Source organism: Paenibacillus nuruki, from assembly GCF_001721045.1.
Taxonomy (GTDB): Bacteria; Bacillota; Bacilli; order Paenibacillales; family Paenibacillaceae; genus Saccharibacillus; species Saccharibacillus nuruki.
Genome location: NZ_MDER01000031.1, coordinates 115,343 through 230,685, shown reverse-complemented (window position 1 = coordinate 230,685; position 115,343 = coordinate 115,343). Strand labels below are relative to the sequence as shown.

The window sequence follows — 115,343 nt, the reverse complement described above, 5'->3', positions numbered from 1 at the left end:
GGATCGCTGATGTATCTGTCAAATATAATGTACAAGCAGTGAAAATGACGGGTGGACAACGGATCGACTTGATCGGTGTAGTGAAAGAAGATTTGCCAAAAGTCTGGGAAGAATTAGATATGCCTTCCGGTTATGCGTATGCCAAATCGTTACGAACAGTTAAAACATGTGTAGGTGCTCAATATTGCCGTTTTGGAACACAGGATTCGATGGGTATGGGTGCTGATCTGGAACGTCGCTTTGAACGCTTAGATTTCCCTGCCAAATTCAAAATGGCAGTCAACGGTTGTCCTCGTAACTGTGCAGAATCGTGTACTAAAGATATCGGAATCGTTGGTAACGATGGCGGCTGGGAAATCTTTATCGGAGGCAACGGAGGGATCAAAGCCCGTCTAGCCGATTCATTCTGCAAAGTGAAAACCGATCAAGAACTGATTGATCTTTGTGGAGCGATTATTCAATACTACCGCGAAACAGGTAAATACTTGGAAAGAACATCGGAATGGGTAGAACGTATCGGGCTACCAACTATTTATGAAGCTGTTGTGACCAATGTAGAAAATCGTCAACAATTGATTGAACGGGTCGATCTTGCACTGGCACAAGTCGAAGATCCTTGGCAAAAAGTGATTAACGATACACCAACTCGTGAAGCTCTTTTTCATAAAATGGAAGTCTAAAGGAGAAGAAGCATAATGAATGATACTCAAACATTTTATCCGATCGGATCCATCGATCAATTTTTGCCACAGATTGGACGTGTGGTGCAATTGAAAGAGATAGAATTGGCTATTTTCCGTACTTCCAATGAAGAAGTCTTTGCATTAGAAAATAAAAGCCCTCATCCTAAAGGTGGCCCTATTGCAGAAGGGATTGTATCCGGGCATATCTTATATGATCCGCTGTATGATTGGCAGATTGATTTGCGAACAGGTCTTGTGCAAGCACCGGATGAAGGACAGGTGACTGTGTTTCCAACCAAACTAGAAGCAGACGTAATATGGGTACAACTCTAATCTGATTTTCAACAAAATAATCCAACAAAAAGTGGTCTCTATCTATTAGAAGACCACTTTTTTTGTGTTGATTATACTTACGAAACTAAAGATCAGTTAAAGAAAATATCAAAAAATGGCAATAATTCTTCTGAAATAGGGTAATGTCTTTAAAGCAAGACAGGGACTATGGCAAGAATACAACGATAACAAAGCTTAACCATTAGCAATACACAGGAGGAAAAAATAATGTCTGTAACAAATATTACGTTAGGTCAATATCTACTCGATTGTCTCAAGCGTGAAGGACTGACTGAAGTTTTTGGGATACCTGGTGATTATAATTTCACTTTATTAGATACGTTAGAAGAATACGAAGGTATTGAATTTATAACCGGACGCAATGAGCTGAATGCTGGATATGCGGCAGATAGTTATGCCCGAATCAAAGGGCTATCTGCTTTAATCACGACATTTGGTGTTGGAGAAATGAGCGCATGTAATGCGATTGCAGGCGCTTATAGTGAAAGTGTACCGATTATTCATATTGTAGGTGCTCCCAAGTCTCAAGCACAGCAAGATCATCAGTTGATGCATCATAGCTTACTCGATGGAAATTATGATGTGTTCCGTCAAGCGTATGAGCCTATTACAGCTTATAGTGCAGTCGTAACGCCAGAAAATGCAATGATAGAGATTCCACAGGCGATTCATATTGCCAAGACAACTAAAAAGCCTGTTTATCTAGTGCTTGCTCTGGATCAGGTATTAGAATCGATTACGACTCATATTGAACCGTCGTTACAAGTATCTACTCATTCCAATTCGTTGCAAGCGGCAGTGAAGCATGCGGATCAGTTAATTCAATCCTCGAATAACGGGGCTCTTTTATCAGATAATCCTGTTCTTCGTTACGATCTACAAATGCCTGTTCAACAAGTGGCTGAGAATCTGAATATTCCAGCGGCTTCGATGATGATGGGTAAAAGTGGATTTGATGAACGTCATCCGCATTATATCGGAATGTACGGAGGGACTTTTGGTAGTGAGGAAGTACGTCATACAGTCGAAAATGCAGACTTTGTGATTGCGGCAGGCTTGATCTGGTCTGACCTGAATACAGCCAATTTTACAGCTGAATTAGATTTTCAAAAAGTGATTAATATCCAACCGGATCATGTCAAAATTGGTGAATCTGTTTATCCTAATATTCTTGCCAAAGACATGTTAGAAGCGCTAGCTCAATTGGATTGGAGAAGTCAGGCAGAGATTGTAGTGACTGAATTCCCATATGATACGGAGAAGCTATTATCTGCTGAAAAAGACCAACCTTTACACGCAGGCAATTACTATCCACGTTTTCAACAATTATTAGCAGCAAATGATATTGTGATTGCAGAGACGGGTACATTCACATATGGTATTTCTCAGCTTCAATTGCCTGAAGGTGCAACATATATCGGGCAAGCGGGCTGGCAAAGTATCGGATATGCCACACCGGCTGCTTTTGGTGCATGTATAGCGGCTCCTGATCGTCGTGTGCTGTTATTTACAGGAGATGGATCTTTACAATTAACTGTGCAAGAGATCAGCTCCATGTTAGAACAAGGATGCAAACCGATTATTTTCGTTCTCAATAATAAAGGCTATACGATTGAAAAGTATCTAAATGTAAAAGTGGATATTGATAAGCAAGTGTATAACGATATTCCGAGATGGCAGTATACCAAATTAATCGAAGCCTTCGGTGGAGATGCGTATACAATGCAAGTGCATACTAATCAAGAATTAGATCAAGCGATTCAAGAAGCTGAACAACAGCAAAATCAAAAACTATGCTTGATCGAAATGATGATTGATGATCCGATGGATGCACCGAAGTATCTACGCAAAACACGTGAGTTTTTGCAAAAACAAGAACAGCAACAATAACATCCAAACTCATAAAAGATGGTTTAAGTGATACAATCAGATGAATCGATATATGAACATCTTCTCTGCGTATAGAGAAGATGTTTTTTTGTCTAAATAAAGCAGAACAGCATAACAAATGAATATTTAGTGATGATATAAATAAAAGTAGTGACACAGCATACAACATTCCTTATAATATAGCAGAAGTATAGAGTATAACAGCTTCACTAGATTTGTATTACACATTGAATAAAAAGTTTCTCATCAGACCGGCTATGAGATGAGGAGGGAACTGGAATGATTTCGCTGGAAAGCGTGAGCAAATATTTTGGCAAGATAGGGAATACGAATGCAGCTGTGCAAGATGTCAGTCTGCATATTGAGCGGGGTATGATTCATGGCATTATTGGCAGTAGTGGAGCAGGTAAATCTACATTACTACGGATGATGAATATTCTAGAACGTCCCGATCAAGGTGTAGTCATTGTAAATGGTAAGCGTTTAACCGGATTATCAGATCATCAACTTCGCTTAGCCAGACAACAGATTGGAATGGTGTTTCAGCAATTCAATCTGGTTCATAATCGCACAGTTCGCAAAAATATTGAAATCCCGCTTGAATTGGCTGGAGTACCCAAGTCTGAGCGGCAACAACGAGTGCTAGAATGTCTTGAACTTGTAGGCTTATTGGATAAAGGCAATGCTTATCCAGCACAGCTCAGCGGTGGACAGAAACAGCGTGTCGGTATTGCTAGAGCAATCGCTAACCATCCTCAAGTGTTATTATGTGATGAACCTACCTCTGCGCTTGATCCTAAGACCACTGCCGGTATTCTAGATGTATTGCGTCAGATTAATCAACAATTAGGAGTTACCATTGTGATTGTCACGCATGAGATGGACGTGGTGCGTAGTCTATGCGATACCGTATCTGTGATGGAACAAGGAAAGATCACCGAAAGCTTTTCACGAGCGCAAGATGGATTTACAGCATCGCCTGCATATACCTTATCTTATCGCGAGCAATTGCTTGGCTATAAGGAGGGTGAATAATGGATCAAGATCGTACGTTTAGCGAAATGCTTGATCTGTATCAGTCGCAGATTTGGTCAGCCATAGGTGAAACGTTCTCAATGGTCGGTATTTCACTATTAGCAGCTATTATAGTGGGATTACCTCTTGGAACCATGCTTTATTTATGCAAAAAAGGTCAATTATACGAAAATACGTATGTGGCAGCTGTGCTTAATACACTGGTTAATGTGATTCGCTCTTTTCCATTTTTGTTACTGGTTGTATTTCTGATTCCATTTACACGTCTGGTGGTAGGCACAGCGATAGGAACCGAAGCGGCTTCGGTACCGTTATCGATTATCGCAATTGCTTATTATTCACGGCTAGTCGAACAATCATTATTGGATGTGCCCCGGGGTGTGGTTGAATCTGCGCAAGCGATGGGAGCATCCAAATGGCAGATTATTTTCAAATTTTTATATGTCGAAGCTCGATCTGGATTGGTACTTGGATTAACCACATCAACGATTAGCTTTATTTCGTATTCAACCGTTGTTGGCATCGTAGGTGGTGGTGGAATTGGTGATTTTGCGATTCGATACGGTTATCAGCGATTTGAGACCGATGTGATGGTGTATATGATCATTTTGATGATTATTTTGGTACAAGCGGTACAATTGATCGGTAGTACGGTCGCTAGAGTACTTGATAAACGCTAGGTAATGGTTTGAAATATTATATTTTAATGGAGGCTAACTTTAACAATGAACAATATTTTAACAACTCGCAAATCTATTATGATCTTGATGTTCGCTATGATGCTTTTATTAGTAGCATGTGGTCAGAAGCAAGATACAACAACAACAACATCTAATGATCCAGCTATAGCAACAGAAGGTGCATCTACAGAAACTACACTCAAAATTGCTACATTGATTCCACCAATGACTGAAATTTTGGATGTGGTTAAACCTTTACTCAAAGAAGATGGTATTAATCTAGATGTGATCGTGTTGTCTGATAATATTCAGCCCAATGATGCATTAGCAAATAAAGAAGTAGACGCGAACTTTTTCCAACATGCCCCTTATATGAAGCAATACAATGAAAGTAAAGGTGCAAATCTAGTTGCTATTCAACCGATCTACAATGCTATCTATGGTGCTTACTCTAAAAAGTATAAAGATATCAATGCTTTACCTGAAGGAGCAACGATTGCAATTGCAAATGATCCTTCCAATATCGGTCGTTCCTTACAAATGTTTGCACAAGAAGGAATGATTACACTGAAAGACGGTGTAGGTATGAATGCGATTCAAGCCGATATTACATCCAATCCCAAAAACTTTGAATTTAAAGAAGTTGATCTATTGATGTTAGCCCGTATGTATGATGAAGCTGATCTTGTCGCAATGACGCCTGCGTATGCGAAGCCATTGAATCTGACACCTGTCAAAGATGCACTGGTTACAGAAAAAGAAGATTCTACATTTGCGATTAATCTAGTCGCTCGTGAAGATAACAAAGATTCAGAAGCGATCCAGAAGTTAAAAGCACGGATGGCAGGCCCTGAAGTGAAGCAATTTTTACAAGATAAATATGCAGATATCGCTGTACCTGCTTTTTAAATGAAATAAAATAGCATAAAAAAAGAACCTGATACAACCCTTTATGGGAGGTGTGCAGGTTCTTTTTGTTGGATATCTAGAGGTTGAACTTTTTGATGTTGCTGATTGCGAGTCCAGCGCGGTTTCCATTTCCATTCAGATACGACAACACCCAGCAGAACAATCCCTGCACCGATATAACCTTGAAGCGATAGAACTTCATGTTCAAATAGAAATGCGAACAAAGCGGCGAATACAGGCTCCATACAGAAGATCAATCCTGTACGTGTTGGTGTAGTATACTTTTGCGCAACAGGCTGAATAATAAATCCAAAAGCACTACATACCACACTCAAAGCCAACACAGCAATCCAACCATTAAGGGTATACGGAAGATGTGGCGACTCGAATATAAAGGAGAAGATCAATCCATACAATCCAGCAAATCCAAGCTGACATATTCCTAGATTCAGTGTACTACGAACGATTTTGGCTGCCGCACTGGTAAGTAAAATATACACGGCATAACAGATTGATGCCAAAATGCACAACAGATCACCAGAGTGAATACCCAGCGGGCCACTTAATGTCAGAAGCCCGATACCTACGATAGCTAACAATACTCCTAGTGTTTGAGTCATACGCAGTTTCTTTTTAAATACGACAAAATGAATAAGCGGTACAAAAATAACGGTTAGGCTGACAAGAAATCCAGCATTTGAAGTGGTGGTTGTTTTGAGTCCGAACATAATAAACACAAACACAGCGAATAACGCAAGTCCGATCAGTGCACTATAACCAAGTGTTATCCAATCGATCCGGCGTAAATGATTAAAAAATAAAATACCTGTTAATATAAATGCCAACCCGAAGCGAAGCGCAATCAGATTATATTCAGATAGCGATCCTAGCCCCATTTTCATAAATAAATACGAGGATCCCCAGCATAACGTCACCAGTAAAATTAACAAGTCTGCTCTAGACTGCTTCACGATGTCCCACCTTCAAAATAACGTATTAACAAAATGTTCCAAATTCAGTATAGTAATATTATATTCTCAAGTACACTGAATGTTTGTCATGTATCACATGAGTAAAACTAATGGCTATTTGAGATCATCGAGAGAGCGGATCATAAGGGAAGAAGGCGCACGCATGAGTATTCACAAATTCGAAGTGCTGTTAAAAGTCGTGGAGCTAGGCAGTCTAACCAAAGCGGCTGAAGCACTGGGATTTACTCAATCAGGAGTAAGCCATATTATACATAGTTTGGAGACTGAATTTGGCTTTCCTTTATTATTACGAGATCGTTCAGGTGTACGATTAACGGTAAATGGAGAACAGGTAGTTCAGCCCATCACAGAGATTATGAACTGGAACGAACAGTTGAAGCAGACGATAACATCGATTCATGGATTAGAATCAGGAACAATTAGAATCGGTACATTTACAAGTGTATCGGTACACTGGCTACCTGGAATGATTAAGTATTTTCAGCAAGAATACCCGAATATCCATTTCAAATTAGTCGAAGGCGATTATCAGGAGATTGAAGATTGGATCTCAAATGGACAGATCGATTGTGGATTTATTACGATTCCTAGCCAAGCTTCATTCGAAGTCATTCCTTTGAAAAAAGATCGGATGTTAGCGATAGTGCCGCTGGATCATCCGCTCAGTCATCTGGATCGCTTTCCGTTAGAACGTATTGCCACTGAATCATTTATTATGCCACGTGAAGGATCAGATTATGATGTGAGACGATTGTTGTCACGATTTGCGATTATACCAGATATCAAATTTTCAGTCGGAGATGATTATGCGATTATCGCGATGGTCGAAAATAGTCTGGGGATCAGCATTTTACCAGAGCTTGTATTGCAAGGCAGAGATCATAACGTCAAAATGCTCGAACTGGAATATCCAAGCTATCGTTCATTAGGATTAGCTGTGCATTCACTGAAAAAAGCATCACCGGCAACCAAACGATTTTTGGAGTATATACGCACTTCTCATAGCTGAATAAGGGGCTATAGAAACTGGAAGTTTTTTACCTGTAAACTATGCTATAATAAGTCCGAACTTTATAATGTAAGCGTTATCTAAAAAAGAATGAATAGTGCAAAATCATCTTACCCACATTATTAGGAGGTATCCTTATGGCGCTCGGAACAAGTATGATCATTCGTCTGGAAATGGATAAAAAACAAGTTACATTTGGTGAAGTGGCTGCTGCGATTAGTGATGCCGGTGGAGACGTTGTTGCGATTGACGTTATTCATGCTAGCCCTGAAAGTACAACTCGAGATTTAACAGTGAATCTACCCGAGACAGTAAGAGAAAGTATTCTCAAATCGGTCGGAGAACTGAGCGGGGTCAAAGTAGTTAACGTCTCTGACCGTACATTCCTTGCCCATCTAGGCGGTAAGATAGAAGTACAACCGAAATTCCCTGTTAAAAACCGTGAAGATTTATCCCATGTCTATACACCGGGTGTTGCTAAAGTATGTATGGCAATCCATGAAGATAAGCAAAAAGCATTCTCACTAACGATCAAACGAAATATGATTGCAGTAGTATCTGATGGTACAGCTGTATTGGGTCTTGGCGATATTGGGCCAGAAGCGGCAATGCCTGTGATGGAAGGTAAAGCGATGTTGTTCAAACAGTTAGGCGGAGTCGATGCTTTTCCGATCTGCTTGGATACCAAAGATACTGAAGAAATTATTAATGCGATTAAATGGATGGCTCCTTCATTTGGAGGAATCAACTTGGAAGATATTGCTTCACCTCGTTGTTTTGAAATCGAACGCCGTTTAACAGAAGAACTGGATATTCCTGTTTTCCATGATGATCAACATGGTACAGCTGTGGTGGTGCTTGCAGGGCTATTAAATGCTCTACGGATCGTCGGCAAACCGCTTGAAAGTGCCAAAATCGTACTACTAGGTGTAGGCGCAGCAGGATCAGCTTGTATCAAAATGCTACTATCAGCAGGAGCACATAATGTGATTGCAGTCGATCAATGTGGTGCTTTGGTCAAAGGCGAAGAATATCCGCATGATATGTGGAACTGGATCGCAGAACATACGAATCCTCATCAAGAACGTGGAGGACTGACTGAAGTTATTCAAGGAGCAGATGTATTTATCGGTGTATCTCGCCCGGGTCTACTAACAGTTGAACATATTAAAACGATGGCAGAAGATCGGATTGTGTTTGCGATGGCGAATCCGAATCCTGAGATTGAACCTGAACTGGCTGAACCTCATGTTCGTGTGCTAGCGACAGGACGAAGCGATTATCCGAACCAGATCAATAATGTATTATGTTTCCCGGGTATTTTCCGTGGTGCACTTGATTGTCGTGCACGAGTCATTAATGAAGAAATGAAAGTAGCGGCGGCTAAAGCTATCGCTTCAGTAGTTAAAGAAGATGAGCTGAATGAACTCTACATTATTCCGGGTGTATTTAATGAAAAAGTAGTCGAGTATGTTCGTCGAGGTGTTGTAGAAGCGGCTATACGTACCGGTGTAGCACGTCGTACACCACCAGAATTCCGTTAAGATATCTCTGCTTAGGGTAGGAGGGAAGAAAATGATGCAACCGATGGAGCACAAGTCAGAACGAGCTTTTGCAAGTGCTGTAGTTCAGCCGATTCAATCTTATCGTGATGCAGGCTCTTCTGCACAAGGAACAGGAAGTTTGTTCGGTCAACAGTTGATGGCAGAGCAGTATCGTCCTGAATTTTATGCCTATTATTATAAGCAATGGCAGGATTATAGTATGGCTTACCACCAACATCCATCGACTGAGATTATGTATATGATCTCTGGACATTGTCTGATCGAACTACAGATTCAGCAAGATGCTCAAGCATCTAATGGGTCTGCTCCTGTTCAAGTGCAGTTGAAAAAAGGTCAGTTTATTATGATCGATGCGAATGTCCCTCATCGCTTGATTGTTGAAGGATCATCGCCTTGCCGTATGCTGAATGTTGAATTTGGCTTTGCTCCATCGTCGTTGCAACTTCCTTCATTATTTCAAATGGCAGGCGAAGAAGAAGCATTAGCTGAACTGTTATCTCAACCGCAGCATTATTTTGTGCTTTCTGATCCTGAAGAAGTCTACTATGTATTGAAATCGTTGGTGTTAGAGCTGGATCAACAGCACCGCACAGGTACGATGGCTGATTTGCTATTTATTCAGTTACTGGTGCGGATCGCAAGACTCTGGCAAGATACCCAGATTCATAGTACTTCTCAGACGGAATGGTATGTGAAGCGTAGTATTCAGTATATTCATCAGAATTATGATCGTCCGATTCGGGTGGAACATATCGCATCAGCCGTCAATGTACATCCCGGCTATCTCCATCGGATTTTCAAAAAACATATGAACACCACACCGACCGATTATTTAACCCGTTTACGCATGGAAAAGGCAGCAATGCTTCTAGGGCAGACGGATATTCCGATTCAAGAGATTGCTGATTATATCGGTGTGAGTAGTCGGCAATACTTCCATTTGTTATTTAAAAAGCATACTGGACAGACCCCTGCGGAATACCGTGGAAATGTGGTTCGTTATGATCGGCAGTATGTAGAAGAGTAAGATCGCGCTTTAACTGCCAAGCGCTTAGGTTAGGATATTAGACAACTAATCATCAAAGTAGTCATGATCTTGGTAACGCTTCCTTGTCTAACCACGCTACAATAAAAGCATATAAAACCTTTTGATCACCAGACGCGAATAGAGCGTATTTTAGAATGGAGGATATGATATGTCTTTTAAAGTAGCTTTTGTTGGAGCAGGAAGTATAGGATTTACCCGCGGATTGTTGCGTGATCTGCTCACAGTGCCAGAGTTCCGTCATATAGAGATTGCGTTTACCGATATCAGTCAACATAATCTCGATATGGTGACTCAGTTATGTCAGCGGGATATTACAGAAAATGGACTGTCGATTCAGATTCAAGCCACAACCGATCGTCGTGCTGCCTTGCAAGATGCCAAGTATGTATTGTGTACGATTCGTGTAGGTGGACTCGAAGCTTTTGCAACCGATGTCGATATTCCTTTGAAATACGGAGTCGATCAATGTGTAGGCGACACGTTATGTGCAGGTGGCATTATGTATGGACAACGTGGAATTGCTGAAATGTTAAACATTTGCAAAGATATTCGTGAAGTATCTTCTCCAGATGTATTATTGCTCAATTACTCGAATCCAATGGCGATGATGACATGGGCTTGCAATGTCTACGGTGGCGTGAATACGATCGGTCTATGTCATGGTGTACAGCATGGACATCACCAGATTGCAGAAGTCTATGGTCTGGAAAAGAAAGATGTCGATATCGTGTGCGCAGGTATCAATCATCAGACATGGTATATCCAAGCATCTCATGAAGGCAAAGACTTAACAGCAGGTTTATTAGACGCTTTTGAAAATCACGAAGAATACAGTCGTACTGAAAAAGTACGGATCGATATGATGCGCCGCTTCGGTTATTACAGTACAGAATCGAATGGTCATCTAAGTGAATATGTGCCGTGGTATCGCAAACGTCCACAAGAAATCGGCGAATGGATCGATCTTAACAACTGGATCAATGGTGAGACCGGTGGATATCTACGGGTATGTACAGAAGGACGCAATTGGTTTGAAACAGATTTTCCGAATTGGATGAAAGACGAGCCTATGCGATTTGTACCTGAAAAGCGTGGAGAAGAGCACGGTTCCTACATTATCGAAGGGTTGGAGACTGGACGTGTCTATCGGGGGCATTTTAATGTGGTCAACAACGGGGTAATCTCTAATCTACCGAATGATGCCATCATTGAAGCACCGGGTTATGTCGACCGTAACGGGATCTCAATGCCACATGTAGGTGATCTACCGCTCGGTCCTGCTGCTGTATGTAATGTGAGTATTTCGGTGCAACGTTTAGCTGTAGAAGCGGCGATCACAGGCGATGATTTTCTTCTTCGCCAAGCCTTTATGATGGACCCGTTGGTCGGGGCTGTCTGTAATCCCAAAGAAATCTGGCAAATGGTCGATGAAATGCTAGTTGCTGGCGAAGAATGGTTACCTCAATATACAGATGCGATTGTCGCTGCCAAAGAACGCCTTGCTTCGGGCAACCTTATTCCGACTCAGGAGTATGCAGGAGCTGCCCGTCTAAAAGTGAAAAGTGTAGCTGAAATGCAAGAAGATCGGGATGCGGCTAACAAAAATGCAGGCGAGTCTGATAAAGGTAAAGATCGAGAAAAGGTTCAGCAAGAATAGCTAATCAAACAGCAACATTGACTATCTATATAAGAATAAATCTCATCTTTATTCTATTGCGGAAATAGATCATATACCCTTCACAGGTGAAAAAGCAGGCTGTTGCTGTCTTTTCACCTTTTCTTTTATCCGTGCTATGGGTATGTACTTTCTAAGTTTTGATAGGTGAATGATCTATGTGACAACAAATATCTGTTATAAAAGATCAGAATACTGCTATACTTCGCAAATATGAACTTGTACGCTTAATCTAACCCATTATTGGGGAAGTATTAGAATAACGAAATACTGCACTATGCAACATCAACTGATAGGAGGAATTAACGCATGTCTATATCGAACGAAGGTAAGTTGAAGTGGGGAATTATTGGTACAGGAATGATTTCTAACAAATTTGTCGCTGATCTGGGACACACATCTAATGGTATCGCTTATGCTGTGGGTTCACGTAATCAAGAAAGCGCTGACGAATTTGCAGGTAAATATAATATTCCCAAAGCGTATGATAGTTATGACAAATTATTGCAAGATCCTGACGTAGATGTGATCTATGTAGGGACTCCGCATCCTTTACATAAGATTAATGTTATTGATGCTTTGAATGCAGGGAAACATGTATTATGCGAAAAACCATTTACCATGAATGCGGCTGAACTGGAAGCGATGATCGCTGTCGCTCGTGAGAAAAAATTATTCTTGATGGAAGCCATGTGGACACGCTTTTTACCACCGATTCGTCGTGTGCGTGAATGGATTCGCGATGGCAAGATCGGTGAAGTTCGCTTGGTCAAAGCTGAATTTGGTTTCCGTATGGGTTGGGACCCTGAACACCGTCTGTTAAATCCAGAATTAGGTGGAGGCGCATTGCTAGACGCAGGGATCTATCCGGTATCTTTCGCTTCGATGATCTTTGGTGCGAAGCCTGAGAAGGTGTACAGTACAGCAAGTATCGGTGAGACAGGAGTCGATGAGCAATTCTCGATCTTGCTTGCTTATGAAGGCGGACGCTCAGCAACACTGAATGGTGCGATTCGTGTAGATTTACCGAATGAAGCCTATATCCATGGAACTGAAGGTTATATTCATATTCCACAATTCTTATTCAGCCGCGAAGCTTCTCTACATGTGAGCGATCAAGAAGTCGAGAAATTCGAAGATGATCGTCCAAGTGAAGGATATGCGTTTGAAGCCGAAGAAGTCGGTCGCCTGATTCAAGCAGGAGAACTGGAAAGTGAAGTCATTTCACTGGAAGAATCATTAGACATTATGCGTCTACTGGATCAAGTCCGTGGACAATGGGGATTAAAGTATTCTTTCGAAGATTAATAACGTATTGAATATCCACACGAGTACTTTTTGAATGAAATGATCTAATATAGTAATTAAATAGCTAGACAAAAAACTCACCATTGCGATCATAGCAATCTGGTGAGTTTTTTTAGTATATAAAGTATTTATTGGTTCTTTATCTCAATACATAATTCATAAAATTTTGATAAGCAAATCCGTGTACTTGTTCTTCGCTATAATGCTTCAACAGCTCGTTAATTAGATTCTGGCTTTGCCCGGCATGCTCTAATCCTTGAATATGATACATAATCCCATCAAAGTCCGAACCCAGTCCAATTAACTTTTCTCCGCCTAATGAGCAGAAGTGGTCGATATGCTTGATCAGTTCAGGGATCGTTACGATTTCATGATCGCTGACAAAGTAAGGACAATACACCACATGAACCATTGCATTTTTAGCAAATAAAGCTTGAGCTTGATCGTTTTTAAGATTACGTGGATTTTGGAAAATCTGACTGGCATTCGAGTGACTAGCGATTGGGTAATCGGCAATCTCGATCACATCCCAGAAAGCACGTTCACAGAGATGACTGACATCGGAGAGAATCTTATATTTATTATTAAAATAGATTAGCTCTCTTCCGAAAGCAGTTAATCCCGCTCCTCGTTCTTCTAAAGCACCGTCCGCCGCTAGATTTGCGTAATTCCATGTTAACCCTACCGATAGAATACCCAGTCGATACAAAATATTCATTTTGTGCAGATCATTGCCGATAGGATCGACACCTTCCAATGTAAGAAAAGCACCGATCTGATGTGCTTGCAACTGCTCAATCTGTGACCACTTCGTAATATGTACCATCTGTGAATTTTTTTCCAATACTTCGGTATAGAAATAATGAATCTGGTCGAGGCAGGATTGGAATTTCTCAGGGTCTTTCAGATCAGGTTCTACAAATACAGCGAATCCCTGTACTTTCACTTTACCTGTTAGAAGGCGTTCTAGATTGGTATCCAGCTCAGGCGAATCGGCAAAATTCAATTTCCCTTTAGCTTCTCCAAATTTATATAACACATCACAATGTAAATCAATAATATTCATTATTAACATCCTTTGGTGGTCAAATTTTACTTTCATCGTCTTTCAAGCATATAGTAGATTGAAGAATTTGCAAAATAGATTCATGTGATACCAAATGCCAAATCATACGTATATACAATAGATAGTGATGACTGCAACTTTGAGATAAAGGTGGGAATCTTTTGATTAATTTACATGCTAAATTACAGCTTAACAAAATAAATACAGCTTCCAAATCGTGGTTTCAAAAAATCCAGTGGGCACAAGTATATCTGGCGGTTGTAGGAGCGATCCATCGTGTGATCGTAGAACAACCGCGCAAATGGACAGCTACCCGTCAACAACAAGCAGATATACCTGTTTCCCAAATTAAACAATTGCCACTACAAGCAGGCGATATTTTGTATACACCGAGTTCTGAATCGACTTACTATGCCGGGCATATGGGCATACTGGGCGAAGACGGTAAAGTGTATCATGTGCATCCGTATGGACCGGTATTTTCAGATTCAGTCGAATGGTATGTAAAGCGATTTTATGATCAAGATCGATTTATTGTGTTTCGTCCTCAATCAGCAGAAGCAGGACAAGCAGCCGCATTATGGGCGCAAGAGCATTATCAGCAAGTGCAAGCTTATCGCCTGAATACGAATCTCGATCAGATCGAACGGAGCTACTGTTCCAAATTTATTTATCAAGCGTATCTGTTTACATCCGGTATCAATGTCTGGCCACGTCCATTAAAGTTAGGTAATCACGGTTATATTTATCCTTTTCGCATTATGCGCTCGAAGCACTTGAAGATTGTAGGCAGTTTCTATAGAGGATAAATCTTCAGCCACTTTCTGTACAGCAGTAATCTACACGATAATTGTTACATTCAAATCATACCTAAAAGGCTTCCTTGTATCATCATATAACTGATGAGCAGGAAGCCTTTATGTGCAGATTCATAAGAAATGAGTTCATTATAAAACGTGCAAATGGTTCTGATATAAAGTAAAGTATGCTATTCCTAGCATAAAGCTAATGGTCGACAACCATAGGATAGCAATGATAAAGATGGGTTAAGAACTTTGTTCAGTCGCAGGGATGAGAGGTTTCTGCTGAGTGACAGCTTTGGCGCCATTTCCAATCCAACATTGTACAATGACCATTAGCACGATCATAACACCCAGTCCCCATTGCGCAGTGACAAAGTTTCCAGAATAATCGAATAATAAACCAACAATCAATGGACCAATCGCTCCTAATGTATAACCGCCACTTTGTGTCATCGCTGACCATGCGTTGGCTTCACCTGCATTGTTCGCTTCTTGAATCGGTAGCATTAGAGCTAATGGGAATAATCCACCTGCACCTATACCTAGAATCGCAATCGCTAACCATGGAGATACAGGTAAATGCAACGTCAGTAGCCCGATCATTTCCATAACACTACATCCAACAAGCCACCATGCCCGTTTGCCGAACTTGCTCACCCCAATCGGAATTAAGAAACTTATCGGAATCTGGATCAGTGTAAATAAAGTCATCATATAACCGGCTTCGATTTTACTGTATCCTGCATGTGCCATCATAGGCGATAACCATGTGGTTAACGAATAGAAGATCGCCGCCATTAATCCGAAAAAGACGGTTAATAGCCATGCTTTTTTCTGACGTAAAGGTAAAGAGACCGCAGTTGTCGTAGTTACAGTCTGAGGAGATCGAGCTAATCGTAACCAGCTAAATCCGGCAACGAGTGCCAATAACGCCCAGAACGCTAACGAATACTGCCATGATCCTAAACCTTGTTGCAAAGGCACAGCTAGACCGGCTGCTAATGCCGCTCCGATCACGAGAGCAACGGAATACACACTGACCATCGCCGCTGGCTTGGGAAAATACTGCTTGATGAATCCAGATAACAACGGGCCAATTAATCCAATTCCTATGCCTGCAAGTAAAGCACTGCTCATTAAGATGAGTGTCGAATCAGCGAATACACGTAGTAAAGTTGCACCACCGATTAATAGAAGAGAGAATGTAATTACTTTTTCTAATCCCCAACGTTGACTCCATGATAACGCCAGTGGAGCAAACAGTCCCATACATAATACAGGCAGTGTTACCAATAGACTAGCAGTCACACCTTGAATATGAAGGTCAGCCCGTATATTTTCCAATACAGGAGAAATCGACGTAATAGCAGGACGTAAGTTCAGTGCCGCTAATAGTAAAAGCATCGTTAAATATCGTATACGCATATTAAGGCTCCTTTTCTATAGATCATTTGATGAATTATGTATAGTATAAGAAAAGAATAACAATTGTACCATACTATTGTTTCTATTATTATGATAGTACAAGACTATGATTAGCAAAGAGTAGGATAAGAGGAGGACGAAGATGGAATTACGTCAATTGCAGTATTTTATAACGGTATGCGAAGAGTTACATTTTACCAAAGCAGCAGACCGATTAGGGATTTCTCAACCCACACTTAGTCAGCAGATTAAAGTGTTAGAAGATGAACTGAGTACGCCTTTATTTGATCGTATCGGTAAAAAAATAAGAATTACTGAAGCGGGCAAATTACTTCAACAATACAGCACACAAATGTTACGTGATCTACAAAATGCCAAAATGTCGATTGCTGAGTTACAGGTTAATCAACGAGGAACACTACGAATCGCTGTTTTGCCTTCGGATCTAGATTATCGGATGGGAGCGATCTGGATTGCTTTTCATCAGTTATTTCCTAATGTACGCTTAGAAATTGTTCCTACGATTGAAATTCATGACATGGTTATTGAAGATAAAGTGGATATTGGAATAGGATTGTCTGGTGTACTGGATCGACGGATGGTGCAGGTTCCGTTGAGTACCGAAACATATAGTTTATTTGTTCCTTCAGGTCATGGATTAACTCAACGTGTGGAGATTGAATTAGAAGAATTGTTACAGTTACCATTAATCTTGTATCCTGTTGGTTTTGTCGGACGTAAATTAATAGATGATTGTTTTCAATCGAAAGGTTGGAAAGTACAGACATTGATGGACAACGGATCAGCCGCTTCACAGTTACAACTGGTCAAAGCAGGTATCGGGTTCAGTATTCATCCTCATGTGTTGCTCGAAGATCTACCTGACGATCAATTAATAGCGATCCCGATTGTGAATGATGCTCCTGTACGCAGTATCGAATTATTGTATCGCACCGATCGTTATATGAGTGCTGCTGCTCAGATGTTTATAGAGTTAATCCAAAAGCATTTCGCTCACAATACAAAAACCTCTAGTTCACTGTAAGATAACCAGTGGACTAGAGGCTCGATAGAACATGGATTATTTCAAAAAATCTGCTTGTTTTTTATCCCAACTATGAATACCATCGTCTTCGATAATCGAAATCGAAGCGTCGGCAATATCAGGGTTGGTCATCAAGTTCTGCTGAATACGGAACTTGATATCATCTGCATCAGCCAGAGTTAATCCTTTGTGTAGTTCAATCAGACCTTCTACATGATAGTAGCGTCCTTCTTGAATAATACGCATCATTTGAATATCAGCAACTTGTTCATCAGCAAGAATCGTTTGTGATACTTTGTCTTCGATATCTTGCGGAGCAGCAACACCGATCAGTCCGATCATATTGTCATAACCGACACGGAAAGCGACAGCGATCATCAGTAGCCCGATTAATGTAGTGACGATACCATCGAGAAGTGCAAAGTTAGTCAAAGCAATCACAACGACAGAAATCAAAGCAAACAGAGCACCAAGTACAGCTACAATATCTTCATAAAATACAAGGCGTGTAGGTGGAGCCGCACGTCCCACATTTTTGAAAGCCGCAGGCATTAGTGCAAAGCCTTTGGCTTCAGGAGCGCGTGCTTCTTTCAAAATCTCTTTCATCGCTTTGATTAGAATGGCTCCGTCGATCAAAATATTAAGCACAAGCACTGCAATATTTATCCATACCCCACCAGAATGAGCGACTGGATGTTGCAACAAGTGAATACCTTCATGAATCGTCTCATATGCCATAATCGTAACGACAATAACAGCAATCATACAGAAAATATTAATCACTCGCCCGAACCCTGTAGGGAAACGAGGGGTTGGCTTTTTCTCAGATAATACACTGCCGACAAAAACAAATCCTTGATTGACTGCATCTGCTAGTGAATGCATCGCAGAAGCGAACATGGCTCCACTACCACTGACCAGAAAGGCTCCGCCTTTACAAATTGCCAGTACCGCATTACCTGTCATCGCTACAGCCGAAGATTTGTTTCCTTTTTTGACTAAAGACATGAAACTTTCTTTTTTTGGTTGTTCAGCCACTTCGATATAGCCCCCTAATCTGTTCTATGTATATTGTTTGGACAAGCCTTTCAACCTGTATTAATACACGTTTTAGCAAAAGTCGAAACGCTTTTCTTTTTGTAATATAACGTCTGCAAACATAGGATACAAGAAATTTTATAATCAATATGATACTGTAAACATAATCAATAAGTAGGTAATAACATATAGAGTGGAGATGGCAAATGTAGCAATGCTACAATAGATAGGAGTAGATGTAAAAGATAGCAGAACAGAGTGAGCAGACGAAAGGAGTATACATATGAACCGGGAACGAGCGGTACAACTTATAGGAACGATAGTCACAAGTCTGGTATTATTGTTGATTCCACTCATCACTAAGATTGATTATCCGATCTGGTACTATATCGGATTGGTGATCCTTATCGGTATCGCAATATACAGAGAAGTGACATACAAACGGTATGAGAAGAAGTTTTATCAGAAATGGCATGAAGCAAGAAAACGAGGCTTTGCTTTTAATATGATCTGGCAAAGTATACGCACAGCATTGGTATTATTGGCGATTATTGCAATCTTTCGATTATTTAGTTATGGATCGACATGGAGTGAATGGCTCACTTTATTTACGCCAACAACGTTGATCGCAATCGTTATTATTATAGTCACCGTGGGAATCATCGCAGGCATCTATTCATGGACTGAAAATGAGAAAAGATACAATGATATGAAGCAAGACTAAAAACCCCTTTATCTACAATCCTATAAATAAGGAAAGAGATAAAGGGGTTGGTCTATACATAATAATTAATATTGAGCTTCACAGCAGAAAATCTTATTTTTACCTTTGTTTTTGGCTCTCATTAACGATCTTTCGACTTGATCAATCAAGTCTGTAGGTTGTAGGGAAGCGTTCGGGATCATAGATACTCCACCAATCGTTACGGTCATAAATTCACCTGAATTGGATGAGTCACGTGGAATCTGTAGAGCAAGCACACTTTGACTGATTTCTTCAGCTAGACTTCCTGCCTGTTCTTGATCTGCTCCAACTAACATTACTGTAAATGCACCACCGCTAAATCGAGCAATCGTCGCTTCATGGATACTTCCAATCATCGTGAGTACATCAGCTACCCATTGTAAGCATAGATCGCCACCATTGAGTCCATGTACCGCATTGTAAGCACGTAGACCGTCCAGATCTACCAATAGTAAAGCAAGAGGTTTTTGCTCGGTTATTGCATTTGCCCAGTTTAATTCTAAGGCTTTTTCAAAAGCAGGTCGATTAGGGATATCCGTTAATGGATCGGTTGCGAGATAGCTATGCAGTTGATCAGATAGTGTAGTATAGGCTTCTGTCTGCTCAACATTGGAAGCCATCAACCGTGCAATCATCATGACGGAAGGTTGACCACCATACGTGATCGAAGTTAATGTTACTTCCAGTTGCATTACATTCTGATCGACATCGGTAAAGAATCCATTGGTTGAGATAAGCTGTACTACATTTTCCTGCAATTCTTCCAAACTTTTTTGCATATCTGTTTGAGATGATTTACTGATATATTGAGCGAAATCTTTGCCAATCAGACCTTGTGTACTTTTAGCTCCGAATAACTCGACAGCTTCACTGTTCGAATAGATAATTTGCCCATTGGTAATCGTCAGAAAAGCAACAGGAGACAGCTCCATTAATTGCAAATAGCGTTGCTCATTTTGACGTAAAATACGTGCATTTTGCAGTGCTAATTCTTCTACTTGTTGCAATTGATTCTCTGTTTGCCGATGAACAATCGTTTTGAGTTCAGGCAAGATGTTGATTTCTTTTGTTTTCCACGGGAATGAAGTCGACTGAACCACTTGTCTCCATTTCTCAAAAGATTTACGTGGAGAAAGGCGCATACCATCATTATCTTGAATCACAGCTTTGACTGGATCTCCTGCCCATTCTACAATTTGAAGCACTTCAGGGCGGAACCAGATAATATAATTTTGTTGCCCTGGAGAAAGAGCAAGATAGAGCGCTCCAGATGCTTTTTCTTTATAGGCTTTGGCAGGTTCATAATCTAGACTAAGACGCGAATTAGCATAGACGTAATTTTTGGCTTTGCCACCTAACCAACCGGCAAGTTCGCGGACTTGTCCAGCAGTAGGGGTCTGTCCATATAACAATAATTTATCCTGATAGCTAATGGCTGCGCCAGAAGCACTCATCAGATCAAGCAATGTTTTTTCCTCTTCTTGTAATTGCTCAATCACACGTACAAAGCTGGTATTACGTATAAATACATCTGCAATTCGAGCAGCCTGACGGCGCATTGCTATTTCAGATTCATAATCATCAATCTGTTGTCGTTGATACAATTCGCTAGAGAAGAACGAACCTAGAAAATTACACAGGTTACGAACACGGTGAGGAATATATTTAGGTGAATAATGGTGACAGGTAATTAATCCCCATAGCTGATTATCATGAATAAGCGAGATCGTTACCGTTGCGCCAACGCCCATATTATGCAGATATTCAATATGCAAAGGAGAGACACTACGCAAAATAGACAGACTTAAGTTGAGCGGCTTACCCGTTATCGGTTGCACTGTAGGGATAATCTCTACTGGCGTATAATGGACATCTACAATGGTACGTAACCAATTGCGTAGATATAACTGACGAGCTTGTTTGGGAATATCAGAAGCCGGATAGTTGTGTCCTAGAAAAGGTTCTAACTCCGCTTCTTTTGCTTCAGCAATGACTTTACCATTCCAGTTCTCATCGAATTCATAGATCATCACACGGTCATATCCAAGCATTTGTTTAATTTGCTCTGCGGCAACCTGACTGGCTTCATTACGACTCTTAGTCTGCTTGACCCGTCCAAAAAAGGTACGAATCCATTCAAAATCATTCGCTACCGTATGTTCGTCAATCGTATCTAATTCGAACTCTAAAATAAGCAGCCCTTCACTTTCATGCAAAATCACAAAAAATTCAGTAATTGTATCCTGAACATTAATATTCAAACGTGTATATTGTAGATCAGAAGTAGATTGTGTACTGAGATCATATTGGAGTAGAGCGATAAGTTGTTCTTCACCGATCAGTGTAGCGAGAGGTTGACCTAATAACTCTTCTGCTTCTACACCGAATAAAGTCATCGTATTGCGACTAGCTTGTACAATGGTATGCTCATCATCTTTGGTGATGGCTAGTAAGACACCATGAGGTTGAATTTGCCCGGGAATATGAATCGGTTCTTTATCACAATTGGTCAGATCGATCGGTTCCTGAGTTGTAAATTTACCTTCGGTAAGAAGTGTACGATTTAATAAATCATATTCATTATTATTTGTACCAGCCATGGATTGGTTAGCCTCCTGTAGATCATGATGTTGTTCTTTTGCTAGTTAGGATGGGTACTTAACCATAGATCAAGTAATCGGAAAGTTTCTTTAGCGGTAGATATAATGTTTTCTTTATCTTCTTCGGTGACGCCTGTCTGCAATAATAGATCACGAAAAGCCGACCATTGGGCACGAGTCTCTGCACCATACGCATTAAAGTAATGCAGACCACCTTCAGGATCAACAGGCAAGAACTTCATTAACTGCTTCGTAATAATCTGTCCACCCAGTGTAGACCCTTCGATCACATAAAAAGCTCCATACATTCGTGCAGGCGTTGAAATATCCGGTAAGTCTGTGCACAAAGGCAATTGGTGTATCTCTTCTACAGTCATACCTAAGTGAATCAAATCTTGTTCCAACAAAGGAGATTTGGCACGTACGTTCATATTAAAACCAGCATTAGACCCAAGCTTACCCATATGTTGGACAGCTTGTTGTTCTAAAGGTTTTAAAAAGCCATAGAACTTCGCAAGATAAGTGCGATATTCATCCAAAGTGAGTGATTTCGCCATAATACCTTTGGCATAGAAATTACCTTCTATCTGTTCATGATATACAGCCGTATCTTTGCGTAAGCGATCAAGTAATTCAATTGTCATTTATCATCTCACCTTAATATTGATTAATAAGTTACTTAATAATAAGTTATAGAATTATAAGGTATGTCTATATTTACGATTAGCATTATCTAGAAAATACGGACTATCGTACATCGATCGAATAGAAAAAATTGGATCGCTGGGGAGTTAAAGTATAGTACAAGCATGTGATGAATACAACAAAATGAGGATAACGAAATTAGGTTTCTTCTATAGAAGCAACACATTTGCGTACTCATTTTCATTCTATCTATTTTATCATGTGTATCGTACTGGATGAAAGTGCTGTTTAAGTGAAATTAGCCCAATCTATTCATTCAAAAGTGTCTAAAATTTGAAATACAAGTAGACTGATCTAAAAACAAAGAATATTACTCAAACATCTCTTTCGGTCTTTGAGAGCATATGTCCAAATATACTAAGTCAGAAGAACCTTTTATGGAATGAAATTGGAAAAAATAATCACAATATAGTAGGGTATCAGTATATTATCTATAAGTATCTAATCTGTAGAACTGAAAAAATACCGTAAGTAAGGATGTGAAATGTATTGCTATGGACATATTAATCTATAGTTTTGCTATTTTTATTGTCGGTGTGATTGTCCTCGCTTTTTATACAACAGTGCAAAGTTTTAAAATGAAAAAGAAAGAATTGGAGCTTCGTGAATTAGAGTTGAGCCTGCAAGTAAATATACAATCTACTCGTCATAAGTGAACCACATCTAGCTAGATTATCATTAACATGGTAAAAGATCATTCAAAAAGCCTACTTCGATTGTCTGGTCAAGGAGACAAGGAGCAGGCTTTTGAAGTTGCTATTATGTTGTGCTAAAAGAATAAGTACATGCATATCATTGTGTATGAATTTACTGTTTCCGTTTCAAATAAGAAATAAACACGTATAAGAACAGTCCAAATAATGCAAGCATGACTATCCATAACACAAACGGCAAAATCGCTCCCCAAGCCATAAATACCCTCCTCTATAGATCATCCATTTATCTTTTATTCCATTTTATAGTAAAATAAGTAAAAGAAACAATCAAAAGAGCAATAGAAATAGCAATAGGAGGTGATGTAATGTCAGATCTATACGGTTTGGTTCTGGTTATACTTGTTAATGTCATCATTTATGGATTGGTAATCTGGGGCATTGTACATATGATTTATAAACGTTCCAAACATCCTGCGCATACAATTGTATTTCTTGCGATGATAGTTTGTTTTGTTATTTTTACAGCCAGTGTCGTACAGCAAATTATGTATCGCGATTGGACAATCAACGTAGCTACTTTGGCGCCATTGACATGTCTATTTTCAATTTATGTTTTGAGTCGTAGGGAGATGCGTTTGCAAGCTTAGTCATAATATTATTTTTTTTAAAAAATCTATTTAAAATAAAAAGGAGTCTCTATTTCAAATAGAGGCTCCTTTTTGTTATCATATTTATTCATCATAGTATTGTTTTATCAAATCCTGATCATACAGATCCATAAACATTGTTACAAAGGAACTCCCATTAATAAAATCTACTTCGAATAAACTTTCAAATTTAAAATGATCTCGATACCATGTCCATTTTTCTTTTAGGGCATCTAAAACAATATATCGTTCATTTAACTGTATTGCCATATGTAAAATATGATTAACTATTTTTATACCGATTCCTTTATTTTGAAAATTCTTGTGTACAGCTAATCTAGCAATATCAAGTACAAGTTGTTCTTTTGAAATATCAGGGTCATTAATCAAAGAGGATAGAGGAGTATGTTGAAGGGTGTAGTAACCAATAATTTGATTTTGATAGAAAACTAAAGTCGTGCTAGAATCTCGAACAATATGAGAGGGATAAGCTTCTGCTTGTAGAAAAAAATCCATAGAATGATTACCGCAAGAAAAATTTCTTAAATGAGGTAAATCCTCTATGGATATGATTCTATGTTCTAATGGTCTATTATTAGGAATTAGATAATCGTTCATTGTACTCCTTAATTTTTTTTTCGGCATATTTTTTCATCAGTTCTTCATTTTTTTTGTTTTTTTCTAAAAAACGTTTGGCTTCTTTTCCTGTAAGTACAGGTCTTTCTCTCAATCTAACAGCCATATAAAATGCTCCTTCCTAAAGGTATTTATACTATTATTTTATCATGTAATAACCTTCAATGATAGATTATACATACTATATGATGAATACTTTATAAAAAATTATGTGTTTGATATTAGAAAAAAAGTGATCTCCATTAGTTGGTAGATCACTTTTTTTTTCGTTCTATCCAGTTTTAGTTTAATATATTAAGAAAGAACTTATTTTTCTAATCCGTTTACAGGAGAGCACCCATGACATTGCCTTTAGAATTACAATCCATTTATAATCACAAACAAAAATCATATAAAATGATACTCATGTTATCTTTACTAGACGAAATGAAAGAATCTAATCTTCATGAAGTATCCATGCTTAAAGTACGAGAACGCTTCTTATCCTATTTACAACAACGAGAAGCACAGAGTCTGCGTGTCGATGAACCACCTTCTCAAGTGAAAGCGACACGATGGGCAGATGTGCAATTAAGTCGGATTCAGTATGTCATGAATACACCAATCAAAGCATTATCTTCAATATTACATGTACCCAGTGAGCAGTATACGATTGGTTTCAAAAAAGATCTGTACGATCAATGGGATCAGTCTATTTTGGATGAATTATACCAATTTACATTAGACGAACTGGAATTATACTATGCTCAACCGCCTTCCGATTTCTCGATTCGAGATGATCTGATGCGGATTATGATGGAATATCCAGAAGCACGTCGAGAACCGTTTAAGCGCAATCCTTTAGCTCAATATATGCGAAATGTAATCCCTGAACATATTCGTTCGTTGCAGTTTATTCATAGCTATCTTCGCATAAGAGGATCTGTGGGCCAGGGTGGATGGGCTAATATTCCATGGGTTGCGATTATGCATCGACAAATAACAGATAGCACACAAAGAGGTTTATATTTAGCTTATTTATTTGCAGAAGATATGCAGTCCGTTTACCTTGTATTGCAATACGGTGTAACCGATATGAAAAATCGTTTAGGTACTAAGAAAGCTTATGAACAATTTGAACAAAAAGCACAAGAAATCAGAGCCATGTTACCGCCAACACGATTGAACTTAGAAGGAACAATTGATTTGGGCGAAAGTACGTATGCTAAAGACTATCAGGCATCTACGATTGCGTATACTCGTTATGATTTAAATGATATGCCTAATAATGAGCAATTGGTAGACGATCTATGGGATGCGGTAGAGACTTATCTTTCTTATGTGCAAAGTATAGATGCCACACCGAATACAGAATGGGCAAGTCAGTTGAATGATGAAGAAGAGGAAGAAGTCGATGAAGTAGAAGAGGAATCGGTTGTACTTATCCATGATGCTGAGATCAAAGAAGTATTGGATCAGGTACGCGACTACATCACTCAACGTGGATTCTACTTCCCTTCTCACCTGATCGACAACTTCTACCTGTCTCTCAAAACACGCCCGTTCGTTATTCTCGCAGGCATTTCCGGCACAGGGAAAACACGACTTATTCGTCTGTTCGCTGAAGCAGTCGGCGCTACAGCGCTCAATGGACAATTTCGCTTAATTCCTGTACGTCCAGATTGGAGCGATCCTACCGATCTGATCGGGTACAAAGATCTATCTGGCACATTTAAGCCAGGGCCACTTACATTAGTAATTGCAGAAGCATCTCAACCGGAGAATCGCCATAAGCCTTATTTTATCTGTCTGGATGAGATGAATTTGGCGCGAGTGGAGCATTATTTCAGTGATATTTTGAGTCTGTTGGAGACTCAATCATGGCAGGGTAGACATATTGTTACTGATCCGGTGATTCCAGCAGCTACTTTAGAATTGGAAAGCGATTTAGAACGATATGGAAATCTGGGAATACCGGAAAATGTCTACCTGATCGGAACCGTAAATATGGATGAGACAACGTATCCATTTAGCAAAAAAGTACTGGATCGGGCGAATACGCTTGAATTTAATACTATTGATCTGATGCAGTTGCCCAAGTTACGTGAAGAAAGTCAGCAGATCGTAGAAGCAGTACCGGTAGAACAATCTTTTTTACGGGCAGACTATTTGCAGTTGATTGACGCTTATGACCATTATGCAGAGCTGATTACGCGTACTACAGAGCGACTGGTTACGGTTAATGAAATACTGGAAGATATTCATGCGCATGTGGGTTTTCGGATAAGGGATGCGGTGTGCTTTTATGTGATCTATAATGAACGTTTTGGATTGATGCGTGAAGAAGAAGCGTTTGATCTACAGGTGATGCAGAAGATTTTGCCACGTATTCAAGGAAGCCAGTCTGGTGTACGACGTGTACTGGTGAAATTATTGAGCTTTTGCTTACAAGACAGTGTCCGTATTCCTTCACCGATGGAAGATGATGATGCGTTCTGGCGGCAATGGGATCGCGGGAATACGCCACCACAAGCAAACTATCCACAGACAGCACATAAGCTGGTAGATATGATTGTGAGGTTAGATGAAGATGGATTCACATCCTACTGGATTTCTTAATCATAGTACTGATCTATTAGAAGTGACATGTAATATTGGTACGATTTATATCAAAGGCAAGCCGTATCATCCGGTGGTCGAAACGTTACAATTGCACCGCCAAGAAGGAGAATGGGTCGATGCGCATCTGATCTGTCGTTCTCTTTCACCTGATGTGGTTATTGAAAAGATCTCTGTGTTCTCACCAACTGAAAATAAACTGATACTATGGGACGGGACAACACCGTCTTTTCCTTGTTTTTATGAGCAACAGAACTATGAATTTTTGTTGATTAAGTCAGATGATGATATGCAATTACCTCTAACCTTTCACCATGATAGCTTAGCTCTTCGTGAAGCTGTCACGTCTAAAGGGGAGCAGGTATTGTCGGGTCTGTTGAATTTTAAAAATGAAGTCGGTTTTACTGAATTGGAATTACGCAGTAGAGGACAGCGATTGTTGTTGATCGAACTGGAAATTTTCCCTTCGAAGCTGGATTATAAGCAAGATTATATCCAGTTACTTCGTGAAGTGAATGAGCAAGTCTATAATCTGTCGTTCGACTTTCTCAAACGAACATACCAATCTGTGCGTATTCGAGAGACCGAGCACCAGAGTTTGAGTGAGTTTTTTGCATTGATTACTCATCTCTTTCACCAGATGGAGACGGCTATGGAGCGAATCAATCGACAACCTCATCATAAGCTGGATCAATCGCTAGAACGTAGACCAGCAGCAAGGGTCAAGCGGGGCAGTAATCGCAACAATGCTTATTTAGCCAGACATCCGCAGTATGTGGAGCAAGATGCTGTACATGGATGGTTACCGATTGGGGCCGAGCGTTACCAGCCGACTCATTTACTGGATACGGTCAAGCACATCTCTTATGATACCGCAGAAAATCGGTTTTTGCGTTGGATGTTAGAGCGCATTTTAAGCAAGTTACAACAGTTACGAGATCAGTATAACCAGTTAACAAAACCACAGAATTTCCGTAGTCGAGCGTATGATCCGGTGTTCGTACAGCGTGTAGACCAGATGATCTCCCGATTAGAACAGTTGTTATCTCTAGAATGGTTACAAGCGATCTCACCCATGCGACAAATGAGTAGCAGTCTGGTTCTCCAGATGGCACCGGGGTATCGGGAAATGTATCGGTATTACCTTTTGCTACTAAAAGGTTTGTCGATCCAAAGCGATCTATTGCGTCTATCCATGAAAGATATTGCAGAAATCTATGAATACTGGTGCTTTTTGAAGTTAAATGAATTGCTTAGCCGTAAATATCCATTGATTAAGCAAAATCTGATAAGGCTCAACCATAGCGGATTATTTGTGACGTTAGGCAGAGGACAGCAATCTCGTATGGAATATCTGAATCCACGTAATAATGAAACGTTTGTGCTCTATTACAACAGTCTACCGAGCAAAGAGGTCACCCCTACATTGCCACAGCGACCGGATAATGTGCTGTCTTTAATGAAGGTAGATGCAGGGCAGAAGAAAGAATACAGTTTTATTTTTGATGCCAAATACAAGTTAAATGCCGCGGTAGAAGGGTCGCCGTATGCTTCTGCTTATCTCAAGCCGGGACCGCAAGAAGAAGATATTAATACAATGCACCGTTACCGTGATGCGATTGTCCATGCGTCTACAGCAGAGAAGTACGAGCGTAGTATGTTTGGAGCCTATGTATTATTTCCCTATGGTGATGAAGAGCAATTCCGTGAACATCACTTTTACCGCAGTATACGTAAGCTGAATGTAGGAGCTTTTCCTTTTTTGCCTAATGCAACAAGTCTGGTCGAGCAATTTTTGGATGAGCTAATTCAAGATAGCCCTGAAAAAGCGTATGAACGTTCTCCTTCACCACGGGGAACTCAAGCCTATTACCAAAACAAATTAGTCGACAAAAATATGCTGATTGGATCGGTGCGAGGACCGGAGCAGATACAGGTGGCTCTTGCCTATCGCTTTTATCATGTTCCGTTAGCTAACTTTGTAGATACACAGGTTATTACACAGATTGAGTATGTAGCGATGTGTGAATCCAGACGAAAGTTTGAAGCCTTAGGTAGAACGGGTATAAGCTATTATGGCAAAGTAGACAGATGGGATATCGTCAAGCGATCCAATATTACCGAAATTCCTGCCGAACCGCAGAAAGCTCATTTATTATATGTAAAATTTACAGTTACCGAGTGGCAAGAACGAACAGAACCTATTGCATTGGCAGGGCAAGGTATTTATACATTGCTGTACACCAGTAAATACATGTTTGATCGTGCCGAAGAATTAGCTGAATTGCGATTAGACTCTGAAGCTGATCTAGCCAAGTGGCGTGAAAAGCGCAGATTAGGCAAAGTGAAAGTGAAGCTAGACAACACGTATGTGGATCTAGCGAAGCATGTGTTAGATGTGAGCGTAGAAGAAGAGTGAACCGTTTTTCAACTTGGAAAATAGATCAAAGTCATTTGCATACTCTCCAAATGAGAGTATGCAGGTGACTTTTGTATTGTCTATATATGTAAGCAGAATAGCGCATAACAACATTTTTCATGAAAATTTAAGAAATGATGAAAATTGAATGCATCTGCACTATAGAAGAAGTATAATTCTTGCAGTTAGCAGTGCGCTTGATAGAGTAGGAGCAGACTGATGAAGGAGGGAAGGCAGTTTTGAAACGTTTGATTTGGATGGGAAGTTTATTTTATTTATTAATGGGTGCCATTAAAGTCACCGTGGCAGCGATTGTCACCGTATTATTGCCGCTCTATGATCGGGATTATACCGATGCAGGGGCACTGATATTTATTGAATTTGGAGCATCGATTATTGGGATGTTAATTCAGCCATGGTTAGCCAATCGGATATCGAAAAAAACGATGTTACATATAGGCGCAATCGGTGTAGCAGCTTGTTATATTTTGATTGCTTTCTTACCTCCATGGTCGATCTTAATTGTAGGTATTGCGATAGCAGGATTCCTTGGAGGCATTATTGAGTCCGTGATTGCCGCAGTTATTTTGGAAGGGTTACAATCTAATGCGGCGATTGCCATGAGTCGTTTGGAAATTGCTTTTGGGGTAGGTTCATTATTATTCCCATTAGCGATCGGAATGTTAGTTCGTTCTGGGTTATGGAATTATGCGCTATTAGGAATAGCAGTGTATTGTATCTTTTTATCTTTGTTTGTGCGATTCAGTCGTTTTGAAGGGGTGGAATCGTTATTTTTACCACGTCATCTGACGGATCTTCCTCATGTGGTTCCAGCAACAGCCGCTTCTTCAGGGCCTGTTGGTGCTGTAGTTGCAGCAGCGGCAACAAATCATCCTTCTGCTCGACTTAAACGATTGTGGGTAGGTGGAAGTCTGTTATTACCATCGTTTGTATTTCTCTTTTTCTTATATGGAGCGACTGATATTGGGCTGGTCAATTATTTGCCATCTTTGATGTTAGAAACAGGTATGGCAGATGCAGGAACAGCACCGATCAGTGTCACAGTGTTCTGGGCGGCGATGATTGTAGGACGGATGTTTGCCGGTTATGAAGCAGAACGGATCGGCTATCGTCGTTACCTATTTATTCATTGGAGCAGTATGATCGTGTTACTGTCTTTATTTGCTCTTAATCGCAATCCTGTACTGAGCTATACATTGATCGTATTGTTAGGGTTAATGTTATCCGGTCTTTATGTGGTTACACTGGTCTATATGAAAAAGTTAATGCCCAAAAATATAGCCCGCAATACCAGTATCGTCATGGCAGGTTGTGCGATTGGCGGAGGATTGTTCTCTGTTGTGGCAGGGCGTATGCTGGATACAGTCTCTCCTTCGTATGTGCAATGGATGATGGCAATTGTCGCATTATTGAGTCTGATCACTTATGTACTATATGCCAAAGAATCCAATATGCAGGTCGAACAGAACGAATTTGCACATGCAGAAGGATCTATCAAATAACAAATCATTCTTTAACAGCTTTTAGCCAACTTATGTTCAGAGCATTTTTCTGAAGTGAGTTGGCTTTTTGTATTGCTTTTATATATTCAAAAAGTAACAGTATAACAATAAGGAAAATGGCGTTAAAACAGATTCAGATCATCTGCATAAGGTAATACATACTATCACCTATATTATGGTATTAATTAGTCTCTTTTACACAAAAAACTATATTTATGACTAAAGTTACTCTATAATAGGTGAATATCTAAAAATAACATAATTTTACATTAATTAAGAAGGTGAGCTGATAATTAATGAAAAAGACGATGTTTAAGAAGTGGAGCGCTTCGGTATTAACTGCTGTATTGACGTTATCGCTAACCACTTCCGTCTGGGTACCACAAGCAAGTGCAGCGACAACGCCAGTGCAGAAGTATGGTCAATTATCAATTGCTAACGGACAATTGGTCGATAAAAATGGCGTGCCTGTACAATTAAAAGGAATGAGTTCTCACGGTATTCAATGGTTCGGCAACTATGTGAATAAAGATACGATGAAATGGTTACGAGATGACTGGGGAATTACAGTATTTCGTGTAGCGATGTATACCGCAGAAAATGGATACATTTCAAATCCATCACTTAAAAATAAAGTGAAAGAAGCGGTTGCAGCAGCACAGGATCTTGGCGTCTATGTGATTATCGATTGGCATATTCTTTCAGATAATGATCCGAATATTTACAAAACGCAATCCAAAGCCTTTTTCAGTGAAATGGCAGGTCTATACAAAGATTCACCGAACGTGATCTATGAGTTAGCTAATGAACCGAACGGTGGAGTGACATGGAATGGGCAGATTCGTCCATATGCGCAAGAAGTCACGCAGGTCATTCGTGCCAAAGATCCAGATAATATTATTATTGTAGGTACAGGTACGTGGAGTCAGGATGTGCACGATGCGGCAGACAACCAGTTACCTGATAAAAATACGATGTATGCAGTCCATTTTTATGCAGGGACCCACGGACAATTTTTACGAGATCGGATCGATTATGCACTTAGCAAAAAAGCCCCTGTGTTTATCACCGAGTGGGGAACTAGCGACGCTTCAGGGAATGGCGGACCTTTCTTAAGCGAATCGAAAGTATGGACTAATTTCTTAGCCAATCGTAAGATTAGTTGGGCAAACTGGTCACTTGCAGATAAAAATGAAGCTTCAGCAGCACTTGTAGCCGGAGCCAATTCTAGCGGTGGATGGACAGCGAATAATCTGACGACTTCAGGCAAATTTGTACGTGATGAGATTCGTCTAGGAGCAACCACAACTACGAGTACAACAGAACCAAATACAGATACTCCAACGCCTCCGACTACAGGCAGTGGAGATACAGGTACAACGACACCAACAGATACTAAAAGCAAACTGGTATTGCAATATCGTAATGGTGATAGTAATCCGACCGATAATGCCATTCGACCTATTTTCAATATTAAAAACAATGGCAGTACAGCTGTAGATCTAAGTGATCTCAAAATTCGTTACTATTACAGTGACGAAAGTCAGCAAAAGCAACAATTTTTTATCGACTGGGCGAGTGTAGGCGGAACTCATATTAGTGGTGCGTTTGGTACACCGACAGCATCCAAAACGACAGCTAATCGCTATGTCGAGTTCAGTTTTGGGAGTGGAGCGGGTTCTATTCCAGCTGGAGGACAAAGCGGAGATATCCAAGCTCGTATTCATCCAGCCGATTGGAGTAATTATAATGAAGCTAACGATTACTCTTATGGAGCTAATCAGACTACGCTAACCGATTGGAACAAAGCAAGTATTTACAATAAAGGTACTTTAGTATGGGGCACAACTCCATAATGAAGAATTCATTATTATTATACTGAGATTAAAAAAGGAGGGCTATCCTATAGATAGCTCTCCTTTTTGTTGTATGTACATACTTCGATAGAATTACAATGTTTCTTTACTCATCATATGAATAAAAATAAGTTCGAGAATAGCAGGAAGTTCTTGATGATAAAAGTTAGAATAACGTGTTAGATTATGCAATTTTGCTTCATCAGGTGGATGAATATGATGGGGCTCAGTCAACGTCTGATATTTGGGGTCATCAGGATGCGGTTCAGAATGAAATTTAATAATTCTACCTTCTGATTGTTCCCAATCATAATAGGAATAGTCAATAATACCTTTACTGATTCGTTCTGTTATTCTAAGCTTACCACCATCTACAAAAACAATAGTATATCGTTGAAAAGACAAGCTACTCATAAGCCCCGAACCGTCTCCATCACGCAGATCTGTAATGATGTGACGAAATTCTTTTTCTATAAGTGTAATATTAGAAGGATAACGTACAGTCATCGTTTAAAATCCTGTAATGTTCGCAACAATTGTTGCCATTCTGTAAAATCGCGTTGTTGTTGTGATGTCATTATAGTAGATGTAACTGTCACTTCTTCATAAGTACCCTTGTACTTTTGTTCATAATGATAAATCGCATCAATCAGTTCTTTCATTTCTTCAATAGCTGTTGTAGGACGAAGAGATGTTCGTTCTACTTCAGTTTGGTATAACTCAGAAGCTTCTTTAATCGTGATATTTTCTCCAGTAGTGGACAGATAAATAGCATCTTCTGGAATACGTGCTTGTTTGAAACGTTCCCCTTTTTCTACACCTACAATTCGACCTTTATGGATCCAATTATTGATTGTAGCTACACTGACTCCAAAAAAGCGTGCAATATCTCCAGTAGTATATTTTTTGTTCGAAATCGTAGGGTCAGTCGCTATATTGATTTGATGAACAAGAATTAATTGAAAATATTGTTGTAATTGTTGCACAGTTAAATCATCTTCTAAATGAATTTGTTGCACAAGGTGTTCAGCAGATATAGGAGACGTCTTTTCGATATATTTAAGTAATACTTTGAGAAAAGTAGATAATTGAACCTGATCTTGTTGATCCAATTGTTGGGCAATTAAAGATGGAATTATAATGGCTTCTGCCAAAGCAATTTCTCGTTCTGTTAATGTACTCATAATTTTCACCTCTATCTTTATCATACAATGTCCATTCTTAAACTTCAACTAAACTTAAAATAAACATCAATAAAAGTGCTTATTTCATTCAAACAAAAAACCAGCTCATTCTTGTGGAAGAAGTAGCTGGTTTCATATATTTTGACTTAACGACTTTGTGCTGAACTGAGGCGACCGTTCCAGAAATACAGATAGGCTCCAGAATAGATCCATTGCTCATACGTTAAAGAAGATGATTGATACGTATTTTTATCAGAAGGTTCGCCCCAAGATAATGTAACCTGTTCGCGGGTCATATTGCTTAATAATTTATTTTTACTAATAGCTGTCCAGACACTATTGCTCCAATTGTACACAGTGCGTGGATTTTTGGCCCATAAGATATCACTTAGCATCATACCTGTATCATATTGCCGATTGAGTTTGATCTGGACTTGCTTACCATTGGATTTTTGCAACGTAACAAAAGCATCATTTTGATCATTTACTCGCACAGCGATAAATGTTAACTTCTCCAAATGGTTAAGACCGCTTCCATTATATGCACGATTGTCGAACCAGACAAATTTGCCGTGCCAGTTCTGGTTAAATGATGTCAGTTCGCTATCTAACAGAAAGTCCAAATCAGATACTGGACTATTGAACTCATACGTATCGCCTGATTTATTTTGAATCGTTAGATACAAGCTGGAAGAAGCATAGCGTATATTGGTGATCCAGTAGGCTCCCGGATAATAAAACGGATATATTTTTTGACCGATAAAATAACCGTACTTCGCAGGAAGCTGACTAATGTTAGTCAAAATCTCACTGGATGCACGCTTGCCTTCATCATCACTCCAAATAAATAAGGATTGAGCACTAGACGCATATTTTCCATCCAAATCGGTAATCGCTAACAACGATTTGTACATCACATAAGTTACACCTGCATAAGCAAATGAATTGGATTCATTGACCGTAATACTACCTTTATTACCAGTAATCGTAAGCGGACTCCCATATTGAATCGTAATGCCTGGAATCCGATCCATGATCTTAATCGGAATATACAGTTTGTTGTTGTTCACGAACTGGGTGTATTGCTGGGTGATCTGAAATGTACCATTTACAAATAAAAATATGCTTTGATATGTACTTCCTTTTACATTGACAGCATGAGTGGTATGGCTAGGCATAATGACAACAAATACCATAATCCAGCTCAACAGACATAACAATCCTTTTTTCATTGTGAAAAATCCCCTTTTTCTCTATAGATCTGATAAAGATGTAAAATTACATCCTTTTCAAATATCGGAGAAAAAGGGGAATAAATGAAGATAGTTGCTATAAAAGTTAAATGATTAGTCTAACAACCCGACCATTTGCAGTCCATGTAAAATTCCATTTTCGTCTACAGATTTGGTAATATGGCGAGCAACCGCTTTGGCTTCAGGTTCAGCATTGCCCATCGCTACACTGTTATAGATTTGTTTGAGCATTTCCACATCGTTAAGTCCATCACCGAACGCATATTGTCTTTCTTCAGGGAAGCCTAACTTTTCGGTGATTTTGGCGATGCCATGTGCTTTGGAACCACCTTTGGGTAGAACATCGACAGACATCGGATGCCAGCGGATAAAATCAAATGATTTGAATTCTTGCTCATATTTTTTCTCAGCATCGCCAATACAGAACAGCAGACATTGATACATTTCTCTACCTTGATGATATAAAGGATCATATGTTGGGAACTTATTGACTTTGAGCGTATGAATACTGGTTGTGATCATTTCATCTTCTTCCGGTACACTTGCTCTCATATCATCAGCATCCATGTAGACGAGTGGATTATTCTGTTCTAATGCCGTCTGCGTCAATTGAAGTAAAGCGTCTTTGTCCAGCGGATTGGTATAGATTACTTCTCCACGTAACACTACATATTGACCGTTATAACTGACATACGTATCAATCTCAAGTTCCTCACGAATATCGTCAAACATAAAAGGCGCACGACCTGTAGCAATCGCAACTTCGTGACCCCGTGCTTTGAGATCGAATATCGCTTTTTTAGTGCTTTCGGGTAACTTTTTATCAAAATCTAATAATGTTCCATCAATATCGAAAAAGATAATACTTTGATTAGACATGAGCAGCTCCTATCGTGTTTATCTATTTTTGGTATATACAGTATGACTCTATTATAACCGTGAAACTAGATCTATGTCTTGCCTTTCAGGAGAATGACTAGCAAAATAAGCAAAAAGAAGCTACTTTTTTAGGATAGATTGAACCCATAAAAAGTAGCTTTTTTATAGTACATATTACATTCTTCTATAGATAGTCATACGGTATTAATGTTGCTCAATCGTTTCGACTTTGGCAGGTAAGGTGGAAGGACGTTTGAATCGGATAGGTAAATGGAAAAATAGATTCAACAGAATAGCGGATAGGCTACCTGTGATCGTACCATCACTTACAATAATACGTAGTGCTGAAGGAAGCCCTGCGAACAACTCCGGTACGACAGTAGCTCCAATTCCGAGCGAGATCGAGCAAGCAACGACTAGCAGATTGCGTTGATCTTTGAAGTTCACTTCGGTTAGCATTCGAATACCTGAAGCGACAACCATTCCGAATAATACGACTGTAGCTCCACCTAGAACAGCAGCAGGAATAACAGTAGCCAGTGCAGCAATTTTGGGAACCAAGCCAAGCACAATAAGAATACTTGCCGCAGCAACGATCACATTACGTGTTTTGACACGGGATAATTCTACAAGCCCTACATTTTGAGCGAAAGTGTTGTATGGAAAAGCATTGAACATTCCTCCCAGTACAATCGCTAGTCCTTCGGTACGATAACCACGAGTCATATCTTGCGGGGTTAATTTCTGATCACATACTTTACCTAAAGCTAGAAAAACACCGGTGGATTCGACAACGATAACCATACATACAATAATCATCGTCAAGATCGGCGCAAGCTTGAATTCCGGAGTGCCGAACATGAAGAATTGTGGTAAATGAAACCAAGAAGCTTCGCCTACACTGGCAAAATTGACTTTGCCCATCATAAAAGCAACAACGGTACCTGCAACAATGCCTATCAATACCGATAACGAACGCATAAATCCGGTGAAAAAGCGATTGATGATTAAAATGAGTAATAGTACGCCGAATGAAAGAAGAAAGTTAGTGAGACTACCGAATTCAGGGCTATTAGCTCCACCCGCCATATTGCGAATGCCTGTTGGAATTAAGGAAAGCCCAATCACAGTTACAACCGTTCCAGTCACAACCGGAGGGAATAAGCGAATAATTTTGCCGAAAAAGCCAGCGAATAAAAAGACGAATAATCCAGCAGCAATAATCGCACCATAGATCGCATTAAGTCCATACTGATTGCCGATCCCGATCATAGGTGTGATCGCTACAAAAGAACTTCCTAACATTACAGGCAGTCCGATACCTAGATATTTGTTTTTCCATGCTTGTAACAGGGTAGCTATTCCGCATGTTAATAGATCAATAGCGACCAGATAAGACAATTGTTCTGCTGTCAGATTCAATGCTCGTCCAACTAACAAAGGTACCAAGATAGCGCCTGCGTACATAGCCAGTACATGCTGTAATCCTAAAGATAAAATTTTACCACCACTTGGTTTACTGTCCATATTATTCGCCCCTTTTGAATATAGTTTGACATACCACGTTAACAAATCATTGAATTAACGTAATAATATCGCTTGTATCTCTATTTTGACGATAGATATTATATGTATTTGTACAGAAATATAATTTAAAGACTTTAATTTATGCATATTTATAAATTATATGTAAGTTAATATAACATTAAAGAAGATATATAGCTGATCAGTACAACAAAACATACCAACAGAACCGATTATACAAAAAAATAAGCGTATACAACGGCACTGTTATTTAAACAGATGTCTCTGATTTGTGTACACCTTTGAGAACATCACAAATTTATAATAAAAGAGCTACCTGTAATAAATAATAGAACAAGATCATGGAGCGAATGTTATAGAAAAGGAGGAGTGTAGCGTACGGTTCAAGCAGGGCATAACCTGCATAGTAATATTCACTTATTCATATTTGTAAGCGTTACCAAAATGATAAGGATGGTGAAGGGGTATGAAAGACAAGCAATATTCGTTAACAACTAAAATCGTAGCCGCCGCTCTAGGCATCGTACTGATATTACCAACAAGTGGATTATTCGCAGCTGATTCTACAGATATGTCTATTGCATCTTCTAAAAGTAAAGGCAATAAAGGTGTTCAATTGGAATATCTGGATCGAGGATTGGTGGCAGCCAAAACAGCAGAAGGTATTTTTCTAAGCTGGCGCTTACTTGGAGACGAAGCCAACGGTTATTCAGAGACAGGGCTAACAGGTACTGATTTTGCTTTGTATCGCAATGGTACATTTCTAACAGTGGTGACAGATAGCACGAATTATCTGGATCGTCAGGGAACAACAACTGCTAAATACACGGTAGCGCCGATCAAACCGAAAAAGCCTCGTACCGATCATTCAGTAGCGACAGTGACAGAATCTGCTTATAACGAATCATCTACACAGACGACCGACATAGAAGAATCCAATCTAACTACGTATAGCACTTATTATGATCTTAAAGATTTACGCAAGCCTGACAAAAAGAAATTAAGTGCTCCTGCAACAGTCTGGAACGACACCTATTATGATCTGCCTTTGCAAAAACCGGCTGATGGGGTGACACCTGCGGGTGAAGCCTATACGTATACTGCGAATGATATGAGCGTAGGAGATGTCGATGGAGATGGAGCTTACGAATATTTTGTGAAATGGAGCCCTTCCAATGCGAAAGATGTCTCGCAGAAAGGATACACAGGCAATACGTATATCGATGCTTATCAGTTAGATGGTCGACTGTTGTATCGTATTGATCTAGGTGTGAATATTCGTTCGGGCGCACATTATACACAATTTATGGTGTATGACTTTGACGGAGATGGCAAAGCCGAAATGATGTTCAAAACAGCGCCAGGCACTAAGATTATTCGTTATAATTCACGTGGTAAAGTCTCTTCTGAGAAATACATTACATTACCCAAAGTCGATAAAAAAGCAGGGTATGCGAATACCGATGATTATCGTTTAAGCAGTAGTGGCTACTATGATCATGTGGTGGATATGTTTATGGGATGGCGTGATCAAGAAGAAGTGAAGAACGGTCACTGGCCACAGACGCTTGAAGAATGTTTTGGGATTGCGCCTAAATACAATTATCCATTATCTCGTGTTGATGCAGAAGCGTTGACCGACTACTTTATGGATGTGTATGCTCCTTCACGTAGTGCACGGAATGATCTGCGGACGTTTGAAGGATTTATTTTGGACGGACCAGAATACTTGTCTGTTTTTGAAGGCGAATCAGGGAAAGAACTTGAAACGATAGCTTATGAACCCGATCGACATGATGATGGATTGATGTGGGGCGATTATGCGATGTCACGAATCGAACCGGGCAACCGTGTAGATCGCTTTCTAGCAGGTGTAGCTTATCTCAATGGTAAAACACCTTCGGCTGTATTTGCACGTGGATATTATACACGCTCTGTGCTTGTATCCTACAATTGGGATGGACGTCATTTGCAAAAAGTGTGGAATGCAGATAGTGGATGGACGCCGATGAGCAATCCATTTAACGATGGCCCTCATGGTGTTAATGGAACCGATCCTGAATTGGGTACACTCACTACACAAGGTGCTCATTCATTGACGATGGCAGATGTAGATGGAGACGGCAAAGATGAGATTGTATACGGCTCTGCCACAGTAGATGATGATGGTAGCTTACTTTATAGTTCAATGGATATAATGCCTGCTAACAGCGCAACACCGGGAGTGATAGCAAGGCTTGGACATGGAGATGCGATGCATGTCACTGATATTGATCCGAACCGTCCGGGAATGGAAATCTATATGGTGCATGAAGGTGGAACATATGCGCCTTATGGATATAGTATGCGTGATGCCCAAACAGGCAAAGTGATTTTTGGAGCTTATAGTGGTAAAGATACAGGACGTGGCATGATTGGCGATATTGATCCTTCTCGCCCGGGTCTTGAAGCATGGTCAATAGATATGCGTACAGCCGATGGTCAGCAGATCGGAACCAAAATCCCCGGAACCAATATGAATATTAAATGGGGCGCCGATCTAACCACTCAGATTATTGATGGTGCTCGTGAAGTGACACCTACCATTCAAGATTGGCGTAAAGGAACAGTGCTTACAGCAACAGGCACGCTAACCAATAATGATACAAAAGGCACACCTTCACTGGTAGCGGATATCTTTGGCGATTGGCGTGAAGAAATGCTGGTACGTACAACCGATAGTTCAGCGATTCGTATCTATCTGAGTACAGAAGTCACCAACCACAAATTGTATACATTATTGCATAATACACAGTATCGTACAGGAGTGGCTCGTCAGAATACAACGTATAATCAACCGACATATACTGATTTTTATTTTGGTTCTGATATTGACTGGTCTACCGTACCTTTACCGAACTTTTATACCGCTGGAAAAAGAAAGTAAAGTCCAAATAGTTAAATAATTGTTAACTGCCTGTTGCTTTTATGGATTAGAATTTAGATAATCCCTAAAAAGTAGCAGGCTTTTTAGCATAGATATGATGACTACATTATACAAACAGTTCTCTCACATTATATAATGCTAACAGATAAATGATAAAAGGTATCATTTACAGAGGAGGTTTGCAGTATGGATATTTACCAGAGTAGCCAGCGTGATCATTCGTTTATGATTCAGCCAGCCATGCATCCGATATTAGATCTATGCAAATCGATCTACTCTTTTCATCTTACTCCTACGCATTCTGTTATGAATAACCGTGCTGCTTGTATGACTCCTTTACGCTCAGAGCATCTTCTAATTTTGGCTTTAGAAAAAGGAACCGTAACTGTTAGACCTCAGTCTAATGCAACTATAGAAATACAGGATCAACCTGAAGCATGGTATTTGCAAGCAGGGGAGCTATTATTTGTACACCCGGACACAGAGCTACAGCTCTCTTATGGTGAAGAAGGATGTCTACATATCATCACTTGTGAGCGTTATAATCTAGTACAAGATTGCATGAATCAGATGAGCTACCAGTTATGTTATCAAAGCTTGCCTAAGCATGGAACGATCGTGAGTCGTAATACCGCCTATTCGTTTGAGCTAATTCAACAAATGTTATTATACGTCGATCAAGACACAGAGCAGATTCATGTCTTATTGCACAAATTATTGCAACGGATCGATTGTTCATCGGATGGGTCTAATGATAAATATGTAACCCGTTCTATGCATCAGATCGCCAGTTATATTCGCTATGCTTCAGAGCAGATGTTAACACGTGAAAGTGTGGCAGCGCAGACCAATCTGCATCCACATTACTTTTCCGAAGTGTTTAAAAAAGAAATAGGGTATACCTTTTCCGATTATCTTGCGATCTGGCGGATTAATAAAGCGAAAGAACATTTGTTATGCACAGACAATACCTTACATCATATTGCAGAAGAAATAGGATATAGTGATGGTATTTATTTAAGTAAAAAATTCCGTTCATTTACCGGCATGACTCCCGGAGCTTTTCGAGCACGCAAAGGAACACAACGTATTGCTGCTTTTCCATTTGCAGGTACATTATTGGCACTAGGTATTACTCCACTTGCGACTGTGTTTGAGATCAATCAACACTCCAAGTTATTAGAAGAAGAATTATCTTCGGTTCCGATATGGAATCTGGATAAAGGAGCTCATCAATTACCAACAGAATGGCAACTACAGTTACCTGAATGTACAGTTGACGATGTGCAACCGGATCTGATTATTATTGCTGATTGTATCTTAGATCATCCCAAATTATTTGAACAATTAAAATCGATTGCGCCGCTATTTATCATCGAACGGGGTGTACGCAGTCCTATTGATGAATTGTTGTATATAGGGCAAATTCTTAATCGTCAGCATCAAGCAGAAGAGTGGGTCATACAGTATCAATATCAGATCGAAGTCGCTAGACAACAATTAGAACTGGAACAGGTCACTCAGCAGACTGTGGGTTTGTATGAGATGTGTGGTGATCATCAGATTGCGATCTGGGGAGAAACGACACGAGCGGGTTATAACTTGTATCGAGCTCTCAAATTAAATCCGCCTTGTCCTATTCGTCATGATATATTGGAAGCAGGAGGGTTTAAGTTGATTGCAGAACATCTTTTGCCACAGTACGCAGCAGATCATATGTTTATTGTTGCTCCGGCATACTGGTTGGAAGGTATGGAATCGATGATGCAACAACATCCTATTTGGAGCCAACTCCCTGCTGTACAAAATGGACAAATCTATGGATTAAAATTAGAAGAATTCGGTTATGATGACGGCTTAGCTTTAGAAAGACAGCTGCGTATTCAAGTTAATTATTTAACAAATTAAGTTAAGATGATTATATAAATGGAAATCAAAAACGATTCTATTCCAAAAAGTGCAGAATCATTGCAACAATACCCTGACAATTCCGCAAAATTTCAGTACAATCAATATAGGAACAGATATCAGCAACATGGGAGAAACTATTTTTAATATTAAAGGGGATATTTAACATGCAATTGAGAACGGTTACAGAAAACTTGCAACAATACAATACAGACAAGATGCAACAATTACTTGTAGATATGTACGGACAAGAACAAGTACAGCACCAATTGGATCGTTACCAACAACTCATGAACAGTTATCACCAACAATTTGGAGATGGTAATATTCAATTATTCAGTTCTCCAGGTCGAAGTGAAATTGGTGGTAATCATACCGACCATAACTACGGTAAAGTGCTTGCAACCAGTATCAACCTAGATACAATCAGTGCAGCAGTACCTGTAGATGAACCTTATATTACGATTGTGTCTGAAGGCTATAGTGATGTATACAAAATCCATACGTCTGAATTAGAACCTGTTGAAGGCGAAGGCGGTACACTCGCGTTGATCCGTGGTATCGTTGCGGGCTTTGTGAAATGGGGACTACATGTAGGCGGATTCAATGCTTATGTCTCTACAAACGTACTGGCAGCTTCTGGATTGAGCTCTTCTGCTTCGTTCGAAATGTTGATCACAAGCATCTTAAATACGTTCTATAATGACAGCAAAGTCGATATCGTCAATATGGCTCGAATTGGACAATATGCTGAAAATAAATTCTGGAATAAACCTTCTGGACTATTGGATCAAATGGCTTGCGCACACGGTGGATTAATTGCAATCGATTTCATTAATCCCAAAGAACCTGCGATTCAACACGTTCCTTATGATTTTGATGCACAAGGATATGAAATGGTTATCGTAAACACAGGAGGCAACCATGCTGATCTAACTGCTGATTATGCGGCTGTACCGGAAGAAATGAAGGCGGTTGCGGAAGCATTAGGTCATGAAGTGTGTCGTCAGATTAGTCTGGAAGAAGTGTATAGCAATTTGGCACGTCTTCGCGAACAGACAGGAGATCGTGCAGTATTACGTGCACTTCATTTCTTAGAAGAAAATGATCGTGTCGATGAGCAAGTCAAAGCACTACAAGCCAACGAATGGGATCATTTCCTAGAGTTAATAACCGGTTCTGGTAATTCATCATGGAAATGGCTCCAAAACGTATATCAAGATTCCCATACCCGTGAGCAAAGTATTTCGATTGCTTTGGCGATTACTGAGATCTTCTTGAAGCAAAAACAAGCAGGCGCATGTCGTGTACATGGTGGCGGATTTGCAGGTGTTATTTTGACGATTTTACCTAAAGAATTAGTCAGCGAATACACAGCACTTATTCAAAAAACATTGAATACATCTACGTATATTATCAATGTACGTCAACATGGATCCATCTGCTTGAATAACTACTTAAATTAAAGAATACATTTTTGTAACATATACAAGGCATCATGATTGAACAGAAAAAAGCCTGCTTCTACACTGTCAAAATGACTTTGACCGTAGAAGCAGGCTTTTTTGTATATGATTATCGTATATCGATTTACCAGCCGACCCGAATAATCAATCCTTTGGGATCACCGACTTCGAGATACGAAGCTTGTTGATTGTAATCATCATAAGCGAATCCATACGCTAAGCGATTGATACTATGATCATGCCAGAACTTCGCATAGTAATTAGCAGGTGCGGCTTTGTAATATTGAGCAGGATTACTCCAGTTCGCTTGATTGTCATAGACATGACGATTGATCGCTGAACATGTACCTGAATCCTCTGCAAGTCTACCATTACATAACAAGATCTCCTGCGTGCTGTAATTGCTGTATCCAGCAAAATAATTCGCTTGTGTACCATTTACCCCGAATGCTTCATGAATGGGTGCTACGATCCGGTAAGGCGCTTGTACGTCGGCAAGAGATTGGAATGCTGAAGGTACCTCACTGCGATACTTACTAAATAGACCTGAACGTGTTTCTGATTCCAATTCGCCTACCGTCTGATCGTAGTTACCTGCACGATTCACAAGGCGATGCTGTAAAGGAAAACCAAAACCATCTACACGTGTTGTATTTCCATGATATCCAGTACCATCAACAGTGAATTCTACAAAATCAAAATAGATATTACGGTTAGGGTCAGCAGGGTTATTGATGTCCGGGCCTGCAAATCCATCATCATATGTTTTGATATAACAAGGTGAACCTACACAGATAAACATTCGACCGGAATCGATCTTCGGCATATTCACCCAATTGATCTGATCCAGCGTACTGTAGATATTGGCGTAATTGACTCCATTTTTGGTGAGATGCCCTGTAGCATTGTTGAGTGCGGTAGAGATAGGCTTGAGCTGACCGCTATTATCGAGATAACTCCATTGTTTAGTGGCAGGATTGATTCCGAGAATGCCCCAGTAAATCTGATTATTTGCATACGCACCTTTGGTACCATTAAGTACTTTGAACGATAGTACGCCATTGCCTGTAGCTGTAGGAATAGAAGCCGCAGGTATACTGTAGATTGAATCAGAACCTGTTCCGGGATTAGTGGGTGTAGTTGAACCGGATGTGACGGTATAGCTAAAGCTAGGGGTATCATAAGCAGAAGTTCCATTATTGTACGTAAATGAATATTTGATCATTTGACCGGTAGCTACATTGGATACATTTTGAATATACCGCTTAGATCCACTATCATACGTCATACGCAGATTTTGCAAATTACCCGAGTTCACCGAGTAATGGATATCTACCCATGATGTATTTACACTCGAAGAGAACCAGATTGTTGCTGTTGTGCCTGAAGTGGTGGCTCCTTGGGTGTAATCAGCCGCAGATACAGATGATGCAGGAGAGAAGAGATTGCTTGTCAGAACAAGTACAGATAAAAGCAAGAAGTAAACCATTTTCTTCATACGTATATCCTCCTATTCAAATTGTATGCGATTGCAATTTCGCTTTTAATTATTTCAATATATGGTAATAAATACAAGACAAAAACCATGTGTAATCCTCATGTGTATTTCTATGCCAAACTTTCTTAATTTAAAGAAACTTTTATTTGCTTTTTTGTTCAAGAACAGCTAAAGTTTTATACTTGAGCGTCTAAATAGACCGGAATTTATGTTCATTTTAAAGTGAATTTATGTTCATTGCATAATCTGGAAATGTTCGGGAAAAAGAAAAACAGAATGCACTATATCTAGTATGTCAAGAAAATTATTTTTTTATAAATGATTATCGAGATGTATGTAAAATACGTGTTCGAATAAGTCCCCGTTGTACTTGGATTTTTGAAAAATTAGACCGTTTTTAAGGCATGTTTGGACAGCGGTGTAGACCTTCAGTTCCTATTGACAACACTATATATAGCGTATATCTTTGATAAAGTCTTCTATATATTGCGGTTGCGATGTTTGAGCAGAGAATATATAGGTTATAGCTAATTATACGCACTAGAGCAGATAACACTGAGATGATATTAGAGCATTGTTATCTGTATTTATATAGTGATTGAACGGACGAAGGGTACTACATATTGAACCGAGAAGGAGATGTCACACCATGCTAATTGCTTATGATTCCAAAACAGGCAATGTGAAACGATTTATCAACAAATTGAAATTACCTGCTGTACAAGCTGTACAGATTGATGAGGCACTGACGTTGAATGAACCTTTTGTACTGGTTACGTACACAACTGGATTTGGTCAGATTCCTGATAAGGTAGTTCACTTTTTGGAGAGAAATCACAATCGCTTGATTGGAGTTGCAGCAAGTGGCAATCGTAATTGGGGTGACAAATTCGCTCGCAGTGCTGATCTGATCTCTGAACGTTATAATGTACCGGTGGTGTACAAGTTCGAATTAGCAGGTACAACAGGAGACGCACAACGATTTCAACAGGAGGTAGATAAAATTGCGGCATATTGAATTGAACAACTTACTGATGCAACGGGATGAGAGTGGATTTTTCCGTTTGGATAAAGATAAAGAAGCAGTTGTAGAATATATGGAAGAGGTAGCTCGTAAAAGTATCAACTTCCCGGATACAGCAACCAAAGTACGTTATATGATTGATAACGACTACTATGAAGATATGTACAAAAATTATACTTCGCAAGATGTGGAAGAAGTCTATGCGATTACACATAGCTATGATTTCCAATTTCCATCTTACATGGCGGCATCCAAGTTCTATACGGATTACGCAGTAAAAACAAATGACCGTAGTCAATATTTAGAGCATTATGCAGATCGTGTTGCAGTTGTAGCTCTTCATTTGGGACGCGGAGATGCAGTGAATGCCAAGACGCTTGCTAAGTCGATGATGGAACAACGTCTACAACCAGCAACACCTACATTCCTGAATGCAGGTAAAAGTCGTCGTGGTGAGATGGTATCTTGTTTCTTACTTGAAATGGATGATTCACTGAACTCGATCAACCATGTATTGAACACTTGTATGCAATTATCCAAAATCGGTGGCGGTGTAGCGGTCAACTTGTCCAAACTTCGTGGACGTGGTGAACCGATCAAAGGTGTTGAAGGTGCAGCTAAAGGAATTATGCCTGTATTGAAACTGATGGAAGATGCTTTTTCCTATGCAGATCAAATGGGGCAACGTAAAGGTTCTGGCGCAGCATATTACAATATTTTTGGCTGGGACGTTATGGAATTCTTGGATAGCAAAAAAATCAATGCCGATGAGCGTACACGTCTCAAAACATTGTCAATCGGTCTTGTTGTACCGAATCGCTTCTACAAATTAGCAGCAGATAACGAACTATTGCATGTATTCGCTCCTTACAGTGTATACAAAGCCTATGGTAAATATCTGGATGATCTAGATATCGATGAAATGTACGATACATTGCTTGCAGATGATCGTATCAAAAAGAAAGCCATTATGAGCGCTCGTGATATGTTAACCAAAATCGCAAGTGTACAGTTGGAATCTGGCTATCCGTACATTATGAACAAAAGTAATGCGAATAACGGTCATGCACTAAAAGATATCGGTTCTATTCGTATGTCTAACTTGTGTACTGAAATTTTCCAATTGCAAGAAACTTCTGAGATTACTGATTATGGTCAAGACGATATCATTCGTCGTGATATTAGCTGTAACTTGGGTTCACTGAATATGGTTAACGTGATGGAACTTGGCAAAATTCGTGAATCGGTTCATGAAGGTATTATGGGTCTAACTTCTGTAAGTGATATGACAGATATCGCAAATGCACCCGGTGTAGCTAAAGCAAACCGTGAAATGCATTCAGTCGGTCTAGGCGTAATGAACTTGCACGGATATCTTGCGAAGAACAAAATTGCGTATGAGAGCGATGAAGCAAGAGACTTTGTACGTACATTCTTTATGATGATGAACTTCTATTCATTAGAGAAAAGTATGGAGATTGCTCGCGAGCGTCAAACGACTTTTGCTGATTTTGAGAAATCCGAATATGCAAAAGGAACATACTTTGATCGTTATTTAGAAACCGATTATCGCCCAGCAACGACGCGTGCAAGCGACTTGTTCGGTGATATGTATATCCCAACACCAGCAGACTGGCAAAACCTGAAAGCTGATGTGATGAAACACGGTCTTTATCATGCTTATCGTTTGGCAATCGCGCCAACAGCAAGTATTTCATATATCCAAAATGCAACATCCAGTGTAATGCCGATTGTAGAACAAATTGAGACACGTACGTATGCGAACTCAACGACTTACTATCCTATGCCATATATGCAACAGGATAACTATTTCTACTACAAATCAGCTTACCAAATGAATCAATTTAAAGTATTGGATCTGATTGCTGAAATTCAAAATCATGTCGATCAAGGGATTTCAACAGTTCTTCATGTAGGTAGCGATGTAACGACTCGTCAATTGGCTCGTTATTACCTGTATGCGGCTCAAAAAGGTCTAAAATCACTTTACTATACACGTACCAAATTGCTTAGCGTAGAAGAATGTATTACTTGCTCGGTGTAATCTTTTTTTAATCTAATGCTATAGCAATATAACTGTAATGGACTGTACAAGAAAGCCTGTTTTTTAGGCTTTTTTGTATGCCTTAAACGTTTACCAAGGAGGAATTTTGATTTATGAGTGGACCTATCAAAGCTGTCAACTGGAACCGTCCTGATGATGATTTCACAATGATGTTCTGGAACCAAAATATTATGCAATTCTGGACGGATGATGAGATTCCGTTGTCTGATGATAAAATGTCATGGATTCAATTAAGCGATATTGAACGTGACACCTATATGAAAGTGCTTGGAGGATTGACGCTACTTGATACGATTCAAGGTGGCGTAGGGATGCCTAAAGTATTGGAGCACGTTGAAGGCATGCAACGTAAAGCGGTACTTGGCTTTATGGCGATGATGGAGCAGATTCATGCGAAATCTTACAGCAGTATCTTCACAACACTATCTTCCACTGAAGAAATCGATAAGATTTTCCAATGGGTTGAAGATAATCCACGTTTACAGACCAAAGCAGAAACGATCCGTCAGTACTACTTGAATATTAATTCGCCGAAAGAGCTATTTTTAGCGATGGCGGCTTCTGTATTGCTAGAAAGTTATTTGTTCTACAGTGGGTTCTTCTATCCGCTTTATTTAGCAGGACAAGGTAAAATGACATGTAGCGGTGAGATTATTGATTTGATTTTACGTGATGAAAGTATTCACGGTGTGTATGTAGGGGTACTTGCACAAGAAATCTACAATGATTTGGAAGAAGATGAGCAAAAAGACGTGTATGAAATCTTAGAAGGTCTACTGACATACCTTCATGCAAATGAAGAGAAGTATACCGAAGAGATTTATGATCCGATTGGTCTGACTGAAGATGTAAAAGTCTTCCTTCGTTACAATGCAAATAAAGCATTTATGAACTTGGGATTTGATCCTGTATTTGCAGAAGAAGAAGTGAATCCAATCGTATTCAACGGTATCAGTACACATACGAAACAACATGACTTTTTCTCGAAAAAAGGTAATGGTTATGTGCGTGCGATGAACGTTGAGCGTTTGACTGATGATGATTTTAAATTTGATTTTTAAAATGGTTTTGTGAGAGACCGCTATGGGAAAGAAATCATTCTGTCGGTCGCTGGTAAGATCGGATTTTTTGAACGACTGCGTTGCAGTCAAAATCCGAGTCTTACAAGGCGAACGCTTCGCTCCTTTCGAATTGATTTCTTTCCCTTCGCTCAGGCGGAGGAGTGACAAAACAAGGATTTTAAAAGATTAGATATATTGTGGTAGTAGGTTGGGATTGTGAAGGAAATATAGTATGTAAGGGATAATAGAGAGAGAATAGAGATAATTAGAGAGATAAAGATAACGTATATATGTGTTCAAAAGGGTGAAGTAAAGGTTGTTTTTCTGTGGAGTTTAGCAGAAAGGCAGCCTTTTTTCGGTTGGGAACGATTTGCATTGAGTACATATAAGGGGTTATAGACTCTGCAATAACGATCTAATTTTGTTTAAGTGTCATCCGTAATGCAGTAGAGGTTAGGTATAATGGTAGAAGTGAGTAGAAGGATAGAAATATATACTATAAATAGTGTGGGAAAGAAGGGGTAGAAATGGAAAGGATTTTTGAGAAAGCGCAGGTAGATGATTTTGTTCGTCAGCATCCATTAACGTTATTAATGCTCAAAACGCAGAATTGCAGTGTTTGTGAAGCCGTTCAGCCGAAAGTAACTACGTTGTTAGAAGGATATGAGCATATTGCAGGTGCATTTGTGTATATGGAAGATGTGCCTGAATTGGCAGGAGAGTATATGATTTTTACTTCGCCGGTATTGTTGTTAATGATGGAAGGGAAAGAAGTATATCGGGCGGCTCGTTTTATTTTATTTGAAGAATTAGCCGATCAATTGGATCGGTATCAAGCGTTTTTGCAATCGTAAGTCTTATAATCGGGTAATGCTTGTTAAAGGAGATGTTGGATATGGGTATTACGGGTGTGTATTATCAAGAACATGGTAATTTGGAAGACATCTTGGCTGGGCGTGTAGAAGAGCCAGCGTTAGATATTGATAAGACGTGGAGTCTGATTGTAGATATGTTTCCAGATATTCCGTTAGTTCCAGTAGGGGAGCAGTATAAGGTAGACAGTCAGGCGACTGAATACGGTTCTTTTTATTTATCTGCTGAGAAAGTAGCTGAGATTGCCGAACAGATTCCTGAATTGAAGCAGACTGACAACCTCACGAAGCGCATCGATTTTGAAAAGTGGAAAAACATTCCCGAGATGGACATCGAGCAATTGGATGAACGAGCAATGATTATGCTTGCTTTTCCAATGCAAAGCGATGAGACCTATGAAGAATTGGTCGATGGTTACTTACTTCCTCATTTGGAATCCGTATTTGAACTTTTTGAAAAAGCTTTTGCTCAGCAGGATGGTTTAGTCTTTATGATTGTTTAACGATACGAATTTAAGATGGTCTATATGCTACAAAATATATAGTGTATCGAAATACAAAAGAAGCTGTTATTCCTTTGATAGACTTGGGGAGTAACAGCTTCTTTTATGTTTTTACCAATATCCACCATAAAAAACAATTGACAATCTGTATTAACTGTACTAATAATAGTAATACAGTTAATACAGAAAGGAGGCTCTTTATGTTCGAATTAGATGTACGTAGTCGCAAGCCAATCTATGAGCAGTTGATGGACAAAATTAAAGAAATGATTATGTATGGCATACTGAAGCCGGAAGAACAGTTGCCTTCGGTGCGTTCACTTTCTACTCAATTAACCGTCAATCCGAATACGATTCAGAAAGCATATCGAGAATTAGAACGAGAAGGCTATATTTATTCTCAGCCGGGTAAAGGAAGCTTTGTCTCGCCTGAACAACAGCAACCGACTCAAGCACAGCAGGTAGATATGCGTGAACGCTTGCTCAAATTGTTTGCTGAAGCGATCTATCTAGGATTTACCAAAGAAGATTTGCAGAAGTTGTATGAACAAGCGATACAAGAACAAGAAAGGGGGCATCATCATGATTGAAGTCAAAGGACTTACCAAATACTTTGATGGTGAGAAAGCAGTCGAAAATCTATCATTACACGTACATAAAGGTTCTATTTTCGGATTACTAGGCTCTAACGGAGCAGGCAAAACAACATTGCTCAAAACGATAGCAGGCATTTACCGTGCGGATCAGGGAGAGATTACTTTAGAAGGGCAAGGGGTCTATGAGCAACCAGAAGTGAAAAATCGGATGATCTTTTTAGCCGATCAACCGTACTTTTTTCCACAAACGTCTATCAAGCAAATGGCTTCCTTTTATCGTGCCATCTATCCGCATTGGAGTGAAGAACGATTTCAACAGTTAGCTCCAGCATTCGCAAGTATTGATATGAAACGTAAATTACATCGCCTCTCCAAAGGGATGCAACGACAGGCTTCGATGTGGTTAGCATTGAGTTGCAAACCGGATGTATTGATTTTGGATGAGCCGATTGATGGATTAGATCCAGTGATGAGACGACAAGTGAAAAACCTTCTTTTTCAAGAGACTGCTGAACGTGAAATGACGGTTATCATTTCTTCGCATAACTTACGCGAAATCGAAGACTTATGTGATCATGTAGGTATTATGCACAAAGGCAAATTGTTAGTTGAAAAAGAACTGGACGATCTCAAAGCCGATACGCACAAAATACAAGTCGCTTTCCGTGATGAGCGCCATGAACATGCTATTTCTAGTCTACTGGACGTAGTGTATAAGGAAGAACGAGGCAGTGTAGGTATTTATATTATCAAAGGTGAGATTGAGCGAATCAAAGAAGTATTTAGCGTCTATACACCCTATGTATTTGATATTTTACCCATGACGCTCGAAGAAATCTTTATTTATGAAATGGGGGACGCCGGTTATGATGTTCAACCGATTCTTCTTTAATCGAGGGTTATGGAAGCAAGCATTCAGGCAGAGTGCATGGCTGAGTGTATTATATTTGTTAGTTCTTTTGTTATCTATACTCATCTCTTTAAATATGCTGAATGATTCGTATAAGAATCAACGTTTTCATTTTGTTGTTAGTTACTTTGCTGAAATAGGCGCTGGTTGGCCCAATGTGGCAATGCTTATTATATCCATCCTTATGGGTCTATTGCTAACAAGATATATGCAAAATAAAGCTTCAGTCGATTTTTTTCATAGCCTTCCTTTAAAAAGAGTTCATTTATTAACAACTCATTTTGCGGTAGGAGTTATAGCATTAACGATTCCACTATGGATCATAGCTATAATAGCAGCAATATTAAGCAGACAGTTTGAGTATATTGATTTTACAGCCATGCAAGTTTTAGAATGGACGATAGCTACAAATGTGCTTAGCCTTTTGTTATTTAGCCTTACTGTATTTGTAGGCATTTGTATCGGACAAACGATATTACAGGGTATAGTTGTTGCTATTTTATTAACACTCACTGTAGCTATTCCTAAAGTGTGGAATAAACATTTAGATATTTATTTATTTGGATATTCGTCTCGGAATCAACAGAACTTGAATGAAGATTGGTCTCCACTTTTCAATATTATGAATGCATCTGCCAAAATAATTACAACATTAGAAACATGTTTATATCTTTTGATAGCTATTATATTGATCGTATTAAGTTATCTATTTTATAAAATACGTGCTACTGAAAAGACAACTCATGCTGTCACATTTTCATATTTTAATCCGTTATTTCGAGTAGGCGTTATGTTTTGTGGCGCTTTGTTTACAGGTGCTTTATCTGTATCATTTCTGAATAATTGGACACCTATTGCTTATATTGTAGGGGCTATTGTCTCTTACGTTATAGCAGAAATGCTTATTCGTAAAAGCTGGAATATATACCATATAAAATTTGTTAAAGGGTTTTTAAGTCATGGTATTATTGTTGCCTTAATGTTATATATACCAGTTTCTAATTATGTACATTATGAAGCTGAGATACCAAATGCAGAAGAGATTGCTGGAGTCTATGAAGGTGGTAATCTTTCTTATTATTTGTTTGAAAATGAAGGATATGTAACGTTTCCAAGAGTCATACGTCCAGGAGTTCTTTCTTCAGATCCTGATTATATTCAGCTTGTTCGTAATCTTCATATGCAAATTGAACAAATACGTCCTAAAGTTGATAAACTGAAGCAACATACATTAGATTATAAGTCAGTAGACATTGGATATAAGCTAAAAGACGGAAGCTTAATGACACGTTCTTATCAAGTACCTTCTAATGCTCCTGAATATCAATATTATCTAACAAAAATACAAGAATCGCCATCCTATAAGGTTGCAGTTTACAATCTTCCATCTTTAGATCATGTAAGTAAACCGATTGAAATTATAAATCGTGATCGAGAAGAACACAAAATCCAAATTTCAGATAAAAATGATATTAAAGAGTTAACCCAATTGATAAAAAAAGAAAAACTTTCGATTGTTAATCCAGATGCAAGTTTGCCCTATAGTAGTCTTTATTTTTCTATTGAATCTGATCTAATCAGTTATAAAACTTCTCAATACTATGATTGGAATGCTTCTTACAAACCTTTAGCTATTTGGCTTAAAACAAAAGGATATTGGGATCAGATTATTACAAAACCAGAAGACTTAAATGCTATAATTGTTGTTAGAGATCATCGGACAAAAACTGAGAAAGATACAACAAGTGAGCAGAGTTTATTTACAGACTCGTATAGGACAGATAAAGAATTTGTTGCAAATGATAAAAAAATGATGGGGAAATTGCTTGATGCTAGTGAAAATGTATTTGATTATAATAATACTTCTTACTATTTAAAACTCAAATTTAAAGATGGTACAATCACCTATCGTCCTTTAGCTAATTCACAAGTCACATCTGAACTAAGTAAAGTATTGCCTGAATAATAGAGTTATCCAAGCATCGACATGATCAGATTCAACAGAAATGTTGTTTCCGATCATGTTGATGCTTTTTTTATCTGTTCATATAAAGTTCAAAATACGTAGATATAATCAAAAATGTAAACGGGATGTTAACGGAGTGTAAAACATGAACCCGATAGATAGCAGATTAAGTAGAAAGGGGATAAACCGATGTATTATCCAAATCTGGATTTGAAATACCGGCATGAGCTGAAGCATTATGTGAATTATCATCAATATTTTACGATTCGGCAACGGCTACGTCCATTGATGACCCAGGATGCCAACGCCAATGAAGCAGGAGAGTATCTGATTCGTAGTCTGTATTTCGATGATATCAATAATACCGCTCTACATGAGAAATTAGGCGGTGTACGAGATCGAGTGAAATACCGGATTCGTATTTACAATGGCGAAGACAACATCATTCATTTTGAAAAGAAAATAAAAATGAATGATGTTATTGCCAAAGTCAAAGAATCGATCACGCGTGAAATGTATGATGAAATCTTAAAAGGCAATTATGAAGTGTTGAACTTACCTCATCAACCTTTATTGTATGAGATTTATCATGCGGCTAACAATGTTTTACTACGTCCGAAGGTGATTGTAGATTATGTTCGTGAAGCCTACACATCTAAGCTAGGTAATGTACGGATTACATTTGATAAATATATGAAAACAGGTCTGAACAACCACGATATATTTGATCCTCATCTAGCGATGGTCGATGCGATTGATCATAAATTTTTTGTGCTTGAAGTGAAATATGATGAGTATTTGCCAGATTATATTAAGACTGCGCTACAACTCGAAGGGCTCGTTCGTCAATCCAATTCAAAATACGTTATCTGCCGTAAACTCGGTAAAGAAAATTCCTGGGAGGATCAATAACACATGGCAACCACAACAGCAGTCGCAGCGGCGGCAAATGCAACCACGACAGACGCAACAACGAACTTTTCAGATATCGTCAAAAATTCAGTACTAGAAAGCTTCACATCGGATATTAGTATTACACATATTTTGCTAAGTATGGGAATCGCTTTTCTCGTTGGATTGTTTATCTATTTCCTGTACAAACGTGTATTCAGTGGTGTCCTGTATTCCAAAAGCTTCAATATCTCACTGATCGGCATGACTCTGGTAACTTCTATGGTCATTATTGCGATCAACTCGAACTTGATCTTGTCTCTAGGGATGGTAGGTGCACTCAGTATTGTTCGTTTTAGAACACCGATCAAAGACCCGACTGATTTGATTTTCTTATTCTGGGCAGCAGCGGCAGGGATTGTAACTGGTGCAGGTTTTTATACATTAGCGATTACAGGTTCTGTAATTGTAGGTCTGGTCATGTTTTTATTTATCAAAGGATCTTCTTTTGAAACGCCATATTTATTGGTGGTTAATGCTCAAGGGGATGATGCTGAGAAACAGGTGAACAGCAAGCTTAATGCGTTGGTCAAACGTCATACAGTCAGACAAAAAACAATCACAGCAGATAATATCGAATTAACACTTGAAGTGCGTCTCAAAAACAATGAACCTACATTTGTAAATGAAATCTCTAAAATCACAGGTGTGAAAAATGCAGTTCTTATCAGCTATAACGGTGATTACGTTTCATAATAGAAACCAATATATATGGCTGAAGTGTATCGGAATTAAAGCGCATAGAGAGCCTTTGCACAAGTCAATATACCGATGTATGCAAAGGTTTTTTATTTCAAAATTGGTGGTGATGAAGTGAAGCGGATGTTAAAAGTAATCTTCGCAGGTATACTATGTCTTGTTGCTATACCGTGGGTATCCACGCAAGAAGCTCATGCAGGAACAGTGACAGAACAAAGTGCACAAGATGCAAATGTATTTGTAGAAGATAAAGTAGTCGATGTCAAAATAACGATTCCTGATTCAGATTTTCAAGATATGTTAGACCATGCGTCTGATGAAAAATATCATTCAGCCAGTGTAGATTATAATGGCAAAACCATTACAAATATCGGGATTCGTACCAAAGGTAATCTGTCTTTGCGTAGTGTAGTACAGATGGATGATTCGGATCGGTATAGCTTCAAGTTAAGCTTTGACGAATACATTTCTGGACAGAATCTATATGGCTTAGACAAAATCAATCTCAATAATAACTACAGCGATGCTTCGTATATGCGTGAATTTTTGACCTATGAAATGTCTGAAATGCTAGGGTTGCCTACACCTAAGCATTCATTTGTCCGTATCTATGTTAATGGTGAATACAAAGGTTTGTATCTTGCTGTAGAGCAAGTGGATGATTCATTTATAGAGAGTCATTATGAAGATACGACAGGTACATTGTATAAAGGGCTGATGACCGGTAGTGGTAGTGATCTACAATGGATTGATGATGATGCAGACTCGTATACAGGTCTTGAAGTGAAGTCAGAAACTCAGGACAAAGATGCATTAATCAATATGCTGGATAAGCTCAATCATGATAGCACCACACCATACACCGATTATCTTGATGTTGATAGTATTCTAGAATACCTAACGTTAAATGTGGTCACTAACAATACAGACAGCTACATTGGTGGGAATAAGCAGAATTATTATCTGTATGAACATGGTGGTATATTTTCAATGATTCCATGGGATTACAACATGGCATTTGGCGGAATGGGTGGTATGGGAAGGGGCATGGGTGGCTTCGGCGGGCGTGGCGGTGAGAATACAGATACCAACACAACAGAGACAACAACCAACCAGATCCCGTCCAATACAGCCCCTGCGAAAGATCCACAAACAGCAACAGATCAAACCAATGTTAATACCAACAATGCAACTGGTAATACTAATAACGCAACTGGAAATAATACAACTCCAAAAACAGAAACTGCAAATGTAACAGACACTGCTAGTTCTACTTCTTTGATGATCGATGAGCCTACATCTGGAGCTTTAGCAGAGCGTCCGTTAGTTGCCAAATTATTAGCAGTTGATGAATATAAGCAAAAATATCATGCCATGATCCAAAAGGTGCTTACTCAATTTTTAGCCAATGATCTTTTCACAGCTAAAGTCAATGCACTCAATGATATGATCGCAGTGGATGTCCAAAGTGATCCTACTGCTTTCTACACGTATGAAGAATATCAAGCAGGTGTAACCTCATTGATCGCTTGGAATCAGACCAATGTTACCAACATACAAGGCCAACTCGATGGAACAATTGCTTCGTCAGGCGATGGTTCTGGAAATGGTGGTATGGGCGGTGGCATGGGTAGAGGTGGCGGAGATCGTGGTCAACGTCCCGAAGGTGCTCCAACAGATCAAGGTAGAGGTAATGGTGGAATGATGGCTCCTCCGGATGGAGCTGGGGGTATGGGTGGAGGCCCGGGAGGTGGAGGTTTCGGAGAACCGATGACGCCGACAATCGATACAGCGACTCAAGCTAAATACACAGCGATTAGTGTAGGCATTTTGGTGCTAGCGATAGGTATTGTATTAGGATTCCGTCGCAAGCGAGTCTAAGCAGAAGAGTACCATATAGACATAAAATATATGCATTCAAAGGATAGAGTCATTAGACTCTGTCCTTTTTGTATTACCTTACATAAACATATCGAAATCAACTCTAGAGGAGGTCGGAATATTACACAAACACCACTGTATATTGAATATTCACACCTAAATATTCCATGTACGATAATAATGTAAGCGCTTTATAAATTTGAAGGAGAAAGAAGGGGTACGTTTGAATCGTTCGCTTGAGTATCGTCGATGGGTATCGCTTGTGCTTATTATGGTTATGGTGTGTACGTTATTACCTTTGAACAGATCAATAGCAGCAGAGGATCAAGCAGAGCAGAATCATACTTCTTTTCCAAGTACGACAGAGCAAGTAGAACAAGTACAAAGTGTCATCAATAACACGTATGAACAGGAGTCTGTGGTGGTCTCGAATCCCACGGTATATCTGGCAGGAGATTCAACTGTACAGACCTATGCAACATCCAAACAACCACAAGCAGGATGGGGGCAAATGATAGACCGTCACTTGGATGAAAAGGTGAAGATCAGCAATCAAGCGATTGGTGGACGCAGTTCACGTTCTTTTATCGAACAAGGCCGATTGGATACGATCTTAAATCAGATTCAACCCGGTGATTATCTGATGATTCAATTTGGTCATAATGATGCCGATACGAAGCCCGAACGATACACACCTGTACCTGATTATAAAGTATACCTCAAGCAGTATATCGATGGGGCTCGTGCACATGGAGCCACTCCTATTCTAGTGACTCCGGTCGGTAGACGTGATTTCAATACGACTACAGGGCAATTCAATATCAGTTTCCCCAATTATGTGACAGCGATGAAAGAAGTCGCCACTCAGACTAACACCAAGCTTATTGATCTCAGCGCTCGTAGTGTAGCTTATTACAATTCGATTGGTGCAGAAGAATCTAAAAAAGTATTTTTGCATGTACCAGCAGGTGTATATCCCAATTTTCCTGATGGAGTGGTAGACAATACTCATTTTCAGGAATATGGAGCGATCCAGATCGCAAGACTGGTAGCCCAAGGGATAGCAGATGTACAGATTCCTTTGTCTGAACACGTGCAAAATCTAACAGTCACTGAAAATACAGCTGTTGCTTCCGGTCAACGTGCAATGGAAAAATTAAATCGTGGACTGGTAGCCGTCAAAAGCAAAAATGGTATTTATGTAGGTTGGAGAATGCTTGGATTGGATGCCAATAATATCGCATTTAATCTATATCGCGACGGTGTACTGGTGAACAGTCAGCCGATAACAGGAGCTACCAATGTATTAGATGCTAAAGGAACAGTGACTTCTGTTTATACCTTATTTACTGTGCAGAATGGTAAAGAAACATCGGTATCGACACCTGTATCCGTATGGCAACAGCAATACAAATCGGTTCCTTTGCAAAAGCCTGCTGATGGTGTAACCAAAGACGGAGTAGCTTACACCTATAGTGCAAATGATGCGAGTGTAGGTGATCTGGATGGGGATGGAGAGTATGAAATTGTGCTATTATGGTCGCCTTCCAATGCCAAAGATAATTCTCAATCTGGATATACAGGGATTGTGTATCTGGATGCATACAAACTAAATGGCACTCACTTATGGCGTATTAATATGGGACCTAATATCCGTGCAGGCGCTCATTATTCTCCATTTGTTGTCTATGATCTAGATGGAGATGGAAAGTCTGAAGTGGCTTTGCGTACAGCAGATGGTACGATTGATGGTCAAGGTAAAGTGATCGGAGATGCCAAAGCAGACTATCGCAATAGTGCTGGATATGTGCTGACAGGGCCTGAATTTTTGACGGTATTTAAAGGAACAACAGGAGCAGCATTGGACACTGTTAATTATGATCCACCCCGCGGAACAGTTGCTTCATGGGGCGATAATTACGGGAATCGAGTCGATCGCTTTTTAGCAGGAGTCGCTTATTTAGACGGACAACGTCCTAGCTTTGTTATGACCAGAGGATATTATACACGTACTGTACTTGTCGCTTATGATTTCCGTGATGGCAAAATCACCAAGCGTTGGACGTACGATACCAATGTAGGTAATCAGACGACCTACACTGCGCAAGGTAATCATGCTCTCAATGTAGCAGATGTCGATGGAGACGGCAAAGATGAGATTAATTTCGGTTCTATTTCTATTGATGATAATGGCACCCCACGTTATACCACAGGACTGGGACATGGAGATGCTCAACATCTAGGCGATCTGAATCCGAACCGAGCAGGACTAGAAGTATTCGGCGTACATGAACACAAAGATTCTCCGTATGGTATGGAAGTGCATGATGCGAATACAGGGCAAGTCTTGTGGGGCGTATATACAGGGCTAGATACAGGGCGTGGAATGTCTGCGGATATCGATCCACGTTTCCCCGGAGAAGAAGTATGGGCAGCGACGATTACGAATGCTCAACATGTTCCAATTACCGGATTATACAGTATTACAGGTGAAGTCATTAGCAAAAACATCCCTTCGTCTACGAACTTTGGAATCTGGTGGGATGGTGATCTATTGCGCGAGTTGTTAGATGATAATCGTATTGATAAATGGGATTATATGAACAATACGACGACTAACTTGTTAACGGCTACAGGAAGTAGTTCGAATAATGGAACCAAAGCTACACCTAATCTACAAGCAGATCTATATGGAGACTGGCGGGAAGAAGTAGTATTACGTTCAAGCGATAATAATGAATTGCGTATTTATACCACAACAGATATGACCGATTATCGCTTACGTACACTGATGCATGATCCTGTCTATCGTCTATCTGTCGCTTGGCAAAATGCTGGCTACAATCAGCCACCACATCCGGGATTTCATCTGGGTGCAGATATGAAGCAACCTCCAGTACCTGATATTTATTATGTACAATAAATAAGATTGATATCATTTGTAGAAAGTCTAATCATAGATTCATAATACCCATTTCCAAAGGCTGTTGACGTTTATGCGTCAGCAGTCTTTTTTTGTACCATATCAGATTGTAGAAATGATACACAAAGTCGATTTTTATACTATTACAAAGAGTGTTCAAATCCGATATAAATATTATGTAAATAATAGGTAATAGTAGCCTTTCTATATTCCCTTTATTCGAATAATACAATGTAGCAGGGAGACCATTTTATGAAAACCATCTTTAATATTAACAACTGGAATCTACGTCTGAAAATGTTTTTGCCTATGGCACTCGTAATGATCGCTTTGATCGGAATCGCTATCTTCTCATTGAGCCATACCAAGTCTATTGCTCAAACATTAACGACTAAAATTTATGATCAATCGTATATGACAAATTATTGGTTATTAAATGCAGATCGTGATTATTATCAAGCGTTAGTCGCTCAAATGACATTGACCAGTTCGAATGATCCTGCCATTTTAGAAGCAGCCAAAGCTGATTACACTGAAAATGCACAACAAGCCTATGATCGTGTGCACAAAGCCGGAGCTATTTTCACTGCACATCAAGCCGAATTTGCTCAATATCAACACGCTGATTCGAATAAAACAGTCTTTGAATTGATTGCTGATTTTGATACTAATTTCGCTGCATGGCAACAAGGATTTGATATCAATACCAATACAGTAGCCAATCTTGCAGATAGCACAGCTCGATTTGATGCCGCACGCGATGATATCAATCAGGCCGAAGAGATTCTAGACGATTATAATCAAGCCGTCTTACTAGAAAGTCAACAGTTACAAGATCAATTAGCCCAAACATTGATTATCGCAACGATTGTCATTTTACTGGTTTCTTTACTGATCTGTATACTATTCGCTCGTAATGTGAGTCGCCGTACTAAAGTCACATTAGAAATTATTAACAAAACCGCAGCGCTTGATCTGAAATATAGCAAAGGTTATGAAAAATATTTAACAGAAAAAGATGAATTTGCGCTGATTATAGCAGCGATGGGTGGAGCACGTAAGCAGTTCAGAGAAGTGTTTGAACAAGTTATCGCCCAAAGTTCTAATTTGCAAAATCATATTCAGACGGTTCATCATCATATGTCTCATTTAGAAGATAGTGTTCAAGATATTTCTGCAACAACCGAACAACTGTCTGCAAGTACAGAAGAGACGGCTTCTTCTACAGAGCAAATGAATGTAACTTCTCGTGAACTAGAACATGCAGTACAATCTGTCGCTACAAAAGCGCAAGATAGTGCTACATCAGCCGATGAACTGACTCGTCGTGCACAAGAATTAAGTCAAGAATTCCGAATTTCCTATCATAAGAGCCTGAAAATCTATACTCATGTCAAAGAACGTCTACAGAAAGCATTGGTTGAATCGCAATCTGTATCCAAAATCAATGGGCTAGTATCTACCATTATTACGATTGCAGCCCAGACTAATTTGTTGTCTTTAAATGCAAGTATTGAAGCAGCAAGAGCAGGAGAAGCAGGTAAAGGATTTGCTGTCGTAGCTAGCGAAATCAGTAAGCTTGCAGCAGATTCCAAACAAGCGGCAGATCAGATTGATCAAATTACGCGCACAGTGATCGAATCGGTGAGTAATCTATCCACAAATTCAAATGATCTTTTACAACTATTTGTTAATGAAATCAAGCAAGATTACGATATGATGTTATCTTCAGCAGATCAATATGCAGAGAGTGCGAAAGGAATCGATGATATTGCTACAGATCTAAGCAGCACATCTGAAGAATTGTTATCTTCGATTGAGAATCAAGTGAAATCAATTCATGAAATTGCAGTAGCTTCGAATGAAAGTGCAGAAGGAACTTCGACAATTGCAGAGAAAACGGAGACGATCGTAGAGCAGACGCATGAAGTGATCGAAAGTATGAATCTATCCAAACAAGGGATTGATGAATTACTAACATCTGTAGCCAGATTCAAAATATAATAAATAAATGATGGATTAGTACCTATACCATGACATTATACTGATTGTATTGAGAATGAGAAATGCGATCAGTGTAATGACAGGTAAAATGAGCTTTTATATAATTTTTTTTGAAATCTACTTGATAATAATAATCATTGTTGGTAGAATATAAAAAGAAAGAAGGAACTCGGCAAAGTCCCTTCTCAGTTGTAAAACATTTTAAATTAGTTTACAGCATCTTTTTTATCAAACGTTTGGCAATCTGTTTCTTGAGATTCAGTCGCTTTTTGATGAGCGTGGTTGATAATGAAAATAGATTCAGCAGTACATTTGTTTTCTTGAGCCCAATGTGTGCAAGAATTTACTTCGCAAAGTACGTTTTGTACCATGGTGATTCACCCCCTATTGTATATAATTAGGAATTAGAAATAAGCAGCTCCTTCTGTGAAAAGGGGCTATTTGTGTTTTCACTACAAATCTTATAGTGATAATGCCAGTGTACCAGATAATCAATCGAATTGGCAAACATTTTGCTCACAAATATCTGCAATATCTATAAAAAAATCAAAAAGACTGATATATCCATACCAAAAAGCACAAATTCACTATGAAATCTTAGTGAGTTTGTGCTTTTTTAATATCCCTATGTTGAAAACCAATCATTATTCTTTATTTACGTAACAATGAAAGATCAAATTCAGGTACAAGCCCTTCCTTGGCAGCACGTCCTAATAAAGCTTCAATCGCTCCATAACCATCTTCACCTAGATTACGGGTAAATTCATTTACATATAGATTAATATGAGAATCAGCAACACTCGGGTCCATTTCTTGAGCATGCTCCAGTACATATTGACGTGAAGCTTCAGGATGTTCCCACGCATATTCGACAGAAGAACGTACCCAATCGGCAATCTGATTAGCATCTAATGAACGCTTAGCAATAATAGCCCCCAAAGGAATGGGCAATCCCGTATCTTCTTCCCACCAGCTACCCATATCTTCCATAAGAGTAAGCCCATAATTAGGATACGTAAAGCGTGCTTCATGAATAACCAGACCAGCATCAATCTTGCCGTCTCTTACCGCAGGCATAATCTCATCAAATGGCATCACCACAATTTCGCCTACACCACCGGGAACATTTTGAGCTGCCCATAGACGGAAAAGCATATAAGCCGTAGACCGTTCACTTGGAACAGCTACTCTTTTACCAGATAGACTAGCAGGATCGGTATCGGTAGGATCAGCGGTAAGCACCAATGGACCACAACCACGACCAAGCGCACCACCACAAGGGATTAATGCGTACTCTTCCAACAACCACGGTAAAGCGGCATAAGATACTTTTAACACTTCCGGGCCTTCGCCTGTAGCTGCCCAGTTATTTGTAATATCAATATCAGCATAAGTCACTTCAAGCTCAGGAGCATTTGGCACAAGACCGTGTACCCAAGCATGAAAAACAAATGTGTCATTAGGACATGGGGAAAAAGCAATTTTCATTTTATAGCACCTCCGGTAATATGGAGCTTGCTTTGGTTAAAGCTTGCAAAGCATCAGGAATACGCCAACTGCTTCGATCACGTGGCCCGACCCGATTAGAGATCGCCCGAATTTCGAGTACTGGTAAGTGGAAATAATGAGCAGCCAAAGCAACGCCGTATCCTTCCATACCTTCTGCTGAAGCACCAGGAATACGTCCTGCAAGCATAGCTGTAGATTCAGCTGAGCCTGTAGTTGTAGATACCGTAACAACAGGGCCAATATGCACAGCAAGTCCAATCTGTTGAATAGCTGAAGCAAGACTTCCATTATAGACGGTATCGGCTTGGATCATTGAAGAGCCGAATCCCAATTCATCTACAGAAATAAATCCATGCTCCGGTGTCTCTGAACCCAAGTCTGCTGCAATCATCTGGCTCGCAAGGACAATAGATCCGATATCAGCATATCCTGCGAATCCACCGCCAATACCTGCACTGATCACCATATCAAACGATTCTTTTGCTAGAATCGCTGTTGTTCGTGCTGCTGCAGAAGCAGGACCTACACCAGCTAATTGTACACTAAAGCGATCTTCACTAAGCGCGGGCAATCCTCGAAGAATCGCTTCACGTTCAGCTTCAACGGCTGTCATAATCAATATTCGTCGAGAAGACGAATGAGAATGAATCGAAGTATTCATACATTGAGTCTCCTTACTTGTTTACAAGCATATCATTACAAGCTACTTCCTAACGTTACTCTCATTAAACCATAATGTAAAGTCAGCTCAAATGGATACATTTAACGTTTATATCCATATGTCATTAAATAAATATTAATTATGTCTAAACAGAAATAATAGATAACCATATAAAGGAAAAAGATGCTTACTTTAAAAACGGATTGGGTAAATATGATTCATCAATTTTATAATACATGATTTTGTGATATATCACTCAAGCAACTATAAGTAAAAGTAAGCAGTCGGTGGAATCAGAAGGATAAGAGGATGAGTTATTAATTTTGAGGTAGAGGTGAACAACATGATGAAGACAGACCATACAGAACATATCGTGATTGAAGTTAACGGACAATCGGTCGTTACAGAGCCGGGCATAACTATTGTACAAGCCGCCAAAGGACAAGATGAATTTTACATTCCGCAAATTTGTTATAACGAACAACTAGGTGCTATCGAAACATGTGATACATGTATGGTCGAAGTGAATGGAGAGTTGGTTCGTGGTTGTAGTACTGTAGTCAGTTCAGGTATGCAGATTTCTACTGAATCTTCACTGGTCAAAGCAGCTCAGCAAGAATCGATGTCTCGTATTCTTAAAAATCATGAATTATATTGTACGGTCTGTGATAATAATAACGGCAATTGTGTTGTTCATAATACTACTGAAAAATTAGGAATTGAACATCAAGATTATCCTTTCCAACCGAAACCTTACCAAATCGATAATACCAATCCTTTTTATAGATATGATCCTGATCAATGTATCTTATGCGGACGTTGTGTAGAAGCTTGTCAGGATCTTCAGGTCAATGAAACGTTAACCATCGATTGGAGTCGTGATCAACCCCGTGTGATCTGGGATGATGATGTTCCTGTCGATCAATCGTCTTGCGTATCTTGTGGTCATTGTGTCACTGTATGTCCTTGTAATGCGTTGATGGAAACCACGATGGTCGGTGAAGCGGGATTCCTAACAGGCATCGATAATCAAGTGATGGAGCCAATGATTGAATTAACCAAAGAAATCGAACCAGGCTATCGAGAGATTTTCAAAGTGTCTGAGATCGAAGCTTCTATGCGTCACTCTCGAATTCAACGCACCAAAACAGTCTGTACGTATTGTGGAGTTGGGTGTAGCTTTGAAGTGTGGACCAAAGGACGTGATATTCTCAAAATCGAACCGTCTATCGATGCACCAGTGAACGGTATTTCGACATGTATCAAAGGTAAATGGGGTTGGGATTTCGTCAATAGTGAAGAACGTCTAACCAAGCCTTTGATTCGTAAAGGTGATCGATTTGTAGAATCAAGCTGGGAAGAAGCATTGAACCTAATCGCTGGCAAATTAGGCAGTATTCGTGAAGAATATGGTGCAGATTCGATCGGTTATATCGCTTCATCGAAGTGTTCTAATGAGGAAAATTACATTTTCCAAAAATTCGTTCGTTCGATTATGGGAACGAACAATGTAGATAACTGTTCACGTTATTGTCAGTCTCCAGCGACTTCGGGATTGATGCGTACTGTCGGTATGGGTGGAGATAGCGGCACAATCGAAGATATTCAGCAAGCCGATCTAGTGATGATTGTCGGTGCTAATCCTGCGGAATCGCATCCTGTATTAGCCACACGAGTGAAACGAGCACATAAACTTCACGGGCAGAAATTAATCGTATCTGATCTACGTAAAAATGAAATGGCTGAACGTGCGGATATTCATTTGCATCCAAGTCCGGGTTCTGATCTGGTCTGGGTATCGGCAGTGACCAAATATATTATTGATCAAGGTTGGGAAGACCATGGATTCTTAACAGCACGTGTAGATGGATATGAAGAGTTCCGTCAATCGCTAGATCAATATACGCTAGAGTACGCAGAACAAGTATCTGGCATCTCTCAAGCTGAATTGATTGCAACTGCTGAAATGATTCATCAAGCCAAATCAGTATGTGTGTTGTGGGCGATGGGTGTGACTCAACATCGCGGCGGAACCGATACGTCAACTGCTCTATGTAATCTATTGTTGACGACAGGGAATTTTGGTCGTGCGGGTACAGGCGCTTATCCTTTGCGTGGTCATAACAATGTGCAGGGAGCTTGTGATTTTGGAACAATGCCGAATTTCTTCCCCGGGTATGAAAAAGTATCGGATGATGATGTTCGTCATCGTTATGAGCAAGCGTGGGGAGTAGAACTTCCATCAGAACCTGGATACGATAATCATCAGATGGTTGATGCAATTGAAGAAGGTAAACTGAAAGCGATGTATCTATTTGGCGAAGATATGGCATTGGTCGATTCTAATTCCAACTTTGTAGCGGATATGTTAGGCAAATTAGACTTTTTCGTAGTGCAAGATATTTTCTTCTCCAATACAGCTCAATATGCAGATGTGATCTTGCCTGCTTCTCCAAGTCTTGAAAAAGACGGGACATTTACCAATACAGAACGCCGTATTCAGCGATTCTATGAAGTGCTCGCACCTTTGGGTGATTCCAAGCCAGACTGGTGTATTATTCAAGATGTAGCGAATGCTCTGGGTGCAAATTGGAACTACACTCATCCAAGTGAAATTATGGCAGAAGCCGCAAGTCTAGCGCCTTTATTTGCAGGTGTTCATTATGATCTATTGGAAGGTTGGAATAGTCAATTGTGGCCTGTACATCCTAATGGAACAAGCACACATTTATTGTATGAAGAGTCTTTTCATTTTCCTAATGGCAAAGCAAAATTGTATCCGGTAGAATGGACACAGCCGTATGAGCCGGAAGCGATGTATGATCTTCATTTAAATAATGGACGACTATTAGAACATTTCCATGAAGGCAATATGACGTACAAAGCAGAAGGAATTCGCCATAAAGTACCGGGCACTTGGCTTGAAGTGTCACCAGAACTAGCTGCCGAAAGAGGCATACAAGATGGCAGTAAAGTTCGCTTAATTTCTCCATTTGGTAAAGTGAAATTGTCAGTACTGGTTACAGATCGTGTCAAAGGGAAAGAATTGTATTTGCCTATGAACACTTCGAATGAAGAGGAAGCGATCAACCGCTTAACCAGTAGCTATACAGATAAAGTCACCCATACACCAAGTTATAAAGAAATTAATGTGATGATGGAAGTGCTGACAGATCAAGTGGAACATCAGGTGTCGCCTTTACCACAGGTGAATCCACGCTTCGCTACACGGCGCCCACAGATTAGTGTACGCGTAGAAGATAAGTGGAATCGATCAGACTACGAACCGATTGCTACAACGATCCAGAAGGAGCGTGAGTCCCATGGCGAGACCTATTAAGCAGATCGAACGTCATATTCCAACAGAAGCCGAAATTCAAGCCCAATTACTAGGTCTACTGATCAAAGCATTAACTGAAAATACAGAATCAATCTTGAAAATGCTGGAGATTGTCAAAGAACTCGATCGAGCAGGTGTATTGGATATTGCAGATGCTGCACTCAAAAATAGAGTCCCTATTGGAGCTATAGGTATCGATATGATTGAAGGCATGAATTTACCACCACTGATCAAAAATGCATTTACACTGGTTCAAGTATTAGGAAAGCTTGATCCAAAAGAACTAGAGAAGCTGATCAAAGCTTTAGGGGCTGGATTAGATCACCTTGGAGACCTACAAGCTGATCCTTCGCAAAAAATCTATGAGACTGATAAACCTTCTAAAGTGGGTAAAAAGAACAGTCATTCAGATGATCATCCACCAGGGGTGCTAGGATTACTCGGAATGATGCGTGATCCTGATGTTCGATCGTCTTTATCAGTGGGATTACAGTTTCTTAAAGCGATGGGTGGAGAACTCAGTAAAAAAGAACCGCCTCAAAGCTCATAATAGATAAATTTTCATCTATCAATAATCGTTAAATAAATGCAAATAAACCTGTAAATAACACAAGAAAAAAAGAGGAACTGATTATTGTTGAGATCAGTTCCTCTTTTTTATACTGTATGAATATTCATTTAGGATGAATATTGTATTTGTAGGATTAGTACGTTTTAACTGCTTTGTATTGAGAAGCAGGTTTAGTCAAAGTAGTTGTTTTACCGTTTTGTTTAAGTGTTGCATCGATAGTTGTATCTACTGTTACCCATTGACCATTCAAGAAAACTTCGTTCCAAGCATGATATTCTTTAACGTTAGTAGAGTTACCCATAACCAATTTAGTAGGAACACCTACGCTACGAAGCATTGCTGCATTTAGAGAAGCATAATCATAGCAGATGCCTGTGTTAGATACTAATGTATTTGCTGCATCAGGTACATATACAGCAGGTAATGCACTAGCAAATTTATAATCATATTTTACGTTAGTTGTAATGTAGTTGTAGATGGCTTGAGCTTTTTGCTCGTCTGTTGTAGCGTTTTTAGTCAATTGTTGTGCTTTGCTGATTAAAGCAGGAGCATTTTTCCAATCTACATTTTGAGTGGAAGCAAGATAGACAGCATTTGAGTCGTCAAGGTTCATTTCAAGAGAATCACCTTGGATTTTTTTGTAGCTGTTACCTGATGTGTTCTCAAGGATCGTTACATTGTATGTTCCATTACCTAGTTGTAAAGGGAAAGAAGAATCGGATTGAGAAGCGTTAAGATCGTAAGTGTAGTTCACATCGTTTTTGCTGATCATTAATTTAGTACGAGTGTGAGAAGGTGCATTATAGTGAACGGCGATAAAGCCTTCGCTTACTGTTGAAGTGTCTAACCAAGAGTCAGTAGTAGTTGTTGTAGATGCATAAGTATGCGTCGGAGCGAAAGAGATAAGAGTGAATGCTGTCAAGCAAGTTAGCAAAAGTTTTTTCATGAGAATTATTCCTTTCGGTAGCTGGCTGCCATGTATACAAGGCCCTTTAGCTTTGCGTCCCAGTCTTTCGACAGGTTTGCCGTTATCGTTTGAATTTTAGTTTAAATTTGCATATATTACATAAAAAGGATATTGAGAGTATAAGAAAAAGCTTCTTCATTCGGTGGCTGGCTGCCAACCTCTAAGAGGTAAGGCCCTTTAGCTTTGCGTCCCAGTCTTTCGACAGGTTTGCCATTATCGTGCTGAAGCTTTTATGGTTAGTGTTAAAAAATCCTAAACCTTAAAAGTTACTTGTGGTTCACATTTACTATAATATCATTAAATCAAGAAAAATCAACTAGAAATATTTGTCGATATGCGCTCGGCATGGATAATAAGTCTATGAGTCGGATTGACTAGAGGATCACAAGTAACCAGCGTGATTTCTTCACGATTCGGATTACTTTCTAATACTGATACGTCAGTAGGTTCCACTATACTTATATTATCGGTTTTATATTCGAAAAGTGTACCCCTAGACTCAATTTTTATAATATCGCCTACTTTTATTTCATTTAAACGGTTAAATAATCGTCCATATTTGTGAGCACGATGAGCTGCAATGGCGAAGTTTCCTTTTTCACCTAATTGATCGGTTTCGGAAATGTGTACAGCTGCACTACGCATATTCTCACGAGTTGCTCCTTCTACTATCGGTAATTTCACATCAATCTTATCAATAGTAATAATACCGAGGATCTCTCCTTGTACCGGTGGAGGAGCCGTAGTTGATGATTCGCTTTCTTCATTGAGCAGATGATTGACTTTGGCATATCCACTTTGTAAATTAGTAGGTTGAGCAGTCGATTGTGCCATAGCTTCATTTTCAGCTTCATCTAATAAGCGACTTTGTTGCCAATCCGAATACCATTCATTCACTTGTGGATAAGCAAGTATTATAATCCCTAGCAAAATGAATACATAAGACCACTTTTTCATTATCATCACTCCGTATCTCTAGTTGTATATAATAAAACGCAGAAAAAGCCCCGATATATGTTCGGGGCGGTAGGACAATCATAGAAGTATAGTGATCTATACTCGTTAGACTCCACACTTTGCGTCCCATTCTTTCGAATGGTTTGCTTTTTTCCATAGATATCATTAAAAATTGAAGTTACTGCTAATAGTATCATTGATAGTAGGCACAGTAAATAAGTAAGTGAGATAATAACAGGGTTAATATAATAAAATATTTCTTACTCATTGGTAAACTTCAATTGGCAAGCGAAAGGAGATTAAATATGGTTGGGATTATCATGCATGCTTTGTTATTAGCATTGGGGCTTATTTTGCCTTTAGGTGTACAAAATATTTTTATTTTTCAACAAGGAATGGTGCAACGTCGATTCTGGCGGGCTTTGCCAGCGGTTATTACAGCAGGGGTATGTGACACATTGCTGATCAGTCTGGCTGTAGGTGGAGTCTCTTTATTAGTGCTTGGTCTGCCGTGGATTAAGCATGTATTAATGATCGGTGGAATCGTGTTTCTTCTATATATGGGGTATATCACATGGAGGAGTAGTATTCAGGCTGAACAAGGGAATCGTAATGCCTTATCCATCCGCAAACAGATTGTTTTTGCTTTATCAGTGTCTTTACTCAATCCACATGCGTTGTTAGATACCATTGGTGTGATTGGTATTAGCTCGCTACCTTATGAAGGAAGCGATAAATTTGTTTTTACAATCACATGTATTATCGTGTCATGGGTATGGTTTGTAGGTTTAGCAGTTAGTGGGCATTGGGTAGGTCGACTGGATCAATCAGGGAAGTGGTTGCCTTTGTTGAATAAATGTTCAGCAGTAATGATCTGGGGGATTGCTTTGTTTCTTTTGTATCGTTATGTATTCGGAGCATTTTAGATCAGAGATACTACTATCGAAGATTCAAGGCGTGCCAATAAATCACCAAAAACCTCTATATCACTGCATACTCTCAGTAATATAGAGGAGACTGGTTTTACTTAGAATACAAGAATGATATTTATTTAGCTTTCTTTAGCGTGATCTACAGATGCTGTTTGATCTGTAGAGATGTGATCGGCTACAGGTACACCAAAATTCGGGGTATGGTCTGCATTCCAATGAATGATCTGAGCACGCATATGACGGTTCGGATCGTATAATGGATTACCTGAAATTTCTTTGTAATTACGAGCATGATAGATCATGACATCCTGTTGTCCATCTTCTGATACTGTGAAGCAATTATGTCCGGGGCCATACTGAGAATGGGCTTCGGCTGTACCAAAAACGGGTTGATCACTTTTGATCCATGATGCTGCATTTAGAATATCGCTATGAATATCAGCAGTAAGTAGTCCCATACAATAATGATGATCAGTAGCGCTGGCAGAATAACTGATAAATAATTGATCTTGTTTGCGTAAAAAAGCAGGGCCTTCATTGACTTTGAATCCGATACATTCCCATGATAGTTCGGGAATACTGAGTCTGGTTGGCGTACCTTTTAACGTCCAAGGATTATCCATTATAGATAGATAAAGATTAGAGTTACCATCGATTTCAGGTTCTTTTTGCGCCCATAATAGATATTGCTGATCTTGATGTATAAATGTAGTCGCATCTAGAGCAAATGTATCCCAAGGTGTCATGATTTGTCCTTTTTCTACCCAAGTACCTTCCAGCGGATTAGGATGATCATTTTCCAGTACAAACATACGATGCTGGAAAAGCCCATCGACAATCTCGTCTGTAGCGGCTGCGGCAAAATAGATATACCATTTCTGATGAATATAATGAATTTCAGGAGCCCAGATTAAATGGCTCATCGGCCCTGTATCCGGCTTACGCCATACGATAACAGGTTCTGCATCTGCAAGACCTTGAATATGGGTAGCCCGCCGAAGCTCTATATAATCAAAAGAAGGCACAGAGCCGGTAAAATAATAATAATCATCGGTATGTCGATACACCCACGGATCGGCACGTTGTTCAATAATCGGATTGCGGTAAGTGGTTGTGGATGAAGAAGTAGGTGAAGATTGAGTATCCATCTCAAGACTCCTTTATATAATCCATAGTGTGTTGGGACTGATATGCACTGATTATCCTTTGACTGCACCAGCGGTGACGCCACCGATAATGTATTTCTGTGCGAAAAGATAGAACACCATAATCGGGATCATAGATAAAATAATGGCTGCAAATGCCATATTAATCTCTGATGTGTATTCTCCGAAAAATTGGAACTGAACTAATGGTAAGGTGGAAGCTTCTTTTTTCTGAACGATAATCATCGAGACGACAAAATCATTCCAAGCTCCAAGCGCGCTTAATACCAGAATGGTTGAATTAATTGGCTTCAGTAGCGGGAAAATAATACTGAAAAATGTCCGATATCTGGATGCGCCATCTAACATTGCTGATTCTTCTAATTCGCGTGGAACTGTCTTAATAAAACCTACATACAAGAAAGCGAAATATCCTATCTGTACACCGGTTAATGCAATAATTAGACCGGGAATCGTGTTGAGCAAATGCAGTTCTGTCCACGTTTTGTACAGAGGGAACATCAATACTTGAAAAGGCAACATAATACTAGACATAAACAGATAATAGAAAAAGTTATAAAAGCGATTGTTGTTACGTGCGATCATATAAGCCGCCATCGAACAGACGGTGATCGTTAATAATACGGTGCCAATAGTCGTCAGCACACTGTTGCGTAAAGCAAGAAAAAAGTTAGAAGCGGCGATCGCATCACTGTAATTGGACCATGCAATATGTGTTGGAAAAGCCAGTGGACTTTGAGCCGTTTCGATGGGTGTCTTAATCGAATACACGATAGCGATATAAAACGGAAATAAAAACAAAATCGCGATAATATACAACATAATAATTCGGATTAACTTGGGAAAGCGACGTTTTGACGTTTCTTTGACTCGTACAATCGGAACCGAAGTATTCAATATTCCACCTCTCTTCTCCGGAAATAGTTAGTGACAAACACAGTTACGATCAAAATAAAGAAGAATAACATAAGAGCTGCCATCTGCCCGTAACCGGCTTTGAAATAAGGAAACTCATAATTATACACATACATAGCCAGTGTCTCGGATGATGTACCCGGGCCGCCTTTCGTAGCGACCATCGGATAATCAAATTGTCGTAATCCTGTACCGATCCAGAGCGGAATACAATACGTGAAAGCAGGCATTAACAAAGGAACTGTAATTTTGGAAAATTGAATCCAACTGCCAGCTCCATCAATATGCGCTGATTCGTACATATCTTTGGGAATGGTCTGTAGTCCTGCGTAATAGATGACCATTGCCAGACCGACTTCTTTCCAGACACTAATAATCGAAATGCCTAGCATAACGGTAGTCGGATTTCCCAATAATCCTCCATCGGTATGGAAAATCGTTGGGAAAATATCGCTGTAAATATAACGCCAGATAATAGCAGCTAGCACCAGGCTGATCACCATCGGCATAAATATAAAGCTTTTGAGCAAATTAACGCCCGGGAACTTAGTATTTAGCGCAACTGCCAGACCAAGTCCGATCACATTGATAAATACGGTCGTAAAGATCGCAAAAAACAGTGTGTTTTTAATCGGATTCAATAGCTCTGTATCGGTAAATAATAATTTGAGATTGTGCAAACCTACATAATCGTAAGACATATCAATCCCGTTCCAGTTAGTAAAAGCAATATTGACTCCACGAAAGAAAGGGAACACAACAACAAGGCAAAAGAAAAGTAAAGCAGGAACGATAAAGGTGAACTTGAGCAGTTCGTCTTTGTACTTACGGGTCACGAGATCACCACCAGATTAGTTAGAATAGGATACTTACGATTAATTCATTTTGTTGATTCGAGCGAAATCAGCATCTAATTTTTGTAGCAATTCATCGACGCTACGTGTTGCAGGATCAGAGACAAGGAAGAATGTTAAATCTTTTTGCCATGTATCATCATATTGTCCGTACCAGAGAGGTTTAACCTGATTGTTAACAACTTTGCCGGTTTTGAAGATTGTTTGAAATTCTTCAGAGATTGGATCTTGTTTGGCTGGTTTGATATCTGCTGAGATTGCGCTTAGTGTCTGTACGCCATCTGCCCAGATTTGAGCACCTTCATCAGATGCCATAAATTCTAAGAATTTTTTAGCGGCATCTAGGTTTTTGGATTGAGCACCGATCATCCATGTATCATCTGTAGAGTAAGTCATGACATTATTCTCAGGCGTATCTGTTGCTGGATACATAAAGACACCGAAATTACCTTCAGGGTTATAGCTACGAATCGTTCCAATAGCAAAGCTACCCATAATATCCATTGCCGCTTTACCTTGAGCAAAATACTGAAGCGAACGATCATAATCAATATCAGCAGCATCTTTGTTAGCAAAAGAACTAAGTGTATTTACACGAGTCAAGAAATCTTTGTAACCCGGAATCGCTGCAAAAGTAGTCTCTCCTGCCATCATTTTGCCTGCATAATCAGGATTGTCTTTAAGCAAATTACCCCACATATCAGGCCACATAAAGCTCATATATGAAGCGCCATCTTTCCATGAAGCGGCAAAAGGAGTGATATCTTTGGATTGTAACGTTTGTGCTACTTTCACTAATTCAGAGTATGTTTTAGGAACTTCTACGCCTGCTTTTTTGAATAAATCTTTGTTGTAGATGACAGCGTTGGTCATTAGATCAGTAGGTAATCCGTATACTTTGCCATCGTAGGAAACGTTGGGGAGATAATCTTTATTTACTTTTTGAATAAAAGGTTCATTGGTAAGGTCTAGAAAAGCACCTGCTTTGGTAATATCGACCATACCTTGCGGACGACCGAAAATAATATCAGGTACATCGCTTGCAGCCACTTTCATTTTGATATTGTCATTGTATTTATCCACAGGCATGACTTGCACATCGAACGTAATATTGGGATTCAACTCCGTAAACCGGTCGGTTAATTTTTTAAATGTATCGACTTTGGGCTTCTCCACCATATAGTGGGTAACTGTTAACGTTACTTTGTCATTGGCTCCACTTCCACCTGAAGCAGAAGAAGAATCGGTAGAGTTACCACAAGCAGATAAAAGGGTCGTCACCAGTAGCAAAGAAGAAAGTAAGATACCTGATTTTTTCATAATTGACCTCCAAATTTAAAATGTAAACGCTTTATTCCTGTAGTATACGGCTCAAATTTTAGAATTTATATACTCAATTGGTTATAAATTTAATAAAAATATGTTTTATATAAAAAGTATATTTATGTGCTATAATCAGCTCCAAATAAAAATGTATACGTTTACAATAAAAGTGCTATGCTATAAAAAATGTAAACATTTGATGACGGAGGTGAGAATAGACATGAAGAAAATGCCACTGTATAAGCAGATCAAACAGCAGATCAAAGATAAGATTATTTCAGGGGAATTACGATACAAAGATCGTGTGCCTTCCGAGCAAGAGATTATGGATGAATATCAAGTGAGTAAGATTACAGTGAAAAATGCGTTGATTGGACTGGCTGAAGAAGGATGGGTGACCCGTATTCAAGGAAAGGGGACATTTGTATGTTGGAATGAGCAAGAGGAGAGTAATCATACGCAATCGGAATATCTTTCCGGGCATCATCAACAGGGATCATCCAGTGTACCTACTGCCCATTTACCATTGATTGGTCTGATTATTCCTACAATGAAGACCAGTGTCATCCAGAAAATGATCGATTATACAGAATATTATGCAGGGCAATTGGGTTATCAATTGATCCTTCATATTACACGTGAATCGTCGAGCAATGAGACAGAAGCTATTGTTCGGCTATTGTCGATCGGAGCGCAAGGGATGATTGTGTTTCCAACAGAGGATGAGAAATACAATGAATCGTTATTGCGATTATCACTGGATAAATTTCCATTTGTGTTTATGGATCGCTATTTACGCAATATTGAGACGTTCCGAATCACTTCAGATAATTTGAGTGCGGCTTATGAAGCGATTGTCTATTTATTGAGCAAAAAGCATCGTCATATCGCGTTAATTTCACCGGATCGAACCAATACCGTCATTGAAGATCGTACATCGGGTTTTGAAAAAGCATATATCGATCATCATATCTCAATCGACAAAAATCTATGGTGTCATATTCCGTTGGATATTTTGCGTAATGAGCAGGGGAAAGAATATATTACCCATTTCATGAATCACCATTCGCAGGTGACTGCTGTACTGGCTTTAAGTGCAGAAGCAGCCAAATTAACATATGCTTCACTGGTAGAACTGGGAAAGACAGAGGATGTAGAATTGATTTCTTTTGATAATCCAGAATTGCCGGGTATCGGGTACTTGAAGCAAGATGAACGAACGATAGCGAGATTAGCTGTAGAGTTAGTGCATGCACAGATCAAAGGCAATCATGAACCGCAGCATAAAGTGGTACAAGTGAGTCTGAATTTGCAACAATTGATCTAAACGTCTAAAAGGTGAAAAAAGCCTTCAAAAGATCATTAATCGATCATTTAAAGGCTTTCATATTTATCCTAATCAAGCTTAATTATTGAGTTGATTTGTATTGTTGAATAAACGAAACGGCTTGCCGAATATCTTGCTCCGGTTGGTCACCGACTTCACGTTCGATCGTCAGATAACCGGTATACCCGATATCTTGTAAGGCGGCAAAATAAGCTTGGAAATCAATGCTTCCTTCACCCAGTGGAACCTCGCTAAATCCAATACTTCCATCATTCATCGCAGCAATCTGTTCATGACTCAGGTCACCATATACATCATGCGGATTGACCTCACGTGTACGAACGCCATCTTTGACATGAGTATGCACGATATAGTCACGTAATATATATACACCTTGCACCGGATCATCACCGGTAACCATCACCATATTTGCTGGATCGTAGTTGACTGCAACGCCTTTACTTTCTAAAGAATCGAGAAAAGATTTGAGACGTGATGCAGGTTCAGGGCCAGTCTCTATCGCAAAATAACCGCCTAAATCAGAAGCAAAAGCAGCCAGTTTATTACAGGCCGATTGCATCACTTTATACATAGGATCGTTCTCATCTTCAGGCACAATACCGATATGAGTGGTTACGATCGGACTGCCTAGCTCAAGTGCCAGCGTCATGACTTTTTTGGATTTTTCGATTTTCCAGATATTATCTGCTTCATTGCGGAATCCGTTGCCTCCATAATCTGCACATAAAGCAGACACTTCCAGTCCAAGTTCAGCCAAATATTGTTTGAGTTCAGCACGAGCTTGTGCATCTAAGTGATCAGGGTCCATTTCACCTTGTGTTGCCCAAATCTGTACACCATCTGCACCGACTTCTTTTGCTTTTTGCAAATCGGCTTTGAGTCCTAGACCAAAGCTATCAGAGATAACACCAATCTTGCCTAATGTTGTGACCATGTCATTACACCTCATCCCATATTCTTTGTACATTTTCAAGTCCGATTCGAGCGCCAAGCAAGTCATTTTCTAATCCTTCAAATTCCACAGAAACATATCCATTATATCCAGACTGCTTTACAATCCGCAGTACTTCCCACATATCAATATCACCCTGACCAATGATCGCTCCACGTAGATATTGTCCAGCTGTACTGGTAAACCAACCTTCACCTGGATGACGATAAGCAGGACGAATATAGAAATCCTTCACATGCACCATCGAAGCATATGGCAAATTTTGAGGAACAGCTGCGATTGGATTTTCATCGGCACATAAAAAGTTGCCGATATCGAGTGTTGTTTTGTAATTGGGGCGATCAACAGCTTGGATAAGTGCTTGTACACGATCAGCTTGTTGAATAAAAAAACCATGATTTTCGACACTGGTCGTGATGCCATACTGCTGTGCATGATCTGCGATACGTCGACAAGCTGAAGCGAGACGATCTAACTGTTGATTGAAGTGTTGAATCGATACGTCTGTGGATGAAGCTACATCATGACGCATTAATTTGACTCCTAATTGATGGGCGATATTGACTTCATCCATCACACGCTGTATTTCTTTCTCATAGGCTTCATCGCTATCGGTTAGAAAGTTAGCTCCAATAGCATAATTAGAAATTTCGATATCTCGCTCTTTGGCTCGCTGAACAATGTGTTCGATCAGTTCAGGCTGTTCGGTCAAATTATAGCTTAGCGGTACAATCTCCACATGAACAGCTCCATGATCTGCGGCAAAATCGATCACATCCACTACATTCATTGCGCCCGAACTTAATTGCCCGTGTAGACTATAGGTGCTCAGTCCAAGTTTCATAATCGTACCTCCTTGCCAAGCTTGGCAGATTCGTAGATAGCTGTAAGCATACGCATCATCTGTACACCATCTTCAACAGGGCTTAGTGGTTGCTTACCTGTCTGAATACAGTCGATAAAATGCTTGATTTCATTATCAAAAGCTTGTTCAAATTGAAAATCTTTATGATCGGTCTGAGGTTCTATATTGAGAACTGTATTGTATTTTTCAGTGGTGATATGAACCGCAGGATCGACTTCAAAACCACCTTTAGTGCCATACAATTTGATCATGCCTTCATTTTGCTTGGCATGCAGGCTAAAGCTTACATCTACTATTAATGAAGCGCCATTGGTAAAGCGGATCATTGCATTTGCCATATCTTCAACATTGTTCTGAGTAGCATCATAATCCGCAGCTTGATAACGGGATAGATGTTCTACATTGGCTCGATTACCGAGTTCGTAATACGTATTCCCACTCACCGATAACGGTTCAGGTCGCCCCATGAGATACCAGCAGAGATCGATGGCATGTACACCAATATCGATTAAAGGCCCTCCACCGGAACGTTCAATATCACTAAACCAACCGCCCGGATTACCAAGACGACGAATATAAGAAGCTTTGGCATAATAAATAGTACCGAAGTCTCCTTGTTGACTAAATTGGTTCAACATCTGTGCATTAGCATCATAGCGACGTACAAATCCGACTTGTAGTAATTTGCCTGACGCCTTTACCGCAGCTTGTACTTGTTCTGCTTCTTCGACCGTACGACAAAGAGGCTTTTCGACCAGTACATGTTTGCCTGCTTGTAGAGCAGCGATACTAATTTCGGCATGACTGTTATTCCATGTAGAGATACTGACAGCATCTATAGCCGGGTTATCTAGCAGATCCTGATAGTTTGTATAAGCGGTAGCGCCTTCATATTGTCTAGCGACTGTCTCTGCACGTTCTGCATTGAGATCACAGACACCGATAATCTGTACATCTGGATGCTTGTGATAAGGCTTTAAATGAAATTCTGAGATACTGCCTACACCGATTACACCGATTCCAATTTTGGCTGTCATAGATAGTCTCCTTTAGGTTGAAATAGTATGAAATATGTATTTCTCTGGTAAAAGATATTGCTTTGTTGAAATTATATAATGGATCGTCATGGTGGTCATGAAGCAGTGTGCGGTTTGTTTGTACTATTGTGCGATTTGAAATGATACAATAAAGAAAGAAAAGCAATGTGAATGTGCATTTTGCTGGTAAAGGAGTAGGGAAATGAACTGGCCTGTAGATTTGCAAGAACCGATGAATATGCCTGATCCTTATTTTCCAATCAAAATGAATTTTTGCCATTCTTCAGAGTACGGGCAGATTCTTTTCCCGCATCACTGGCATCCTCATATGGAGTTTCTTTATTTTGAAGAAGGCGAAGCGATTATAGAATGTAATTCGGTACCGATTCATGTACAAGCAGGAGATATAATTGTGTTGAATAGTAACGATCTGCATCATGGAATGAGTCTATGTAATCATCTGGTTTATTATGCGCTTATTGCGGATCTGTCTTCATTACAAAGTCTTTCTCAAGATGCGGTAGAGACCAAATTTATTACACCAATGACGCAGAATCGTTTACTTTTTCAAAGTTATATTACAGAAGATCCTGCACTTGATCAGTGTATGACCGAGATTATACATGAATTCAAAACACGTCATTTGGGGTATGAGTTATCGATCAAATCTAATATGTATCGCTTGCTTGCGATGCTTGTACGTCAATATGTAATTGAAGATTTAAACTGGCAAAATCATCATAGTCGAATCAAGAATTTAGAACGATTTACACCGATTTTGCAACATATCGAACAGCATTATGCAGAGGAGATTCCTGTAGAACTATTGGCTCAAATGGCAGGATTAAGTCGTTTTCATTTTAGCCGTCTTTTTCACGAATTAACGAATCGGACAGTGACTGAATATATCAATCGTGTACGTATTAATCGAGCCGAATATTTATTGCTCAATAGCAGTATGACGGTAGCCGAGATCGCGATGGCTTCAGGATATAACGATATTTCTTATTTCAGTCGTACGTTTAAAAAATATCGTAACGGTTCACCTACTGAAATACGTGCATCATTTGCAAATGTGGAATAATACAAAAAAAGTCCGCCTCATGGGCGAACTTTGATCGATGATTGATTTGAATTTTTCCAATTAGCAATAGCATCACTTACTTCTTTATCTCTTAATTGATCATTTGATCCAGGAATTGTTGGGGAAACTTCATAGTTAGAAAAACGATTTTTTGTTAATGATGTAATAGAGGAAATATTTTTTTTTGATAGGTTGGTTTGGGTAGTTTGCTTTTTCATTTCATCCACCACCTTTGCTTAAGTATACATCAATTAAATGTTGTCCAGCAAGACAAGGTATCATCATTCGAGTTGAACCGATACGTTCTGCACCATATTCTTTTATATAATGTGTAATCAATCCTGTTTTGGAATCGAAAGCAACAAAGCCATCTCCACCTTGCTCTAAATGTCTTTTTGTAGCAAATGCAAATAAATGATGTGCTATATATTTATATTTTTCCTGTGAGCCACGATTGCGGGGAGCTTTTTCAATTAAATGTATCCATACATGATCTCCTCTGTTTTCTAAAGCAATAGCACCTTCAACATAAGTAGAATGCTTAGTAGTTAATATGTAAACTTCAACGTTCGGGTACTCGAAATATAATGTCCAATCAAATGTAAGTGTCCAGTCTGATTTTGTATGCTGAATATCAATTAATTTTATTGGAGTTATACACATGTGGATCATTTTACCTGTACTATTTTCTACTAACATGTGAACACCTCAAACTATAATTTATGTAAATGAATAATAGTTATAGTTTAACAAATACCATTTATAAAGCACAGACAAACTGCAAAAGTAAAATTGACTATAGAAGTTAAATAGTTATTTGAATCTAATAAACGGGGTGCATAGGATGATGAATATACAGAATTATTTTGCTGTGACTGCGGAGCAACAGGAATTGGTTCAATGGATCGGAGATATAGCAGATCAGTATGCAGATGGAGCAGTAGAAGCGGATGAACATAATCAGTTAAATACAGAATTGATTCAAGCGCTCAAAGATGCAGGCTATCATACATTTTCTGTTCCTACAGAGTATGGTGGGAAAAGCATTTCACTGACTGACTTTTTGCTCTGTCAGGAACGGATCGCACAAGTGGATGCACCGACAGCGATTGCGATAGGTTGGCATCATATTTCGATGTTTAATCTATCACAAAGTCGGGCTTGGGATGAAGAGGTTTTTGCTGATCTATGCCGTGATGTGGTTGAGCGTGGTGCTTTAATCAATCGAGCGGATTCGGAAGCGGCAACAGGCAGTCCTTCACGTGGAGGTAAGCCCCAGACCCAAGCGAATCGTTCAGGAGAAAGTTATGTATTGAATGGCAGAAAATCGTTTACGACGATGTCACCGATGCTTGATTATTTTCTGATCTCAGCCACGCTTGAACCGGATGGTAATGTAGCTGATTTTCTGATTCCACGTACTGTAGAAGGTGTATCGATAGATCCTGTCTGGGATATGGTAGGGATGCGAGGAACGGCTAGTCACAATCTAGTATTAGAAAACGTTATATTACCTGCTAAAGCTTGTGTGGGTATACGTCCGAATGTGAATCCCAATCAACCGCGTAAATGGGAATTAAGTGCATATATGATGAATATTCCAGCCAGTTATCTAGGAATAGCGATAGCAGCACGACAACATGCGCTTGATTTTGCATCGACGTATCAACCGAATAGTGTCAATGAGCCGATTATTCATTTACCTCATATCCAGCAGAAATTAGGGCAGTTAGAGCTTGAGCTCACCACAGCACGTCACTTTATGTATGCTGTAGCGAATCGTTGGGATAGAGAACAAGAGCATTCGGCATCAACTGGAAAAGAATCATTTTCGGATTACCAGAATTGGATTAGCCCTGATCTTGCAGCAGTCAAAACAGTAGCGATTCAAGCCGCTATCTCTGTAACCGATCAAGCAATGCGTATTGTCGGCGCTCATAGTCTAGCGATGAGTCATCCATTGCAACGATTATATCGCGATGTACGTTTTGGACTGCATAACCCGCCGATGGATGATGTAACGATCACTCAACTGGCACAACGAGCGATTCGAACACAACTTTAAAAAAATGGTTACCAAGTGAATAGTATCTACGTATGTTAAACAGGGAATTGAAATAATGTATACCAAATAAAGCGTAATTGCGAAAAGGACGAGATATTTTGTTAATTAACACACTGGCATGGATTGGCACATTGTTTATGGTATTGTCTGTTATATTGAGCAGTCGAGGATTTGGAGAAATTGGTGTTAGAAGGCGTAATGATGATGCTGAAATACAAGCATATATGGAGCGCAAAAGGAAAAGAATTCAGTGGGCGATTCGAAGTTTTGGCGTAGCTGTTGTGTTTTATATTTTGGTTTTTATTATTTACGCTGTAGGATAACGTAATAAAGATCATGTTGACATTGTCTGGAAAAACGTTATATGATGGTCACAATTCAGGCAGGAAGACCTGAATGTATTCTATACACCACAAAAATAAGGTAATACCCATACATGAAAAGGAGGTCGCGAGAAGATGAGTTATAATCCCAATTTGACGCTATTGGATCTATATACAGACGAACCACGTTATCAGAGTCAGCATTATTGGATACGTATTATAACGACTTATCATTCTGATCGGACCTCGCAAGATTTGTTTTCTTGCTGAATACATATGCTTATAGATTACCGCTTGTACCTTTTGCCAGCTCATACATGGCAGATCGATCAAGTTGTGTCTTACCGTATAATGATTCCAGTGTAAATAGCACTGTCGAGACCGTAGACGAATAAGTCTGCGGTCTTTTTTTATGTAGAAATCGTAGCCAGACAACCACAAAGCTGAATTTGAAGGAGGGAATACATATGTATTTAACAATCAAAGCTACTGGAACACATGCAAGTATGATCTCGCATTTATTAGCCAAAAATCCAAACAATCTTTATGACCGTACCGAAAAAGGTGCAAGAATACGACTGGTGTATACGTCTTTCCAGCCGGAAGAAACCGAAGTGTTGTTGTTTGTGACCCCTGATCCGATTGATTTGGTCAAAGGAAGCCCCGATCATTATGATATTACTCAATATATTAACGATCGTGAATTGGTAGTGAGTAGCTTATTTTGTAGTTATATACGTCCAGCATTAGGTACAGCACTTAACGGTAAGCCCAAAGCGGATTATATAGATTGGGTTGAACATCTTTTTACTTTACACATGAGTCTGGGTCCAGTCGCTTCCGATTTGCCTGATCATGTGATTGAATCGTTATTTCAACCGCTTGGTTATGAAGTGCAGATGGAGCGTGGTGAGATCGATTATTCATTTGATCTCAAAAATAGAAGTACTGTACGTCATATCCAGATTAGCGGGCAACAGACATTACAACACATGCTACGCCAATTATATATTTTGATTCCAGTTCTTGATAATTATAAACATTATTATATTAGCGACGATGAGATTGAGCGATTGCAACGTTACGGCGAAGGCTGGTTATCCACACATCCACAGCATGATCTCATTATCAAACGCAGTCTACGATTTGCTCCGTTAATTAAAGAATATGAACAAAAAGTAGCGAAAAATGAAGATATAACTAATGTATCAACAGAATTATCCACAAATCAAGCAGAAGCAAGTGAAATGAAGTCAGAACTATCTGAAGATCAGGGCAAACAATATGATCCAAATCAGACAGAACCTCCTGTGATCCGGTTGAATGAATTACGTTATCGGGCAATCGTCGAACAAGTTAGCCAATTACCACAGCATAAGCAAATTGTTGATTTTGGCGCAGGTGAAGGGAAGTTGTCTGTTCGTCTTGGAGAGATCGAAGGGGTAGAGCAGATCTGGGCGGTAGAGCCTTCGATGCAGTCTCAATTACGAGCGATTGACCGATTTGCCAAATTAGAAGGACGTACTGATTATGTTATTCCGGTGATGACTACAGGGTCTTTATTTTACCGTGATGAACGTTGGGTAGATCAAGATGTGATCATTTTATGTGAAGTGATCGAGCATATCAATGAAGTCCGATTGCCACAAGTCATCCACACGTTATTCACAGATTACCGTCCACAGACCCTAATCATGACGACACCGAATCGGGAATATAATGAAGTCTATCAGATGGGCAACGATGAGATTCGTCATACCGATCACCGATTTGAATGGACACGAGCAGAATTGGAGCAATATTGCACACAGTGGATTCAAGATAGACCGTATACATTTACCCTTTCAGGTATTGGGGAAAAACATGAACAGTATGGACAACCTACCCAAATGGTTGTATTTCATAGAATAGGAGGACAGCACCTATGAACAGGCAAATGACAGAAGAACGTAGTGATTCATCTTCCAGCATCATTACGATTCCTCATGCTGGGATTGTGCTCTTAATGGGTGCATCCAACAGTGGAAAAAGTACATTAATTGAGCAACTCAAGCAACAACAATATATTCGAGAGCATGAAAGTCTGTCCTCTGATCAATTTAGGCAAATGGTTGGCGATACAGATTATATTGATTGGCGGCGACCTTCTCGTGAAGAAGGAGAAGTGATGTATCAGCAGTATAAACGCATTTCCGATCAAGCTTTTAAAGTCATGCAAGATCTACTAATCGCGCGCTGTCGCTTAAATAAATTAACGATTGTTGATGCTACACATTTGCAACCTGAAGATCGAGCAGTCTATATTACGCTGGGCAAGCGATATCATGTGCCTGTGATACTGATTGCACTGGATATTTCTGAACAGACATTGATGGAACGGGATCAACATCGTGAACATCCACGAGGACGACAACGGGTCAAGCAACAAGCTCATCAATTCCGAAAAAGTATCAAAGGATTGCGAAGTGAAGGATTCAGCTCTGTATATATTATCAAAGAGCATAAATATGCAGATTTACAATGGAAACGGTCTGCTAACCATATGCTGATCGAACTGACAACAGGGATTGATATCATAGGCGATATTCATGGTTGTTATGATGAAATGATCGAATTGATCGAGCGCTTAGGATATATTGCCGATTCAGCAGGATTATATCGTCATCCGGAAGGACGCAAGTTAGTATCTGTTGGCGATATTATGAGCCGTGGACCGAAGTCGCTGGAGACAATGATATTTTGGTACAATCATTTGACCGCGAAGTTAGCATGGATGGTCGATAGTAATCATGGTTGGAAAATCGCTCGTTATTTGGAAGGTAGACAGGTAACAATGAGTCATGGGGATGAGCAGATTATTGAAGCATTCCAACAATATGAAACGATTCATGGTATAGAAGATACAAAGATATTAAAAGAACAATTGAAAGACATGTTGTTATCCACACCTTCGCATCTAGTCTTTACACAACATGGAGTCCAACGATTAGTCGTTGCTCATGCCGGGATTCGAGATGATTTCATCGGTAAAGATTCCAAACGTATTGATGATTATTGCCGTTATGGTGATATTGATGGAACAGATGAAGCTGGCAAACCGATTCGTAAAGACTGGTTTGCAGATCATACATCAGGGGAATGGATTGTATGGGGACATGATCCTCGTCCACAGCCTACAACCGTCAATCAGACGATCAATATTGATCAAGGTGCTGTATTTGGTGGCATGCTAACAGGATATCGTTATCCTGAGCAGACTTTTATGAGTGTCAAAGCGTATGCTGATTATGCACAAGATCCGAACAGCCCGCTAGTTCGCTGGGAAGAAGGACGATTTGCTCCGCCTTCGTTATCACGTCTAATTGACGGATATACGGTTCAGACTAAGGTTTATGGAGAAGTGAAAGTACGCAGTGAATTTGTCAAAACAGCTTTAGATACGATTTCACATTATACGATTCCGTTAGAAGAATTAATCTATATTCCACCAACGATGACACCACCTCCATTGGCGGCAGTCGCAGAGAATTATCTGGAACATCCAGCCGAAGCGATCGCTTATTATCGTGCGCAAGAAGTGAGTACGATGATCGCTGAGAAAAAGCATATGGGCAGTCGTGCGATTGTATTACTATTCCGTGATGAACAAGCGGCTATTCCTTATATAGGCAGACCTCTTCATGGAACGATTTATACACGGACAGGCAGATCATTCTTCCAGACTGAGCTAGAGCGTGAAGTGTTATTAACTTTACAACAGCAACTACAAGAAGCCGGTTATTTTGAAAAGTATCAGACCGATTTCGTTCTTATGGATACAGAGATTGTGCCATGGAATCTGAAAGCTCGTGAGTTGATTGCTTCTCAATATGGACATGTCTCTGAAGCGGCTACAATGGATCGAGATTATATCGTCAATCAATTACGCAAAGCTCAAAGTACTGGTGCTACAGTGAGTGACTGGATTTCTGAATGGACGGTCAAACAGCAAAATGCCACTATTTTCCGAGAAACATTCCAGCAGTATTGTTGGGATACCGACGGCATGGAAGGGATACGGATCGCTCCTTTTCATATTTTGGCACATAGTACAGGAGCTTTTATGGATCAGACACATGAGTGGCACATGAAGCATGCTGAAGAATTAGCTCAATATAGTAACTGGTTTATGGCGACAGAGTATAAAATGATCACCGATGAGAATAGTGAACAAGACGTTATACAATGGTGGCAAGAATTAACAGAAGACGGACATGAAGGTATTGTGATCAAGCCAGAGAAGATGATAATGCATCATCGCAAACAGTTAATTCAACCAGCGATCAAAGTGCGAGGACAGAAATATCTGCATATGATCTATGGCATCGATTATTTGCACCCGAATAACTTAAGTCGTCTCAAACAACGTAAAACGCGTAAAAAAGAACGTCATGCTTTGATGGAATTTGCGCTAAGTATAGAATCGGTAGAACGTTTTGTAAGGCGTGATCGTCTGGAGCAGATCCATGAATGTGTATTAGCTGCATTATCGTTAGAATCGGATGCGGTTGATCCACGATTATAGATGATTTTTGTAGGCATAAATTATAGATTGAAATTATCTCAAATGAAGTAGTTAAGGAGAGTGAATACAATGGCTTTTCAAGTGATAGAGGGTGTACGAGTGTGGGGTGAACCCGATGCAGGTGCACTGAGTCAGGCAGTAACTTGTGCGCAAACGGGTCAAGTTGTTCAAGCATTATTAATGGCGGATCATCATAAAGGATACAGTCAACCGATTGGTGGAGTCGTTGCTTATGATGGACAAATCTCTCCATCGGGTGTAGGTTATGATATCGCCTGTGGCAATAAAGCTGTCCGTACCAATCTCATGGCGGCAGATGTCTTACCGAATATTAGCAACATTATGGATCACATCGCAAACACGATTTCTTTCGGAGTCGGACGTAATAATAAGAACAAAGTCGATCATGAACTGTTCGATGATCCCAATTGGGATGTGTACAAAACAGCAGGTGATCTTAAAACCCATAATCTATTAAAAGAATTAGCTCGTAATCAATTAGGTACGGTAGGCAGTGGTAATCATTATATCGATCTATTTGTTGAACCGGTAACGGGAAAATTATGGATCGGGAATCATTTTGGAAGTCGTGGATTCGGTCACAAAACGGCTAGTGGATTTCTTAATTTAGCGGCAGGACGAGAATTTTTAGCCAAAGCACCAGGTGAACATATGGATCAACCACCTGTACTGCTGAATATGAATGATGAATTAGGAGATATGTATTACCGCGCGATGAAGCTTGCCGGGCGTTATGCGTATGCAGGTCGTGATTATGTGATTCAAGAAGTACTGAATGTGTTGGGTGCAGAAGCTGATTTTGAAGTGCATAATCATCATAATTTCGCATGGAAAGAAGTGCATAACGATCAAGAAACGATTGTGATTCGTAAAGGTGCTACGCCTTCAGCGCCAGGTCAATTAGGATTTATCGGTGGAAGTATGGCGGATATCTCGGTGATTGTGCGTGGTAAAGATAGTCTTGAAAATAAAGATTCCTTCTATAGTACAGTTCATGGAGCGGGGCGAGTCATGAGTCGTACACAAGCCGCAGGGAAAATGAATTGGAAAACACGTACACGTTCAGGTGGACAAATTAGCCGTGAACAGATGAAAGCCGCTGTCGATGATTTTGGCGTCGAATTGCGTGGAGCTGATACAGATGAAAGTCCGTTTGCTTACCGTCAATTGCAAACTGTACTGGATGCTCATCATGAGACATTAGATATTCTGCATGTACTTCGACCGATTGGTGTCTGTATGGCAGGTGCGAATGAATTTGATCCGTATAAAGATTGATTCCTAGCTTAACCATCATTAAGATATACCAAAAAGGACTTTTACTGCCATCAGAGCAGTAAAAGTCTTTTTTATTTCTTTATATTACTTAATTACGTTATTTTTATATAGAAAATAAGTGTAAAATAGTCTAATATGTTCTTGTAAGTCGTTTATGAATGTAGCATAATATAACACATGGTTGTGATACTTAAAATTGACAAATTAAAAAAGAAAATCATATACTAAATAATGGACATTTTTACAATTAGTTAAATTTATTTTATACATTATTTATAATGAAAATTGAATATACATACAATATGATATGAAAGGAAGCGAAGTTGTTGATAAGAAAATCATTTTATATGTTATGGGGGACACAGACGGTCTCTAATATCGCAGATATTGTTTATTTACTGAGTCTGATTACACTGGTTTTTACCGCTACAGGTTCGCTTGTGACCACTATACTGATTCCTTTATTTCGCATGTTATCCAAAATTGTTAGTGGGTTGATTGCTCCATTGGTATTATCGAAATATCGTCTGACTTCTATATTAATAGGATCGCAATTCGGGCAGTTCGTATTATTTGCAAGTTTAATTTTTTATTTAAATAGTACAGTTACTCCTGCTTATGTGATTATTTTTCTTATTGTGTTTGGTATGTCTTTTCTAGATGGTTGGACAGATCCAGCACGCAATGCTTTGATTCCACGATTAGCTTATGATGAAGGATTAATGAAAGCAAATGGATTCATGTCGATTAGCGATCAGATTATCAAATGTGCAGGTTGGGCTTTGAGTGGTCTTATCGTGGCGATTATTGGTGCTATTCCGACGATGTGGATTGCAGCCGTTTGTTATTTGTTAGCGATGATCTTTACTGCTTTTATCCGAGATCCTTATGCTTCTCCACGTAAAGAACCTGCTGTGGTTGCTATTACAGATGAGGATACGCTTGCCACAGAAGTGGTCTCTGAATCGCCAGCACAACAGTCAGCTTCACGTTGGGAGCAATTATCGGAAGGTTGGAAAGTACTGGGACGCAATCGGCGTATTCGAATGTTAGCGATTATTGATAATATAGATACACTGGGCGGAGCAGCTTGGATCGGTGCATTTGTACTGGCTTTTGTGGTACAGGTGTTACATCAAGATGCACGCTGGTGGGGATTTATGAATGCTTCCTTTTTTGTAGGTTCGATTGCAGGTGGAATATTTGTAGTCGCCCGTGTGAAAAAACTACAAAAAAATGCTTTTCCAGTCATGTTAATTAGCTTGCTCGCGTATGTGATTATCACCTTATTTTTTGCATACAATGTAGTGCCGTGGATAGCCTTGATCTTGATTGGATTATCCGGCTTACCTGTACAGATTGCAGGCGTGATTCGCCGAACACTGATTCAGCAGAATCTAACTCCTACCGAAACGCCGAATGTGATGTCTGCATGGAGTGTACTTAGTAATCTGACTTTTGCGATAGCGATGTTATTGTTAAGCTGGTTTGCCGATACATTTGGGATGAGCAATATGTATTTACTCGCAGGCTTGTTAACCCTTGCTGCTATTGTTATGGGCTTTGTCAGTCGGGCTATTTTCCGAGAAGATTATGAAGGTTATGTACAAGATAAAAAGTTGGCGGCTTCAAAATAGTAGATGATACAAAGTGCTGATTCGTGAAATGTTAACGCACATGATCAAAGCCTGTTCTTTTCCCATGGTTATACAGGGATAAAGAACAGGCTTTTTGAGTGCTTGTATATGATGAACATATATAGGATGCAGTAGATAGTAGGGTTAAATACTAAACGCCCGAATACGCCATAAATCCACCATCTACAGGAACTGTTATTCCGGTCACAAATCCAGAAGCCTGCGAATCAGCAAGCCATAACAGTGTTCCTAGTAGATCATTGGGTTCGCCGAATCGACGCATCGGGGTATGAGCGATAATTTTCTCAGAACGTTCATTGTACGAACCATCTTCGTGTTTGAGCATTTTGGCATTCTGATCGGTTAAGAAAAATCCAGGTGCGATCGCATTAATTCGAATGCCTGCATCGGCAAAATGAACAGCTAACCATTGTGTAAAGTTATTGATTGCCGCTTTGGCAGCACTATAAGCAGGTACTTTGGTCATTGGAGAATAGGCACTCATGGATGAAATATTGATGACTGTGGCACCTTCACGGTGGATCATATTCCGTGAAAAAATTTGTGTAGGAATCAATGTACCAATCATATTCAGGTCGAATACATCACGGAACCCATTGAGTCCAATATCATAAAAAGTCTGCTTGGAGACATCATTCAGATGTTCTTCACGAAAAGCTTCTTCTGTTGTATTGGCATCGGGATGATTACCACCAGCACCATTAATCAGAATATCGCAAGCACCAAATTCAGCCATCACCGTAGCTTCGGCTAGAATCACGCTATCTTCTTTGGTCACATCACAGCCTACAGCAATCGCTTCACCACCTGCATCACGAATCTCGGCAGCCACCATTTCACCTTTGGCTAATGTACGATTTAAAATAGCGATTTTACAACCTTGTCGTCCCAATTCATAAGCCATCGAGCGGCACAATACACCTGCTCCACCTGTAATTACAACGACTTTACCTCGTAGATGAGAGTGAAGTGGAAGTGCATTTTCTTCGGTTTCTGTAGGTGGTTCACCTGCTGTTTTTTCAGCAGAACGGATCACTTCACGTAATGTTTTGTCTACCAGTGCATTCCCTGTTGAAGGGGCTTTGGGTGCGGTAGGAGGGACATCTGCTGCTAATAATGGATCTGCTTCTAATTCGGTTGTATGCTGATGTTGATGATCATCTTTTCCTGTAAAAGATTGGCTCAAAGTTATCCCTTCCTTTCACAATAGTGCTTTTTGGAGTGTGAGGATATTCAAGTACGTTTATATTGAAATGAATCCCATAATCCCCATAGATACATAATACCCAAAGCACGGTCATACAACCCGTAACCCGGGCGACATTCTTCATTCCAGATATGTCTGCCATGATCCGGTCGACAATATCCAGTGAATCCTTCTTCGTGATACGCTTGTACAATGCCTGTTAGATTGACAGTTCCATCTTGTGTACGATGAGACGTTTCAGCGAAATCGCCATTTTCTTCGACTTTTACATTACGCAAATGGGTAAAAGGAATCCGATCCGCAAATTCATGTACCATAGCGACAATATCGTTGTCTGGATTCGCTCCTAATGAGCCACTGCACAAAGTGATCCCATGTGCTGGACTGTTATACATATTCAAAAAGCGTCTGATATTATCTTGGCTACGAATAATACGAGGTAGACCAAAAATCGACCATGGTGGATCATCGGGATGGATCGCCATTTGGATACCATTTGCTTCAGCAACCGGAATAATTTCATCTAAAAAGTACTGCAAATTGCTCCATAAATGATCTTCAGTGAATCCTTCATAAGCTTTGAATAATTCAGTTAAATGAGCTAACCGTTCAGGCTCCCAGCCGGGCATTGTTAATGCAGAATTGGCATTGATCTGAGCTACTAATTCCAACGGATCAATATGCTCGATTTTGCTTTTTTCATAAAAAAGAGAAGTAGAGCCGTCTGACGCAGGGCGGTGCAGATCGGTACGTAACCAATCGAAAATAGGCATGAAATTATAACAAATCACCTGAACACCAATTTCTGCTAGATGGATAATCGTCTGCTTATAATTGGCAATATACTGATCACGAGAAGGTAAGCCTAGCTTAATATCTTCATGAATGTTGACGCTCTCAACAACGTGCGTATGTAGACCGTAACGATCAGCAGTAGCTTGGATCTCATGGATTCGCTCTTGCGACCATACTTCGCCGACAGGTACATCATGCAGTGCCCAGACGATCCCTTCAACTCCGGGAATCTGTCGAATCTGTTCTAATGTGACCGTATCATTATGTTCTCCAAACCATCGGAATACCATTTTCACAACCATAACACCTCCATCATCCCAAATCATAAATAAGTATAACTATAACAATAAAGGAAGAATATTCATTACACAACAATGAACTTGCCCGCCAGTAGGAGAGCAAGTTCGATATTAGGCTTTACATTCGGAAGGCATCACCATTTGATTTTTGCGATAATGACTGGGCGATATGCCAGACCAGCGCTTAAATTGCCTGCTAAAATGAGCAATATCACGATAACCTAGAATCGAAGCAATATCTTGTATCGACATGCGTTGATCGGACAATAATAATTTGGATTTGTGAAGGACTAAATTAGATAAGTAACTGCGCGGAGAAATCGCAAATACTTGATGGAAAATTCGATTGCAATGAGAAGGGCTGATCCCTAGTTCAGCTGCAATATCGTCAATCCCATAATGGGAATCAGAAGTGGCTTCCAGTTGCACAATATTGCGATTGGCGATGCCTTGCAATCGAGCAGCAATCTGATGTGCCATTTCGACATGGGCATAACTTGCAGGCGCTAGACCAGCAGCTTCATTGGATATCGCTTCCCAGAGCACGCCAAACAATTCAAATACCGCAGCTTGCAGACGCATTCGACGGGTAATAATATGTTCATCGGTATGATCAATCGGCTGGGCAATTTTGAGCAAATGAGGGCGTAACGCTTGAGCCACTGCACTGGATTGTCTAAAAATCACTTGATTCAACCGTTCCAATAATGATAAAAACAACCGATCATCAATATCAAAATGGATACAAAAATACGTAAAAGACTGTCCATCAATGGTGCGACTGGAATGAGAAGTACCGGGTGAAAGGATCATCAGATCGCCTTCTTGCTGCACATAACTTTGCGAGCCAACCGTCATGAGTTGTTGCCCTTGTAATACATAATTAATCTCATACTGTGGATGATCGTGAATCGGATATTGCCAATCTGTACTGACTGTACGCAAATGAATACCGAACAAATTCATTGTTGTCTGCACATCTGGAAAAATGGTCTCAGCTAGACTTTGTCCCCATTCGGGTGGAATAAAGGAAGTAGACATGGACAACCTCCAATCTCACTATAATGCTTGATTTGGGTAAATAGATGAGCGATTTGGAAATGGTCTTACAGAATATACTTTGATAGGATAAATCTGAACTATTAAGGTAATTACTGATAGCATACACGGATACCTATCAAAATGAAAGGGGTTACAAGAAATGAAAAAAAATTCATTTTATAATGTACAACATTCTCCGATTGGCGCATTTGCTAGCTTTACCTTAGGATTCAAAGGTGCTAAAGGAGGACTCGGGTTAGAACTGGGCAAACCAGCAGATGAGAATATCTATATCGGCTTACAATCGAGAGATGGCAAGCGGTATGAAGCGCTTCCTTTTTTTACTTCATTGAATGATGAAAGCTCTCGTTACGATGTAGAAAAGGAGAAACCGACCGACCAGACCTCTACAGAAATAGTCTATTATCAGGATGGTGAGATTGAGCGTACATTAGATGTAGCTACAGATACATGGACAGCAGGTGATCTGACATTCAAAATCTATTCTTCTGTTCGCCCTGTTCCTGATCCTGCACAGGCTAATGAAGAAGAACTCAAATCAGCGATTGTGCCTGCTGTATTTGCCGAAATGACGATTGATAATACAGCAGGTGAAGTGAGTAGACGTGCCTTTTTCGGTTATGAAGGTAGCGATCCTTATCGTTCGATGCGGATTATCAAAGAAGCAGATGAATCAGTAGAGCAAATGCAATCCAATGCTTACGCAGGCGTTGGACAAGGCAGACAGACAGCCATCTTATGTGATGACCCTGATGTTACACCTGCACTTGGATTTGCTCTCGAAAAAATATTGCAAGAAAAGTATGCAAACAATTTGTATTTTGGCTTGGGTATTGTAGGTGCGTTACTGATGGATGTTCCCGCAGGACAAACACGTACATTCCGTTTTGCGATCTGCTTTTATAAAGAAGGCATTGTCACCACAGGGATAGATACGTCTTACTATTACACTCGTTATTTCAAACGTATCGAAGAAGTCGGTACATATGCGTTAGCTCATTGGGATGCCTTAACTCAAGCATGTGAAGATGCGAATACTTGGATTGGTAATCATCAAGCATTGAATCAAGATCAGCATTTTATGGTGGCACAGTCGATTCATAGTTATTACGGCAGTACGCAGTTGTTGCAGACTGAGGATCAGCAACCGCTTTGGATCGTGAATGAAGGAGAATATCGAATGATGAATACACTCGATCTTACAGCAGATCAATTGTATTACGAATTGATTATGAATCCATGGACAGTGCGTAATGAACTGGAACTGTTTGTAAATCGGTATAGTTATTATGATGAAGTTCGTTTTCCTAAAGATCAGACTAGATATCCAGGTGGGTTATCATTTACACATGATGTGGGCATCGCCAATCATTTTTCCCGTCCACAATATTCGGCTTATGAGCTAGCAGGAATTGATGATTGCTTTTCATATATGAGTCATGAAGAATTGGTAAACTGGTTCTGCTGTGCTTTAACCTATATGGAGCAGACACAAGACCATGAATTTAAAGACAAATATATGAATATATTGCAAGACGGACTACAAAGTATGCTCAATCGTGATCATCCTGAAGCAGAACAGCGTAACGGTCTGATGGGACTGGATAGTCATCGTACAGAAGGTGGGGCTGAGATTACCACCTACGATAGTCTGGATGTGTCTCTGGGTCAATCTCGTAACAATATTTATCTAGCAGGTAAATGCTGGGCAGTCTATTTGGCACTAGAGAAATTATTTTCCCAAGAAGGACAGACCGGATACGCAGAACAAGCAGGAGCACAAGCAGATCGCTGCGCAGCTACAGTAACTGCACAGTTGAACGATCAAGGATATATTCCGGCCGTTATTGGCGAAGGCAATGATTCGCAGATTATTCCTGCGATCGAGGGCTTGGTATTTCCATACTTTACCGGTTGTTCTGAAGCACTGGAACGTGATGGACGATTCGCTGATTACTTGAATGCTCTGCATACACATTTGAATACAGTACTGGTTAAAGGAATCTGTTTATTTGAAAATGGAGCTTGGAAATTATCATCCACAAGTAACAACTCGTGGTTAAGCAAAATCTATCTATCTCAATTTATCGCACGGGAAATTATGGGACTAACTTGGGATGAACAAGGGCAAACAGCCGATGCTGCTCATGTCGAATGGCTGACTCACCCTGAATATTCTTACTGGTGCTGGAGTGACCAGATTATATCGGGCATTGCTAGCGGTAGCAAATATTATCCACGCGGTGTCACGTCAATTCTCTGGTTATGGGAAAAAGGCGATGGTAAACTGCGTACGCCTGAAGCCTTAGCCCACCCCATAGCATCAGTTCATCTATAGAAATTAAAGACTCACAAATTTCATTATCCATACAAAAAGGATTAAATCTTACCCCTCTGCGTACCACCAACAGAGACAAGATTTAATCCTTTTCCATACACAAAATCGTCAGGTTTAACAGATTTAATGGGTTTAACCAGTTTAACAGGTTTAATGAATTTAACAGACTTAACGGGTTTAACCAGCCTAAAAGATTTAATCTTTCAAATGGTTTATCTCTAAGGTGTTCATCTTTCCTGCCCCATAACCACCCTTGTAGTAGCGAAGGGCATCCTGTTGTTCTGAAAGAGTGAAGCGATCGCCTTTGTGGATGAATCCCTACCGCATAGCGGTTAATCAAGGGATTCATCCACAACAAGCGACGACAAGAACAACAGGATGAACGTAGCGCTGTAACTCCAACCTCAACTAATCTTCTTTGAAAAAAGGCATAATCTCCATATCAAAAACAAATTCTTTTTCATGTAATTGATACTTTTCAGCAAGTTGAGGGCCACACGAATTCGAGCCAACACCGCTCATTTTGTAATCCAGATGGATAAACGTTTCCGGGCGACGCACCAGTTCATACGTGTGTGTTGCATGCATCAAGTCGGCTGTAGTGTAATGAGAGGCATTAAATGAGAACGGTTGGGAACCTTTGAAATGAAGCCCTGCACCCATCGCTTGTGTAGCACTCATCCAATGCGTTTCAAAGCGAGATCCATTTTCTTGAGGCATAATATAATTGTAAAAAAGGTCATCGACCGTTTTCTCATATTTACCAAAACGTGTACTATGATGCTTATCAATATAACTTTCATGCGGTCCACGTCCAAAATAATCTATATATTCGGTACCTGCTGGCATTGCAAACATTAGACCAAATCTCGGTAAAAATGGGCTGGTATCTAATACAGTCACTTTTACTTTCAATTCGATCTTTCCATCACTCTGAATCGTCCACCATGCTTGACCACGCAGCACAGGATATTTACTATACGGAGCAAGCGAGAAAGAAGTCGTAATGATCACCGATTGTTCTTCTGCACATGACCAGTGGCTGTTGTATACTTTGGTCGATATATGATCATATCCAATATCTAACCATTTTTCTTTGATATGCATATCGTTATCGATCGGTGCTCTCCAGATTGTAAATTCGGTAGGTTGTTGAAGTAAAGGAACCCCCGATTTGCTCCATTCTGTAAATTGTCCACGTTCCAGATCATAGACATAACGGAAATCTAATCCTTCGATCACTAAGCGCCCCTGATGTTCAGTAGTCTGTAGTGGATATCGAAGTGAATCTAAAGAGTAACGCTCTGTTAAAATTTCGTCTATCGCTATAGCATCAGCAGGAATATAGAATTGAGTAAAAGCAATCTCATAACCAATTGGAGCCCATACTGTTTCTGTAGCCGTCCGTATAGAGAAGGTAAGATAACGAAGCGGATGATGATGTTGCAAAGCTAAAGTCGGCAAAGTAATTGTAGCTGAATCTTGTGGAGCAATACTAGGCATCGACAATGTACCTTGCTCGATAAGTAGACCTTCATCTTCGATTTTCCAGTGTAATATCAAGTGAGATACATCGGTGAAATCGTATAGATTAGTAATGCTAAATTGATTCCCTATTGCAGTATCTGTTCTTCCTTCGACTGTAATTAAAGCTTCGATTCGTACAGGAGCCATGATTTCTTTCAATTCTAATAACCCGGCATGTGGCTTACGATCTGGTGAAACTAGACCATCGATACAGAAATTGCTATCATTCGGTTGATCTCCAAAATCTCCACCATACGCATAATAAGATTGACCTGTTGCGCTAACTTGAGCTATTCCGTGATCAACCCATTCCCACACGCAACCACCCATTAATTTGGGATAAGCATAGATCGCGTCCCAGTATGACTTGAGATCACCCGGGCCGTTGCCCATAGCATGACTGTATTCGCATAAAAATAAAGGTTTGGTAGTAGTATCATCATTCGCGTAAGCAATAATATCCACAGGAGAAGAATACATACGACTTTCCACATCTAAGACACTTACATCTTCATGCCCTTTATAACTAGGAGCCGCACCTTCATAATGAACAAGGCGAGAAGGATCACGTTCTCTTGTCCATCGTGCCATCGCAATATGATTGATATCATAACCCGATTCATTTCCCATCGACCACATAATCACTGATGCAAAATTTTTGTCTCGTTCCACCAAGCGAACAGCACGTTCAACAAAAGCTTCTTGCCAGTCTGGATTAACAGATAGTTGGTGAAAAGCACCTTCTGTAAAATCTTCAGGTATACCGATACCATGACACTCCAGATCCACTTCATCAATCACATAGAATCCGTATTCATCACAATATTCCATAAATTTAGGATCATTCGGATAATGAGAAGTACGAATCGTATTGATATTATGTTGCTTCATTAATTGCAGATCAGTCAGCATGTGTTGTACAGGAATCGTCTGTCCAAGTTCTGGATGAGAATCATGACGATTAACACCTTTAAGCTTAATAGGCTGTTTATTAATCTGAAATACACCTTCAGGTGTCACTTCAATCTGACGCAAACCTACTGCAAATCGTAAAACTTCTCTGCCTGCTTTGAGATATAAGCTGTACAGCGCAGGAGATTCCGCATTCCAAAGAATTGGATGGGTAATCTCCATGTCTAAAGATCCCCTTTGATCCAATAAAGCGGTTGTTGTTAAAAGTTCGGTACCGTCAGGTGATAATAGAATCGCTTGAACTTCCAGATGTTCGTTCTCTTGTGATGATGTGGAGCAGTCCAGTTGGATATTCAGTCTAGCTTGATGGTAGTGATCATGGTCATAATCCAAAGACTGCTGGATAAATACATCTCGAATATGCTGACGATCACGAGTAAGTAGATACACATCACGGAAGATACCGTTATAACGCCACATATCCTGATCTTCCAGATAAGAACCTTCACACCATTTGAGAACCAACACAGCGATACGATTGATCCCTTCTTGCAAATAAGGGCTTACACAGAATTCAGCAGGGACACGACTGCCCTGACTGTAACCGACAAACTGTCCATTTACCCATAGATATAGACAAGATTGAACACCTTCAAATACAAGATACGATTCTCGATCTTGCCAACCATGCTGTAATCGTATTTCTTTGACATAAGCGCCAGCCGGATTCTGATCAGGGATAAATGGAGGATCACATGGAAATGGATAACTTAGATTCGTATAATGCTGTTGGTCATAGCCATTTGTCTGCCAGCAAGAAGGAACAAGCAAAGAGTCCCATGTCTGTACATCATATTCAGGCATAAAAAAAGCAGGTTCTACATCACGTACAGCATCATAATAACGGAATTGCCAGCCTCCATTTAGCGACTGATAAAAAGGAGATTTACCACGTTGACGTGTACGTGCGCTTGGCATATCTGCATATGGAATATAATACGCTCGGGCAGGCTCACGATTCACTTGCAATACATTCAGGTCTTTCCAATAGCTAGGAATGATCGTATTCATAGGGAAGATGGCTCCTTACTGGATTGAAGTGCGTACTGACTAACAAATTCAGCGAATAAACTATTTGCCCATGCAAACCATGGACGAGTAAATAGAGTAGGGTCGTCTTTATGAAATCCTTCATGCATAAATCCTGTACTGGCATGGGTAGTAGACAGTACATGAAGGATAGATTCTATTTCTCCAGGATCGGTAGAAGTTAATCCTTGCATACACAATGCGATATGCCAGATATAATCGGTCGGCGTATGCGGGCTACCGATTCCACTGGCTGCTGTACCTGTAAAATAATACGGATTGTGTTCGCTTAATACAAATGCACGTGTATTTTGATATACGATATCATCGACAGGGCGATAACCCAAATAAGGAATTGATAAAAGACTGGGCACATTCGCATCGTCCATTAGGTTGTGATTGCCTTGACCATCTGTTTCATACGCATAGATTTTGCCATATTGAGGATGGATCACTGTTCCATAATTTTCGATACCAAAATTGATTTCTTCTTGTAAACGCAGTGCTTTAGAAGCGAGACGCTCATCATTGTAAAGCTCGATCGCTATTTCTGCCATATAACGAAGGACGACAGAAGCAAACATATTGGATGGAATCAGATAACCAAATGTACAAGCATCATCGCTAGGGCGAAATCCTGACCATGTCATACCTGTATACGACGTAGGCATACCTTTTCCTTGATTACGAAGTGTATCGGAAGGAGGACAATCTTCACGCATAAATGTATAAGGAGAATGGTCATCATGGTATTGTTCACAACGCCAGAGATCTATAATACGATGCATCACGATGCGAAAAGATTCATCAAACAAGTCAGTACGACCTGTCATTTTCCAAAATAAATAACTGAGTTGAATCGGGTAACAGAGCGAATCAATCTCATACTTACGTTCCCATACCCATGCATTCAATTCAGTAAGATCGATATCGTAGCGATTATCATTATCTTCACAGTTAAAAGCATTCCCATATGGATCAATACCGATATAGAAAATCTGGCGACGAATCACACCTGCAATGATATCAGCTACTTTAGGATCACTAGATGCCACAGGTAAGTAATGACGAACTTGAGCAGTAGAATCCCGTAACCACATGGCTGGAATATCTCCTGTAATCACAAATGTACTACCATCTTCTAATATCTGTAATGTTGTCTCATACGTATTGGCATAACAATTCCGAAACATCCCCTGAAGTTCAGGGAAATGTTCCAATTGTTGTTCAACGTGCTGAATATAATCATGCATAGCTGTCGTGAGTTGCAAAGGTTGAGAAGTCATAGGTTACACCTCTTGAAGAGAGATTAGGAATGTACGAATTTCATAAGGTGCAATGTCTATCGACAATGGAGAATGATGTTGTTCACCAATCGGTTGTTCCATCAGATTACATTCTTGCCAGCTAGTGATTTTTAGATCGCTAGTGATCTGAAGTGCTGAACGGATACCACCATATTCATGAACACGAAGTACAACCAGATCGTGATCTTCTGCTTTTTTGACTGCATCAATCATGACATGTGAAGCAGACAGAGTGAACATAGAGAATGAAGAAGGCTGTGTACTTAAGACACGCGCTGTACCTGAAGCGATCTGAAAAGGTTGATTTAATAACCATGCTTCTTGAACGGTATGCCCATCTAACCAATCTCCAGCATGAGGGTAAAGTGAATACGTAAACTCGTGTTGCCCGTAATCTGCTTGCGGATCAGGGTAGATCGCAGATTTGAGAAGCGACAGACGCATCACATTGTCTTTAATATCATAGCCATATTTGCAATCGTTCAGCAGACTCACACCATAATTACGCTCAGACAAATCAGCCCATTGATGACCTACACTTTCAAATCGTGCCCAATCCCAGCTTGTATTCCAGTGAGTAGGACGCTTCACATTACCGAACTGGATATCATAGGTAGCTTCTGTAGAACGAATCTGTACAGGGAAAGCGACTTTGAGTAATTTTTGACGTTCTTTCCAATCGACATGTGTTTTGAAGTCGATTCGGCGACTATGAGCATACACGATTAATTGCTGTGTGATCACAGTCTCATCATACTGCCAGACAAATTCTACTATGGTCTGAAGCGTTCCTGTTTCCAGTAAACGTACAGAGATGAGATGATTGATTTCTTCCATCTTTTCTTGATAAAAAATATCGATATCCCATGAATCAAAGTTCATCGGTTTGTCTTCAAACAGTTGCAATACATTGCCTCGAGCTTCTGGAGCAAGCACTTGACGTAAATTTTCCAAATCGATAATTTGAATCAGTTGTCCTTGTTCATTCCATTGCAGTTCATAATAAGGAGTCACTAATTTGCCTTCTTCATATAAGAAAGGTACAGAATCTACTGTTGTCGTATCGTCGGAATCAACAACAGGCTGATAATGAATTGTACGTACTCCCATCGATGGAAGGAGAGGCGTGTGAACAATCCAGTGATCGCTTGCACGTTGCACTTGTAAAGGATGTTGCTGATCGTCTGTCCATGTGTACGCATCGGCTCCACATAGTGCAAATGGAATCTGAACTGTAGACGAGACTGCCCATGAAGAACTATTGAATACAGTGATGGTGTGATCATCTGTTGTTGTTAATACTGTTGAAGCAGATGTCCATGCTTGTTCACCGATCTGCTGAGCTTGGGCATATTCTTTGGTGCTATCTTCATAGACTTCTGCAATCGAAGAGCCTGGAATAATATCATGGAATTGATTACGCAAAATGATTTTCCAGCCTTCATTTAATTCTTGCTGATTGTAGTTTGACCAGTCGGACTGAAGGATGCTACTCATCGTCTGTAGCCATTCGGTTTCCCGATAAAATAACTCTAATTTGCGATTCATTTTTTTGTTATATGCCTGACTGGTATACGTACCACGGTGATATTCCAGATACAATTCCCCATCCCATGTATGCACATAACGATCCGTCTGATCGAACGACTGATGCAACTGTTCGAAATAATCGTCAGCCCGTCCAGTGGTTACATGAGGAACACCGGGTACACGATCCAATTGACGACGAAGTTCTAACATTTCACGATTTACGCCACCGCCGCCATCTCCATATCCATAGGATAAGAGTAAGTTCTGATTGACTTCTTTGTTCTGATAACTATTCCAGATGCCTTGAACAGTCTGAGCTTCAATCAACCCATTATACGTATAAAAGAAAGAATTACCGCCTTCCCAATCATCCGGTGTCGTAATAAAATGAGTCAGTACTTCTGAACCATCAATACCACGCCATTGGAATGTATCATGCGGCATCCGATTGACTTGATTCCAACTGATTTTGGTCGTCATAAATGTATCAAAACCTGATTTTTTTAAAATTTGTGGCAATGCCCAGCTGTAACCGAATACGTCGGGTAACCACAAATAACTACTAGATACACCAAATTCTTGTTCGAAAAAGCGCGTTCCGAATAAAAATTGTCGTACAAGCGATTCGCCAGAAGTTAAATTACAATCCGCTTCTACCCACATGCCACCGCCAGCTTCCCAGCGACCTTCGGCAATACGTGCTTTAATCTTTTCATAAATATCAGGATAATCTTGCTTAATATAGTCATACAATTGAGGTTGTGTCTGAAGAAAAATATAATCAGGATCATGTTCCATTAAGCGCAGTACAGTGGAGAAGGAGCGTGCTGCTTTTTCACGGGTATGCTTCAAGCGCCATAACCAAGCGACATCAATATGTGTATGTCCAAGAGCGGTCACAGTGACAGGATGAGTCTGCTTCATCGTATCTAATTGTTGATCTAACTGCTTAGCAGCAGCATAGACTGATTCATAGAAAAGGTCTGAGCCGGGCTTCGACCAATTGATCAGCTGGAACGATTGATCCAGACATGTGATCAAAGCAGAACGTTCATACACCGTTTCTGGTAGAATCGTGATCGCTTGTAAGATGGCTTTAGCAGTATAAAAAAAGGTATCCACTTGTCGATCCAACCATGCGATCTGTGAGCGTTTGAGCTGATGATTCATTTCACGAGGAATGCCACCACCTTCAAGCCCTGACCATAAGCGGAAATCAAGTCGGGCTTCACCAGAGTATCCCACAGGAAGAATCATCTCGATATGATTGCTATCTACACCTTGATAAAGCTGATTGTTCCAGTACGCTAATGATTCAAATCCACCATTGTTACCGCCTTCGGTGATACCAAAGTCGAACAGTCCAACTACAGTATGGTTACACCATGCCACAGGAACGTTAACAGAGGCAGAGAGCCATAGATAACGGTCTCTACCTTTCCAAAAATCGCCTGTACGCATCACTGTATTCGGATGATCTAGTGTTGCTGTTGGAGGGCGCATCCCATTTTCACCTGTGATATCTTCGATTGCGATGTATTCGGATACTTCGAAAGCCTCCCGATAACGGAGTGGTTCAAGTTGCTCAAGACGTTTTTTTAATTTATCTTCTGTGAAAAACATAGTGTGCCTCCCTTAATCAGACAATAACTTCCCAATCGTCTGCAATATGTCCAGCTTGTTTGGCGATAAAATCTTCGACTCCTGCTTGATCCGGTATCCCTGTATTGCCACCATAAGCCGATACTGAAAGGGCTCCGCACGCATTGCCATATTGCAGACATTCTCCTGTATCGTGTCCGGTTAATACACCATACATGTACCCCGCATTAAAACTATCTCCAGCACCTGTTGTATCGACTGCTGTAATCGTGTACGCAGAGCGGTAGACCATTTGATGATTCTGTACAGAAACGGCACCACGTGAGCCCATTTTAACAACCAAATGTTCAGCGTGTTGCGACATTTTGTTAATCGACTCACGAATTTCGCTACAACCTGTGTAATGTAATGCTTCTAGTTCATTGAGAAAGAAAATATCAACTTCACTCATAATTTCAAAAATACCGCTGTACCATTCACCGCTATCGTCCCAACCGACATCAAAAGAAATCGTAGCGCCAAAAGATTTGATCTTTTTGATCATTTGAATATACGCATCATGATTACGACTACCTTGATAACCGGTCAAATGCACATGCCGACCGTATCGCATACTGTTTTCATTCAAGTCTTCCATCCGAACTTCAGCATTAGAACCCATATAAGTGATAAAAGAACGATCTTGTTCAGGGTTAATCGCAATCGAAATTCCAGTGTTATTATGTTCACTTTGACGAATATAAGAGGTATCGATATTCAATTCACTGAACTCATCCAAAATAAAACGACCGTAATAATCACTTCCCAAAACGCCATTAAAAGCGACTTTGAGTCCCATTTTAGCGAGTGCCATCGAGAATAGAGCAGCACCACCGCCAATATGAATCAGCATATTTTTGACGAAAACTTCTTGACCTGGAAGTGGCATCTGATCACTGCCTGCCACAATCAGATCAATATTAGCATCACCGATAGAGACAACATCGTATTGTTTTTCGTTCAATGATAATCCCTCATTTATTTAAGGACGTAGCGCATCCCGATTTGTGTACTCTATTTCTGTAGGGTAATGGTAATCGCCCATCGGTTGAGATATTGGAATTATCCTTTGACCGATCCGACCATAATCCCTTGGACAAAATACTTCTGAATAAACGGATAAACGGTAGCAATCGGTACAACAGAGATCATGACCATCGCCATTTTCATCGATTCGGTGGTGACCGAGTTACCGGCGCTCATCATCGCATTCATGGATAAGTTTTTACGCATCGCCTCAGCAGCAGTTAACATTTGTTGTAATATCGTCTGCAAAGGTCTTAATTTCTCATCTGTGACATAGAATGCGCCAGAGAACCAATCATTCCAGTGCATAACTCCATTAAAAAGACAGATCACGGATAAGACCGGCATACTAAGCGGAATATAGATACGGAATAACACTTGAAAATCATGAGCACCATCGATCTTTGCAGATTCTTCCATACTTTGATCAATCGATTGGAAAAAGGTACGAACCAGTATTAGATTCCATGCGCTATATAGGGTAGGGATAATGTATACCCAGATGGTATTGTTCAAGTTGAACATTTTCAAAACCATAAAGTAAGGAATAATACCGCCATTAAACAACATAGTGAAGACGATAAAAATACTAGCTATACCGACACCGGGTAGGTTTTTATTTTTAAGTGCAAAAGCCGCCATCGATGTAAGCAATACACTTAGAAAAGTTCCTATAATCGTACGAAATAAAGTGACTTCCATACCTTGCAATACCGCTGGATTTTTGAAGACTTCAATATAGTTAGAGACAGAGAAGACACGAGGCCAGAATGCAATACCACCGAGCGAAGCATCTTTACCGTCATTTAAAGAAAGCGCCAGAATATTAACAAGTGGCATCAGAATAACCAGACACAATACCACCAATAACATATAGTTGATCACAATAGCGATGCGCTCATTGAGCGGTGCGTTGCCTACTGCTTTATCCATCTGCATAACCTCCGCAGTTTTAATTTGATAGGGGATGCTTGAACATCACATCCCCTGAGCAGTTCAGTGGTACAACATGATCAGATCATTGAGGATACTTACGAATTGTTTTTAGAAAAAGGCATCAATATAGAACACGACAGAAGAAGGATCGGCATTGTATTTCTCTTGTAAATATTTCTCGTATTGTTCGACTCCAGCATCTTTGAGCTGTTGACGATAATCATCAAGTAGTTTTGTAGCTTCAGTCATATCTTTAGCGAAAAAGGCTTGTACAAGCACATCTTTGTACGAATCCAGTACCGGTTTGAGCGATGCTTCAATATCAGGAACTTCTGCTAAATAAGAAGCTGCGGTATAACCATCCCAGTATTTGTATTTCGGATTACCATAATTCATCAATTCAAAATACAGTTTGTAACGATCCGGTTGGGAATTCGCACTACGGATCAATTCACCGAAATCTTTGTTATTGTTCACATCGGTTTTGCCAAGTAGACTTCCCCAGAAATAAGGAATTGTATTGCGTTCTTCACCTGGATTATTTTTCATGACATCAAGTACTTTGTCTGTATAGATATATTGCCCTTTATCATTGACCTTGTAATCTTCGCCTTCAACGCCATAATTCCATAGCGTTTTACCTTCTTTACTGGCTAGGTAGTCCATGTATTGAATAATTTGTTCTGGATTTTTGGTAGTTGAAGGGATAGCGACCACTTGGCTACCTGATTTTTCTTTTTCATAAATAGCAGTTTCGCCTTTATAATTTTCCATTTGATCCATTGGTAAATATTTTGTTTTTTCAAACATCGTTAATGAATCAGGAGCGATATTCATATAGGAAGAGATGGCGTAAGAACCATTATTGTAAGCTTCTTCTGCACGAACACCATCCATATTGAAAGCTTCTTTGTCGAGTAGACCTTCTCTAAGCAATTTTTGTACAAATTCAATACTTTTTAGTGCGTAATCGGTTTCAGCTACATGTTTAACTTGTCCATTATCAACATCAAATTGTGTACCGTTACCGAAATCGAAGTTTTTGAACAACGTACTGGTGACTTGACCGCCCCATTTACGTGGGCCAATCACAGTGATTGGTTTACCATTATTATCTTTAAAGTTTCCAGCTTTGATTTTGATTGCTAGATTGTATAGATCATCTTGTGTTTTGATCGTAGAAGGATCAACATTTAATGCTTTCGCAATATCTGCGCGAAGCCATAATCCACCACGGTAGTGAATACGGTCAGCATCTGTTGTATTTTTGGCAGGGATATTCATATGAATAAAGTACACTTTGCCGCCAAACTCTGGGCGGAACATCACGTTTTCTTTAGTATCACGAGGTAAGAAATCTGGGTCGAGATAGTTTTTGAGCACTTTGGTATTTTTGAGGTAAGGGCTTAAGTCTGTGAATAGACCTTCACGAGCACCTTTGAGAAGTACATTCATTTCAGGGCGACCACCATGATCGAGATAAGCTTCAATCACATCAGGTAAATCTCCAGTCGCTAGTGCTACTGTTAATTCTTGTAGTCCATCTGCTGCACCGCTGGATTGCCAGTTGATCGTCATGCCTGTTTTTTCTTTGATTTTGAGGGCTATCGGGTTCCCCACTTGATCATCAGGTAATTGTGCACCATCACCTTCAAGAAAAATACGTCCGGTCAAATCACGATTGGCGATAAATCCACCTTCACCGCTTTTGCGACCATCCGCAGCTACTTGGCTAGTCGCTTCACTACCACTACTGTCTGAAGAACAAGCAGACAACAACACAACCATGAACAATAAGAGACAAAGTGTAAGTGAAGTTTGGCGTTTGATCGTTTTCAATGAAATCACTCCAAATGGTTTATTGAATTACAGGGGAGTTACCGATTGAGTTAGGACTACCAGAGACTGGCTTCATTTTTACTAAAGCGTTTGACTAGATAGTTGGTTACCACAACGAGGATTAAGCCGACAAGACCTTGTAAAAGACCAACTGCTGCACCATATCCATACTGTCCTTGCATCATACCTACACGTAATACATAGGTGTCTAGAATATCGGAATAATCCGAGTTACCCGCAGTACGAAGCAAATAGTTTTGCTCATATCCTGTAGTTAACAGACTACCAATATCCAAAATAAACAGGATAGCAATGGTCGGACGAATAGAAGGGAGTGTAATATGCCAGATTTTACGCCATTTGCTTGCGCCATCCATTTCAGCCGCTTCATAAAGGGTAGGATCGATTCCAGCCATCGAAGCTAGATAGATAATAGAACCCCAACCGATATTTTTCCAAAGATACGTCAGAAACATAATGAGATAGAAATAATGACCATCCATCATGTAGAAAATACTACCGTCGCCACCGAGAGCAGCCATAAATTGATTGAAAATACCATCATCAGGAGCTAGAATTTTATTGGTAAATGCGGCAACAACCACCCAGGAGAGGAAGTAAGGGAGATAGGAGATCGTTTGGGTGATCGATTTGAAACGTTTGGAGCGAACTTCATTTAGCATTAAAGCAAGTAAGATCGGGAAAGGGAAATACACAATAATTTTGAGGAATCCAACAATAAACGTATTGAGAATTAGCTGTGTGGCATCCGGGTAAGAGAAGAATAATTTGAAGTAGCGAAGCCCTACCCACGGACCACCGAACATCCCTGCATTGAATCGAAATTCTTTAAATGCCATCACCAGTCCTGCCATAGGAAGATAGGAGAAGATGACAAAAAAGATAAGACACGGTAGCAACATCAGGTACAAGTAGCGGTTAACAACAATCGTTTTCCATAGTCCTGCCGAAGATGCTTTTTTGCTCTTCGTTGATTTTTTCGGAACGGAATCAAGTTCGGCTTGCATGGCACTACTCCTTTCATACTGGCGAATACACATGTATAGCGAAATGATACGGGTAGATTAGAGCGTTTTGATTAATGTATTTAAATAATTCAGACTGGATTCTAGACTATCCATCGGTGAACCTGGGCAATAATCCTGTTCGACAGCGTACCACTCGACCCCATTCTTTTCGCCCCATTGTAAAAGAGGAGCAAAATCGATGGTACCGCTACCTATTTCAGCAAAATAGCGCTGTTCATCGTTTGTCATATCTTTAAAATGTAAGATCGGCATACGATGAGCATACTGACGAATAATAGTGAGCGGATCAAGATCAGCTTTTTTCACCCAATACGTATCAATCTCTGCATAGACAGGTGTCGCTTCATCATATTCAAGTAAATATTGCAGTGCATATTGACCTTCCATCATCGTATGAAATTCCCAATCATGATTATGAAATCCCACTCGATAACCTTTTGGCGATACAATAGCAGATACTTTGCGTAGCTCACGTCTCACATAGAGATAGCCTTCTTCATTTTTGTGCTCATCAGGTAGAGAGTGACAGATCATATCCGGTGTACCAAAAAGATCAGCTTCAATGATGACTTGATCCAAATCATTTTTCATTCGTTCTAGACCCACATGCATCCCGGCAGTGCGAAGACCTATTTCTTGCATAACAGCGGCGATCTCGGCAGGATCATTACCATGTAGCCCATCAATCTGGACGGCTGTCCAACCCATTTTGCGAAGTTCTTTGAGCGTATAGATAAAGTCCTGTTTGAGTTCATTGCGTACTGTAAACAATTGAGCAGCTAATTTATGTTGGATCATGATCGTTCATCCCTTTCCAAATTAAGCCATTTTAGATCAGATTCGTTGATATTCAACGACAACACTGCAAAAGATTGAGCCAATTCATCCGAAGTACGAGGGCCGATAATGGCGGCAGTTGGAAATGGACGATGAAGAACAAAATAAAGCGCAATTTGCGTAGGGGTAACTTTTTTCTCATCTGCTAAGATCACAGCGCGACGATAGCGTTCCCAATTCGGTTCGCTGTAATACACGCGTACCATTTCTTCATTAGATCGATCTTCTGGAGAAAAAGCACCGGAGAAAAATCCGCCTGCTTGTGCTGACCAAGAGAGTAGTGGTAGCTGGTTGTTATCATGCCATAAAGCGGTATTTTCATCCGCCGATACGCAACCCGACCAACGTGCTTCTAAAGCAATAGCAAGAGAAAGGTTAGGGCTGTTGAATGTGAATCCTTTTAACCCTTGCCGTTCTGCATAATCATTCGCTTGTTGAATTCGTTGATAACTCCAGTTCGAAGCACCAAATGTACGAATCCGACCTTGAGACAAATGTTCGTTAAGGATATCGATAATGGGTTCGACAGCAACCGATTCATCATCTCGATGTAACGCATACAGATCAATATAATCGGTACCCAACCGCTCAAGACTAATCAGTAGATCATGGGTAATTGATTCCGGGTTGACTCTGGCAGTGGTCTCACCCTTGAGAGGATGAACACATTTGCTAAGTAATACCAATTGATCCCGATTGTTGTTCTCTTTCATCCATTGTCCAATAATGACTTCGCTATTGGTGTATTGGTATGCCATATCAATAGTAGTACCACCAGCAGCTACAAATTCATCCAAAATCCATGTACCATTCATTTTCGATAAATCACCTGTGCCTATAATCAATGGTGAAACGGTTATTTCATCGACAATAATTGTTTTCAACTGAATTCCTCCTTTTATGGAATCGATACCATACGGATATCTAAGCCATTTTATAAGAACAACTATAATGAGAAACAAGTGAAACAAACAACAATTTCTATAATATGGTATCGATTCCAGAAAGTTAAGAAATGTGATATCTGTTATCTGGAATCGATACCACATTGTGAACTTACCTTTGCATATACAATGAATGACTTGGGACTGAGAAAAGGAAGATAAAGCTGTTAAATTGATAAATAATGTGAGGTTAACTAACTTATGAAGTGTCTTAGAAGAAAATTTATGTTGAAATCGTTTTGATATGAGACATTATATTACGTATCTTTTACAAATAACAAGTACAAATTTGAAATGAATTTAATTTATTTTTTTACAACTATCTCTTACGACTAGCTCATGCTGTAAAACGATATCTGTTTTTTGTTGTGTTTTGGGACGTGTAATTAATCTGTGTAGACTTTCTAATGAAATCTGTCCCATTTCATAAATGGGTTGTTGCATCGATGTGATTGCTGGACGAACAATATTAGTGATTGTACTACCATCAAATCCGATAATCGAAATATCATCAGGAACATATAATCCTTGATCCAGTGCACAGTTCAAAGCACCTACAGCCATATCATCACTTGCTGCAAACACAACTGTGGGGCGATTTGGAAGTGCAAGTAGTTCTTTCATCAATGCTTGTCCGCTAGGAAGCTTATAATCACCAAACTTAATATAATCAGGATTAATAGCGATCTCATGTTTGATCAAAGCGTCACGAAATCCATTGTATCGACTCTGCCCTGAAGTAATATCCTGTAGATCACCACCCAGATAAGAAATAGCTGTGTGACCTGCATCAATTAAGTACTCTGTAGCATCAAAAGCCGCCTGATAATCATCGATCAATACAGACATAAATGTAGGATCAGGAGATTTTACACTGGAAAATAAAATCGGCATCGTCGCATTTTGCACAAACGACACAATATCATCATTTGTTTTTTCATGCATAATAATAATGCCTTCTACTCTCATTTCCTGAAAAATATACAGGTACTTGAGTTCTTTACTCAGGTTCTCTGCAATATTGCAGACGATCAAGTTATAACCATATTTACTTGCATTTTCTTCAATACTACTCAAAATGGTCGAATAGAAGTTGGAGGTAAGATCGGGAACGATAACACCAATCGTATTTGTTTTTTGTTTTTTGAGACTACGAGCAATATGGCTAGGGGAATATTTGAGTTCTTCAATTGCTTCATTTACTCGTGCCAGTACATCTTCGCTAACATATTTCTCACCGTTCAATACTCTGGATACACTGGTGACGGATACGCCGGCTCTTTTTGCAACATCTTTGATTTTGACAGTCATATCGCCAACTCCCTCAACTGGAAAAAAAGTAAGAGTATTTGTATCAAAAAGTACAATCGCTCTTTACCATATATTGACGAATCCCTGCATTTTCGTCAATCATTCCCTGAAATTAGCGAAGAGATGGATAGCCAATCATTTTAACTTCCAGCTATTAAATGGTAAACTATATCTGTAAGTAAGCGCTATCATATCATGAAATTTTGCAGATTGCTAGAGGGAGGAAAAAATTTTATGTCGAATCATGTTGAGATTCCCAAAACGATGAAAGCGGCTGTTATGACAGAGCCAGGTCACATCATTATCGAAGAAATTCCGGTTCCTATACCTCAGCCAGATGAAGTATTAATTCAAGTGATTGCTGTAGGCATATGCGGATCAGATGTGCATTATTATGAGCATGGACGTATAGGTCCTTACGTGGTTGAAAAGCCTATTATTTTGGGACATGAATGTGCAGGAATAGTAGTGAGTACAGGTGAAAAAGTATCACGTTTTAACGTCGGAGATCGAGTCGCTATCGAACCGGGAGTAACGTGTGGACATTGTGAATATTGCAAAGAAGGACGTTATAATTTGTGTCCAGAGGTACAATTTTTGGCGACACCACCTGTTGATGGAGCATTTGTTCAATATATTGTGATGCGTCAGGACTTTGTTTTTCCTATTCCAGAACATCTTTCTTTTGAAGAAGCCGCTATGAATGAACCTTTTTCAGTAGGAATTCATGCCGCTAGACGTTGTCATCTACAGCCCGGTTCTACAATAGCCATTATGGGAATGGGACCTGTTGGATTAATGGCTGTGGCTGCTGCCAAATGTTTTGGAGCTACACGTATTATCGTCACTGATCTAGAACCGGTACGACTAGAAGCTGCTCGCAAAATGGGTGCGACTGAAGTGATTAATGTCAGAGAAGAAGATGCTGTTGCCAAGATCAAAGAGTTAACGGGTGGCAGAGGCGTCGATGTCGCATGGGAAACAGCAGGAAATCCTAAAGCATTACAAAGTGCGTTATCATCTATTCGCCGTGGTGGGAAATTAGTGATTGTTGGATTGCCTCCACAAGATCAGATTCCTATTAATGTGCCTGCGATTGCGGATAATGAGATCGATATCTATGGTGTGTTCCGTTATGCCAATACATACCCGATGGGAATTGAATTTCTCTCTTCAGGTAAAGTGGATGCCAACATCATAATTACAGACAAATATCCACTATCTCAAACTCAAGAAGCCATGGAACGAGCGATCCATCACAAAAATGCCAGCCTCAAAATTATTGTTTATCCAAATGAGTGAATAATATTCAAAAAATGTCGTAATTTGCCGATATTAGGGGGAGAGCTCTAATATTGGCGACTTTTTCTATTTTTCAGAGAAATAAGGATGTTTTTAGCTGATATCTATCGAACAAAGCATACAGTTTGAATGTATACACACATTATGTTTAGAAAAGAGGGCACAATGACTTCTTTATCCGGTCTGTCATTTTTGAAAGCTAAATTTCCTAAAATAAAATTATTAATAGAAGCAGAACATCATAAAAAAATTCCTAAGCACTTAAAATTGTCTACAGCTGTTAATCAAGCTGCTCAATCCAATATATTTGCTGAGTATCAAGATAGAAAAGCGTATCTACATAATTTTGATTATCCAGAAAAAGAAGCTGTTCAATTTTTAAGTTCATTGCAGGGAGAGCATATTGATCATATCGTTTTTTATGGAATCGGCATGGGTTACCATATCCAGCATTTTCAAAAACGATTTCCAAATGCGACTTACTCTGTATATGAACCTCGTCTAGCAATTGCAGAACAAGCTGTTACTCATATAACCAAAGAAGTTTTTGAAGATGTACATTGGAGATCTTTTGAGATATCAACGTCGCCTAGTCACTATCTTCATTTTTTGCAATCATTTATAGATCGTACACCAGGAACGATAGCGCTAGCGATTCTTCCATCATATGAATATTTATTTGAGCAAGAAACCAATCATTTTAAGGAAGCTTTTGATCAAATATTAAAACATAAGCGTAACAATATGATGGTGAGTCAAAAGTTTGGTCTTCATTGGGTAGAAAATAGTCTACGTAATTTCAAGCATGTCTGTCATACACCTAATATTTTTCAACAGAAACCATACTTCAAAGATAAGCCTATTGTACTCGTATCCGCTGGCCCGTCTTTGGAGCAAGAAATACCTTATCTTCGTCAAATGAAAGAGGAGCAATCTGCTTATATCTTTACAGCAGGT

At 39.7% G+C, this 115,343-nt stretch carries 91 protein-coding genes and 3 riboswitches (2 of these 94 running past the window's edge); of the genes, 50 read left to right on the top strand and 41 right to left on the bottom strand.

Annotation, left to right across the window (positions count from 1 at the left end; genetic code table 11):
* The 6 genes from nirB to PTI45_RS06710 form a co-directional block, all read left to right on the top strand.
* Window positions 1-680, top strand: partial view of a nitrite reductase large subunit NirB gene (gene nirB / locus PTI45_RS06735; protein ID WP_069326771.1) — the final stretch only. The gene continues 1,741 nt to the left of window position 1, outside the view; only the last 680 of its 2,421 coding nucleotides appear in the window; its start codon lies beyond the left edge, outside the window; it ends in the stop codon at window positions 678-680.
* 15 nt (window positions 681-695) lie between these two features.
* Window positions 696-1,016 (top strand): nitrite reductase small subunit NirD, encoded by a 321-nt coding sequence (nirD, locus tag PTI45_RS06730; protein WP_069326770.1) that lies wholly within the window; start codon window positions 696-698, stop codon window positions 1,014-1,016.
* Window positions 1,017-1,244: 228 nt separating this feature from the next.
* On the top strand, window positions 1,245-2,927 hold the full coding sequence (locus tag PTI45_RS06725; RefSeq protein ID WP_069326769.1) for an alpha-keto acid decarboxylase family protein: 1,683 nt from the start codon (window positions 1,245-1,247) through the stop codon (window positions 2,925-2,927).
* 279 nt (window positions 2,928-3,206) lie between these two features.
* Window positions 3,207-3,962 carry a methionine ABC transporter ATP-binding protein gene (locus tag PTI45_RS06720; RefSeq protein WP_069326768.1) on the top strand — a complete coding sequence of 252 codons (756 nt, stop codon included), beginning with the start codon at window positions 3,207-3,209 and terminating at the stop codon, window positions 3,960-3,962.
* Window positions 3,962-4,642: a methionine ABC transporter permease gene (locus PTI45_RS06715; RefSeq protein ID WP_069326767.1), complete on the top strand. Its 681-nt coding sequence runs from the start codon at window positions 3,962-3,964 to the stop codon at window positions 4,640-4,642. The genes PTI45_RS06720 and PTI45_RS06715 overlap by 1 nt, the downstream gene beginning before the upstream one ends.
* A 45-nt stretch (window positions 4,643-4,687) precedes the next feature.
* Window positions 4,688-5,551 carry a MetQ/NlpA family ABC transporter substrate-binding protein gene (locus PTI45_RS06710; RefSeq protein WP_069326766.1) on the top strand — a complete coding sequence of 288 codons (864 nt, stop codon included), beginning with the start codon at window positions 4,688-4,690 and terminating at the stop codon, window positions 5,549-5,551.
* A 41-nt stretch (window positions 5,552-5,592) separates the two neighbouring features.
* Here PTI45_RS06710 and PTI45_RS06705 read toward each other — a convergent pair whose 3' ends face one another.
* Complete coding sequence (locus PTI45_RS06705) at window positions 5,593-6,522, bottom strand: DMT family transporter (protein WP_069326765.1); 930 nt, start codon at window positions 6,520-6,522, stop codon at window positions 5,593-5,595.
* 163 nt (window positions 6,523-6,685) lie between these two features.
* On the opposite strand from PTI45_RS06705, the gene PTI45_RS06700 reads away from it, so the two are divergent.
* The 5 genes from PTI45_RS06700 to PTI45_RS06680 all read left to right on the top strand — a co-directional run bounded on the left by PTI45_RS06700 (window position 6,686) and on the right by PTI45_RS06680 (window position 13,148).
* Window positions 6,686-7,552: a LysR family transcriptional regulator gene (locus PTI45_RS06700; protein ID WP_069326764.1), complete on the top strand. Its 867-nt coding sequence runs from the start codon at window positions 6,686-6,688 to the stop codon at window positions 7,550-7,552.
* 137 nt (window positions 7,553-7,689) lie between these two features.
* Window positions 7,690-9,096: an NAD-dependent malic enzyme gene (locus PTI45_RS06695; RefSeq protein ID WP_069326763.1), complete on the top strand. Its 1,407-nt coding sequence runs from the start codon at window positions 7,690-7,692 to the stop codon at window positions 9,094-9,096.
* A 157-nt stretch (window positions 9,097-9,253) separates the two neighbouring features.
* The gene (locus PTI45_RS06690; RefSeq protein WP_069326875.1) at window positions 9,254-10,144 is read left to right on the top strand and encodes an AraC family transcriptional regulator; all 891 of its coding nucleotides are present in this window, start codon (window positions 9,254-9,256) and stop codon (window positions 10,142-10,144) included.
* A gap of 169 nt (window positions 10,145-10,313) precedes the next feature.
* Window positions 10,314-11,822 carry an alpha-glucosidase/alpha-galactosidase gene (gene melA, locus PTI45_RS06685; protein WP_069326762.1) on the top strand — a complete coding sequence of 503 codons (1,509 nt, stop codon included), beginning with the start codon at window positions 10,314-10,316 and terminating at the stop codon, window positions 11,820-11,822.
* 327 nt (window positions 11,823-12,149) lie between these two features.
* On the top strand, window positions 12,150-13,148 hold the full coding sequence (locus PTI45_RS06680; RefSeq protein ID WP_069326761.1) for a Gfo/Idh/MocA family protein: 999 nt from the start codon (window positions 12,150-12,152) through the stop codon (window positions 13,146-13,148).
* A gap of 139 nt (window positions 13,149-13,287) precedes the next feature.
* Here PTI45_RS06680 and PTI45_RS06675 read toward each other — a convergent pair whose 3' ends face one another.
* The gene (locus PTI45_RS06675; RefSeq protein ID WP_069326760.1) at window positions 13,288-14,214 is read right to left on the bottom strand and encodes a dipeptidase; all 927 of its coding nucleotides are present in this window, start codon (window positions 14,212-14,214) and stop codon (window positions 13,288-13,290) included.
* 161 nt (window positions 14,215-14,375) lie between these two features.
* Between PTI45_RS06675 and PTI45_RS06670 the strand changes: the two genes are divergently transcribed.
* Window positions 14,376-15,023: a hypothetical protein gene (locus PTI45_RS06670; RefSeq protein WP_245703441.1), complete on the top strand. Its 648-nt coding sequence runs from the start codon at window positions 14,376-14,378 to the stop codon at window positions 15,021-15,023.
* A gap of 237 nt (window positions 15,024-15,260) precedes the next feature.
* Here PTI45_RS06670 and PTI45_RS06665 read toward each other — a convergent pair whose 3' ends face one another.
* Window positions 15,261-16,442 (bottom strand): MFS transporter, encoded by a 1,182-nt coding sequence (locus PTI45_RS06665; protein WP_069326759.1) that lies wholly within the window; start codon window positions 16,440-16,442, stop codon window positions 15,261-15,263.
* A 142-nt stretch (window positions 16,443-16,584) separates the two neighbouring features.
* Between PTI45_RS06665 and PTI45_RS06660 the strand changes: the two genes are divergently transcribed.
* Window positions 16,585-17,487 carry a LysR family transcriptional regulator gene (locus tag PTI45_RS06660; RefSeq protein WP_069326758.1) on the top strand — a complete coding sequence of 301 codons (903 nt, stop codon included), beginning with the start codon at window positions 16,585-16,587 and terminating at the stop codon, window positions 17,485-17,487.
* Between the two features lie 36 nt (window positions 17,488-17,523).
* Here PTI45_RS06660 and PTI45_RS06655 read toward each other — a convergent pair whose 3' ends face one another.
* A complete protein-coding gene (locus tag PTI45_RS06655) occupies window positions 17,524-18,525 on the bottom strand; it encodes a cation diffusion facilitator family transporter (protein WP_175425133.1) in 1,002 nt (333 codons plus the stop codon).
* A gap of 283 nt (window positions 18,526-18,808) precedes the next feature.
* On the opposite strand from PTI45_RS06655, the gene PTI45_RS06650 reads away from it, so the two are divergent.
* Window positions 18,809-19,249, top strand: coding sequence for a hypothetical protein (locus PTI45_RS06650; protein WP_069326757.1), 441 nt, complete (start codon window positions 18,809-18,811; stop codon window positions 19,247-19,249).
* A 65-nt stretch (window positions 19,250-19,314) separates the two neighbouring features.
* Here PTI45_RS06650 and PTI45_RS06645 read toward each other — a convergent pair whose 3' ends face one another.
* Together PTI45_RS06645 and PTI45_RS06640 are read right to left on the bottom strand one after the other, a co-directional pair.
* Window positions 19,315-21,870 carry a diguanylate cyclase domain-containing protein gene (locus PTI45_RS06645; RefSeq protein WP_069326756.1) on the bottom strand — a complete coding sequence of 852 codons (2,556 nt, stop codon included), beginning with the start codon at window positions 21,868-21,870 and terminating at the stop codon, window positions 19,315-19,317.
* 41 nt (window positions 21,871-21,911) lie between these two features.
* On the bottom strand, window positions 21,912-22,514 hold the full coding sequence (locus PTI45_RS06640) for a biliverdin-producing heme oxygenase (protein WP_069326755.1): 603 nt from the start codon (window positions 22,512-22,514) through the stop codon (window positions 21,912-21,914).
* A gap of 555 nt (window positions 22,515-23,069) precedes the next feature.
* On the opposite strand from PTI45_RS06640, the gene PTI45_RS24090 reads away from it, so the two are divergent.
* Together PTI45_RS24090 and PTI45_RS06635 are read left to right on the top strand one after the other, a co-directional pair.
* Window positions 23,070-23,231 (top strand): hypothetical protein, encoded by a 162-nt coding sequence (locus PTI45_RS24090; protein ID WP_175425126.1) that lies wholly within the window; start codon window positions 23,070-23,072, stop codon window positions 23,229-23,231.
* Between the two features lie 365 nt (window positions 23,232-23,596).
* Entirely contained in the window at window positions 23,597-23,878 is a 282-nt protein-coding gene (locus PTI45_RS06635) for a hypothetical protein (protein ID WP_069326754.1), read from the top strand.
* Between the two features lie 84 nt (window positions 23,879-23,962).
* Here PTI45_RS06635 and PTI45_RS06630 read toward each other — a convergent pair whose 3' ends face one another.
* Window positions 23,963-24,496, bottom strand: a complete 534-nt coding sequence (locus PTI45_RS06630; RefSeq protein ID WP_069326753.1) for a GNAT family N-acetyltransferase — start codon at window positions 24,494-24,496, stop codon at window positions 23,963-23,965.
* Window positions 24,474-24,620 (bottom strand): hypothetical protein, encoded by a 147-nt coding sequence (locus tag PTI45_RS24085; protein ID WP_175425132.1) that lies wholly within the window; start codon window positions 24,618-24,620, stop codon window positions 24,474-24,476. Before PTI45_RS24085 ends, PTI45_RS06630 begins: the two co-directional genes overlap by 23 nt.
* 233 nt (window positions 24,621-24,853) lie before the next feature.
* On the opposite strand from PTI45_RS24085, the gene PTI45_RS06625 reads away from it, so the two are divergent.
* The 4 genes from PTI45_RS06625 to PTI45_RS06610 all read left to right on the top strand — a co-directional run bounded on the left by PTI45_RS06625 (window position 24,854) and on the right by PTI45_RS06610 (window position 32,910).
* Entirely contained in the window at window positions 24,854-27,112 is a 2,259-nt protein-coding gene (locus tag PTI45_RS06625; RefSeq protein ID WP_069326752.1) for an MrcB family domain-containing protein, read from the top strand.
* Window positions 27,084-29,531, top strand: a complete 2,448-nt coding sequence (locus PTI45_RS06620) for a restriction endonuclease-like protein (RefSeq protein ID WP_069326751.1) — start codon at window positions 27,084-27,086, stop codon at window positions 29,529-29,531. Before PTI45_RS06625 ends, PTI45_RS06620 begins: the two co-directional genes overlap by 29 nt.
* A gap of 239 nt (window positions 29,532-29,770) precedes the next feature.
* Window positions 29,771-31,054 carry an MFS transporter gene (locus PTI45_RS06615; protein ID WP_069326750.1) on the top strand — a complete coding sequence of 428 codons (1,284 nt, stop codon included), beginning with the start codon at window positions 29,771-29,773 and terminating at the stop codon, window positions 31,052-31,054.
* Window positions 31,055-31,350: 296 nt separating this feature from the next.
* Window positions 31,351-32,910, top strand: coding sequence for a cellulase family glycosylhydrolase (locus PTI45_RS06610; protein ID WP_069326749.1), 1,560 nt, complete (start codon window positions 31,351-31,353; stop codon window positions 32,908-32,910).
* A 93-nt stretch (window positions 32,911-33,003) separates the two neighbouring features.
* Here PTI45_RS06610 and PTI45_RS06605 read toward each other — a convergent pair whose 3' ends face one another.
* The 5 genes from PTI45_RS06605 to PTI45_RS06585 form a co-directional block, all read right to left on the bottom strand.
* Window positions 33,004-33,417 (bottom strand): toxin-antitoxin system TumE family protein, encoded by a 414-nt coding sequence (locus PTI45_RS06605; RefSeq protein WP_069326748.1) that lies wholly within the window; start codon window positions 33,415-33,417, stop codon window positions 33,004-33,006.
* On the bottom strand, window positions 33,414-34,094 hold the full coding sequence (locus PTI45_RS06600) for a helix-turn-helix domain-containing protein (protein WP_069326747.1): 681 nt from the start codon (window positions 34,092-34,094) through the stop codon (window positions 33,414-33,416). The genes PTI45_RS06605 and PTI45_RS06600 overlap by 4 nt, the downstream gene beginning before the upstream one ends.
* Window positions 34,095-34,240: 146 nt before the next feature.
* Window positions 34,241-35,326: a hypothetical protein gene (locus tag PTI45_RS06595; protein ID WP_069326746.1), complete on the bottom strand. Its 1,086-nt coding sequence runs from the start codon at window positions 35,324-35,326 to the stop codon at window positions 34,241-34,243.
* A gap of 114 nt (window positions 35,327-35,440) precedes the next feature.
* Entirely contained in the window at window positions 35,441-36,226 is a 786-nt protein-coding gene (locus tag PTI45_RS06590; RefSeq protein WP_069326745.1) for a Cof-type HAD-IIB family hydrolase, read from the bottom strand.
* 204 nt (window positions 36,227-36,430) lie between these two features.
* Window positions 36,431-37,753: a nucleobase:cation symporter-2 family protein gene (locus PTI45_RS06585; protein ID WP_069326744.1), complete on the bottom strand. Its 1,323-nt coding sequence runs from the start codon at window positions 37,751-37,753 to the stop codon at window positions 36,431-36,433.
* A 484-nt stretch (window positions 37,754-38,237) separates the two neighbouring features.
* On the opposite strand from PTI45_RS06585, the gene PTI45_RS06580 reads away from it, so the two are divergent.
* The 3 genes from PTI45_RS06580 (at window position 38,238) to PTI45_RS06570 (ending at window position 44,071) form a co-directional block, all read left to right on the top strand.
* Window positions 38,238-40,697 (top strand): rhamnogalacturonan lyase, encoded by a 2,460-nt coding sequence (locus PTI45_RS06580; RefSeq protein WP_069326743.1) that lies wholly within the window; start codon window positions 38,238-38,240, stop codon window positions 40,695-40,697.
* Between the two features lie 186 nt (window positions 40,698-40,883).
* Window positions 40,884-42,605 (top strand): helix-turn-helix domain-containing protein, encoded by a 1,722-nt coding sequence (locus PTI45_RS06575; protein WP_069326742.1) that lies wholly within the window; start codon window positions 40,884-40,886, stop codon window positions 42,603-42,605.
* A gap of 167 nt (window positions 42,606-42,772) precedes the next feature.
* Window positions 42,773-44,071, top strand: a complete 1,299-nt coding sequence (locus tag PTI45_RS06570) for a galactokinase (protein WP_069326741.1) — start codon at window positions 42,773-42,775, stop codon at window positions 44,069-44,071.
* A gap of 124 nt (window positions 44,072-44,195) precedes the next feature.
* Here the strand turns inward: PTI45_RS06570 and PTI45_RS06565 are convergent, their stop codons facing one another.
* Window positions 44,196-45,569, bottom strand: a complete 1,374-nt coding sequence (locus PTI45_RS06565; protein WP_069326740.1) for a glycoside hydrolase family 64 protein — start codon at window positions 45,567-45,569, stop codon at window positions 44,196-44,198.
* Window positions 45,570-46,218: 649 nt separating this feature from the next.
* Between PTI45_RS06565 and nrdI the strand changes: the two genes are divergently transcribed.
* From nrdI to PTI45_RS06500, 13 genes are all read left to right on the top strand, one after another.
* Window positions 46,219-46,587, top strand: a complete 369-nt coding sequence (gene nrdI, locus PTI45_RS06560) for a class Ib ribonucleoside-diphosphate reductase assembly flavoprotein NrdI (protein ID WP_069326739.1) — start codon at window positions 46,219-46,221, stop codon at window positions 46,585-46,587.
* The gene (gene nrdE, locus PTI45_RS06555; RefSeq protein WP_069326738.1) at window positions 46,574-48,658 is read left to right on the top strand and encodes a class 1b ribonucleoside-diphosphate reductase subunit alpha; all 2,085 of its coding nucleotides are present in this window, start codon (window positions 46,574-46,576) and stop codon (window positions 48,656-48,658) included. The genes nrdI and nrdE overlap by 14 nt, the downstream gene beginning before the upstream one ends.
* A gap of 113 nt (window positions 48,659-48,771) precedes the next feature.
* Window positions 48,772-49,740 (top strand): class 1b ribonucleoside-diphosphate reductase subunit beta, encoded by a 969-nt coding sequence (nrdF, locus tag PTI45_RS06550; RefSeq protein WP_069326737.1) that lies wholly within the window; start codon window positions 48,772-48,774, stop codon window positions 49,738-49,740.
* Between the two features lie 527 nt (window positions 49,741-50,267).
* Window positions 50,268-50,594 carry a thioredoxin family protein gene (locus PTI45_RS06545; RefSeq protein WP_069326736.1) on the top strand — a complete coding sequence of 109 codons (327 nt, stop codon included), beginning with the start codon at window positions 50,268-50,270 and terminating at the stop codon, window positions 50,592-50,594.
* Window positions 50,595-50,635: 41 nt separating this feature from the next.
* Entirely contained in the window at window positions 50,636-51,115 is a 480-nt protein-coding gene (locus PTI45_RS06540) for a hypothetical protein (RefSeq protein ID WP_069326735.1), read from the top strand.
* Window positions 51,116-51,315: 200 nt separating this feature from the next.
* Window positions 51,316-51,705, top strand: coding sequence for a GntR family transcriptional regulator (locus PTI45_RS06535; RefSeq protein ID WP_069326734.1), 390 nt, complete (start codon window positions 51,316-51,318; stop codon window positions 51,703-51,705).
* Window positions 51,698-52,603, top strand: coding sequence for an ABC transporter ATP-binding protein (locus PTI45_RS06530; RefSeq protein WP_069326733.1), 906 nt, complete (start codon window positions 51,698-51,700; stop codon window positions 52,601-52,603). The genes PTI45_RS06535 and PTI45_RS06530 overlap by 8 nt, the downstream gene beginning before the upstream one ends.
* The gene (locus PTI45_RS06525) at window positions 52,557-54,587 is read left to right on the top strand and encodes a hypothetical protein (protein ID WP_175425131.1); all 2,031 of its coding nucleotides are present in this window, start codon (window positions 52,557-52,559) and stop codon (window positions 54,585-54,587) included. Before PTI45_RS06530 ends, PTI45_RS06525 begins: the two co-directional genes overlap by 47 nt.
* Window positions 54,588-54,776: 189 nt before the next feature.
* Window positions 54,777-55,499 carry a polyphosphate polymerase domain-containing protein gene (locus PTI45_RS06520; protein ID WP_069326731.1) on the top strand — a complete coding sequence of 241 codons (723 nt, stop codon included), beginning with the start codon at window positions 54,777-54,779 and terminating at the stop codon, window positions 55,497-55,499.
* A 3-nt stretch (window positions 55,500-55,502) separates the two neighbouring features.
* Window positions 55,503-56,234, top strand: coding sequence for a DUF4956 domain-containing protein (locus PTI45_RS06515; RefSeq protein WP_069326730.1), 732 nt, complete (start codon window positions 55,503-55,505; stop codon window positions 56,232-56,234).
* Window positions 56,235-56,309: 75 nt separating this feature from the next.
* Window positions 56,310-58,118 carry a CotH kinase family protein gene (locus tag PTI45_RS06510; protein ID WP_083243390.1) on the top strand — a complete coding sequence of 603 codons (1,809 nt, stop codon included), beginning with the start codon at window positions 56,310-56,312 and terminating at the stop codon, window positions 58,116-58,118.
* A 223-nt stretch (window positions 58,119-58,341) separates the two neighbouring features.
* On the top strand, window positions 58,342-61,041 hold the full coding sequence (locus tag PTI45_RS06505; protein WP_281181684.1) for a rhamnogalacturonan lyase family protein: 2,700 nt from the start codon (window positions 58,342-58,344) through the stop codon (window positions 61,039-61,041).
* A 252-nt stretch (window positions 61,042-61,293) separates the two neighbouring features.
* Complete coding sequence (locus PTI45_RS06500) at window positions 61,294-63,045, top strand: methyl-accepting chemotaxis protein (RefSeq protein WP_069326728.1); 1,752 nt, start codon at window positions 61,294-61,296, stop codon at window positions 63,043-63,045.
* Window positions 63,046-63,251: 206 nt separating this feature from the next.
* Here the strand turns inward: PTI45_RS06500 and PTI45_RS23630 are convergent, their stop codons facing one another.
* The 3 genes from PTI45_RS23630 to PTI45_RS06490 all read right to left on the bottom strand — a co-directional run bounded on the left by PTI45_RS23630 (window position 63,252) and on the right by PTI45_RS06490 (window position 65,215).
* Entirely contained in the window at window positions 63,252-63,416 is a 165-nt protein-coding gene (locus PTI45_RS23630; protein WP_083243389.1) for a DUF1540 domain-containing protein, read from the bottom strand.
* A gap of 280 nt (window positions 63,417-63,696) precedes the next feature.
* Complete coding sequence (locus PTI45_RS06495; protein WP_069326727.1) at window positions 63,697-64,533, bottom strand: 1,4-dihydroxy-6-naphtoate synthase; 837 nt, start codon at window positions 64,531-64,533, stop codon at window positions 63,697-63,699.
* Between the two features lies 1 nt (window position 64,534).
* Window positions 64,535-65,215: a futalosine hydrolase gene (locus tag PTI45_RS06490; RefSeq protein ID WP_069326726.1), complete on the bottom strand. Its 681-nt coding sequence runs from the start codon at window positions 65,213-65,215 to the stop codon at window positions 64,535-64,537.
* Window positions 65,216-65,558: 343 nt separating this feature from the next.
* Here PTI45_RS06490 and fdhF point away from each other — a divergent pair, with 343 nt between their 5' ends.
* Both fdhF and PTI45_RS06480 read left to right on the top strand, forming a co-directional pair.
* Complete coding sequence (fdhF, locus tag PTI45_RS06485; RefSeq protein WP_425415569.1) at window positions 65,559-68,555, top strand: formate dehydrogenase subunit alpha; 2,997 nt, start codon at window positions 65,559-65,561, stop codon at window positions 68,553-68,555.
* Window positions 68,539-69,105, top strand: coding sequence for a helical membrane plugin domain-containing protein (locus tag PTI45_RS06480; RefSeq protein WP_069326724.1), 567 nt, complete (start codon window positions 68,539-68,541; stop codon window positions 69,103-69,105). Before fdhF ends, PTI45_RS06480 begins: the two co-directional genes overlap by 17 nt.
* 154 nt (window positions 69,106-69,259) lie before the next feature.
* Here PTI45_RS06480 and PTI45_RS06475 read toward each other — a convergent pair whose 3' ends face one another.
* Window positions 69,260-70,072, bottom strand: a complete 813-nt coding sequence (locus PTI45_RS06475) for a transglutaminase-like domain-containing protein (protein ID WP_069326723.1) — start codon at window positions 70,070-70,072, stop codon at window positions 69,260-69,262.
* A gap of 13 nt (window positions 70,073-70,085) precedes the next feature.
* Window positions 70,086-70,163: riboswitch (cyclic di-GMP riboswitch) on the bottom strand.
* Between the two features lie 68 nt (window positions 70,164-70,231).
* A riboswitch (cyclic di-GMP riboswitch) is annotated at window positions 70,232-70,315 on the bottom strand.
* Window positions 70,316-70,405: 90 nt separating this feature from the next.
* On the bottom strand, window positions 70,406-71,050 hold the full coding sequence (locus PTI45_RS06470; RefSeq protein ID WP_083243388.1) for a sortase: 645 nt from the start codon (window positions 71,048-71,050) through the stop codon (window positions 70,406-70,408).
* Between the two features lie 62 nt (window positions 71,051-71,112).
* Window positions 71,113-71,208: riboswitch (cyclic di-GMP riboswitch) on the bottom strand.
* Window positions 71,209-71,355: 147 nt separating this feature from the next.
* On the opposite strand from PTI45_RS06470, the gene PTI45_RS06465 reads away from it, so the two are divergent.
* On the top strand, window positions 71,356-71,976 hold the full coding sequence (locus PTI45_RS06465; protein ID WP_069326721.1) for a LysE/ArgO family amino acid transporter: 621 nt from the start codon (window positions 71,356-71,358) through the stop codon (window positions 71,974-71,976).
* Between the two features lie 125 nt (window positions 71,977-72,101).
* On the opposite strand, the gene PTI45_RS06460 is transcribed toward PTI45_RS06465, so the two are convergent.
* From PTI45_RS06460 to PTI45_RS06445, 4 genes are read right to left on the bottom strand one after another with little or no spacing between them, the layout of a single operon-like run.
* Window positions 72,102-73,130 (bottom strand): glycoside hydrolase family 43 protein, encoded by a 1,029-nt coding sequence (locus PTI45_RS06460; protein WP_069326720.1) that lies wholly within the window; start codon window positions 73,128-73,130, stop codon window positions 72,102-72,104.
* Window positions 73,131-73,181: 51 nt separating this feature from the next.
* The gene (locus PTI45_RS06455) at window positions 73,182-74,045 is read right to left on the bottom strand and encodes a carbohydrate ABC transporter permease (protein WP_083243387.1); all 864 of its coding nucleotides are present in this window, start codon (window positions 74,043-74,045) and stop codon (window positions 73,182-73,184) included.
* Complete coding sequence (locus PTI45_RS06450; protein WP_069326719.1) at window positions 74,042-74,899, bottom strand: carbohydrate ABC transporter permease; 858 nt, start codon at window positions 74,897-74,899, stop codon at window positions 74,042-74,044. Before PTI45_RS06450 ends, PTI45_RS06455 begins: the two co-directional genes overlap by 4 nt.
* Window positions 74,900-74,938: 39 nt before the next feature.
* Window positions 74,939-76,237: an ABC transporter substrate-binding protein gene (locus PTI45_RS06445; RefSeq protein ID WP_069326718.1), complete on the bottom strand. Its 1,299-nt coding sequence runs from the start codon at window positions 76,235-76,237 to the stop codon at window positions 74,939-74,941.
* Between the two features lie 223 nt (window positions 76,238-76,460).
* Between PTI45_RS06445 and PTI45_RS06440 the strand changes: the two genes are divergently transcribed.
* A complete protein-coding gene (locus PTI45_RS06440) occupies window positions 76,461-77,567 on the top strand; it encodes a GntR family transcriptional regulator (protein WP_069326717.1) in 1,107 nt (368 codons plus the stop codon).
* An 82-nt stretch (window positions 77,568-77,649) separates the two neighbouring features.
* Here PTI45_RS06440 and PTI45_RS06435 read toward each other — a convergent pair whose 3' ends face one another.
* The 3 genes from PTI45_RS06435 to PTI45_RS06425 are packed head-to-tail and all read right to left on the bottom strand — an operon-like array spanning window position 77,650 to window position 80,442.
* Complete coding sequence (locus PTI45_RS06435) at window positions 77,650-78,522, bottom strand: sugar phosphate isomerase/epimerase family protein (RefSeq protein ID WP_069326716.1); 873 nt, start codon at window positions 78,520-78,522, stop codon at window positions 77,650-77,652.
* Window positions 78,523-78,526: 4 nt separating this feature from the next.
* The gene (locus PTI45_RS06430; RefSeq protein ID WP_069326715.1) at window positions 78,527-79,384 is read right to left on the bottom strand and encodes a sugar phosphate isomerase/epimerase family protein; all 858 of its coding nucleotides are present in this window, start codon (window positions 79,382-79,384) and stop codon (window positions 78,527-78,529) included.
* Window positions 79,381-80,442 carry a Gfo/Idh/MocA family protein gene (locus PTI45_RS06425; protein WP_069326714.1) on the bottom strand — a complete coding sequence of 354 codons (1,062 nt, stop codon included), beginning with the start codon at window positions 80,440-80,442 and terminating at the stop codon, window positions 79,381-79,383. Before PTI45_RS06425 ends, PTI45_RS06430 begins: the two co-directional genes overlap by 4 nt.
* A gap of 202 nt (window positions 80,443-80,644) precedes the next feature.
* Between PTI45_RS06425 and PTI45_RS06420 the strand changes: the two genes are divergently transcribed.
* Window positions 80,645-81,526, top strand: a complete 882-nt coding sequence (locus PTI45_RS06420) for an AraC family transcriptional regulator (RefSeq protein WP_069326713.1) — start codon at window positions 80,645-80,647, stop codon at window positions 81,524-81,526.
* A 17-nt stretch (window positions 81,527-81,543) separates the two neighbouring features.
* Here PTI45_RS06420 and PTI45_RS06415 read toward each other — a convergent pair whose 3' ends face one another.
* Both PTI45_RS06415 and PTI45_RS06410 read right to left on the bottom strand, forming a co-directional pair.
* On the bottom strand, window positions 81,544-81,744 hold the full coding sequence (locus PTI45_RS06415) for a hypothetical protein (RefSeq protein WP_069326712.1): 201 nt from the start codon (window positions 81,742-81,744) through the stop codon (window positions 81,544-81,546).
* A 1-nt stretch (window position 81,745) separates the two neighbouring features.
* The gene (locus PTI45_RS06410; protein WP_069326711.1) at window positions 81,746-82,225 is read right to left on the bottom strand and encodes a hypothetical protein; all 480 of its coding nucleotides are present in this window, start codon (window positions 82,223-82,225) and stop codon (window positions 81,746-81,748) included.
* 145 nt (window positions 82,226-82,370) lie between these two features.
* Here PTI45_RS06410 and PTI45_RS06405 point away from each other — a divergent pair, with 145 nt between their 5' ends.
* From PTI45_RS06405 to PTI45_RS06380, 6 genes are all read left to right on the top strand, one after another.
* Window positions 82,371-83,591: an acyl-CoA dehydrogenase family protein gene (locus tag PTI45_RS06405; RefSeq protein ID WP_245703440.1), complete on the top strand. Its 1,221-nt coding sequence runs from the start codon at window positions 82,371-82,373 to the stop codon at window positions 83,589-83,591.
* Window positions 83,592-83,689: 98 nt separating this feature from the next.
* Window positions 83,690-83,914, top strand: coding sequence for a hypothetical protein (locus PTI45_RS06400; protein WP_069326710.1), 225 nt, complete (start codon window positions 83,690-83,692; stop codon window positions 83,912-83,914).
* A 467-nt stretch (window positions 83,915-84,381) separates the two neighbouring features.
* The gene (locus PTI45_RS06395) at window positions 84,382-85,842 is read left to right on the top strand and encodes a 3' terminal RNA ribose 2'-O-methyltransferase Hen1 (RefSeq protein WP_069326709.1); all 1,461 of its coding nucleotides are present in this window, start codon (window positions 84,382-84,384) and stop codon (window positions 85,840-85,842) included.
* Entirely contained in the window at window positions 85,839-88,478 is a 2,640-nt protein-coding gene (locus PTI45_RS06390; protein WP_245703439.1) for a polynucleotide kinase-phosphatase, read from the top strand. The genes PTI45_RS06395 and PTI45_RS06390 overlap by 4 nt, the downstream gene beginning before the upstream one ends.
* Window positions 88,479-88,547: 69 nt before the next feature.
* Window positions 88,548-89,777, top strand: a complete 1,230-nt coding sequence (locus tag PTI45_RS06385; protein ID WP_069326708.1) for an RtcB family protein — start codon at window positions 88,548-88,550, stop codon at window positions 89,775-89,777.
* Between the two features lie 326 nt (window positions 89,778-90,103).
* Entirely contained in the window at window positions 90,104-91,414 is a 1,311-nt protein-coding gene (locus tag PTI45_RS06380) for an MFS transporter (RefSeq protein WP_069326707.1), read from the top strand.
* Window positions 91,415-91,565: 151 nt separating this feature from the next.
* Here PTI45_RS06380 and PTI45_RS06375 read toward each other — a convergent pair whose 3' ends face one another.
* The 3 genes from PTI45_RS06375 to PTI45_RS06365 all read right to left on the bottom strand — a co-directional run bounded on the left by PTI45_RS06375 (window position 91,566) and on the right by PTI45_RS06365 (window position 94,777).
* Window positions 91,566-92,468: an SDR family oxidoreductase gene (locus tag PTI45_RS06375; RefSeq protein ID WP_069326868.1), complete on the bottom strand. Its 903-nt coding sequence runs from the start codon at window positions 92,466-92,468 to the stop codon at window positions 91,566-91,568.
* Between the two features lie 200 nt (window positions 92,469-92,668).
* Window positions 92,669-93,733 carry a mannonate dehydratase gene (gene uxuA, locus PTI45_RS06370; protein ID WP_069326867.1) on the bottom strand — a complete coding sequence of 355 codons (1,065 nt, stop codon included), beginning with the start codon at window positions 93,731-93,733 and terminating at the stop codon, window positions 92,669-92,671.
* 114 nt (window positions 93,734-93,847) lie between these two features.
* Window positions 93,848-94,777, bottom strand: coding sequence for a helix-turn-helix domain-containing protein (locus PTI45_RS06365; protein WP_069326706.1), 930 nt, complete (start codon window positions 94,775-94,777; stop codon window positions 93,848-93,850).
* A 160-nt stretch (window positions 94,778-94,937) separates the two neighbouring features.
* Between PTI45_RS06365 and PTI45_RS06360 the strand changes: the two genes are divergently transcribed.
* Window positions 94,938-97,136 carry a glycoside hydrolase family 52 protein gene (locus PTI45_RS06360; RefSeq protein ID WP_069326705.1) on the top strand — a complete coding sequence of 733 codons (2,199 nt, stop codon included), beginning with the start codon at window positions 94,938-94,940 and terminating at the stop codon, window positions 97,134-97,136.
* Window positions 97,137-97,544: 408 nt separating this feature from the next.
* On the opposite strand, the gene PTI45_RS06355 is transcribed toward PTI45_RS06360, so the two are convergent.
* The 10 genes from PTI45_RS06355 to PTI45_RS06310 form a co-directional block, all read right to left on the bottom strand.
* A complete protein-coding gene (locus PTI45_RS06355; RefSeq protein ID WP_175425130.1) occupies window positions 97,545-100,646 on the bottom strand; it encodes a glycoside hydrolase family 2 TIM barrel-domain containing protein in 3,102 nt (1,033 codons plus the stop codon).
* Window positions 100,643-101,950, bottom strand: coding sequence for a glycoside hydrolase family 125 protein (locus PTI45_RS06350; RefSeq protein WP_069326704.1), 1,308 nt, complete (start codon window positions 101,948-101,950; stop codon window positions 100,643-100,645). The genes PTI45_RS06355 and PTI45_RS06350 overlap by 4 nt, the downstream gene beginning before the upstream one ends.
* Window positions 101,951-101,953: 3 nt before the next feature.
* Entirely contained in the window at window positions 101,954-105,124 is a 3,171-nt protein-coding gene (locus PTI45_RS06345) for an alpha-mannosidase (RefSeq protein WP_069326703.1), read from the bottom strand.
* 16 nt (window positions 105,125-105,140) lie between these two features.
* Window positions 105,141-106,106, bottom strand: coding sequence for a carbohydrate kinase family protein (locus PTI45_RS06340; RefSeq protein WP_069326702.1), 966 nt, complete (start codon window positions 106,104-106,106; stop codon window positions 105,141-105,143).
* A gap of 98 nt (window positions 106,107-106,204) precedes the next feature.
* The gene (locus PTI45_RS06335; protein WP_137221186.1) at window positions 106,205-107,101 is read right to left on the bottom strand and encodes a carbohydrate ABC transporter permease; all 897 of its coding nucleotides are present in this window, start codon (window positions 107,099-107,101) and stop codon (window positions 106,205-106,207) included.
* Between the two features lie 111 nt (window positions 107,102-107,212).
* Complete coding sequence (locus PTI45_RS06330; protein ID WP_083243386.1) at window positions 107,213-108,943, bottom strand: extracellular solute-binding protein; 1,731 nt, start codon at window positions 108,941-108,943, stop codon at window positions 107,213-107,215.
* Between the two features lie 56 nt (window positions 108,944-108,999).
* Window positions 109,000-109,971, bottom strand: a complete 972-nt coding sequence (locus PTI45_RS06325; RefSeq protein WP_069326700.1) for an ABC transporter permease — start codon at window positions 109,969-109,971, stop codon at window positions 109,000-109,002.
* A gap of 57 nt (window positions 109,972-110,028) precedes the next feature.
* Entirely contained in the window at window positions 110,029-110,790 is a 762-nt protein-coding gene (locus tag PTI45_RS06320) for a sugar phosphate isomerase/epimerase family protein (RefSeq protein WP_245703438.1), read from the bottom strand.
* Window positions 110,787-111,713 carry an aldo/keto reductase gene (locus PTI45_RS06315; RefSeq protein WP_069326699.1) on the bottom strand — a complete coding sequence of 309 codons (927 nt, stop codon included), beginning with the start codon at window positions 111,711-111,713 and terminating at the stop codon, window positions 110,787-110,789. The genes PTI45_RS06320 and PTI45_RS06315 overlap by 4 nt, the downstream gene beginning before the upstream one ends.
* A gap of 360 nt (window positions 111,714-112,073) precedes the next feature.
* Window positions 112,074-113,084: a LacI family DNA-binding transcriptional regulator gene (locus PTI45_RS06310; RefSeq protein ID WP_069326698.1), complete on the bottom strand. Its 1,011-nt coding sequence runs from the start codon at window positions 113,082-113,084 to the stop codon at window positions 112,074-112,076.
* 234 nt (window positions 113,085-113,318) lie between these two features.
* Between PTI45_RS06310 and PTI45_RS06305 the strand changes: the two genes are divergently transcribed.
* Window positions 113,319-114,386, top strand: a complete 1,068-nt coding sequence (locus PTI45_RS06305; protein ID WP_069326697.1) for an NAD(P)-dependent alcohol dehydrogenase — start codon at window positions 113,319-113,321, stop codon at window positions 114,384-114,386.
* 144 nt (window positions 114,387-114,530) lie between these two features.
* Window positions 114,531-115,343 carry the beginning of a motility associated factor glycosyltransferase family protein gene (locus tag PTI45_RS06300; RefSeq protein ID WP_175425129.1) on the top strand. 1,032 nt of this gene lie beyond the right edge of the window, so 813 of the gene's 1,845 nt are visible here — the first part of the coding sequence; the start codon lies at window positions 114,531-114,533; its stop codon lies beyond the right edge, outside the window.

Bases quoted from the DNA above. Each gene is read 5' to 3' on its own strand.
- PTI45_RS06490 (WP_069326726.1), bottom strand. From the start codon at position 65,215: ATGAATACTTCGATTCATTCTCATTCGTCTTCTCGACGAATATTGATT.
- PTI45_RS06445 (WP_069326718.1), bottom strand. From the start codon at position 76,237: ATGAAAAAATCAGGTATCTTACTTTCTTCTTTGCTACTGGTGACGACC.
- PTI45_RS06350 (WP_069326704.1), bottom strand. From the start codon at position 101,950: ATGACTTCTCAACCTTTGCAACTCACGACAGCTATGCATGATTATATT.
- PTI45_RS06630 (WP_069326753.1), bottom strand. From the start codon at position 24,496: ATGAACGATTATCTAATTCCTAATAATAGACCATTAGAACATAGAATC.
- PTI45_RS06580 (WP_069326743.1), top strand. From the start codon at position 38,238: ATGAAAGACAAGCAATATTCGTTAACAACTAAAATCGTAGCCGCCGCT.
- PTI45_RS06545 (WP_069326736.1), top strand. From the start codon at position 50,268: ATGGAAAGGATTTTTGAGAAAGCGCAGGTAGATGATTTTGTTCGTCAG.
- PTI45_RS06640 (WP_069326755.1), bottom strand. From the start codon at position 22,514: ATGACAATTGAATTACTTGATCGCTTACGCAAAGATACGGCTGTATAT.
- PTI45_RS06715 (WP_069326767.1), top strand. From the start codon at position 3,962: ATGGATCAAGATCGTACGTTTAGCGAAATGCTTGATCTGTATCAGTCG.
- PTI45_RS06700 (WP_069326764.1), top strand. From the start codon at position 6,686: ATGAGTATTCACAAATTCGAAGTGCTGTTAAAAGTCGTGGAGCTAGGC.
- PTI45_RS06390 (WP_245703439.1), top strand. From the start codon at position 85,839: ATGAACAGGCAAATGACAGAAGAACGTAGTGATTCATCTTCCAGCATC.
- PTI45_RS06725 (WP_069326769.1), top strand. From the start codon at position 1,245: ATGTCTGTAACAAATATTACGTTAGGTCAATATCTACTCGATTGTCTC.
- PTI45_RS06415 (WP_069326712.1), bottom strand. From the start codon at position 81,744: ATGAAAAAGCAAACTACCCAAACCAACCTATCAAAAAAAAATATTTCC.
- PTI45_RS06720 (WP_069326768.1), top strand. From the start codon at position 3,207: ATGATTTCGCTGGAAAGCGTGAGCAAATATTTTGGCAAGATAGGGAAT.
- PTI45_RS06535 (WP_069326734.1), top strand. From the start codon at position 51,316: ATGTTCGAATTAGATGTACGTAGTCGCAAGCCAATCTATGAGCAGTTG.
- PTI45_RS24090 (WP_175425126.1), top strand. From the start codon at position 23,070: ATGGACATATTAATCTATAGTTTTGCTATTTTTATTGTCGGTGTGATT.
- PTI45_RS06460 (WP_069326720.1), bottom strand. From the start codon at position 73,130: ATGGATACTCAATCTTCACCTACTTCTTCATCCACAACCACTTACCGC.
- PTI45_RS06465 (WP_069326721.1), top strand. From the start codon at position 71,356: ATGGTTGGGATTATCATGCATGCTTTGTTATTAGCATTGGGGCTTATT.
- PTI45_RS06410 (WP_069326711.1), bottom strand. From the start codon at position 82,225: ATGTTAGTAGAAAATAGTACAGGTAAAATGATCCACATGTGTATAACT.
- PTI45_RS06530 (WP_069326733.1), top strand. From the start codon at position 51,698: ATGATTGAAGTCAAAGGACTTACCAAATACTTTGATGGTGAGAAAGCA.
- PTI45_RS06360 (WP_069326705.1), top strand. From the start codon at position 94,938: ATGAAAAAAAATTCATTTTATAATGTACAACATTCTCCGATTGGCGCA.
- PTI45_RS06440 (WP_069326717.1), top strand. From the start codon at position 76,461: ATGAAGAAAATGCCACTGTATAAGCAGATCAAACAGCAGATCAAAGAT.
- PTI45_RS06510 (WP_083243390.1), top strand. From the start codon at position 56,310: ATGTATGCAAAGGTTTTTTATTTCAAAATTGGTGGTGATGAAGTGAAG.
- PTI45_RS06595 (WP_069326746.1), bottom strand. From the start codon at position 35,326: ATGAAAAAAGGATTGTTATGTCTGTTGAGCTGGATTATGGTATTTGTT.
- PTI45_RS06475 (WP_069326723.1), bottom strand. From the start codon at position 70,072: ATGAAAAAACTTTTGCTAACTTGCTTGACAGCATTCACTCTTATCTCT.
- PTI45_RS06645 (WP_069326756.1), bottom strand. From the start codon at position 21,870: ATGGCTGGTACAAATAATAATGAATATGATTTATTAAATCGTACACTT.
- PTI45_RS06570 (WP_069326741.1), top strand. From the start codon at position 42,773: ATGCAATTGAGAACGGTTACAGAAAACTTGCAACAATACAATACAGAC.
- nrdF (WP_069326737.1), top strand. From the start codon at position 48,772: ATGAGTGGACCTATCAAAGCTGTCAACTGGAACCGTCCTGATGATGAT.
- PTI45_RS06345 (WP_069326703.1), bottom strand. From the start codon at position 105,124: ATGTTTTTCACAGAAGATAAATTAAAAAAACGTCTTGAGCAACTTGAA.
- PTI45_RS06430 (WP_069326715.1), bottom strand. From the start codon at position 79,384: ATGAAACTTGGACTGAGCACCTATAGTCTACACGGGCAATTAAGTTCG.
- PTI45_RS06650 (WP_069326757.1), top strand. From the start codon at position 18,809: ATGAACCGGGAACGAGCGGTACAACTTATAGGAACGATAGTCACAAGT.
- PTI45_RS06695 (WP_069326763.1), top strand. From the start codon at position 7,690: ATGGCGCTCGGAACAAGTATGATCATTCGTCTGGAAATGGATAAAAAA.
- PTI45_RS06425 (WP_069326714.1), bottom strand. From the start codon at position 80,442: ATGACAGCCAAAATTGGAATCGGTGTAATCGGTGTAGGCAGTATCTCA.
- nrdI (WP_069326739.1), top strand. From the start codon at position 46,219: ATGCTAATTGCTTATGATTCCAAAACAGGCAATGTGAAACGATTTATC.
- PTI45_RS06540 (WP_069326735.1), top strand. From the start codon at position 50,636: ATGGGTATTACGGGTGTGTATTATCAAGAACATGGTAATTTGGAAGAC.
- PTI45_RS06325 (WP_069326700.1), bottom strand. From the start codon at position 109,971: ATGCAAGCCGAACTTGATTCCGTTCCGAAAAAATCAACGAAGAGCAAA.
- PTI45_RS06660 (WP_069326758.1), top strand. From the start codon at position 16,585: ATGGAATTACGTCAATTGCAGTATTTTATAACGGTATGCGAAGAGTTA.
- PTI45_RS06520 (WP_069326731.1), top strand. From the start codon at position 54,777: ATGTATTATCCAAATCTGGATTTGAAATACCGGCATGAGCTGAAGCAT.
- PTI45_RS06480 (WP_069326724.1), top strand. From the start codon at position 68,539: ATGGCGAGACCTATTAAGCAGATCGAACGTCATATTCCAACAGAAGCC.
- PTI45_RS06470 (WP_083243388.1), bottom strand. From the start codon at position 71,050: ATGAAAAAGTGGTCTTATGTATTCATTTTGCTAGGGATTATAATACTT.
- PTI45_RS06665 (WP_069326759.1), bottom strand. From the start codon at position 16,442: ATGCGTATACGATATTTAACGATGCTTTTACTATTAGCGGCACTGAAC.
- PTI45_RS06310 (WP_069326698.1), bottom strand. From the start codon at position 113,084: ATGACTGTCAAAATCAAAGATGTTGCAAAAAGAGCCGGCGTATCCGTC.
- melA (WP_069326762.1), top strand. From the start codon at position 10,314: ATGTCTTTTAAAGTAGCTTTTGTTGGAGCAGGAAGTATAGGATTTACC.
- PTI45_RS06710 (WP_069326766.1), top strand. From the start codon at position 4,688: ATGAACAATATTTTAACAACTCGCAAATCTATTATGATCTTGATGTTC.
- PTI45_RS06500 (WP_069326728.1), top strand. From the start codon at position 61,294: ATGAAAACCATCTTTAATATTAACAACTGGAATCTACGTCTGAAAATG.
- PTI45_RS06385 (WP_069326708.1), top strand. From the start codon at position 88,548: ATGGCTTTTCAAGTGATAGAGGGTGTACGAGTGTGGGGTGAACCCGAT.
- PTI45_RS06690 (WP_069326875.1), top strand. From the start codon at position 9,254: ATGGCAGAGCAGTATCGTCCTGAATTTTATGCCTATTATTATAAGCAA.
- PTI45_RS06680 (WP_069326761.1), top strand. From the start codon at position 12,150: ATGTCTATATCGAACGAAGGTAAGTTGAAGTGGGGAATTATTGGTACA.
- fdhF (WP_425415569.1), top strand. From the start codon at position 65,559: ATGATGAAGACAGACCATACAGAACATATCGTGATTGAAGTTAACGGA.
- PTI45_RS06575 (WP_069326742.1), top strand. From the start codon at position 40,884: ATGGATATTTACCAGAGTAGCCAGCGTGATCATTCGTTTATGATTCAG.
- PTI45_RS06675 (WP_069326760.1), bottom strand. From the start codon at position 14,214: ATGAATATTATTGATTTACATTGTGATGTGTTATATAAATTTGGAGAA.
- PTI45_RS06355 (WP_175425130.1), bottom strand. From the start codon at position 100,646: ATGAATACGATCATTCCTAGCTATTGGAAAGACCTGAATGTATTGCAA.
- PTI45_RS06420 (WP_069326713.1), top strand. From the start codon at position 80,645: ATGAACTGGCCTGTAGATTTGCAAGAACCGATGAATATGCCTGATCCT.
- PTI45_RS06495 (WP_069326727.1), bottom strand. From the start codon at position 64,533: ATGAAAATTGCTTTTTCCCCATGTCCTAATGACACATTTGTTTTTCAT.
- PTI45_RS06305 (WP_069326697.1), top strand. From the start codon at position 113,319: ATGTCGAATCATGTTGAGATTCCCAAAACGATGAAAGCGGCTGTTATG.
- PTI45_RS24085 (WP_175425132.1), bottom strand. From the start codon at position 24,620: ATGGCTGTTAGATTGAGAGAAAGACCTGTACTTACAGGAAAAGAAGCC.
- PTI45_RS06320 (WP_245703438.1), bottom strand. From the start codon at position 110,790: ATGATCCAACATAAATTAGCTGCTCAATTGTTTACAGTACGCAATGAA.
- PTI45_RS06610 (WP_069326749.1), top strand. From the start codon at position 31,351: ATGAAAAAGACGATGTTTAAGAAGTGGAGCGCTTCGGTATTAACTGCT.
- PTI45_RS06635 (WP_069326754.1), top strand. From the start codon at position 23,597: ATGTCAGATCTATACGGTTTGGTTCTGGTTATACTTGTTAATGTCATC.
- PTI45_RS06565 (WP_069326740.1), bottom strand. From the start codon at position 45,569: ATGAAGAAAATGGTTTACTTCTTGCTTTTATCTGTACTTGTTCTGACA.
- PTI45_RS06625 (WP_069326752.1), top strand. From the start codon at position 24,854: ATGACATTGCCTTTAGAATTACAATCCATTTATAATCACAAACAAAAA.
- PTI45_RS06585 (WP_069326744.1), bottom strand. From the start codon at position 37,753: ATGGACAGTAAACCAAGTGGTGGTAAAATTTTATCTTTAGGATTACAG.
- PTI45_RS06620 (WP_069326751.1), top strand. From the start codon at position 27,084: ATGGATTCACATCCTACTGGATTTCTTAATCATAGTACTGATCTATTA.
- PTI45_RS06590 (WP_069326745.1), bottom strand. From the start codon at position 36,226: ATGTCTAATCAAAGTATTATCTTTTTCGATATTGATGGAACATTATTA.
- nirD (WP_069326770.1), top strand. From the start codon at position 696: ATGAATGATACTCAAACATTTTATCCGATCGGATCCATCGATCAATTT.
- PTI45_RS23630 (WP_083243389.1), bottom strand. From the start codon at position 63,416: ATGGTACAAAACGTACTTTGCGAAGTAAATTCTTGCACACATTGGGCT.
- PTI45_RS06605 (WP_069326748.1), bottom strand. From the start codon at position 33,417: ATGACTGTACGTTATCCTTCTAATATTACACTTATAGAAAAAGAATTT.
- PTI45_RS06525 (WP_175425131.1), top strand. From the start codon at position 52,557: ATGAAATGGGGGACGCCGGTTATGATGTTCAACCGATTCTTCTTTAAT.
- PTI45_RS06405 (WP_245703440.1), top strand. From the start codon at position 82,371: ATGATGAATATACAGAATTATTTTGCTGTGACTGCGGAGCAACAGGAA.
- PTI45_RS06435 (WP_069326716.1), bottom strand. From the start codon at position 78,522: ATGGTCACAACATTAGGCAAGATTGGTGTTATCTCTGATAGCTTTGGT.
- PTI45_RS06335 (WP_137221186.1), bottom strand. From the start codon at position 107,101: ATGGATAAAGCAGTAGGCAACGCACCGCTCAATGAGCGCATCGCTATT.
- PTI45_RS06515 (WP_069326730.1), top strand. From the start codon at position 55,503: ATGGCAACCACAACAGCAGTCGCAGCGGCGGCAAATGCAACCACGACA.
- PTI45_RS06600 (WP_069326747.1), bottom strand. From the start codon at position 34,094: ATGAGTACATTAACAGAACGAGAAATTGCTTTGGCAGAAGCCATTATA.
- PTI45_RS06395 (WP_069326709.1), top strand. From the start codon at position 84,382: ATGTATTTAACAATCAAAGCTACTGGAACACATGCAAGTATGATCTCG.
- PTI45_RS06365 (WP_069326706.1), bottom strand. From the start codon at position 94,777: ATGTCTACTTCCTTTATTCCACCCGAATGGGGACAAAGTCTAGCTGAG.